At 42.5% G+C, this 102,474-nt stretch carries 89 protein-coding genes and 3 pseudogenes; 58 read left to right on the top strand and 34 right to left on the bottom strand.

Features of this window, described 5'->3' with window-relative positions; translation table 11 throughout:
• Positions 1 to 14: 14 nt before the first annotated feature.
• The 7 genes and pseudogenes from Q4557_RS13370 to Q4557_RS13340 form a co-directional block, all read right to left on the bottom strand.
• Positions 15 to 148, bottom strand: a pseudogene (locus Q4557_RS13370) (coproporphyrinogen III oxidase); the annotation flags it as partial.
• 47 nt (positions 149 to 195) lie between these two features.
• Positions 196 to 1,116: an oxygen-dependent coproporphyrinogen oxidase gene (gene hemF, locus Q4557_RS13365; protein WP_102475877.1), complete on the bottom strand. Its 921-nt coding sequence runs from the start codon at positions 1,114 to 1,116 to the stop codon at positions 196 to 198.
• A gap of 39 nt (positions 1,117 to 1,155) precedes the next feature.
• Positions 1,156 to 1,722, bottom strand: a complete 567-nt coding sequence (locus Q4557_RS13360) for an L-threonylcarbamoyladenylate synthase (protein ID WP_102436458.1) — start codon at positions 1,720 to 1,722, stop codon at positions 1,156 to 1,158.
• Between the two features lie 93 nt (positions 1,723 to 1,815).
• Entirely contained in the window at positions 1,816 to 2,379 is a 564-nt protein-coding gene (locus Q4557_RS13355) for a type I DNA topoisomerase (protein WP_303413303.1), read from the bottom strand.
• A gap of 132 nt (positions 2,380 to 2,511) precedes the next feature.
• On the bottom strand, positions 2,512 to 2,985 hold the full coding sequence (locus tag Q4557_RS13350; protein WP_076541718.1) for a DUF494 family protein: 474 nt from the start codon (positions 2,983 to 2,985) through the stop codon (positions 2,512 to 2,514).
• A gap of 2 nt (positions 2,986 to 2,987) precedes the next feature.
• Entirely contained in the window at positions 2,988 to 4,001 is a 1,014-nt protein-coding gene (gene dprA, locus Q4557_RS13345) for a DNA-processing protein DprA (RefSeq protein WP_303413300.1), read from the bottom strand.
• Positions 4,002 to 4,084: 83 nt separating this feature from the next.
• The gene (locus Q4557_RS13340) at positions 4,085 to 5,188 is read right to left on the bottom strand and encodes a LysM peptidoglycan-binding domain-containing protein (protein ID WP_198589321.1); all 1,104 of its coding nucleotides are present in this window, start codon (positions 5,186 to 5,188) and stop codon (positions 4,085 to 4,087) included.
• Between the two features lie 135 nt (positions 5,189 to 5,323).
• Between Q4557_RS13340 and def the strand changes: the two genes are divergently transcribed.
• Genes def through Q4557_RS13315 form a run of 5 tightly spaced genes read left to right on the top strand, consistent with a single transcriptional unit; the run spans position 5,324 to position 11,018 of the window.
• A complete protein-coding gene (def, locus tag Q4557_RS13335; protein ID WP_206747599.1) occupies positions 5,324 to 5,836 on the top strand; it encodes a peptide deformylase in 513 nt (170 codons plus the stop codon).
• An 8-nt stretch (positions 5,837 to 5,844) separates the two neighbouring features.
• Complete coding sequence (gene fmt / locus Q4557_RS13330; RefSeq protein WP_102475875.1) at positions 5,845 to 6,834, top strand: methionyl-tRNA formyltransferase; 990 nt, start codon at positions 5,845 to 5,847, stop codon at positions 6,832 to 6,834.
• Complete coding sequence (gene rsmB, locus Q4557_RS13325; protein ID WP_303413294.1) at positions 6,834 to 8,117, top strand: 16S rRNA (cytosine(967)-C(5))-methyltransferase RsmB; 1,284 nt, start codon at positions 6,834 to 6,836, stop codon at positions 8,115 to 8,117. Before fmt ends, rsmB begins: the two co-directional genes overlap by 1 nt.
• Before the next feature lie 29 nt (positions 8,118 to 8,146).
• On the top strand, positions 8,147 to 9,556 hold the full coding sequence (trkA, locus tag Q4557_RS13320) for a Trk system potassium transporter TrkA (RefSeq protein ID WP_076541730.1): 1,410 nt from the start codon (positions 8,147 to 8,149) through the stop codon (positions 9,554 to 9,556).
• 19 nt (positions 9,557 to 9,575) lie between these two features.
• A complete protein-coding gene (locus Q4557_RS13315; RefSeq protein WP_303413291.1) occupies positions 9,576 to 11,018 on the top strand; it encodes a TrkH family potassium uptake protein in 1,443 nt (480 codons plus the stop codon).
• Between the two features lie 48 nt (positions 11,019 to 11,066).
• On the opposite strand, the gene hemG (Q4557_RS13310) is transcribed toward Q4557_RS13315, so the two are convergent.
• On the bottom strand, positions 11,067 to 11,621 hold the full coding sequence (hemG, locus tag Q4557_RS13310; protein WP_102436444.1) for a menaquinone-dependent protoporphyrinogen IX dehydrogenase: 555 nt from the start codon (positions 11,619 to 11,621) through the stop codon (positions 11,067 to 11,069).
• Positions 11,622 to 11,793: 172 nt separating this feature from the next.
• Between hemG (Q4557_RS13310) and Q4557_RS13305 the strand changes: the two genes are divergently transcribed.
• Complete coding sequence (locus Q4557_RS13305) at positions 11,794 to 12,102, top strand: metalloregulator ArsR/SmtB family transcription factor (RefSeq protein ID WP_076541734.1); 309 nt, start codon at positions 11,794 to 11,796, stop codon at positions 12,100 to 12,102.
• A gap of 6 nt (positions 12,103 to 12,108) precedes the next feature.
• Here the strand turns inward: Q4557_RS13305 and hemG (Q4557_RS13300) are convergent, their stop codons facing one another.
• From hemG (Q4557_RS13300) to pepQ, 4 genes are all read right to left on the bottom strand, one after another.
• Positions 12,109 to 12,645: a menaquinone-dependent protoporphyrinogen IX dehydrogenase gene (gene hemG, locus Q4557_RS13300; protein WP_102530710.1), complete on the bottom strand. Its 537-nt coding sequence runs from the start codon at positions 12,643 to 12,645 to the stop codon at positions 12,109 to 12,111.
• A gap of 72 nt (positions 12,646 to 12,717) precedes the next feature.
• Positions 12,718 to 14,175 carry a TrkH family potassium uptake protein gene (locus Q4557_RS13295; protein ID WP_102436440.1) on the bottom strand — a complete coding sequence of 486 codons (1,458 nt, stop codon included), beginning with the start codon at positions 14,173 to 14,175 and terminating at the stop codon, positions 12,718 to 12,720.
• A 183-nt stretch (positions 14,176 to 14,358) separates the two neighbouring features.
• The gene (locus Q4557_RS13290; protein ID WP_102436438.1) at positions 14,359 to 14,973 is read right to left on the bottom strand and encodes a YigZ family protein; all 615 of its coding nucleotides are present in this window, start codon (positions 14,971 to 14,973) and stop codon (positions 14,359 to 14,361) included.
• Positions 14,966 to 16,288: a Xaa-Pro dipeptidase gene (pepQ, locus tag Q4557_RS13285; RefSeq protein WP_102436436.1), complete on the bottom strand. Its 1,323-nt coding sequence runs from the start codon at positions 16,286 to 16,288 to the stop codon at positions 14,966 to 14,968. The genes Q4557_RS13290 and pepQ overlap by 8 nt, the downstream gene beginning before the upstream one ends.
• Positions 16,289 to 16,535: 247 nt before the next feature.
• Here pepQ and fadB point away from each other — a divergent pair, with 247 nt between their 5' ends.
• From fadB to Q4557_RS13260, 5 genes are all read left to right on the top strand, one after another.
• Positions 16,536 to 18,686, top strand: a complete 2,151-nt coding sequence (gene fadB, locus Q4557_RS13280) for a fatty acid oxidation complex subunit alpha FadB (protein WP_102520276.1) — start codon at positions 16,536 to 16,538, stop codon at positions 18,684 to 18,686.
• Positions 18,687 to 18,708: 22 nt separating this feature from the next.
• Positions 18,709 to 19,878 carry an acetyl-CoA C-acyltransferase FadA gene (gene fadA, locus Q4557_RS13275; RefSeq protein ID WP_303413283.1) on the top strand — a complete coding sequence of 390 codons (1,170 nt, stop codon included), beginning with the start codon at positions 18,709 to 18,711 and terminating at the stop codon, positions 19,876 to 19,878.
• 217 nt (positions 19,879 to 20,095) lie between these two features.
• The gene (tusA, locus tag Q4557_RS13270) at positions 20,096 to 20,341 is read left to right on the top strand and encodes a sulfurtransferase TusA (protein WP_102436430.1); all 246 of its coding nucleotides are present in this window, start codon (positions 20,096 to 20,098) and stop codon (positions 20,339 to 20,341) included.
• A 2-nt stretch (positions 20,342 to 20,343) separates the two neighbouring features.
• The gene (locus Q4557_RS13265; protein WP_102436428.1) at positions 20,344 to 20,790 is read left to right on the top strand and encodes an MOSC domain-containing protein; all 447 of its coding nucleotides are present in this window, start codon (positions 20,344 to 20,346) and stop codon (positions 20,788 to 20,790) included.
• 406 nt (positions 20,791 to 21,196) lie between these two features.
• Positions 21,197 to 24,394, top strand: coding sequence for an amidohydrolase family protein (locus tag Q4557_RS13260; RefSeq protein WP_303413278.1), 3,198 nt, complete (start codon positions 21,197 to 21,199; stop codon positions 24,392 to 24,394).
• Positions 24,395 to 24,494: 100 nt separating this feature from the next.
• Here Q4557_RS13260 and Q4557_RS13255 read toward each other — a convergent pair whose 3' ends face one another.
• Positions 24,495 to 25,064: a DNA-3-methyladenine glycosylase I gene (locus Q4557_RS13255; RefSeq protein WP_102436424.1), complete on the bottom strand. Its 570-nt coding sequence runs from the start codon at positions 25,062 to 25,064 to the stop codon at positions 24,495 to 24,497.
• Between the two features lie 119 nt (positions 25,065 to 25,183).
• Between Q4557_RS13255 and glyQ the strand changes: the two genes are divergently transcribed.
• Positions 25,184 to 26,089 carry a glycine--tRNA ligase subunit alpha gene (gene glyQ / locus Q4557_RS13250; RefSeq protein ID WP_102436422.1) on the top strand — a complete coding sequence of 302 codons (906 nt, stop codon included), beginning with the start codon at positions 25,184 to 25,186 and terminating at the stop codon, positions 26,087 to 26,089.
• A gap of 11 nt (positions 26,090 to 26,100) precedes the next feature.
• Positions 26,101 to 28,170: a glycine--tRNA ligase subunit beta gene (glyS, locus tag Q4557_RS13245; RefSeq protein WP_303413275.1), complete on the top strand. Its 2,070-nt coding sequence runs from the start codon at positions 26,101 to 26,103 to the stop codon at positions 28,168 to 28,170.
• 117 nt (positions 28,171 to 28,287) lie between these two features.
• On the opposite strand, the gene Q4557_RS13240 is transcribed toward glyS, so the two are convergent.
• The 5 genes from Q4557_RS13240 to dnaA all read right to left on the bottom strand — a co-directional run bounded on the left by Q4557_RS13240 (position 28,288) and on the right by dnaA (position 35,652).
• A complete protein-coding gene (locus Q4557_RS13240) occupies positions 28,288 to 29,391 on the bottom strand; it encodes an HDOD domain-containing protein (protein ID WP_303413273.1) in 1,104 nt (367 codons plus the stop codon).
• 114 nt (positions 29,392 to 29,505) lie between these two features.
• Positions 29,506 to 31,923 (bottom strand): DNA topoisomerase (ATP-hydrolyzing) subunit B, encoded by a 2,418-nt coding sequence (gyrB, locus tag Q4557_RS13235; protein ID WP_102436416.1) that lies wholly within the window; start codon positions 31,921 to 31,923, stop codon positions 29,506 to 29,508.
• A gap of 15 nt (positions 31,924 to 31,938) precedes the next feature.
• Entirely contained in the window at positions 31,939 to 33,021 is a 1,083-nt protein-coding gene (gene recF / locus Q4557_RS13230) for a DNA replication/repair protein RecF (protein WP_102475866.1), read from the bottom strand.
• A 122-nt stretch (positions 33,022 to 33,143) separates the two neighbouring features.
• A complete protein-coding gene (gene dnaN / locus Q4557_RS13225; protein ID WP_102436412.1) occupies positions 33,144 to 34,244 on the bottom strand; it encodes a DNA polymerase III subunit beta in 1,101 nt (366 codons plus the stop codon).
• Between the two features lie 19 nt (positions 34,245 to 34,263).
• Positions 34,264 to 35,652 (bottom strand): chromosomal replication initiator protein DnaA, encoded by a 1,389-nt coding sequence (dnaA, locus tag Q4557_RS13220; protein ID WP_076541770.1) that lies wholly within the window; start codon positions 35,650 to 35,652, stop codon positions 34,264 to 34,266.
• 448 nt (positions 35,653 to 36,100) lie between these two features.
• Here dnaA and rpmH point away from each other — a divergent pair, with 448 nt between their 5' ends.
• The 6 genes from rpmH to Q4557_RS13190 all read left to right on the top strand — a co-directional run bounded on the left by rpmH (position 36,101) and on the right by Q4557_RS13190 (position 40,524).
• Positions 36,101 to 36,238, top strand: coding sequence for a 50S ribosomal protein L34 (gene rpmH, locus Q4557_RS13215; protein WP_011867659.1), 138 nt, complete (start codon positions 36,101 to 36,103; stop codon positions 36,236 to 36,238).
• 16 nt (positions 36,239 to 36,254) lie between these two features.
• Positions 36,255 to 36,611, top strand: coding sequence for a ribonuclease P protein component (gene rnpA / locus Q4557_RS13210; RefSeq protein WP_076541772.1), 357 nt, complete (start codon positions 36,255 to 36,257; stop codon positions 36,609 to 36,611).
• Positions 36,578 to 36,832: a membrane protein insertion efficiency factor YidD gene (gene yidD / locus Q4557_RS13205; protein WP_076541774.1), complete on the top strand. Its 255-nt coding sequence runs from the start codon at positions 36,578 to 36,580 to the stop codon at positions 36,830 to 36,832. The genes rnpA and yidD overlap by 34 nt, the downstream gene beginning before the upstream one ends.
• A 3-nt stretch (positions 36,833 to 36,835) precedes the next feature.
• Positions 36,836 to 38,464, top strand: a complete 1,629-nt coding sequence (yidC, locus tag Q4557_RS13200) for a membrane protein insertase YidC (RefSeq protein ID WP_102436410.1) — start codon at positions 36,836 to 36,838, stop codon at positions 38,462 to 38,464.
• An 81-nt stretch (positions 38,465 to 38,545) separates the two neighbouring features.
• Positions 38,546 to 39,904, top strand: a complete 1,359-nt coding sequence (gene mnmE / locus Q4557_RS13195) for a tRNA uridine-5-carboxymethylaminomethyl(34) synthesis GTPase MnmE (RefSeq protein WP_102531911.1) — start codon at positions 38,546 to 38,548, stop codon at positions 39,902 to 39,904.
• 8 nt (positions 39,905 to 39,912) lie between these two features.
• A complete protein-coding gene (locus Q4557_RS13190; RefSeq protein ID WP_303413252.1) occupies positions 39,913 to 40,524 on the top strand; it encodes a PolC-type DNA polymerase III in 612 nt (203 codons plus the stop codon).
• Positions 40,525 to 40,561: 37 nt separating this feature from the next.
• Here Q4557_RS13190 and Q4557_RS13185 read toward each other — a convergent pair whose 3' ends face one another.
• Positions 40,562 to 41,431, bottom strand: a complete 870-nt coding sequence (locus Q4557_RS13185; protein WP_303413250.1) for a LysR substrate-binding domain-containing protein — start codon at positions 41,429 to 41,431, stop codon at positions 40,562 to 40,564.
• A 142-nt stretch (positions 41,432 to 41,573) separates the two neighbouring features.
• Here Q4557_RS13185 and Q4557_RS13180 point away from each other — a divergent pair, with 142 nt between their 5' ends.
• Both Q4557_RS13180 and fghA read left to right on the top strand, forming a co-directional pair.
• Positions 41,574 to 42,704, top strand: a complete 1,131-nt coding sequence (locus Q4557_RS13180) for an S-(hydroxymethyl)glutathione dehydrogenase/class III alcohol dehydrogenase (RefSeq protein WP_102520270.1) — start codon at positions 41,574 to 41,576, stop codon at positions 42,702 to 42,704.
• 77 nt (positions 42,705 to 42,781) lie between these two features.
• Positions 42,782 to 43,624, top strand: a complete 843-nt coding sequence (gene fghA / locus Q4557_RS13175) for an S-formylglutathione hydrolase (RefSeq protein ID WP_303413247.1) — start codon at positions 42,782 to 42,784, stop codon at positions 43,622 to 43,624.
• 95 nt (positions 43,625 to 43,719) lie between these two features.
• Here the strand turns inward: fghA and Q4557_RS13170 are convergent, their stop codons facing one another.
• On the bottom strand, positions 43,720 to 45,036 hold the full coding sequence (locus Q4557_RS13170) for a sodium:alanine symporter family protein (protein WP_241903457.1): 1,317 nt from the start codon (positions 45,034 to 45,036) through the stop codon (positions 43,720 to 43,722).
• Positions 45,037 to 45,216: 180 nt separating this feature from the next.
• Here Q4557_RS13170 and mioC point away from each other — a divergent pair, with 180 nt between their 5' ends.
• From mioC to deoD, 25 genes and pseudogenes are all read left to right on the top strand, one after another.
• The gene (mioC, locus tag Q4557_RS13165; protein ID WP_102436396.1) at positions 45,217 to 45,657 is read left to right on the top strand and encodes an FMN-binding protein MioC; all 441 of its coding nucleotides are present in this window, start codon (positions 45,217 to 45,219) and stop codon (positions 45,655 to 45,657) included.
• Between the two features lie 490 nt (positions 45,658 to 46,147).
• Positions 46,148 to 48,037 carry a tRNA uridine-5-carboxymethylaminomethyl(34) synthesis enzyme MnmG gene (mnmG, locus tag Q4557_RS13160; RefSeq protein ID WP_102436394.1) on the top strand — a complete coding sequence of 630 codons (1,890 nt, stop codon included), beginning with the start codon at positions 46,148 to 46,150 and terminating at the stop codon, positions 48,035 to 48,037.
• 121 nt (positions 48,038 to 48,158) lie between these two features.
• On the top strand, positions 48,159 to 48,782 hold the full coding sequence (gene rsmG, locus Q4557_RS13155; RefSeq protein ID WP_102436392.1) for a 16S rRNA (guanine(527)-N(7))-methyltransferase RsmG: 624 nt from the start codon (positions 48,159 to 48,161) through the stop codon (positions 48,780 to 48,782).
• Between the two features lie 56 nt (positions 48,783 to 48,838).
• Positions 48,839 to 49,621 carry a ParA family protein gene (locus Q4557_RS13150; RefSeq protein WP_076541796.1) on the top strand — a complete coding sequence of 261 codons (783 nt, stop codon included), beginning with the start codon at positions 48,839 to 48,841 and terminating at the stop codon, positions 49,619 to 49,621.
• Positions 49,622 to 49,643: 22 nt separating this feature from the next.
• A complete protein-coding gene (locus Q4557_RS13145) occupies positions 49,644 to 50,543 on the top strand; it encodes a ParB/RepB/Spo0J family partition protein (RefSeq protein ID WP_102520266.1) in 900 nt (299 codons plus the stop codon).
• A gap of 226 nt (positions 50,544 to 50,769) precedes the next feature.
• Positions 50,770 to 51,153 carry an ATP synthase subunit I gene (locus Q4557_RS13140; RefSeq protein ID WP_303413237.1) on the top strand — a complete coding sequence of 128 codons (384 nt, stop codon included), beginning with the start codon at positions 50,770 to 50,772 and terminating at the stop codon, positions 51,151 to 51,153.
• A gap of 12 nt (positions 51,154 to 51,165) precedes the next feature.
• Positions 51,166 to 51,987 carry a F0F1 ATP synthase subunit A gene (gene atpB, locus Q4557_RS13135; RefSeq protein ID WP_076541877.1) on the top strand — a complete coding sequence of 274 codons (822 nt, stop codon included), beginning with the start codon at positions 51,166 to 51,168 and terminating at the stop codon, positions 51,985 to 51,987.
• A gap of 32 nt (positions 51,988 to 52,019) precedes the next feature.
• Positions 52,020 to 52,283 carry a F0F1 ATP synthase subunit C gene (gene atpE / locus Q4557_RS13130; RefSeq protein ID WP_076541802.1) on the top strand — a complete coding sequence of 88 codons (264 nt, stop codon included), beginning with the start codon at positions 52,020 to 52,022 and terminating at the stop codon, positions 52,281 to 52,283.
• Positions 52,284 to 52,311: 28 nt separating this feature from the next.
• Positions 52,312 to 52,782: a F0F1 ATP synthase subunit B gene (gene atpF / locus Q4557_RS13125; RefSeq protein WP_076541804.1), complete on the top strand. Its 471-nt coding sequence runs from the start codon at positions 52,312 to 52,314 to the stop codon at positions 52,780 to 52,782.
• Between the two features lie 16 nt (positions 52,783 to 52,798).
• Positions 52,799 to 53,332, top strand: coding sequence for a F0F1 ATP synthase subunit delta (atpH, locus tag Q4557_RS13120; RefSeq protein ID WP_102436386.1), 534 nt, complete (start codon positions 52,799 to 52,801; stop codon positions 53,330 to 53,332).
• Positions 53,333 to 53,346: 14 nt separating this feature from the next.
• Positions 53,347 to 54,888 carry a F0F1 ATP synthase subunit alpha gene (atpA, locus tag Q4557_RS13115; RefSeq protein WP_102436384.1) on the top strand — a complete coding sequence of 514 codons (1,542 nt, stop codon included), beginning with the start codon at positions 53,347 to 53,349 and terminating at the stop codon, positions 54,886 to 54,888.
• Positions 54,889 to 54,937: 49 nt separating this feature from the next.
• Positions 54,938 to 55,798: a F0F1 ATP synthase subunit gamma gene (gene atpG / locus Q4557_RS13110; protein ID WP_102436382.1), complete on the top strand. Its 861-nt coding sequence runs from the start codon at positions 54,938 to 54,940 to the stop codon at positions 55,796 to 55,798.
• 34 nt (positions 55,799 to 55,832) lie between these two features.
• Complete coding sequence (atpD, locus tag Q4557_RS13105; protein ID WP_102436380.1) at positions 55,833 to 57,224, top strand: F0F1 ATP synthase subunit beta; 1,392 nt, start codon at positions 55,833 to 55,835, stop codon at positions 57,222 to 57,224.
• A 33-nt stretch (positions 57,225 to 57,257) separates the two neighbouring features.
• Entirely contained in the window at positions 57,258 to 57,686 is a 429-nt protein-coding gene (locus Q4557_RS13100) for a F0F1 ATP synthase subunit epsilon (protein ID WP_076541813.1), read from the top strand.
• A gap of 211 nt (positions 57,687 to 57,897) precedes the next feature.
• Positions 57,898 to 59,262, top strand: a complete 1,365-nt coding sequence (gene glmU, locus Q4557_RS13095; RefSeq protein ID WP_303413232.1) for a bifunctional UDP-N-acetylglucosamine diphosphorylase/glucosamine-1-phosphate N-acetyltransferase GlmU — start codon at positions 57,898 to 57,900, stop codon at positions 59,260 to 59,262.
• A gap of 164 nt (positions 59,263 to 59,426) precedes the next feature.
• Positions 59,427 to 61,547, top strand: a complete 2,121-nt coding sequence (locus tag Q4557_RS13090; RefSeq protein WP_303413230.1) for a TonB-dependent siderophore receptor — start codon at positions 59,427 to 59,429, stop codon at positions 61,545 to 61,547.
• Between the two features lie 211 nt (positions 61,548 to 61,758).
• Positions 61,759 to 62,529: a DeoR/GlpR family DNA-binding transcription regulator gene (locus tag Q4557_RS13085; protein ID WP_102436374.1), complete on the top strand. Its 771-nt coding sequence runs from the start codon at positions 61,759 to 61,761 to the stop codon at positions 62,527 to 62,529.
• 39 nt (positions 62,530 to 62,568) lie between these two features.
• A complete protein-coding gene (glmS, locus tag Q4557_RS13080) occupies positions 62,569 to 64,398 on the top strand; it encodes a glutamine--fructose-6-phosphate transaminase (isomerizing) (protein WP_102436372.1) in 1,830 nt (609 codons plus the stop codon).
• 174 nt (positions 64,399 to 64,572) lie between these two features.
• Positions 64,573 to 65,409: a metalloregulator ArsR/SmtB family transcription factor gene (locus Q4557_RS13075; protein ID WP_303413227.1), complete on the top strand. Its 837-nt coding sequence runs from the start codon at positions 64,573 to 64,575 to the stop codon at positions 65,407 to 65,409.
• 65 nt (positions 65,410 to 65,474) lie between these two features.
• Positions 65,475 to 66,497, top strand: coding sequence for an ArsJ-associated glyceraldehyde-3-phosphate dehydrogenase (locus Q4557_RS13070; RefSeq protein WP_303413225.1), 1,023 nt, complete (start codon positions 65,475 to 65,477; stop codon positions 66,495 to 66,497).
• A 17-nt stretch (positions 66,498 to 66,514) separates the two neighbouring features.
• Positions 66,515 to 67,744 (top strand): organoarsenical effux MFS transporter ArsJ, encoded by a 1,230-nt coding sequence (gene arsJ / locus Q4557_RS13065; protein ID WP_303413223.1) that lies wholly within the window; start codon positions 66,515 to 66,517, stop codon positions 67,742 to 67,744.
• Between the two features lie 30 nt (positions 67,745 to 67,774).
• Positions 67,775 to 67,975, top strand: a pseudogene (locus tag Q4557_RS13060) (hypothetical protein); the annotation flags it as partial.
• Between the two features lie 30 nt (positions 67,976 to 68,005).
• Positions 68,006 to 68,205, top strand: a pseudogene (locus Q4557_RS13055) (hypothetical protein); the annotation flags it as partial.
• Between the two features lie 474 nt (positions 68,206 to 68,679).
• On the top strand, positions 68,680 to 69,906 hold the full coding sequence (locus Q4557_RS13050; RefSeq protein WP_303413221.1) for a NupC/NupG family nucleoside CNT transporter: 1,227 nt from the start codon (positions 68,680 to 68,682) through the stop codon (positions 69,904 to 69,906).
• Between the two features lie 56 nt (positions 69,907 to 69,962).
• The gene (gene deoD / locus Q4557_RS13045) at positions 69,963 to 70,673 is read left to right on the top strand and encodes a purine-nucleoside phosphorylase (RefSeq protein ID WP_303413219.1); all 711 of its coding nucleotides are present in this window, start codon (positions 69,963 to 69,965) and stop codon (positions 70,671 to 70,673) included.
• Positions 70,674 to 70,847: 174 nt separating this feature from the next.
• On the opposite strand, the gene Q4557_RS13040 is transcribed toward deoD, so the two are convergent.
• On the bottom strand, positions 70,848 to 71,099 hold the full coding sequence (locus Q4557_RS13040) for a hypothetical protein (RefSeq protein WP_102475883.1): 252 nt from the start codon (positions 71,097 to 71,099) through the stop codon (positions 70,848 to 70,850).
• Positions 71,100 to 71,644: 545 nt separating this feature from the next.
• Here Q4557_RS13040 and Q4557_RS13035 point away from each other — a divergent pair.
• Positions 71,645 to 73,423 carry a transporter gene (locus Q4557_RS13035; RefSeq protein ID WP_102436358.1) on the top strand — a complete coding sequence of 593 codons (1,779 nt, stop codon included), beginning with the start codon at positions 71,645 to 71,647 and terminating at the stop codon, positions 73,421 to 73,423.
• Between the two features lie 293 nt (positions 73,424 to 73,716).
• On the top strand, positions 73,717 to 74,151 hold the full coding sequence (locus Q4557_RS13030) for a hypothetical protein (protein ID WP_102436356.1): 435 nt from the start codon (positions 73,717 to 73,719) through the stop codon (positions 74,149 to 74,151).
• A 170-nt stretch (positions 74,152 to 74,321) separates the two neighbouring features.
• On the opposite strand, the gene Q4557_RS13025 is transcribed toward Q4557_RS13030, so the two are convergent.
• The 3 genes from Q4557_RS13025 to Q4557_RS13015 form a co-directional block, all read right to left on the bottom strand.
• Positions 74,322 to 75,392, bottom strand: coding sequence for a polysaccharide lyase family 7 protein (locus tag Q4557_RS13025; protein ID WP_303413214.1), 1,071 nt, complete (start codon positions 75,390 to 75,392; stop codon positions 74,322 to 74,324).
• A 74-nt stretch (positions 75,393 to 75,466) separates the two neighbouring features.
• Positions 75,467 to 76,717: an alginate lyase family protein gene (locus Q4557_RS13020; RefSeq protein WP_102475882.1), complete on the bottom strand. Its 1,251-nt coding sequence runs from the start codon at positions 76,715 to 76,717 to the stop codon at positions 75,467 to 75,469.
• Positions 76,718 to 77,062: 345 nt separating this feature from the next.
• The gene (locus Q4557_RS13015; protein WP_303413212.1) at positions 77,063 to 78,040 is read right to left on the bottom strand and encodes a polysaccharide lyase family 7 protein; all 978 of its coding nucleotides are present in this window, start codon (positions 78,038 to 78,040) and stop codon (positions 77,063 to 77,065) included.
• A 284-nt stretch (positions 78,041 to 78,324) separates the two neighbouring features.
• On the opposite strand from Q4557_RS13015, the gene Q4557_RS13010 reads away from it, so the two are divergent.
• From Q4557_RS13010 to Q4557_RS12985, 6 genes are all read left to right on the top strand, one after another.
• Complete coding sequence (locus Q4557_RS13010; RefSeq protein ID WP_303413210.1) at positions 78,325 to 79,884, top strand: polysaccharide lyase 6 family protein; 1,560 nt, start codon at positions 78,325 to 78,327, stop codon at positions 79,882 to 79,884.
• Positions 79,885 to 79,934: 50 nt separating this feature from the next.
• Positions 79,935 to 81,554: a chondroitinase-B domain-containing protein gene (locus tag Q4557_RS13005; RefSeq protein WP_303413208.1), complete on the top strand. Its 1,620-nt coding sequence runs from the start codon at positions 79,935 to 79,937 to the stop codon at positions 81,552 to 81,554.
• A gap of 50 nt (positions 81,555 to 81,604) precedes the next feature.
• A complete protein-coding gene (locus Q4557_RS13000; protein WP_102436346.1) occupies positions 81,605 to 82,429 on the top strand; it encodes a hypothetical protein in 825 nt (274 codons plus the stop codon).
• A 601-nt stretch (positions 82,430 to 83,030) separates the two neighbouring features.
• The gene (locus tag Q4557_RS12995) at positions 83,031 to 83,747 is read left to right on the top strand and encodes a FadR/GntR family transcriptional regulator (protein ID WP_076541842.1); all 717 of its coding nucleotides are present in this window, start codon (positions 83,031 to 83,033) and stop codon (positions 83,745 to 83,747) included.
• 204 nt (positions 83,748 to 83,951) lie between these two features.
• The gene (locus Q4557_RS12990) at positions 83,952 to 85,817 is read left to right on the top strand and encodes a DUF294 nucleotidyltransferase-like domain-containing protein (protein ID WP_102475846.1); all 1,866 of its coding nucleotides are present in this window, start codon (positions 83,952 to 83,954) and stop codon (positions 85,815 to 85,817) included.
• Entirely contained in the window at positions 85,818 to 86,528 is a 711-nt protein-coding gene (locus Q4557_RS12985; RefSeq protein WP_303413202.1) for a 3'-5' exonuclease, read from the top strand. It abuts the gene before it with no gap.
• A gap of 256 nt (positions 86,529 to 86,784) precedes the next feature.
• On the opposite strand, the gene Q4557_RS12980 is transcribed toward Q4557_RS12985, so the two are convergent.
• The 3 genes from Q4557_RS12980 to Q4557_RS12970 form a co-directional block, all read right to left on the bottom strand.
• Positions 86,785 to 87,408, bottom strand: a complete 624-nt coding sequence (locus Q4557_RS12980) for a bifunctional 4-hydroxy-2-oxoglutarate aldolase/2-dehydro-3-deoxy-phosphogluconate aldolase (RefSeq protein ID WP_102437247.1) — start codon at positions 87,406 to 87,408, stop codon at positions 86,785 to 86,787.
• Positions 87,409 to 87,486: 78 nt separating this feature from the next.
• Entirely contained in the window at positions 87,487 to 88,428 is a 942-nt protein-coding gene (locus Q4557_RS12975; protein ID WP_303413198.1) for a sugar kinase, read from the bottom strand.
• An 18-nt stretch (positions 88,429 to 88,446) separates the two neighbouring features.
• The gene (locus Q4557_RS12970; protein ID WP_102437243.1) at positions 88,447 to 88,779 is read right to left on the bottom strand and encodes a cupin domain-containing protein; all 333 of its coding nucleotides are present in this window, start codon (positions 88,777 to 88,779) and stop codon (positions 88,447 to 88,449) included.
• Between the two features lie 436 nt (positions 88,780 to 89,215).
• Here Q4557_RS12970 and Q4557_RS12965 point away from each other — a divergent pair, with 436 nt between their 5' ends.
• Complete coding sequence (locus Q4557_RS12965; protein WP_102439905.1) at positions 89,216 to 91,351, top strand: heparinase II/III family protein; 2,136 nt, start codon at positions 89,216 to 89,218, stop codon at positions 91,349 to 91,351.
• Between the two features lie 4 nt (positions 91,352 to 91,355).
• Positions 91,356 to 93,506 carry a heparinase II/III family protein gene (locus tag Q4557_RS12960; protein WP_102475843.1) on the top strand — a complete coding sequence of 717 codons (2,151 nt, stop codon included), beginning with the start codon at positions 91,356 to 91,358 and terminating at the stop codon, positions 93,504 to 93,506.
• A 135-nt stretch (positions 93,507 to 93,641) separates the two neighbouring features.
• On the opposite strand, the gene pstB is transcribed toward Q4557_RS12960, so the two are convergent.
• From pstB to Q4557_RS12940, 4 genes are all read right to left on the bottom strand, one after another.
• On the bottom strand, positions 93,642 to 94,391 hold the full coding sequence (gene pstB / locus Q4557_RS12955) for a phosphate ABC transporter ATP-binding protein PstB (RefSeq protein ID WP_303413193.1): 750 nt from the start codon (positions 94,389 to 94,391) through the stop codon (positions 93,642 to 93,644).
• 12 nt (positions 94,392 to 94,403) lie between these two features.
• Positions 94,404 to 95,267, bottom strand: coding sequence for a phosphate ABC transporter permease PstA (gene pstA / locus Q4557_RS12950; protein WP_076541860.1), 864 nt, complete (start codon positions 95,265 to 95,267; stop codon positions 94,404 to 94,406).
• Positions 95,267 to 96,178: a phosphate ABC transporter permease subunit PstC gene (pstC, locus tag Q4557_RS12945; protein WP_076541861.1), complete on the bottom strand. Its 912-nt coding sequence runs from the start codon at positions 96,176 to 96,178 to the stop codon at positions 95,267 to 95,269. The genes pstA and pstC overlap by 1 nt, the downstream gene beginning before the upstream one ends.
• A 74-nt stretch (positions 96,179 to 96,252) precedes the next feature.
• Positions 96,253 to 97,062, bottom strand: a complete 810-nt coding sequence (locus tag Q4557_RS12940; protein WP_303413189.1) for a phosphate ABC transporter substrate-binding protein — start codon at positions 97,060 to 97,062, stop codon at positions 96,253 to 96,255.
• 641 nt (positions 97,063 to 97,703) lie between these two features.
• Here Q4557_RS12940 and Q4557_RS12935 point away from each other — a divergent pair.
• Positions 97,704 to 98,909 (top strand): potassium/proton antiporter, encoded by a 1,206-nt coding sequence (locus Q4557_RS12935; protein ID WP_102475839.1) that lies wholly within the window; start codon positions 97,704 to 97,706, stop codon positions 98,907 to 98,909.
• 50 nt (positions 98,910 to 98,959) lie between these two features.
• Here the strand turns inward: Q4557_RS12935 and Q4557_RS12930 are convergent, their stop codons facing one another.
• The 3 genes from Q4557_RS12930 to Q4557_RS12920 form a co-directional block, all read right to left on the bottom strand.
• Positions 98,960 to 99,169, bottom strand: coding sequence for a DUF2061 domain-containing protein (locus tag Q4557_RS12930; RefSeq protein ID WP_102439900.1), 210 nt, complete (start codon positions 99,167 to 99,169; stop codon positions 98,960 to 98,962).
• A 200-nt stretch (positions 99,170 to 99,369) separates the two neighbouring features.
• The gene (locus tag Q4557_RS12925; RefSeq protein ID WP_102520252.1) at positions 99,370 to 100,272 is read right to left on the bottom strand and encodes a 1,4-dihydroxy-2-naphthoyl-CoA synthase; all 903 of its coding nucleotides are present in this window, start codon (positions 100,270 to 100,272) and stop codon (positions 99,370 to 99,372) included.
• 87 nt (positions 100,273 to 100,359) lie between these two features.
• Positions 100,360 to 100,707 (bottom strand): hypothetical protein, encoded by a 348-nt coding sequence (locus tag Q4557_RS12920; RefSeq protein ID WP_102475837.1) that lies wholly within the window; start codon positions 100,705 to 100,707, stop codon positions 100,360 to 100,362.
• Between the two features lie 168 nt (positions 100,708 to 100,875).
• Between Q4557_RS12920 and ccoG the strand changes: the two genes are divergently transcribed.
• On the top strand, positions 100,876 to 102,303 hold the full coding sequence (ccoG, locus tag Q4557_RS12915; protein WP_102475836.1) for a cytochrome c oxidase accessory protein CcoG: 1,428 nt from the start codon (positions 100,876 to 100,878) through the stop codon (positions 102,301 to 102,303).
• The last annotated feature ends 171 nt before the right edge of the window (positions 102,304 to 102,474 follow it).

Genomic DNA, 102,474 nt, shown 5'->3' with positions numbered 1-102,474 from the left:
CGACTCATTTAAAGCTAGCTTTCCAGCTTCAACCAATCTTGTGGTTTAAGGTAGCGCTCGTATAGCTCCGCCTCTTGGGAGCCTTCTTCTGGGGTAAAGCCATATTCCCAGCGAACTAATGATGAAGCATAGACATTAGAATCGATTCCGCCCCGACACCAATCTGTCGACTAAATTATACCGACTCATTTAAAGCTAGCTTTCCAGCTTCAACCAATCTTGTGGTTTAAGGTAGCGCTCGTATAGCTCCGCCTCTTGGGAGCCTTCTTCTGGGGTAAAGCCATACTCCCAGCGAACCAAGGGCGGCATAGACATCAAAATAGACTCAGTGCGACCACCGGTTTGTAAGCCAAATAAAGTGCCACGGTCATAAACCAAATTAAACTCAACATAACGGCCTCGACGGTACAGTTGGAACTGGCGCTCATCATCGTTATATTCAAGATCTTTATTACGCTCAACAATCGGCGAATAAGCCGTTAAGAAACCATTACCCACGGCTTGCATAAACTCAAAACTCTTATCAAAACCAGGCTCATTGAGATCATCAAAGAATAATCCACCGACCCCACGGGTTTCATTACGATGAGGCAAAAAGAAGTATTCATCACACCACTTTTTATATTTGGGATAAACCTCATCACCAAATGGGGCGCAAATATCGGCCGAGGTTTGATGCCATGAAACCACATCTTCTTCAAATGGATAGTAAGGAGTTAAATCAAACCCGCCACCAAACCACCATACGGGATCAGCGCCATCTTTATGGGCAATAAAAAAGCGCACATTCGCATGAGTTGTAGGAATAAAAGGATTTTTAGGATGGATAACCAATGACACGCCCATAGCTTCAAAGCTACGTCCAGCTAGCTCTGGACGATGCGCGGTGGCTGATGCCGGCATTGCTGCGCCCATCACATGGGAGAAGTTAACACCAGCTTGTTCAAATACATGGCCTGCGGTCATCACCTTACTGGTGCCACCACCACCTTCGGCGCGCTCCCACGATTCCGCTTGAAAGCTGGCCTTTCCATCTAATGCTTCTAAACCAGCACAGATATTGGCTTGTAGGGATAACAGGTACTGCTTTACGACTGCGGCATCAGGCATTGCCATATCAAATTCCTTATTGTTTATTCGATTATTTTTATTAAATTACTGTCCGTTACGTAATATTTTGCCGCTACGAGCATCGATAATGGTTGAAGGCTGGCGCTGAGCACCAAGATCACCAGTTATCACAGCCGCAACAGTAGTGGAAAAAGTATCTTGAATTTCTGCTATGGTCAGTGCGGGCGCATGACCGGCTAAATTAGCACTAGTTGAAACAATGGCTTTATTAGTGGCGTCACATAATGCTTTTACCACTGGATGAGCCGAAACTCGCACCGCAATGGAATCAAACTCGCCACATAATAATTGGCTAACCTCTGACTTAATTGGCATCACAAAGGTAAAAGGCCCTGGCCACTTACTAAAGGCAAAGGCAAGTTGTGCCTCTGTGAGTTGTGATTCATCAATATAGGGCTGCAGTTGTTTATAGTCGCTGGCAACTAGGATAACGCCCTTTTGCCAAGGACGTTGTTTGATTTCAAGTAACTTTTGAATAGCTGATAGGTTATCAGGATCGCAGCCAAGGCCATAAACGGCTTCAGTGGGATAAGCAAACACCTCTCCTTGCTCAAACACTTCAGTAACATCTGTTGGATGCAACAATTGCATGAAATACCCTTTAATCTTATAAATTATCGATAAATTATACAGACAATAAGGATATGAACAAATACTGATATAAGGCGAATAGAGTCAAAAAAGTTATATTGGACGCTTATATTTACATGATTTCTGCGGGCATTCTAAACGGCTTCCAGCTGCGCCCTTACGCTCAACTAAAATACCAAAATTACATTCAGGGCAAGATTCATTATGGGGCGGAAAATTCACTAAGTACTTACATTTAGGGTAAGTATTACAGGCAAAAAAGGTTTTACCAAAGCGACTGGTACGAGATTCTAAATGGCCTTTTTTACAATGGGGGCAGTTGATAACCTCTGCATTTTCATCGTGATCGTGTTTTTCAATGTGAGTACATTGTGGATAGTGAGTACAGCCAATAAAAATACCAAAACGGCCAGACTTAACTGCCAGCTCATTGCCACACTCTGGGCATTCAGAGCCTTCTATCACTTGAGTTTCAATGGACTCATGTTGAACTAGAGGCCGCGTAAAGTCACAAGTAGGATAATTATTACAGCCTATGAATCCACCATGTTTACTATTTTTAACTGACAACTCACAGCCACACTTTGGGCAGAGTTCAAACTCTTTCTCCAAAGCATGCTCGTGCACAGTAAACAATTGCTGATCGATTTTAGACATTTTACTCTCAATATTACATAAAGGTGTCACCCTATTCAGGTTACACAGGGATGACAAAATAGCCAAGCTGACGATCAAAAAAGGAGGCCTAGCCTCCTTATTTAGTTAACTCATGACAATAGGTTTAAAGACTTAAGAATGTAACCGCCCATCAGGCTGTTCAAAAATAAGATCTTCCATTTGCTCATAAGCAGACTCGTTGCCTGGTACATTAAATAACACCATCAACACCACCCACTTTAAATCTTCCAAGATTAGGGTGGTTTCATCTAGCGCCATCACCCGTTCGATGACCATTTCACGGGTTTCAACACTGAGCACTTGGATTTGTTCAAGAAACAATAAAAACCCACGGCACTCAACATCCAATTTATCCATTTCATCTTTGGTATAAATACGGAATGACTGCTGGGCATGATTGCACAAGTAAGGTTTATCACCTTCTTGTAAATCAGCCAATCTTTCTAGCCAAGACAGGGCTTTCAAAATATCTGCTTGATGAAAACCTGCTCGGGTTAACTCTTTGGTAAGCTCATCTTCGTCAACTAATAGCTCTACTTCGCTATGAACATAGTTTTCAAAAAGGTACATGAGGATATCAAACATGGTTATCTCCTCTCTAATCTGACGTAACCACCAGGCACTTGTGCCACCTGGCCCTGTAATTCAAGTTCAAGCATTTCAACTAACACCAGATCTATCGACTTTCCACTATGCTCGACTACTGCATCTAAACTAGTAGCCTCATAACCTACACTAGCTAACAGCGCAGAAAATGGCAAATTTGTTGTATTATCTGCTATATGGTGACGATTAGCGACATTTTCAAGGTAAAACTGCGTCAATGCGGACAATTCTTCAACAACATCTGTTGCACATTCTACCAATTTAGCGCCATTTTTTAACAAGTCATGGCAACCTTGGTTATAGCCACCGAGCACCGAGCCGGGCACTGCAAACACTTCTCGATTTTGCTCCATCGCCAAGCGCGCACTGATCAACGAGCCACTTTTGCGCGTTGCCTCCACAACAATCGTGCCCAGTGATAAACCACTAATAATGCGATTTCGCCGAGGAAAGTTACCTGCATAGGGGCCAACCTGCGGCCAAAACTCACTCAGTACACAACCTTGATGCTGGATTTGGTGATACAAATTGCTATGGCGTTTAGGGTAAATACATTCAACACCAGTACCTAATACCGCAAGTGTTACGCCATTACTGTCTACTGCTCCTTTATGGGCTGCACCATCAATCCCAGCCGCCATACCGCTGGTTATTGAAAAGCCCATCTGAACCATCTCTGTGGCTAACGCCTTTGCCATATTCAAACCACCAACGGATGCATTGCGACTCCCCACCATGCCAATTGAAGGTCGTAGCAAGGCTTCGAGTTGGCCTTTAATAAATAACACTCCGGGAGGATCTGATATTTGTTGCAGTAATGCGGGGTAGTCAGGGTCTGACAAAGTAACAATGTGATGTTGCGGGGATAGATTAAGCCACTCAATGGCCAAATCAACTTTATCAAAATCAATTTGGCATTGAGACAGCAGCTTTGCCGATAATGGCAAAGACTGCTTTTCAAACTCTAAACGTTGCCGTAATTCCTCAACATCCATTTGAGTTAATAATTGTTGAATCCGGGCGGGTCCTAGCCCGGATACTGCACAAACAACTAGCCAGTCGACCAGTTTATTATCGATTACTCGCCTTTTAACTCAGTCGTCTTAGGGGTGACTAACTTATCGTCAACTCGCACAGGACGTTCATTGGCAATAATAATCGCCATACTGGTCTTTTCGAAAACTTTAAACACCATTAACTTGCCATGGAAAATATCAGGCATGGTAATAGCATTATCGTCAGATATTTTGGCTTTTAAGTTGTCGTAAGCACTACGATCAATGGTTGATACCGGCATGCCGTCACTATTGATGACAATGGTTTCACCATTGCGATAAATACCAAACACATGACCGGTGTCGATACCATCAACAGCCCCTTTATCAAGATAAACGATATCTAGCTTGCCAACTTCACGAATATCTTTCTCAATGGCTAACACGTTAGCAGGCACAGACTCTGGCGCCGCTTTAGGAATAAAGTAAGCTGACATCAGCGCTTCATCTTCTACCGGTGCAACTTTAAAACCGGCTTTCGATTCGCGTAAGTTACTCAGTAATTGCACTTTTGAAATGTCGCCAGATTCAATCACTCGACCACTGGCAGTCAAAATAATTTCTTGCCCTAGTAACTCGCTATTTTCTTTATCAAAAAACTCTCTACCTTCTTGGTATACCGCCAGCTTTTCACCAACAGGTAAATTGGCATTAATATAAACCACATCTCCTACTGTATGATGACGAGATGGACTTTCACCAGCAAGGATCATTGGCAAGCCATCAAGCCATTCTGGGTCTACGATTCGGTTTTGCACCAAATAAGGCTGGATCAGTGATAAATCAATAGCAGGGATTGGACCACCTTTGTCGCTAATGCGCCCTTCAGGGCCTTTTTTGATATGCTGCTTTAATACTAACCGTGGTTGTCCATCGATAAACACTAAGGTGAGTCGATCGCCAGGATAAATTAAATGCGGGTTCGCAATCTGTGGATTTGCGCCCCATAATTTAGGCCAACGCCAAGGATCGTCTAAGAAAAAGGCTGATATATCCCACAGCGTATCGCCTTTTTTAACGATATATGAATCGGGGTGACCAGACTTTAATGTTAATTTATCAGCCAAAACCAAGGTTGAGGCTATGGTACTTAGTGTCAAAAACGCGAGTAAAAATATCCGTTTCATGGTTCATTCCATGTGTTTAGCTCTTTATTAGAGCTTTTGCTGTTATTGATAGTCAGTAAGGATTAAAATTAACCCATTAACCAAGCCAGTATAGCTAACTGGCTGAAATTTGACAGACTTGTTAAGAGTTTATATATGCCATTATTAAAAGTTTTACGTTTTCCAGATGAAAGATTACGCACAGTTGCTAAGCCTGTCACCGATTTTGGTGAGGTTTTGCAAACCCAAATAGATAACATGCTTGAAACAATGTACGAGGAAAAAGGCATTGGACTTGCGGCTACTCAGGTAGATTTCCATCAACAATTAATTGTGATGGACCTGCAGGATGAAGTTGAGCGTCCGACCATTTTCATTAATCCTGAGATTGTCAGCAAAAGCGGCGAGTTCACTAATGAAGAAGGCTGTCTTTCGGTTCCGGGCATTTACGCTAAAGTTGATCGTGCTGAATTTGTTACCTTAAAAGCCCAAGATCGTCACGGTAAAGAGTTTACGGTTGAAGCGGATGAGCTATTTGCCATCTGTCTACAGCACGAAATGGATCATTTAAAAGGCAAGTTGTTCGTCGATTACTTGTCAAAAATGAAACGTGACCGTATCAAGACTAAACTTGAGAAAGAAGCCCGTTTAGAAGCAAAAGAAGCATAGGACTCCATTTGAAACCGTTAAATATTATCTTTGCTGGCACGCCAGACTTTGCCGCTTTACATTTGCAGGCACTTATTAATTCCGACCACAATGTGATTGCGGTGTATTCGCAGCCAGATAGACCTGCGGGCCGTGGCAAAAAACTGCAAGCAAGCCCGGTAAAGCAGCTTGCTGTTGCCAACGATATCCCTGTATATCAGCCGCCATCATTACGCAAAGAGGATGCCCAAGCAGAGCTTGCTGCCTTAAACGCTGACATTATGGTCGTCGTTGCATACGGATTAATCCTGCCAAAGATAGTATTAGATACGCCAAAACTGGGTTGTATTAATGTACACGGTTCTATATTGCCTCGCTGGCGTGGCGCCGCGCCAATCCAGCGCGCGCTTTGGGCTGGTGACAGCGAAACTGGCGTCACGATTATGCAAATGGATATCGGTTTAGATACTGGTGACATGTTACTTAAAACGTCGCTTAAAATTGAAGACACCGACACTTCTGCAACCTTGTATAGCAAATTAGCCGAACAAGGACCGCCAGCGTTAATAGAAGCGCTTGAAGGTTTAAGCAAAGGCACCCTCGTTGCTGAACAACAAGATGAATCTTTAGCTAACTATGCTGAAAAGTTATCTAAAGAAGAAGCTCAAATAGATTGGACTAAGCCTGCGAAACAATTATGGCAAGAAATTCGCGCCTTTAACCCTTGGCCAGCTAGTCATTTTAGCCACCAAGGCAATACCATCAAGGTATGGCAAGCGAGTTACAACAATGCTGTTGATAGTAATGGCACTAATGCCACACCTGGTACCGTACTAGACAGCAATAAGCAAGGTGTCACCGTCGCTACAGGCGAAGGCTCTTTGCAGCTACAAGTCATGCAATTACCGGGTAAAAAGCAAATGCCTGTCGCAGATATTCTTAACTCACGCGCAGACTGGTTTGCCCCAGGGGTAAACTTTAACCCAGTCGCGAAAGAAGACAATGAGGCACAGCCATAATGAATGTTAGAGCGCTCGCAGCCAAAGCCATTTTCAATGTACTTGAGAAAGGCATTTCACTATCGGTGGCCTTGCCAGATCAACAACAACATCTCGAAAATGGTAAAGACAAAGCCCTATTAGCAGAACTTTGTTATGGCGTAATGCGTCAACTGCCACAACTGGATAAATGTGTCAGTGACTGCTTAAGCAAACCCTTTAAAGGTAAGCAGCGTATATTGCACCAATTATTATTGGTGGGTTGTTATCAGCTTTACTTCACTCGAATTCCTGCTCATGCGGCCATTTCAGAAACCGCTGAAGCCTGCCGCCAAATGAAATTTGATGGTTTAGTTAAAGTGGTTAATGGTGTTCTTCGTAATATTCAACGTAAAGAAGCACCACTAAATACTGACAACGACACCCTGAAATACAATACTCCTGCTTGGTTTATTAAACGCCTAAAATCGGCCTACCCAGATCAATGGCAACAAGTTATTGAGCAAAGCCATCAACGCCCACCAATGTGGCTGCGCAACAATCAGCTATCACAAACCCGTGAGCAATACTTAGCGCTACTTGCTGAACAAGAAGTAGAAGCCAGTGCCGGTGCGAGTGATGATGCGATTTTACTTGCTAGTCCAACAGATGTAATGCGATTACCCGGTTTTGCTGAAGGCTCAGCCTCAGTACAAGATGGGGCCGCGCAGTGGGCAGCAACGCTATTAGCACCAGAAACTAATGAACTGGTTCTTGATGCCTGTGCTGCACCCGGCGGAAAAACCTGCCATCTAATAGAAACTGCGCCAAACATTAGTCTAGTCGCGGTAGATTTTGATGAAAAACGCTTAGAGCGTGTGCAACAAAATCTGGACAGATTACAATTAAAAGCGCAAGTTATTCATGGTGATGCAGCCAATATTGATACTTGGTGGCAAGGTGAAAAGTTTGACAGGATCTTATTAGATGCCCCTTGCTCTGCAACCGGTGTCATTCGTCGCCACCCTGACATTAAGTGGCTACGTAAAAACAGTGATATTGATGAACTGGCTTTACTGCAACAACAAATCATTGATCATTGCTGGAAATGGCTGAAACCCGGCGGCACCATCCTTTATGCCACTTGCTCAATTTTGCCAGAAGAAAACAGCCAGCAAATAGAGCAATTTTTACAAAGAACAAGCGATGCGACATTAGTACCAATCGCCCAACAATCATCTGCTGATGATATTGGTTGGCAATTGCTACCAGGCCAAAACAATTGTGATGGCTTTTACTACGCACGTTTAGTTAAAGCGCTTTAAGCTCGTTTAGTAGGGATACCCGCACAGCAATGAAAATTATTATTTTGGGCGCAGGCCAAGTTGGCGGCACACTGGCTGAAAACCTCGTCGGTGAAAATAACGACATCACCTTAGTGGATAATAACCGCGCCAGAGTTAAATACTTACAAGATAAATTCGATTTGCAAACCGTCATCGGCCATGGTGCTCACCCGAGCACCTTAAAAAGGGCCGGCGCAGAAGATGCCGATATGCTAATTGCAGTCACCAATAGTGATGAATGCAATATGGCTGCATGCCATATTGCATACAGCTTATTTGGCACCCCAACCAAAATAGCCCGGATCCGCTCAGAAGCTTACCTTGAGCAGCGCGACAAATTGTTCATCAATACCGAAGTTAAAAACAGTGACACCAAATTACGTGGTGGCTTTGTTATTGATGAATTGATTGCCCCAGAGCAACTTGTTACCGCCTATATTGAACGTTTAGTGCAATACCCTGGCGCACTGCAAGTACTCGAGTTTGCTAAAGGCAAATTAAGCCTAGTGGCCATTAAGGCTTATTATGGTGGGCCATTAGTGGGTAACGCGCTGGCAACGCTGCGTGAACATATGCCGAATATTGATACCCGGGTCGCGGCTATTTTCCGTAAAGGCAAAGCGATTATGCCCCGCGGTACCACCATTATCGAAGCCGATGATGAAGTGTTTTTCGTTGCCGACACCCGCCATGTGCGAGCGGTGATGAGTGAAATGCAAAAGCTGGATAATTCTTACCGTAATATCATGATCGCCGGTGGTGGTAATATTGGTTATGGCCTTGCAAAAAGATTACAAAAAAAGCACTCAGTCAAACTCATTGAACACAGTTTAGAGCGCGCAGAAAGCCTGTCAGAAAGGTTAGAAAACTGCACAGTATTTAACGGTGATGCATCGGATCAAGAGTTACTGCAAGAAGAGCACATTGACCAAACAGATGTGTTTATAGCTGTCACCAATGATGACGAAGCTAACATTATGTCGGCGCTATTAGCTAAGCGAATGGGCGCCAAAAAAGTCATGGTGCTTATTCAACGTGAAGCCTATGTGGATATTGTCCAAGAAGCCAATATCGATATTGCAATTTCACCGCAGCAAACCACCATTTCAGCCTTACTGACCCATATCCGCCAAGGCGATATTTGTAATGTTTACTCATTACGTCGCGGCGCAGCTGAAGCTATCGAAGCCATTGCCCATGGCAGTTCTTCCACCTCAAAAGTGGTCGGCAAGCAAATCAGCGACATAAAATTACCCCCAGGAACGACCATTGGCGCTATCGTTAGAAATGATGAAGTGATTATGGGTCATGATAAAACCGTCATTGAAGAAGGAGATCATGTGATTCTATTTTTAGTAAATAAAAAGTTCATTGGCGATGTAGAAAAGCTGTTCCAACCGAGCGCGTTTTTCTTCTAGCGTCACCAATAATGGCACTATGCTGAATTTAAAACCGCTACTGTTTGTCATTGGCGCTTTTTTATCTATTCTCACTGGCTTCATGCTGGTGCCAATGGCTTTTGCGCTGTTTTATCATGAAGAAACTATCGGCGCATTTATGATGTCCGGGTTGTTTAGCGGCCTCGTTGCGATTTTATGTATTCAAGCTGGCCGCAGCAGCGACGTTAACCTTAATATCCGCGATATGTTTTTTCTCACCAGCATGACTTGGCTGGTAGTCAGTTTATTTGCCGCCTTACCTTTCACCCTTTACCACGGTATTAACTATACCGACGCCTTTTTCGAAACCATGTCCGGCATCACCACCACAGGCTCAACTGTGCTGTCAGGCTTAGACGACATGGACCACAGCATTTTAATTTGGCGATCCCTATTACAATGGCTTGGTGGGATCGGTTTTATTGTCATGGCGGTAGCCATTCTGCCTTTTCTCAATGTCGGTGGTATGCGCCTGTTTCGCACCGAGTCGTCAGACTGGAGCGACAAAACCACTCCACGGACCCAACACATGGCCAAATACCTTTTTGAGGTCTATGTTGTGCTTACCGTGTTATGTGCCTTGGCCTACCACTTGTCGGGGATGCATTGGTTTGAAGCCATTAATCATGCCATGACCACACTGTCTACTGGCGGCTATTCAACGTCTGATAGCTCAATGTCAGCTTTTACTCCAGCAGCCCATTGGGTCGCAATTGTGTTTATGGCTGCAGGAGGCTTGCCGCTGCTGATGTTTGTACAAAGCATTCAGCAAAAAACCTTAAAGATATGGAATGACGAACAAGTTAAAGGCTTTATAAAATTTATCATCTTGGTGTCGGTAACCCTTGGCTTTTGGCTTTGGTTCAAATCAGATATGGCACTGCACGACGCCATGCGCCTATCTGGGTTTAACGTCATCTCAGTGGTTACAACGACTGGCTATGGCTTAACCGATTATCAGGCATGGGGCGCTTTTGCCAGTATCAGTTTTTTATTTCTGATGTTTGCTGGTAGCTGCTCCGGCTCGACCTCTGGTGGGATTAAAATATTTCGCTTTCAGATTTCACTTAAAGTCATGCTCCAGCAATTAACTCAACAAGTCCATCCTCAAGCTGTAGTCAGTAAGCGCTATAATCATCGCGTCATTGATAATGATATTATTCGCTCAATTATGGCCTTTATCATGCTGTTTTTGATTGTGATTATATTACTTGCGGTGACCTTGGTGCTCACAGGCTTAGATCCTGTAACCAGTATTTCAGGCGCCATTACTGCGGTAACTAATGTCGGCCCAGGTCTTGGGCCTGTTATTGGGCCTGCGGGTAATTTTGCCAGCTTACCGGATACCGCTAAATGGGCGCTGGCTTTTGGAATGTTATTGGGGCGATTAGAAATCATTACCGTGGCGGTACTGTTCGCCCCCAAATTTTGGAAGTACTAATTAGACGCACTAGCTTGAAGTACTAACGTAACAAGCTAACTCAAAGAGCTAGCTTGCGACCGCTGTAACCCCAAGGCTGACTACATGATCGGCATACACTTTCACATCTTCCCAATCAGTGTAATCAATCACGCTCTTAGGATCAGTCGGGCCGTCAGTCATTTTCATAATTAAGCGAATCGCCAAGCTGTCATACCAAGTCCACGATGGGTAATTCACTTTACCTGCAATGATTTTGACATCTTGTGGCTGCCAAGGTGAAAGCTCAATAAACTTTTGTAGGTATTTATTATTTTCTGGAATGCGTTTTTCAGGCTTACGCGCCACAACGTTGACACAGAAAAAGCTATTGGGCTTGCTGCTCAGCTGTTGTTGGTAACGATTAACAAATTCAAATACCGACTTATGATAAGAACCATATAAAACACAAGCCCCTAACGCAATAACATCATAGCTTGCCCAATCAATGTCAGCATGGTTATTATCAAGAATATTGACCACATCACACTGATGACCGTTATGGACAATCTGCTCTGCAATTGCACGACTAATTTGTGCAGTATGCCCACCTCTTGAATAATAAATAACTAAAGTTTTTGCCATTTCAACACCGATTGTTGCTTGAATAAGCAGCCATTGTTACAAAAAAGGCTATTATAATCGTGCTCTTTGATCACAAATTAGAAACGTCTCATATAATTAGATGATAAAATTGAGATCTAAGTTCGCCAGCAGTATGATGAATCTGAGTATTAAATCAGTAATAGGTAAATAAATGTCTAAAAATATTGATGTAGAGTCGATGCTAGGTAATGCCGAGATGGCAGCCAAATGGCTAAAAGCGATTGCTAATCCTTATCGATTGATGATTTTGTGTTTACTGCTGGAAAAAGAACGCAGTGTCACTGAATTAAATGAAACGGTGCCATTAAGCCAATCAGCATTATCTCAACACCTTGCAGTCATTCGAGCCCAAGATTTAGTCAATACTCGTAAAAGCTCACAGAACGTGTATTACACCCTAAAAAATGCTGAAGTGACTGAAGTTATCTCAATTTTGCATCGTTTATATTGCGCAGCTTAATAAGCCTTAACGACTATTAAGCTGAATAAAGTCATTGGCAAACTCATCGACTTTATTCCAATCGGTAAACTCATAAGTACCTGTGATATCTGTTGGCCCTTTGGTCATCCACATGATAAAGCGGATCATCACTCTATCCATGGTGCGATACTTCGGGTAATCTATCTTCCCTGCAAACACGCCTAATAAGTTAGGCTGCCATTGAGATAATTGCAGAAACTTTTGCATATACGGATTGGTTTCAGGGGTATTTTTAAGGGGCTTTCGAGCAACAACATTTACCGTAAAAAATGCGCTTTTCATTGAGGACAAGCTGCTCAGGTTTGCCTGTATGAACTCATAAAGCTCAGGTCGATGTTTGCCATAACGAATGCTGGCGCCTATGAGTACCTTGTCAAAGTCCGTGAGTGGTAACGACTTTGCTTCAACAAGAGAAACCAAAGTCACCTGTTCGCCAGCCTCTTCTAGCATCAACTTAAGCTTGTTACAAATAGACAAAGTTTGTCCATCGACTGTCGAATATATCATGATGCTTTTAAGCATATCTCTTCCTTTTAATCGACGATTTCCTCAACAGTAATAAGCGCTAAATACCCATTGAAAATAGCTAGCTCATTAGTTTTTCCAAAAAGTCGGCGTAAATAACACTAACAAGGTAAACACCTCTAAACGGCCAAATAGCATGGCCAGTACCAACACCCATTTAGCCCCATCAGTCACGCTGGCATAGTTACTGGCCACCTCTCCTAAGCCTGGGCCTAGATTATTAATACTGGCAGCTGTTGCACTAAAGGCGGTAATGGCGTCCATTTCCATTGCCATTAATAGCACCATACAAATGACAAACACTAAGGCATACGCAGAGAAAAATCCCCATACCGCATCAATGACACGATCAGGCAAAGCAGACTTACCAATTCGAATCGAATACATGGCCTTAGGGTGTATTAAACGCTTCATTTCACGAGAGCCTTGTAGCAACAAGAGCACAAAGCGGATCACTTTCATGCCGCCCCCGGTAGAGCCAGCACAACCACCAATAAAACTAGAAAAGATTAATAATATAGGCAAAAACAATGGCCAAGAGTTAAAACTTTCGGTGCCAAAACCAGCCGTAGTGGATATCGACACCACCTGGAAAAAAGCATAATCTAAGGTCTGCTCTGGCGAATCATATATGCCAGCATTATATAAAGTCGCGAAACAAATAGCGGTTAATACCAATTGAATACCAATTAAGGCTTTAAATTCAGCATCACGAAAATAGACTTTAAAATTAATCCCCCGCCAACTGAACGCGGCGAAATGCAGGCTAAAGTTAACAGCCGCAATCAGTAAAAACACCGCACAAATAACATTGATCAGCGGGCTATTAAAATAGCCAATACTGGCATCATGAGTTGAGAAACCACCAATAGCAATGGTCGAGAATGAATGACAAATAGCATCAAAGGCGCTCATGCCAGCAAAATAAAATGCTGTCGCACAAGCCACAGTTAATAATAAGTAGATATACCAAAGCGCCTTGGCGGTCTCGGCAATACGCGGTTTCATCTTACTGTCTTTTACCGGCCCGGGTATTTCAGCTTTATAGAGCTGCATACCACCAATACCTAACAGCGGCAAAATGGCTACCGCGAGCACAATGATCCCCATGCCACCCATCCACTGCAGCAGATGTCGATAAAACAATATCGCTTTGGGTAAATCATCGAGGCCGACAATCACGGTGGCCCCTGTGGTAGTCAACGCTGAAAAGGATTCAAAGAAGCTGTCTGTCCAACTTAAGTCGGGCTCGGTAGAAAAGATAAATGGTAGTGCCCCGATGGAGCCCAGTACCGTCCAAAACATCACCACAATCAAAAAGCCTTCGCGGGTGCGCAAATCGCCTTTTTGAGCCCGGTTTGGATACCAAAGTAAAAAACCTAAAAATAAACTGACGCAAAACGCCTGTATAAATGCAGTACCGCCGCCATCTTTATAAAAAATGGCGACTAATGCAGGTGGCAGCATAGTGATAGAAAATAATCCCATCAGCAGGCCAGTGATTCTAATAATTGTTTTATATTGCACTGTGTTTATATCGCATAGGTTTTATTTTGCACTAATTTGAGAGCATCGTTGTTAATGCCGCCCAAGACTCGGGCGCGCTAATAAGCCATAACACCTCAGCTAATCACATCTTTAAAGATCAGCGATTAACAATTGAGCTTATTATCGTTATGACTTTGTATTTTGGCATACTTTTTACACTCATCAAACGTTAAACTTTGCCTTAAGCTGACCTTGGGTTTGGGTGGCCAGCTCACGATTAAAGTCATCATGAAATGCTTTGGCAATTTCAAATTCAATTTCGATAACATCAGTAAAGACTTTATTGCTGATAACACCATCAAATTGATTAACCAAATATTCAATTTGATTAAGTTGCGGGTAACTGCAACTCAGCTTAGTACTATAGCGAATATATTTAGTTTTGGTCTCAAGTTCGGTTAAACCAGACTTGATCCCCGATGAGTAAGCCCGCACTAAGCCACCCACGCCTAACTTAGTGCCGCCAAAGTAGCGCACTACAATAGCGCCAATCTCACCAATATTTGAACCTTGTAACGTTGCTAACATCGGCCGACCAGCACTGCCTGCAGGCTCGCCATCGTCGCTGCTGCCAATGGCAATACTATTTTGCGGATCGGACGCCACAAAAGCATAGCAATAATGGTTAGCGCCCGGGTATTCCAGCCTCATGTTAGTAAGCGCACACTTCAACTCTAATTCACTACTACAGTGAAACAGCACAGTGATAAATCGACTGTGCTTGATATCTTCTTCGATGGTGAGTGTTTGATTGGGTATTTGGTATTGTTCAGTCAATGAGACCTAGCTCTCGGGTCATGTTTTCGTTTCTATCTTGGTGCACAATAACATTATCTTCAATTCGAATGCCGCCAAAAGGTCTTAATTCGTCGACTTTATCCCAATTTATTTGCGATTGTCGCCGATCGGCTTTTAGTCCTGCCAGTAACGAGTCGATAATATATATCCCCGGTTCAATAGTAAAAACTTGGTTAGCGGCGATTTCACGGGTGCAACGTAAAAATGGATGCCCAGCTGGTGTCGGAATATGGGTGCCTGCTTCATCACCTAAAAAGCCGCCCATATCGTGTACTTGTAACCCCAGCATGTGGCCTAAACCATGGGGGCAGAAAACACTGGTAATCCCCTGCTCGACCAAGCCTTGAGCATCACCTGTTGCCAAATTAAAGTCCAACATCAAATTAGCCAGTTTTGCATGAAAACGTAAGTGTAAATCAGGGTATTTAACCCCAGGCTTCATCATATCGACTAGTGACAACTGCAACTTGTTCATCTCCACAATCAACTCGTAGAAACTATTTTTCTCAAAAGAGTAAGTACGGGTAATGTCAGATGCATAACCATTATAGTTAGCGCCCGCATCGATTAAGAATGATAACCGTGGTGACGGGATTTGATGCTCTAATACGGTGTAATGCAATATCGCCGCATTTTGGTTAAGGGCAACAATATTGCCATAGGGTACTTCGTTTTCAGTTTGGCCAATGGCGGATAAATACTGCTGCTGAATTTCAAACTCGCTGCCACCATTATAAAAAGCATTCTTAGCCGCTAAGTGGCCTTTTATTGCAGTTTGGTTAGCGCGGCGCAAACATTCCAGTTCGTACTGGGTTTTATCGGCGCGGTGATAATGCAGGTAATTCATTACCGCATCAGGATTACAGCAACTGATGCCGAGCACTTCAGCCACATCAATATGCTCACCAATATATGCCCAGTGCGATAAATCAGCCGGTAATAATTGCGCCACTTGGTCTGCTTTAGTCAGCAATTTAATCTCAAAATGTTCAGCCCAAAAATCATTGGGTTCATCACTGACTTTATGCCAAAAATCCACCGGGCGATAAAATATCAGCTGCGGTTTATCAACTCCGTTAGCGACAACCCAACAATTGGGGTTATCAAGCACAGGTAACCAGGCTTTAAACTGTGGATTAACTTTAAATGGGTAACTTAAATCATCAAGAAACTGGCGATGAGCCTGGCCTGAGTGAATAACTAACCCATCAAGCTGTTCACTTTGTGTTATTTCGGCAACACGGCGATTTAGTTCTGCAATGTGTGCATGATAAAAATGAGCAAGCTGATCCATTATTTCAGTCCCTGTAATGATTTTTTGTTATGAAAGAACTTGTGAAGTGTATCACAAAGGGCAAAATTGACTCTAGCTGCCAATTATTTAAACGGACGTTTAAATTGGGTGTTGTATTTTATTTCATTTCGTCGCACACTGTTTGGCAACTGGTCAAATGATGGCCGTCGCTGCTGTGAAAACAAAGCTAGATAACAACACAGTGATTGTGATGTAGAAGTCGCTTTTAGCAAAAAGGAAGCAAGCAATGATCTACCAAAGTCCTACGATTCAAGTTGAGTTATTAGAGGATAATATTGCCAAGCTGTGCTTTAACGCACCAGGTTCGGTAAATAAATTCGATAAAGAAACTCTTTCTTCATTAGATGCTGCATTAGAAAGCATCAAGCAAAACACCAACATACAAGGCCTACTGGTTACCTCTGGTAAAAGTACCTTTATCGTTGGCGCTGATATCACAGAATTTTTAGGTTTATTTGAGCAAGATGATGCCACCTTATTATCTTGGGTCGAACAAGCCAGCGCAGTATTTGATAAACTTGAAGACTTACCATTCCCAACAGCTTCTGCTGTAAATGGTTTTGCATTAGGTGGCGGTTGTGAAGCTATCCTTGCGACTGACTTACGCATCGCTGACACCAACGCCCGTATAGGCTTGCCAGAAACCAAGCTTGGTTTAATCCCAGGTTTTGGTGGTACTGTGCGCTTACCTCGTGTGATTGGTGCTGACAACGCACTAGAATGGATCACCACAGGTAAAGATCAACGCCCAGAGGCTGCTTTAAAAGTTGGCGCTATTGATGCGGTTGTTGCACCTGAAAATTTAGAAGCTGCTGCTCTACAAATGCTAAAAGATGCCATCAACGAAAAGTTAGATTGGCAGTCTCGCCGCGCACGTAAACTTAAACCACTTACATTGCCAAAGCTTGAAGCCATGATGTCGTTTGCAACGGCTAAAGGCATGGTCTTTAAAGTTGCAGGTAAACATTACCCTGCACCTATGATGGCAGTTAACGTTATTGAACAAGCTGCAACACTTGATCGCGCAGAAGCGCTAAAAGTAGAAAATAAAGCTTTCATCAAATTAGCGAAAACTGAAGTTGCCACGGCATTAATTGGCATTTTCTTAAACGACCAGTTCGTTAAAGGTAAAGCTAAGAAAGCCGGTAAACTGGCTAAGAAAGTAAACAGCGCTGCAGTATTAGGCGCTGGCATCATGGGTGGCGGTATCGCTTACCAAAGTGCAAGTAAAGGTACACCGATTGTCATGAAAGACATCGCCCAACCTGCATTAGATTTAGGTTTAGGCGAAGCGGCTAAATTACTGACAGCGCAAGTTAAGCGTGGCCGTTCTACCCCAGCTAAAATGGCAGCAGTTTTAAACAACATCACTCCAGCGTTAGATTATGCCCCCATTAAAGATGCTGACGTTATCGTTGAAGCTGTAGTTGAGCATCCTAAAGTTAAAGCGTCTGTATTAGCTGAAGTTGAAGGTTATGTTGCAGATGATGCCATCATTGCATCAAACACCTCTACTATCTCAATCAACTTATTAGCGAAGAGCATGAAGAAGCCAGAGCGCTTCTGCGGCATGCACTTCTTTAACCCAGTACATAAAATGCCATTAGTTGAAGTCATTCGTGGCGAAAACAGCTCAGAAGAAACGATTGCTTCTGTTGTGGCATACGCCAGCAAAATGGGTAAAACTCCTATCGTTGTTAACGATTGCCCAGGTTTCTTTGTTAACCGCGTATTGTTCCCTTACTTTGCCGGCTTCAGTGGTTTACTGGCTGACGGTGCTGATTTTGCCAAAATCGATAAAGTAATGGAAAAGCAATTCGGTTGGCCAATGGGCCCAGCATACTTACTTGACGTTGTTGGTCTAGATACAGGTCATCATGCACAAGCAGTTATGGCTGAAGGTTTCCCTGACCGCATGGGTAAAAATGGCAAAGATGCTATCGACATCATGTTTGAAAGTGAGCGCTTTGGTCAGAAGAATACTAAAGGGTTCTACTCTTACTCTGTTGACCGTCGCGGTAAGCCAAAGAAAGATTTAGATCCAACAAGCTATGAATTGTTAGGTAAAGAATTTGGTGAGCTAAAAGAATTCGAAGCAGATGAAGTTATCGCTCGTTGTATGATCCCAATGATTATCGAAACGGTTCGTTGTTTAGAAGAAGGCATTATTGCTTCTCCTGCTGAAGGCGATATGGGTCTGGTTTACGGTATTGGTTTTCCACCATTTAGAGGCGGTGTATTCCGTTACCTAGATACCATGGGTGTTGCTAACTTTGTTGCACTTGCTGACAAGTTTGCTCACTTAGGTGGTTTATATCAAGTGACTGATGCAATGCGTGAGCTTGCAGCCAATAACGGTACTTACTACCCAGCCTAATTAGCAGTAAAGGAATAACATCATGAAAAACGCTGTAATCGTCGACTGCATTCGTACTCCGATGGGCCGCTCTAAGGCTGGAGTATTTAGAAATGTACGTGCAGAAACTTTATCTGCAGAGCTAATGAAATCATTATTAACACGTAATCCAAAACTTAATCCAACAGATATCGAAGATGTTATCTGGGGTTGTGTGCAACAAACTCTTGAGCAAGGTTTCAACATTGCTCGTAACGCGGCGCTTTTAGCTGGCATTCCAAAATCAGCTGGCGCCGTAACGGTTAACCGCTTATGTGGTTCATCAATGGATGCCTTGCATCAAGCAGCCCGCGCAATTATGACTGGCCAAGGCGATACCTTTATCGTTGGTGGTGTTGAGCACATGGGTCATGTACCAATGAACCATGGTGTAGACTTCCACCCAGGTCTTGCTGCTAACGTGGCAAAAGCATCTGGCATGATGGGCTTAACCGCTGAAATGCTAGGCAAAATGCACGGTATTACTCGTGAACAACAAGACGCTTTTGCTGTACGTTCTCATCAACGCGCTCATGCTGCTACTGTTGAAGGTCGTTTTGATAATGAAATCGTTCCTATCGAAGGACACGATGCAAACGGCGCGTTAATTAAAGTGACTCATGATGAAGTTATTCGTCCAGAGACGTCATTAGAGTCTTTATCAGGTCTACGCCCAGCGTTTGACCCAGCTAACGGCACAGTAACAGCGGGTACCTCTTCTGCACTTTCTGACGGCGCTTCAGCTATGTTAGTGATGGAAGAAGAAAAGGCTCGCGAATTAGGTTTACCGATTCGTGCTCGTATCCGCTCTATGGCGGTTGCTGGTTGTGATGCAGCAATTATGGGTTACGGCCCAGTTCCTGCAACTAACAAAGCCTTAGCTCGCGCTGGATTAAACATAGATGATATGGACGTGATTGAATTGAATGAAGCATTCGCTGCGCAATCATTACCATGTGTTAAAGATCTTGGTTTAACTGATGTTGTTGACGAAAAAGTTAACTTAAATGGTGGCGCGATTGCATTAGGTCATCCATTAGGTTGTTCAGGTACGCGTATCTCAACAACACTGATTAACTTGATGGAAGCAAAAGATGCTAAATATGGTTTAGCCACTATGTGTATTGGTTTAGGTCAAGGCATTGCAACTATCTTTGAGCGCGTTGATAGCTAAATCTAATTTACTATTACAGCTACATTAGTAGCATCAAAATTAAAAACCGAGCTATCTAGCTCGGTTTTTTTATCCCTGCTTTTAAAGCAATGTTTCACGTGGAACATCATATTTCGGTGAGCATAACATCACGCTTTACTAATAAAGCTAGCATCAGTGTTGCATCAAACTTTAACCAGAGTAAAATTAGCGCAATTGTTGAGTAAGAAGAATTGATATGACTAAAGATTTTACTGCCGCAGACCACCACTTAGATGCGCTTGGTTTACGTTGCCCAGAACCTGTAATGATGATCCGTAAAACTGTGCGTAAAATGGCAGAAGGTGAAAGCCTATTAATTACTGCTGATGATCCAGCAACCACCCGTGATATTCCAAGCTTTTGTGAGTTTATGGATCATACTCTTCTAGCAAGTGATACTAACCAAACACCATATAAATACCTGATTAAAAAAGGCCTCTAATCATGATTTCGTTACACGCTATTGCTTACAAAACTGCTAAAAAAGGGCCGATGAAGCCAGTATTTTGTGCCAAGGTAAGTTTATTAAAAGGCGTTGAAAACGATATTTTTGGAAAACCCGGAAAACGGCAAGTGACCGTCATGTCGCAGCAACAGTGGCAATTAGCCTGTAATGAAATTAATGCCGATTTAGACTGGTTAACCCGAAGAGCCAATATATTAATTGATGGCTATAAGTTTAGCGCCGCAGATGTTGGTAAAGTCATTAAACTTGGTAATGATGTTAGCTTACTGATTACCGGTGAAACCGACCCATGTAAAAAAATGGAGCAGTCACAGCAAGGTCTTGAAAAAGCCCTCACCCCAGATTGGCGTGGTGGCGTAACCTGTAAAGTGATAACTGAAGGCCTGATCCAAATTGATGATCAGGTTTCAATAATAACCATATAAGTGTGCCTATTGAGTTTTATCTTTAATGACAGTTGCACTGAGCAAATATGAATAACTATTCAGTGCTTTATTACACTAAACAAACTTGCAAAATTAGATACATACTCACGTATTTTTATACGACTTAATTAAAACTCAGCTCAAAGCCCCCCACAATTTAACCAACATACAGCAATTTATCAGATTGAAATAGCTAAACACCCAGCTTCATATCGCTGAGCTGCAAATAATTATTCTACAGCCTAGCAGTCACTCGATAGCTGTCATTATTTGAAACAGAATATCTATTTAGTTATTGGCTAATATATGCGATAAATGTCATCAGATTTGTAACTCGCCAATAACACTAAGAAACATAAAAGTGTTAACGCGACCTATAACAATAATGACAACAAATGGACTGTGCATGCTAACTTCAAAAATAAAACCTCTCTACACTGCGATAGCGTTAAGCTTAGCAAGTGTTTCTCTTGCTGCTAATGCCTCTGATGATGCTTCTAAAGAAACAGAAAAATGGCAAGTTAATGCGCCTGCGAACGCGCCGCTAGAAAAACTCTCTATTGATGTCACCGAAGGCACATGGATGAATGTCAGCGTTTCCCCTGACGGTAAGACCATAGTGTTTGACTTACTCGGTGATATTTATCAAATGCCAATAAAAGGTGGCGAGGCAAAAAAACTCGCTTCTGGCATCGCTTGGCAAATGCAGCCGGTATATAGCCCAGATGGCAAATATATTGCCTTCACCTCAGATGAAGATGGCGGTGATAATATTTGGGTAATGAATGCTGACGGTTCGAACCCACATCCTGTAACCAGTGAAACCTTCCGCTTGCTCAATAGCCCAGCTTGGAGCCCTGACTCACAATACTTAGTGGCCCGCAAACATTTTACCGGTAGTCGCAGTTTAGGTGCTGGTGAAGTGTGGATGTATCACGTCGCTGGCGGCGAAGGGGTAAAATTAACTGAGCGTCCGAACGAACAAAAAGATTTAGGCGAGCCTGCCTATTCACCTGATGGCAGATATATTTATTTCAGCCAAGATGCTACCCCAGGCAAAACCTTTCACTACTCAAAAGATTCAGTAAAAGGTATTTATAAAATTAAGCGCTACGATACTCAGTCTGGTGATATAGAAGTATTACTTGAAGGCACTGGCGGCGCCATTCGCCCAACACCTAGCCCTGATGGCACCAAGTTAGCTTATATCAAACGTGATGGCTTCCAATCTTCGCTGTATTTACTCGATTTAAAATCAGGGGCGCAAACTAAGCTTTATGGTGATTTAGATCGTGATATGCAAGAAACATGGGCAATTCATGGTGTGTATCCGACCATGTCTTGGACCCAAGACAATGAACAAATTGTTTTTTGGGCCAAAGGTAAAATTAATAAATTAACCCTTGAAGACAAGTCTGTTGAGAATATTCCTTTCAGCGTTAAAACTGAATTAGAGGTGCAACCATCAGTACGCTTCACTCAAAATCTAGATAAGGATAATTTCGACGTAAAAATGCTGCGTATGGCACAAGTCTCACCTAACGGTGAAAAAGTGGTTTTTGAAGCATTAGGCAAACTTTGGATCCGTGATATTGAAGATGGTAAACAAAAGCGTTTAACTCGACTTGATGATGACGTTAATGAACTATTCCCGCAATGGTCACGGGACGGCAAGAATATCGTCTTTACCACTTGGAATGATCAAGACCAAGGCACCGTCAGTATTGTGAGTAGCAAAGGTGGTCGCAGTAAACAACTGACATCACTGCCAGGTAAATATGTCGAACCAACCTTTTCACCAGATGGTAAAACCGTTGTCTACCGTAAAGCGAAAGGCGGATATGTCACTCCTAGAACTTGGTCCCAAGAACCGGGTTTATATAAAGTTGATCTAAAGAATAAGCAAAATATCAAAGTTTCAGCTAGCGGTTATCAGCCACAATTTGGCGCTGATAATAATCGTGTCTTTTTTATGGATCACGGTAAAACCCCAGAACTGGCATCAATCAATTTAGACGGCTTTGAAAAACGCACTCACTACACTAGCGAACATGCTACCGAATTTAGAGTATCACCAAATGGTGAGCACCTTGCCTTTGCTGAACGCTTTAGAGTTTATGTCACCCCTTTTGCCAAGCATGGCGAAACCATCAAAATCAGCCCGAAAGCGAAAAACTTACCAGTAATGCAATTAAGTGCCCGCGCAGGTGAAAGCATTAGCTGGAACAGTAACAATGAAGAAATTTATTGGACTTTAGGCCCAGACCTTTATCAAGCCAAAGTGGATACTGACTACAACAGCGATGAGGAAGCTAAGCCTGAAGTTACTGCTATTGGTTTCACTAAAAAAGCAGATGTTCCACGTGGAACAATCGCATTTGTTGGTGGCAAAATCATTACCATGGAAAATGACCAAGTTATTGATAATGGTGTTGTCATCGTTAAAGATAATAAAATTGTCAATGTTGGCGATGCTAACTTAACCATTCCAACTGATGCACAAGTCATCGACATTAAAGGTAAAACTTTAATGCCAGGTTTATTTGATGCCCATGCTCATGGTAGCCAAGCAGATGATGAAATCACGCCACAGCAAAACTGGCAATTATACTCAGCACTGTCATTGGGCGTGACTGCAATACATGATCCGTCAAATGACACCACTGAGATTTTTGCAGCATCAGAGCAACAAAAAGCCGGTAATATTGTGGGTCCGCGCATATTCTCAACCGGAACTATTTTATACGGCGCTAATGCACCAGGTTACACATCCCATGTAGATTCACTGGATGATGCAAAATTCCATTTAGAGCGTCTTAAAAAGGTAGGCGCTTTCAGCGTGAAAAGTTACAACCAACCACGTCGTAACCAACGCCAACAAGTGATTCAGGCTGCCCGTGAATTAGAAATGATGGTGGTTCCTGAAGGTGGTAGTTTGCTGCAGCATAACTTGTCGATGATTGCTGATGGCCATACCACTGTCGAACACTCATTACCCGTTGGTTCTATCTATAGCGATATTAAACAGTTCTGGAGTCAAACCAAAGTCGGTTATACCCCAACACTGGTTGTCGCATATGGCGGTATTTCTGGCGAGCATTACTGGTACGATAAAACTGATGTTTGGGCACACCCTCGCTTAAGCATGTATGTTCCGTCTGATATTCTTAATGCCCGCTCAATGAGAAGAACAACTGCACCGGATGAACATTACAATCACTTCAATGTGGCACGGGTTGCCAATGAGCTAAATGATATTGGCATCAAACCCAATATTGGTGCTCATGGTCAACGTGAAGGTTTAGCGGCGCACTGGGAAATGTGGATGTTTGCTCAAGGTGGTATGAGCAATATGGATGTGCTGAAAACAGCAACCATAAACCCTGCAACCACCTTCGGTATGGATCATCAAATAGGCTCAATTAAAGCCGGTAAACTAGCTGATATTATTGTGATTGACGGCGACCCATTAACTGATATTCGTGTGACTGATAAAGTGTCTTACACCATGGTCAATGGTAAGTTATTTGATTCAGAAACCATGAATCAATTGAATGGCGAAGAGGTTAGCCGTAAACCATTTTTCTTTGAGAAAAAAGATTAATACTGAGGCAACAAGCTTAGGCTAATCGAAAATGATTTAGCAAAAAAAGAAAAGGATGTTCCACGTGGAACATCCTTTTTTTATTTGCTAAAAAACTGCGTTAAACAAAATCGCTTCCATAACAAAAACAATCTGTTGTATGGTCATTAACCATACCTACCGCTTGCATAAAAGCATAACAAATAGTTGGCCCTACAAAGTTAAACCCAAGCTTTTTAAGTGCTTTAGACATGGCCTCAGATTCTGCTGTTTGAGCAGGTAAATCCGCCGAAGTTAAATAATGATTTACGACAGGCTTACCGCCAACAAACTGCCAAAGAAATTCAGAAAAATCATTACCCTGCTCAACAAAGGCTAAATAGGCTTTGGCATTTCGAATAATAGAATTAACCTTTAGACGGTTCCTGATAATTCCAGGGTTTAATAGTAATTCTTCGACTTTGGCATCATCGAATGTGGCAATCACTTTTGGATCAAAATTGGCAAACAAAGCTTGGTAATTGTGTTGCTTCTTTAAAATGGTGATCCAAGATAATCCTGCTTGCTGACCATCCAAGCAAAGCTTTTCAAATAACTCGATGGGATCATAAACAGGCCGCCCCCAAACATTGTCATGATAGTCTTGATAAATAGGGTCATCACTGACCCAACCACAACGTTGTTGAACCATTTATTGAGTCCTTTACTATTTTTAATCTCTACGTTAAAAAATAACCTACATAAGCCTTTATCTACAAGGTATAATCAAAACCATTTTCTATTTATAGCCTAACCAGTAGATAAGCGGACATGACGACGAAACACGACGTAAAAACATTCCAGGGCTTTATTATGACCCTGCAGGAATTCTGGGCGCAGCAAGGTTGCGCAATAGTTCAACCATTAGACATGGAAGTTGGCGCTGGTACATTCCACCCAATGACATTCTTGCGCTCATTAGGCCCAGAGCCTATGAGTAGTGCTTATGTTCAGCCATGTCGTCGCCCTACCGATGGCCGTTACGGTGAAAACCCTAACCGTCTACAACACTACTATCAATTTCAAGTAGTGCTTAAGCCTTCTCCTAGCAATATTCAAGAGCTATACCTTGGCTCTTTAGAAGCACTAGGCGTAGATATGGGCGTCCATGATGTTCGCTTCGTAGAAGACAACTGGGAATCACCTACATTGGGTGCTTGGGGTCTAGGTTGGGAAGTTTGGTTAAACGGTATGGAAGTATCGCAATTTACCTACTTCCAACAAGTGGGCGGTTTAGAGTGTAAGCCTGTAACTGGTGAAATCACTTACGGCCTTGAACGTCTTGCGATGTATATCCAAGAAGTTGATAGCGTATATGACCTAGTATGGACAGACGGTCCAATGGGTAAAGTGATGTATGGTGATATTTTCCATCAGAACGAAGTTGAGCAATCAACCTATAACTTTGAACACGCCAATGTAGAAGTACTATTCAAGCAGTTTGATGATTGTGAAGTCGCTTGTCAGCATTTACTTGACCTTGAAAAGCCATTGCCTCTTCCTGCATACGAACAAGTAATGAAAGCATCTCATGCCTTTAACTTACTTGATGCTCGCCACGCGATTTCGGTTACTGAACGTCAACGTTATATTTTACGTGTACGTACTATGGCCAAAGGTGTTGCAGAGTCTTACTACCAAGCCCGTGAAGCGCTTGGTTTCCCAATGTGTAAGTAGAGGTAAATAGAATGAATGTTGAAAACTTACTCATTGAAGTGGGTACTGAAGAATTACCGCCAAAAGCATTACGTAAATTAGCTGAATCATTTTTAGCTAACTTCAGCGAAGAGCTAACCAAAGCTGAGTTGGCCTTTGAAAAAGCCACTTGGTACGCTGCGCCGCGCCGTTTAGCTATTAGCATTGAACAACTTGCTGTAGCTCAAGCTGACAAAGTCGTTGAAAAACGTGGCCCTGCTGTTGCCCAAGCATTTGATGCTGATGGCAACCCAACGAAAGCAGCTATGGGCTGGGCTCGTGGTAACGGCATCACTGTGGAACAAGCTGAGCGCTTGAAAACAGATAAAGGCGAATGGTTATTACACCAAGCTAAAGTGGTTGGCGTAGAAACTAAATCACTGATCGCAGCCATGGCGCAAAAAGCATTAGATAAGTTACCAATTCCTAAGCCAATGCGCTGGGGAAGTAACACCACACAATTTATCCGTCCGGTTCATACCGTTACTATGCTATTAGGTGATGAGTTAGTTGATGGTGAATTGTTAGGTATCAAATCAGCACGTACTATTCGTGGTCACCGCTTCATGGGCGTTGATACCTTCGAGTTAGATCATGCTGACAACTACTTAGCCGCTCTTGAGCAGCAAGGTAAGGTTTTAGCTGATTACCAACGTCGTAAAGATATAATCAAGACTAACGCTGAAGCTGCAGCCAAAGACATTGGCGGTGTTGCAGAACTTGAAGATGACTTACTTGAAGAAGTCACCTCTTTGGTTGAGTGGCCTGTGGTACTCACCGCTAACTTTGAAGAAAAGTTTTTAGACGTACCGGCTGAAGCCTTGGTTTACACCATGAAAGGCGATCAGAAATACTTCCCTGTATTTGATAAAGCCGGCCAGTTGCTACCAAACTTTATCTTCGTGACTAATATCGAATCTAAAGATCCACAGCAGATTATTTCAGGTAACGAAAAAGTAGTTCGTCCTCGTTTAGCTGATGCTGAGTTCTTCTTTGAAACAGATAAGAAAGAGTCATTAGAAGCGCGCCTTGCTAGCTTAGAAACGGTTGTATTCCAAAAGCAATTAGGCACGATTAAACAACGTGTTGAACGTATCTCTGCAATAGCCGGTTTTATTGCCACCAGCATTGATGCCAACAGCGAAGAAGCGAGCCGTGCAGGTTTACTGTCTAAGTCAGACTTAATGACCAATATGGTGATGGAGTTTACTGATCTTCAAGGCACTATGGGCATGCACTATGCACGCTTAAATGGTGAAACTGAAGCTGTCGCAGTTGCTTTAGCTGAACAATACAAGCCAAAGTTCTCTGGCGATACCGTGCCTACTGCACCTATTTCAATCTGTGTCGCGCTAGCTGAAAAGCTTGATACCTTAGTGGGTATTTTCGGTATTGGCCAAGCCCCTAAGGGTGCTGCAGATCCATTCGCACTGCGTCGTGCAGCGATTGGTATTTTACGTATTTGTTTAGAAAACAACTTGCCATTAGACTTAGTTGATTTAATTGATAAAGCAAAACAATTACACGGTGAAAACCTCACTAACGACAATGTGTCTGAGCAAGTGCTTGAATTCTTCATGGGTCGTTTCCGCTCTTGGTATCAAGATCAAGGCGTCAGCGTTGACGTTATTCTTGCAGTGCTGGCACGTAAGCCTACTGCACCGGCTGACTTTGAAAGCCGTATTAAAGCTGTGGCGCACTTCAGAACGTTAGAGCAAGCCTCTGCTTTAGCTGCAGCTAACAAGCGTGTTTCTAACATTCTAGCCAAAGTTGAAGGCGAGACTGCCACTAGCATTGATGCCAGTTTATTGGTTGAACCTGCTGAGAAAGCATTAGCTGAAAAGTTAGCTGAACTGCAACCACAGCTTGCGCCATTATTTGCTGCGGCAAACTACCAAGAAGCGTTAGCATTACTGGCGAACCTGCGTGAAAGCGTTGATGCCTTCTTTGAAGGTGTCATGGTAATGGCTGATGATGAAGCCCTTAAGAATAACCGCTTAGCATTACTAAATAGCCTGCGTGAGCAATTCTTACATGCTGCAGATATCTCACTACTACAATAATAGTTAACCCTATTAAGTTGTAAAAAAAACGCGCTTTAACATCAGTTAAGCGCGTTTTTTATTGGCTGATTTTTAAAGCCTCATGATTAATTTTAAATGAAGACTTCGAATCAAATATTAAAAGCTAATCAGTTTTTGATGGAAAACATCAAACTCAGATTGATTCAAACCGACTTGCTGCAATAGCTGCTGTAAATCATCTTGTTCAAGTTTATCTTTTTGCCGCAACATAGAACACTCACTGATGATATTTGCCCGCCATACAGCCAATGCCATCATGTCTGTTGGACGATAATCAGAATTAGCTAATTGTGCTAGCTGAAACTCAAACTGTGCTGGCAGCTGCCAATGCTTCGCCAGTAACGCACTTAGCCCTAACGACTTAGTGGTCATCACTTGCTTAAACAATGCCGAACTTGGCTGTTCACCCGGCTCGGCTTTTTCAAAGGCATCCAGCAGCATTTTGAAAATGGCGATTTTGCCAACATCATGAAGTAATCCCAGTAAAAACACCGTATCAGCATCTTCTTCAGCTAAGTCACTGGCAATAAAAGCCACTTGCATTGAATGACGCCAAATTTCAGCGCCAAAACGCCTAAAGTAAATCGGCTTAATATCAATCATTTCTTTCACTAAACAACTGCGAACAAACTGACGTAATTGCGCTCGCCCTAACTGCACAATAGCTTGGTGTAGATTAGTAATATCTTTGCCTGAACGCTTAAAAGCACTTGAGTTGCATAACTTTAATACTTCGACGCTCAGTACCGGATCTTGCTCAATTAACTGCAGTACTTGTTTGGTTTCAATCCCATCTTGGGATAGTTTATGGTCAAGCTCGGTTATGCGCCTTGGCAGTTTTAACACCTTGGCAGCAATATCTTGAGGTGCACTAAAAGCGATGTCGATTTCGGCTAATATGCTACGTTCAAGATTATTAGCCATGCCACCAGTTTTATGGCTACTCATAGGAAAAAGTAGACTATAAAACAGCGCCGACAAATCTATTTGTTGCGCCTCTTTTGGTGTTTCACTTGAGTTGCTTAAGTATGATTTAGTTTGCCTTACATATGAGTTACTAGAGCACAGTTTCGAGTCTGTAGCGCTTGACTCTTGGGTGTTAGCCGATAGCAATGAATGCTGCTCATTTAATGCTTTGGCTTGTTTGACCTCAACGGCCGGTCTTAAATTAAAAATCTTATTGAATAGCTTTTTAAACACAATAAATTACCTACACTTCAGGTAAATATACAACAGTGACAAGATGAGTTTGTAGAGATTACCGATAAAAAAATGGGCGCCTTAAGGCACCCATTTAATGTATTTTAAACTCGACTACACGTCTAAGTTAGCAACGTTTAGCGCGTTAGTTTCAATGAAGTCACGACGCGGTTCAACTTGATCGCCCATCAAACAAGTAAACAATTGATCAGCGCCTACGGCATCTTCAATGGTGACTTGTAGCATACGACGAGTTTCAGGATCCATTGTAGTTTCCCACAATTGCTCAGGGTTCATTTCACCCAATCCTTTATAACGTTGGATGTACAAACCACGTTTAGCTTCAGACATAGTCCAATCAAGCGCCTCTAAGAAGCTATCAACTTCTTTCATACGCTCGCCACGTTTCACATAGCCGCCTTCTTCAATCATACCGTCTAATGCTGAGCCTAACTTAGCAATACGTTGGTAATCATTTGATTGGAAGAAGTCGTAACTAAATACGTAGTTAGTATCAATACCATGCTTACGGATTGTTAGGCTTGGTAGGTATACCTGACGCTCAGGATCTAATTGTGGTTCAATGTTATAAATAACGCCGTCAGTTTCAATCTCAATAAGGTCAGCGACAAAGGCATCACACCACTGCTTCATTTGTGCTTCGTCAGCCAGCATTTCATTGTTCAGTGCTGGGTGGTAAAGCATACGGTTACAAATAACCGTTGGGTAACGCTTAGTTAAACGCTCAATAACCGCTTCAACCTCACGATACTGGCTCACTAAACGCTCTAGTGGCTCACCTGTCATACCTGGTGCACCCGCAGAAGGGTAAATATGAGTACCATCTAACGCTTGAGTGGTTAAGTATTCCGTTAGTGCTGGCTCATCTTTTAGGTACTGCTCTTGCTTACCTTTTTTAACTTTAAATAAAGGTGGTTGAGCAATATAGATGTAACCACGTTCAATCAACTCTGGCATTTGACGGAAGAAGAAAGTCAACAGCAGCGTACGAATGTGCGAGCCATCGACGTCAGCATCGGTCATGATGATGATGTTGTGATAACGGGTTTTCTCAGGATCATAATCATCACGGCCAATACCACAACCTAATGCAGTGATCAGCGTCGCGACCTCTTGAGAAGATAACATTTTATCGAAACGTGCTTTTTCAACGTTAAGAATTTTACCTTTTAGCGGAAGAATAGCTTGGTTTTTACGGTTACGTCCCTGCTTGGCTGATCCGCCAGCAGAGTCCCCTTCCACTATGTATATTTCAGAAAGCCCAGGGTCTTTCTCTTGGCAATCAGCAAGCTTACCTGGCAAACCACCTAAATCTAATGCGCCTTTACGACGGGTCATTTCACGGGCTTTACGCGCCGCTTCACGAGCACGTGCCGCATCAACGATTTTACCAACAATTAATTTTGCATACGTTGGGTTTTCTAATAGGTAATCATTTAATTGCTCACCCATTGTTTGTTCAACCGCACCTTTCACTTCACTCGACACTAACTTGTCTTTAGTTTGTGAACTGAATTTAGGATCTGGCACTTTTACTGAAATAACCGCGGTTAACCCTTCACGAGCATCATCACCCGTTGCATTGGTTTTACCTTTTTTATTGAAACCTTCACGCTCCATATAGTTATTTAAGTTACGGGTTAATGCACCCCGGAAACCCGCTAAGTGAGTACCGCCATCACGTTGTGGGATGTTATTGGTAAAACAGAAAATCTTTTCTTGATAACCGTCATTCCACTGCATTGCCACTTCAACGGTAATGCCGTCTTCACGCTCTTGAGTAAAGTGGAAAACCTCTTTATTCACCGGCGTTTTATTGAGGTTAAGGTAATCAACGAAAGCACTGATGCCGCCTTCGTATTTAAAGAATTCATCACGGCCATCACGTTCATCAACTAAACGGATACCCACACCTGAGTTCAAGAATGATAATTCACGAACACGTTTAGCCAAGATGTCAAAGTGGAATAGCACATCTGAGAATGTTTCACTGCTTGGCCAGAAACGGATTGAAGTACCGGTTTTTTCTGATTCACCCACTGGGGTGATTGGCGTATCAGGTACACCCATTGAATAAAACTGCTCGTAAACTTTACCGTTACGACGAATGGTCATTTGCAGTTTTTCAGATAATGCGTTTACAACCGAAACACCAACACCGTGTAAGCCACCTGATACTTTATAAGAGTTATCATCAAACTTACCACCGGCATGAAGTACCGTCATAATAACTTCGGCAGCGGACACACCTTCTTCTTCATGAACCTCTACAGGAATACCACGGCCATCATCTTGTACTGATACCGAGCCATCTGAATGAATGGTGATAGTAATGTCACTACAGTGGCCTGCTAAGGCTTCATCGATAGAGTTATCGACCACTTCGAATACCATGTGATGAAGACCTGTACCATCGTCAGTATCGCCGATGTACATCCCTGGTCTCTTACGAACAGCATCAAGGCCTTTTAAAACCTTAATACTCGAAGAATCATAACTATTCTCTGACATATTTCTCTCTCGTTTTTATTCAACTACCGTGACTTGCCCATGTTCCACATGAAACATCTTACTTGGTGGGCTAGCCAGCGAATCGACTATTGCAACAGGATCAATCGCTGTGACAAAAATTTGTGCACCGGTTTCGGTTAACTGTTTTAGTAATAGTTGCCTATGCTGAGCATCTAACTCAGATGGAAGATCATCCACTAGGTAAATACTATGCTTGTTTTGCTGTTTTTGAAGCAATTTACCCTGTGCAAGGCGCAGTGCACAGACTAATAATTTTAACTGTCCTCGGGATAACGCATCCTGTACCGGTAAGCTGCCAACGCGTAATCGTAAATCCGCTTTATGTGGTCCACTGCCGGTATTTCCCGATGCTAAATCTCGGTGATATTGAGTTTTAAGTAACTCGGCAAATTCCGTTTTGCTATCCCAGCCACGGGTAAAGGAAACCTTAATATCAACCCGTGGTAAAAACTCTTCGATTATACCCTTAAGTAGCTCATTTAACGAGTCCACATATTGATTTCGTATCGAAGTAACCTGCTCAGCATAACGCACCAATTCCTTATCCCAAAATTGTATATTGGTGTAAGAGGCTCCATCTCTAAGAAGCTGATTTCTTTGCTTTAAAATTCTTCTGGTATTCACCCATGCCGTATAAAAATGACTGTCAGCATGAAAAGCTCCCCAGTCGATAAACTGCCGGCGTGCTTTTGGGCCTTCAAATAGTAAAGAAAAACTTTCAGGGGTGATAACTTGAATAGGTAACGTCTCAGCTAATACCGATAATCGCTTCACGTTATCGCCATTAAATTTAACATCAATGTCGCCATTGCGGAACCGTCTAAGGCCTAATTTAGCTTCGCCATTAGGCATTTCGAGCTTGGCAAACAAGGTCAGTTGATCTTGCTCAATATTGATAACCCGCTGGGACAGATGGCTACGAAACGAACGCCCCATACCGAGAAAATAAATGGCTTCTAAAATGCTGGTTTTACCACTGCCATTTTCACCATAAATTAAATTAAGCCCATCACTTGGCGCTAATGTCGCTGACAAAATATTTCGGAAATGTTCGATATTGAGGCGGGTTAAACTCATGGAAAATAAACAGACCCTAATTTAAAAAGAGTGAAACGAAAGAAGGTGCCTTAATGTAGCACCTTCTTGGGGTAAAACGTTATAGTTAAACGGCGCTTAATCAAGTTTAAGCGACTATTTACTTATAAGCGCATTGGCATAACCACGTACATAGAGTCTTCTTCTGCGTGGTTTTCAATTAGTGCGCTTGAGTTACCGTCTATTAAGGTTATTCTAACATCATCACTGGCTAAATTATTTAATACGTCCAATAGATAGCTGACGTTAAAGCCAATTTCTAGGTTATCTGAGTTGTATTCAACATCGATAATCTCTTCTGCTTCTTCTTGCTCCGGGTTATTGGCGGTAATGCGCAATAATCCCGGCTCAAGCTGAATACGCACACCTCTGAACTTCTCATTCGACAAAATAGAAGCACGGGTTAACGCTTGTTTTAATTGATTACGACTAGCCACCACAATTTTGGTGCCGCCTTTAGGTAATACGCGGCGATAATCAGGGAAACGACCATCGACTAATTTACTGGTGAATACCGCATTGGCAGTAATCGCACGAATCGCACTATCACCAATCGCAATGGTAATATCACTGTCTTCACTTTCAAGTAAACGCGCCATTTCAACCACGCCTTTACGCGGCACAATCACTTGCTTCTCAGGTAAGCTGGTTTCTATTTGACGATGACTTAATGCTAAGCGATGACCGTCTGTGGCAATGGCCTTTAAGGTGTTACCTGCGGTTTCAAATAACAAGCCATTTAGATAATAACGCACATCTTGGTTTGCCATTGAAAATTGTGTCGAGTCAATAATCGACTTCAAAGTGCCCTGCTTTAAGCTAAATTCAATTTCAGCTTCAAACGCTTCAACATTGGGATAATCTGATGCTGGCAAGGTCGCCAGTGAAAAACGACTACGGCCTGAGCGTAATAACCATTTGTTCTCTTGCTGCTCAATTTTAATTTCAACTTGCTCAGGAAGAGATTTAACAATATCTAATAATTTTTTAGCCGGAACTGTGGTGCGTCCCACTTCAACTTCACCTTGGATGGGAGCTTGACCGACAAGCTCAACCTCTAAGTCCGTACCTGTAAGCTTAAGTGAGCCCTCACTAACTTCAACAAGTAGATTAGATAAAATTGGCAAGTTATGGCGTCTTTCTACTGCGCCACAAACCAACTGAAGTGGTTTTAATAGGGCATCCCTATCAATTGAAAATTTCATTCGTCTCAATTTCCCGATATTAAGAAGATAAGGTACGTATCAAGTTAGCATAATCTTCTTTAATGTCATGACTTTCTTCACGTAACTGAGCAATTTTTCTGCATGCATGTAATACAGTAGTATGATCACGACCACCAAATGCGTCACCAATTTCAGGCAAGCTTTGGTTAGTTAACTCTTTTGATAATGCCATTGCCACTTGACGTGGTCTGGCAACACTGCGCGAACGGCGCTTAGATAACATGTCAGCCATTTTAATTTTGTAATATTCAGCAACGGTTTTCTGAATATTATCAATGGTGACTAACTTTTCTTGTAACGCCAGTAAATCACGTAATGCTTCACGGACAAAATCAATGGTAATTGGACGTCCGGTAAAATTAGCATTAGCAATAACGCGATTTAATGCACCTTCTAATTCACGCACATTTGAGCGCAAACGCTTAGCAATAAAAAATGCCACTTCATCAGGCAGATTAATGCCGCTCTCTTGTGCTTTACGCATTAAGATCGCCACACGGGTTTCAAGTTCTGGCGGTTCAATGGCAACGGTTAGGCCCCAACCAAAGCGAGATTTTAAGCGATCTTCAACACCATCGATTTCCTTGGGATATTTATCCGAAGTTAAAATGACTTGATGGTTACCTTCAAGTAATGCGTTAAAGGTATGGAAGAATTCTTCTTGAGAACGATCTTTATTGGCAAAAAATTGAATGTCATCAATAAATAATGCATCAACACTGCGGTAGTAACGTTTGAAATCTTCGATGGCGTTATTTTGCAGTGCTTTAACCATGTCCTGAACAAAGCGCTCAGAATGCATGTAAACCACTTTGGCATTGGGATTATTTTTGATGATCCCATTGCCAACAGCGTGTAATAAATGGGTTTTACCTAAACCAGTACCACCATATAAAAATAGTGGGTTATAGGCGCCACCTGGATTTTCAGCCACTTGAAGTGCAGCCGCTTTACCCAGTTGGTTTGATTTACCTTCAACAAAATTATCAAACTGGTAAGTAGGATTAATGTTACTGCGGTGGTTAGCATGCTCAACCGGTTCAGCTTGAGTATTAAACGAAGTACTAACGCGCGCTTTAGTATGGGTATTTTGAGGTTTCTTTATTTCAGCAATCACTGGTGCTGCAGGTTTAGCTGCAGACGGACGACTACCAATATCAAAACGCAGCTTAGGCGCATTGCCACCTAACTGTTCAGTGAAAAATTGATTAATGATATTGATATACTTATCACGAACCCAATCGAGCACAAAACGATTCGGCGCATAAAGTACCAAGGTATCACCATCCATTTCAGCTTGCAGCGGACGGATCCACATACTGAATTGCTGCGCAGACAATTCGTCTTGCAGTCTGCCGATACATTGTTGCCACAGTGAAACCGCCACTAAAAATCCTTAAATACCGTTTGTTGAAGGAGGGGTATTCTATCGTTAGATCTCAATGATCGCTATCGATAAAAAAATTTTTATCCCCAAGCTGATCATTGTATGTGGATATCTGTGATCTTTGAAGATCAAAATCGATCTATTTATTATGAATTGTTCATAGATCCTGCTTTATTAACCGATCAACATTGATCTATAATAGCGCGGCTTTGATCTAGTAAAACTATCTTAGATCCACTACATATTGTGTTGGTACACAGAGTTATCCACATCCTGTGGTAGATTTTTAGGGTACTTATCAAAGTTAAATTGGTAAAAATTGTTCATATAGTCATTTTCCTAGTTGACGGTAGTGATTAAAGTGATTACAATTCGGCCTCTTTTTTGCCCTTGCGTCTTATTTCAAGAATGTAAGGTTTATTAACTACTAAATATACGGATTGCCAAAATGAGTAAACGTACTTTTCAACCAAGCAACCTGAAGCGTAAGCGTTCTCACGGCTTCCGCGCACGTATGGCCACTGTAGGCGGCCGTAAAGTGATTGCACGTCGTCGTGCAAAAGGTCGCGCTCGTTTATCTGCTTAATCAGTAGATATTCATAGTGACTAGCTATGCTTTTACGCGGGAGTTGCGTTTGCTAACTCCCGCGCAATTTAAATCTGTATTTTCAAATCCCATCAAAGCATCTTCTGCTGAAATAACTCTGCTTGCTATTCCAAATTCAGAGCAACATCCTCGTATTGGATTAACTGTCGCAAAACGTTTTGTTAAAAATGCCAGTGACCGAAATCGCATTAAACGAGTGATAAGAACTAATTTCCGTTTACACCAGCATGATATTCCAGACCTTGATATAGTTGTCTTGGTAAGAAATGGCGTGGTTGATATGGAAAATGCAGACCTACATAAATTAATAGAGAAGTTATGGCGCAAACTCAGTCGCCGTTACAATGGTTAGCCACAAAGGCTATTCGTGGCTACCAACTCTTTATCAGCCCTATGCTGGGACCCCGCTGTAGATTCAATCCAACATGCTCTTATTATGCAATTGATGCAATAAAAACGCATGGAACTGCGAAAGGTTGTTGGCTTGCGGCGAAACGCATACTAAAATGTCATCCTTTACATCCCGGCGGAAGTGATCCCGTCCCCCCTAAAAACGACAGGTGTAACAAATAGGCTATGGAATCTCAACGTAATTTAATGCTTATCGCTCTGCTTTTTGTCAGCTTTTTAATGTGGCAAGCATGGCAAGACGATAAAGCCCCGCAACCAGTAGCGGCCCAAACAACGTCACAGACTACTAATGTTGCGTCACAAAACGTTAGCGATGTACCAGAGGCTGATGCAGGCATGCCTGTTCAATTACCTGCTACACAAAATTTAATTACTGTGAAAACAGATCAACTAGACATTAAAATCAGCCCAGTAGGCGGTGATATTGTTTATGCTGCATTAGTTGATCATAAAGTTGAAATAGACAGTGATGACCCATTCGTAATACTTGAACAAAATGGTTCATTTAATTACATCTCACAAAGTGGTCTTATTGGCCGCGATGGTATTGATAGCAGCCGCCATGGTCGCGCTCAATTTTCAGCAGAATCTGAAAATTATGTGTTAGCCGATGGCCAAGACTCTTTATCAGTACCGCTTAATTATGTTGATGCTAATGGCGCAGCATATACCAAAGTATTTACCTTCACCCGTGGTCAATTTGATGTGACTGTTGATTACAATGTAAACAACACCACTTCAGCACCGCTGCAAATGCAAATGTATGGTCAAATAAAACAAACTGTACAAGCATCTGAAAGCAGCATGATGATGCCAACTTACCGTGGTGCAGCATACTCGACTAGCGATGTTCGTTACGAAAAGTATGACTTTGATGACATTGCAAAAAGTAACCTAAACCAACAGACACTAGGTGGTTGGGCAGCAATGCTACAACACTACTTTGTATCAGCTTGGGTGCCGCCTGCAGCTGATTCAAATACTATTTTTACCAGCATGAGTGCTGGCGGCCAAGCCAATGTTGGTTTCCGCGGCGCGGTACATGATATTGCACCAGGTGCACAGCAAACCATTAGTGCCCAATTCTATGTTGGCCCTAAAAACCAAGAAGCTTTATCTAAAATTTCTGAAACATTAAACCTTGTTGTAGATTATGGTTTCCTTTGGTGGTTAGCTATCCCAATTCACTGGTTATTGATGTTCTATCAATCCTTTGTAGGTAACTGGGGTGTGGCGATTATTTTAATTACCCTAACCGTGCGTGGTCTTTTATACCCGCTAACCAAAGCACAATACTCGTCAATGGCTAAAATGCGTAACTTGCAGCCTAAACTGACAGAAATGAAAGAACGCTTAGGTGATGACCGCCAGAAAATGGGTCAAGCCATGATGGAGCTGTATAAGAAAGAGAAAGTTAACCCTATGGGTGGCTGTCTTCCTATCTTGCTGCAAATGCCAATTTTCATCGCCTTGTATTGGGTATTACTAGAAAGCTATGAATTACGCCATGCGCCATTCATGCTTTGGATTACCGATTTGTCGGTTCAAGATCCTTACTATGTATTACCATTATTAATGGGTGTGTCTATGTGGTTAATGCAAAAAATGCAACCAATGGCACCGACTATGGATCCTATGCAAGTGAAAATGATGCAGTGGATGCCAGTTATCTTTACTGTGTTCTTCCTATGGTTCCCAGCCGGTCTAGTTCTATACTGGTTAGTGGGTAACTTAGTGGCTATCACGCAGCAAAAGATTATTTATGCAGGTTTAGAGAAAAAAGGCTTAAAATAAGTCATAGCTCAAACTGATATAATCAACAAAGGCGGCTATTAAGCCGCCTTTTCCTTTACTATTTCAACAAGGTTTTCCTCAATGACAGACACTATCGTGGCACAAGCAACCGCACCAGGTCGTGGCGGCGTAGGTATCATTCGTATTTCAGGCGATAAAGCCACGGAAGTCGCACATAGCGTATTAGGCCATTTACCTAAAACCCGTTATGCCGATTACTGTGATTTTAAAAACGCGTCAGGCGAGGTCATTGATCAGGGAATCGCACTGTTTTTTAAAGGACCAAACTCCTTTACCGGTGAAGATGTATTAGAGCTTCAAGGCCATGGCGGCCAAATTGTGCTTGATATGCTGATCAAGCGCGTGATGGAAGTAGATGGCATTCGTATCGCTAAGCCCGGTGAATTTAGCGAGCAAGCCTTTATGAACGACAAGCTGGATTTAACCCAAGCAGAAGCCATTGCCGATTTAATTGATGCCACCAGTGAACAAGCGGCGAAGAGCGCGTTAAACTCACTTCAGGGCGAGTTTTCTGATGAAGTACATCAGTTAGTCGAGCAAGTGACTAATTTGCGCTTATACGTCGAAGCAGCCATTGATTTCCCTGATGAAGAAGTCGACTTTTTATCTGACGGTAAAATCGCTAACTCACTGTATAACATCATCGCCAAATTAGACTTAGTCCAAGCCAGTGCCAAGCAAGGCTCAATTATTCGTGAAGGCATGAAAGTGGTAATTGCTGGTCGTCCTAATGCCGGTAAATCAAGCCTATTAAATGCCCTAGCAGGTAAAGAGTCTGCCATTGTCACTGAAATTGCAGGGACTACCCGTGATGTACTGCGCGAGCATATTCACCTTGATGGCATGCCACTGCATATTATTGATACCGCCGGTTTACGTGACACCGCTGATACCGTTGAAAAAATTGGTATTGAGCGTGCGTGGGATGAGATAGCAACCGCCGATAGAGTGTTATTTATGGTTGATGGCACCACTACCACCGATGTAAATCCTCACGATATTTGGCCTGACTTTATTGACCGTTTACCGAAAAAACTCGGCGTCACAGTTATTCGTAACAAAGCTGACTTAACCGGTGAGCCAGTAATGACCACTGATGAGCACGGCTATAGCGTTTATCGCATTTCAGCGAAAACCGGCTTAGGGGTTGAAGAGCTTAAACAGCACCTTAAATCATTAATGGGTTATCAAAGTAACCTTGAAGGCGGTTTTATTGCCCGTCGTCGTCATTTAGAAGCCCTAGATTTAGCTGCCAGTCACTTACAACTGGGTAAAGAGCAGTTAGAAGTGTATTTAGCCGGCGAGTTATTAGCAGAAGAATTACGTATGTGCCAAATGGCGCTATCTGAAATTACCGGTAAGTTCACCTCAGATGATCTGCTGGGTAAAATCTTTAGCTCATTCTGTATTGGTAAATAGGATCGCTCATGATATTGGCAAATAAGGTTATCGTGCTCGATTTCGAAACCACAGGCTTATCACCTAATAATGCAGATCGCGCCATCGAAATTGGTGCGGTAAAACTCATTGATGGTGAGATAGTCGATAGCTTTCAAGAATTAATGAATCCGGGTAGATCGGTAAACAGTTTTATTGAAAATTACACCGGCATCACCAATGCCATGCTTAAAGAGGCAGATTCTTGTGAAGCAGTCATGACTCGCTTTGCCGATTTTATTGAAGACTTTAACTTAGTGGCCCACAACGCCAGCTTTGATAAGAAGTTTTTAGATGCTGAGTTCGACAACTGTCAGCAACAGTATTCAGGTCAATTTGCCTGTTCATTATTATTGTCACGCCGCATTAGCCAGGATGCCCCTAATCATAAACTGGGCACCTTAGTTAATTATCATCAGTTACCTAATGATGGTGTATTTCACCGCGCATTAGCCGATGCCACCATGACGGCGCATTTATGGAATCATCAGCTGGCATTGTTACAACAACAATTACCAGATAGAGCGATTACTTTTGAGCTGATTAATAAAATATCTAGGCAACCAAAAGCACAAGTCAGTCGCTATCTGCAGTCTTTATAACGATAAAAAAATCATCATTAAAACGTAAGTAAACTGGCTAAGGTAATTCAGCTGCGAGCTTATCCACCAGTAACCTCACTTTGGGTGACAAATGCCGATTGTGAGGATACAAAGCCCAAATTCCCTCCTGCTGCTGCTTATAAGATTCTAGAATGACCGATAGCTTCCCTTCACTAATGGCATCAGCTACGTAATAGCCCGGTAGTTGCACAATCCCCAAGCCTTTAATCGCGGCATTGAGTAAACTAATACCACTACTGCACTGCAGATTCCCCTGCACTTTAATACTTCTTGCTTGACCCTGTTCATTGAAATGCCAGTGCGGCTGCGAGCCAACCAAACAATTGTGCTGAGTTAACTCTGATAATGAGTATGGCGCGCCGAAACGATTAATATAATCAGGGGCGGCGCAAACAAACTGCTCACGGCTGGTTAAGCGCTTTGCCATCATGCTCGAATCAGGTAAACGCCCTAACCTAATCGCTAAATCATAGCCGCCTTCCACTAAATCTAACTGCCTGTTAGTTAACTCACAAATCACTTCAACATCAGGGTGCTGCTGCATATAGTCAGTGACAATCGGCATCACAAATGACTCACCATAGGTCACTGGTGCGGTAAGCTTAATTAACCCTTGGGGTTTATTTTGCAAACTACTTATAGCCCGCTCAGCTTCTTCAAGTCCATCGATAACTTGGCGGCAATGGCGATAAAATATATGGCCTTCTTCAGTTAACGACACTTTACGGGTGGTGCGATAAAACAATTTTGTGCTTAACCTATTTTCAATTTGGCTAATTTGGCGGCTCACTTGCGCGGTCGAAATAGCTAAACGTTTACCTGCTGCCGTAAAGCTATCCGTTTCAGCCACCGCGACAAATTCGTAAACCCCTTCCCATGGCAACATTATTACCACCTCGTAAAAGTAAATTGTATTTATAGCCCATTATCAACTGACAGAAAATAAATACAATAGATCCATCATCTACTGAGCCTCATCTACACTAAGTAGATCCACTTTTATGGTTAACGTTAAAAGGACAAACACAATGTCAGCACAATTTATGAAATCTAAGGCCGCTATTGCATGGGGACCAGGACAGCCATTATCGGTTGAAGAAGTCGACGTGATGTATCCAAAAGCGGGTGAAGTCATGGTGAAAATCATCGCTTCTGGTGTTTGCCACACCGATGCATTTACCTTATCTGGCGATGATCCAGAAGGTGTTTTCCCGGCTATTTTAGGTCATGAAGGTGGCGGAATTGTAGAGATGGTTGGTGAAGGTGTTACCAGTGTCAAAGTCGGCGACCATGTTATTCCGTTATACACCGCAGAATGCGGTACATGTAAATTCTGCACTTCAGGTAAAACCAACCTTTGTAGTGCAGTTCGTGAAACCCAAGGCAAAGGCTTAATGCCTGATGGCACTACCCGTTTTTATAAAGATGGCCAGCCTATTTTCCATTACATGGGGTGTTCAACCTTCTCTGAATATACTGTATTACCAGAAATTTCATTAGCGAAAGTCAATAAAGACGCACCACTTGAAGAAGTGTGTTTACTCGGTTGTGGTGTAACAACCGGTATGGGCGCGGTATTGAACACAGCTAAAGTCCAAAAAGGCGATACTGTGGCCATTTTCGGTCTAGGCGGCATTGGTTTATCAGCCATTATTGGCGCAACCATGGCCGGAGCATCACGCATTATCGGCATTGATTTAAATGAATCTAAATTTGAACTCGCCACCAAACTGGGTGCGACTGATTGCATTAATCCAAAAAATTATGACAAACCGATTCAGGATGTCATTGTGGAAATGACCGATGGCGGCGTAGATTTCTCATTTGAATGTATCGGTAACGTCAACGTTATGCGCAGCGCGTTAGAGTGTTGTCATAAAGGTTGGGGCGAATCGGTGATTATTGGTGTTGCTGGCGCAGGCCAAGAAATATCTACTCGACCATTTCAACTAGTGACTGGTCGAGTATGGAAAGGAAGTGCATTTGGTGGCGTTAAAGGGCGCAGTCAATTACCCGGTATTGTTGAGCAATATCTCAACGGCGAATTCAAACTAGACCATTTCATTACTCACACTATGGGGCTTGAAGGGATTAATGATGCTTTTGATCTGATGCACAGCGGTGAAAGTATCCGCAGTGTCATTCACTTCGATAAGTAAATCTTATTGCCGTATTCGATAAATATCATGCCCTTAACCTTACGCTAAGGGCATTTTTATAAAAAGTGACCAATCAAATGACTTTAGAAAACATCAGTAGTAATAAAATGTTCGGCGGCTGGTTAAAACAATATAGCCATCACTCTGATACGTTAAACTGCCAAATGCGCTTTGCCATTTATCTGCCGCCACAAGCAGCATCACAAAAAGTGCCGGTGCTATATTGGTTGTCAGGCTTAACCTGCACCGACGAAAACGTAATGCAAAAATCAGGCATTCAACGAGTTGCAGCAGAGCTTGGCATCGCTATTGTGGCTCCAGATACCAGCCCGCGCGGAGATAATGTCGCAGATGATGCCAATGGCGCTTATGATTTTGGTTTAGGTGCCGGATTTTATCTTAATGCCACCCAAGCGCCCTTTAATACCCACTATCAAATGTATGACTATGTGGTAAAAGAATTGCCAGCCTTTATTGAGCAGCATTTTCCAGTGACAAGCATGCGCAGTATCAGTGGCCACTCTATGGGCGGTCATGGCGCCATTACCATCGGGCTTAAAAATCCGCAGCAATATCAATCTATTTCGGCATTTAGTCCGATCTGTAATCCGATAAATTGCCCTTGGGGGCAAAAGGCTTTTAACGGTTATTTAGGATCAGATCAAACAAGCTGGGCTGAATACGACAGCAGCGAGTTAATGAAAAACTCGATGGTTAAGGTACCTATGCTGGTGGATCAAGGCACTGAAGATAACTTTCTAGTTGAACAACTAAAACCTGAAAGCTTAATTGAAGCCGCTAAAGCTCAGCAATACCCGCTGACCTTACGCATGCAGGAAGGCTATGATCACAGTTATTTCTTTATCAGTAGCTTTATTGAAGATCATCTTCGGTTTCATGCAAAGTACTTATTAAAGTAAGTCATTATTTGTTATGACCGAACACAAAAAGGGAGTGAATAATCACTCCCTTTTTGATCCGTTATAATGAATATATTTTAGAATTCACGACACATTTATGAATTATTTTGCGCCAATTTTGCAAAGTACTTCTTAGAAGCGGCTCTGACTTTAGGGGCTAATAAAATTGCAGAGGTCATGGTTGGAATCGCCATTAAGGCATAGGCAGCATCAATAATATTAACGATTTCTTGAATGGTTGCTGTTGCAGCAAACAGTATCGCCAGCAAGAAAAATAATTGATATAGGCGTAATCTTTTGCGACCAAATAAAAATGCAAAGCACTGACCACCATAAAATGCTTGAGTAAAAATGGTGCTGATACTGAAAAATACCACGCAAAGGATCAGCAAATACGGACCAACGCCAGGCATAGTAACTTCAAAGGCTTGAGCCGATAAATTAACCCCCTCAGCTTCAGTTCCTTGCCACACCCCCGAAATTAAAATGATCATTGCCGTGGCGGTGCACACTAATAAGGTATCAATAGCAGGACCCAGCATGGCCACTAAGCCTTCTTTTACTGGTTCGTTGGTTTTGGCACTACCATGCGCCATTACTTCAGTGCCAATACCCGCTTCATTTGAAAAAGCCGCTCGGCGGATACCGATCAACATGGTGCCCAATATGCCACCACCAACCGAATTAAGTGAAAATGCTTCAGTGATAATAAGCTTAAAATAACTCGGTATATCAGCAATATTGGCAGCAATAACATAAAAAGCGCAGCCCATATAAATGACGATCATTAACGGCACGACTTTAGTGGCCACCGAAGCAATGCGTTTAATCCCGCCTAATATCACGCTGGCAACGATCAGCATAACCACAATCCCTAAGCTTAAATCCACCCAAAAGGTGGATTGATCACTGGGAAAATAGCCAGGTTTAACAATTAACCACTCACGAATAATCTGTACTAATTGATTGGCATTAAACAACGGAAAATTACCAACAAGGCCAACAACACAAAAAAATACCGCTAAAAAGTGCCATTTTTTGCTTAAACCTTGAGTGATTATGTACATGGGCCCCCCCTGCACATCACCATTTTCATCCTTGCCGCGATACATAATAGCTAAGGTACAGGTGAAAAATTTAGTCGCCATTCCCACAATAGCGCTAATCCACATCCAAAAGATGGCCCCCGGTCCACCCACCATAATAGCCACTGCAACACTACCAATATTACCCATACCAACGGTGCCGGCCATGGCACTGGATAACGCCCCTGCGTGGCTAATATGCCCCACAGCGCCTTTATCAGGATATTTACCACGGACAATATTTATAGCGTGGCCAATGTAGCGAAAAGGAATAAAACGTGAATAAATCAGGAAGAAAAGCCCACCACCTACCAGTAAAACCAGCATGTGAGGCCCCCATGCTAAATCAGCCATTTGAGCCGTAATTGAAACCAGAGACATAATAAAAGTTAATTTTTTGTAAATTGTAATTATTGAAAATACGGATAAAAACCACTTTGTGCAATGCTAAATAGGCGTAAACTAAGCCTATAAGTAGTGTTTAACAGTAATCATCTAGGATAAAACATGGCAAAAATAGATATTTTAGTGGGCTCAACTCAAGGCGGAACCGAATATGTGGCCGACGATATGGCGGCTCAGCTTAACGAAATAGGCCACCAAACCTGCATTCATTTAGCCGCAAACTTGGATGATCTTGACCCTAAATCACTGTGGATCATTGTCAGTTCAACTCATGGCGCAGGCGATCTTCCAGACAATTTAGCACCCTTTTATCAGCAATTATTGACCTCAAATAGCGATCTAAGCGAGTTAAAATTTGCTTTGTGCGCAATTGGCGACTCAAGTTACGACACTTTTTGTCTTGGGCCTGAAAAAATAATTTCAAGACTCGATCAGCTCGGTGCAAAACAGTTTGTGAATAAGATCCAAATTGATGTTCAAAAGGATCCTGTCCCAGAAGATCCGGCACTAGCTTGGCTTTCAGAGTGGCAATCCTCCATTTAGATCCCCAAAAAGCCAGAGAGCTTGGTTAACATCTTTATTTATACCCACAATAACAACCTATCTTATCCACAAAAAGCAAAATACGATCATAACTTTGTGGATAAGCTATTATTTTTACCGATCATAACGCTGTACAGATCTTAAGGTGATCTACTCGAAGATCACCCCTGTGGATAACTAGCCGATCTATCCCCAAGTTATATTGAGTTTGATCCTTCATTGATCACAGGATCGTTTTGTCGTTAACCTATGAAAATAAACAAATAAATGAGTTACCCACAGAAAAGTGCGATCCTAATAGTAATAGTAATAAAAAGATCTATTTAAAGATCTTAAGATCTATTAAGCGAAGCCCGTTAGATCGAAACTAGAAAATTGATCATTCCCGAAAAGCAAACCAAGTGCTAAAATACTCGGCTCAAGCAAGCCCTAGATTTGAAATCTAGTTAAATTTTGCAATATCGAATTTACTTTTATCCAAGGTCACAAAATGCATTTTCATGAACGGTTTGATGTAATTGTTGTTGGTGGTGGTCATGCCGGAACTGAAGCTGCCCTAGCAGCCGCAAGAATGGGGTCAAAAACATTATTGTTAACACATAACATTGATACTTTAGGTCAAATGTCTTGTAACCCTGCCATCGGTGGTATTGGAAAAGGTCATTTAGTTAAAGAAATTGATGCTCTTGGTGGTGCAATGGCTACTGCAACAGATTTTGCAGGTATCCAATTTCGAACATTAAATTCCAGTAAGGGCCCAGCAGTCAGAGCGACTCGAGCTCAAGCTGACAGAGCGCTTTACCGTCAAAAAATCCAACAGATTTTACAACACCAGCCTAATTTACGCATTTTCCAACAAGCAGTAGATGACTTAGTTGTTGAAAATAATACAGTAATTGGTGTAGTCACTCAGATGGGACTCGCTTTTGAAGCGCCAAGCGTAGTGTTAACTACAGGCACATTCCTTAGTGGTAAAATCCATATTGGTTTAGAAAACTACAGTGGTGGCCGAGCAGGTGATCCGCCAGCGATTGCCTTAGCAAATCGACTAAAAGAATTGCCAATTCGTGTTGGCCGCTTAAAAACCGGTACCCCACCACGAATTGACGCTAATAGCATTGATTTTTCCAAGATGGCTGAGCAAAAAGGTGATTCACCTTTGCCAGTTATGTCGTTTATTGGTGATGTTAGTCAACACCCTGAGCAAGTATCTTGTTATATCACTCATACCAATGAAAAAACTCACGATATTATTCGTGGAGGTATGGATCGTAGCCCAATGTATTCAGGGGTGATCGAAGGTATTGGACCACGTTATTGTCCATCGATCGAAGATAAAATAAATCGCTTTGCAGATAAATCATCGCATCAGATCTTTATTGAGCCTGAAGGCTTAACCACCAATGAGATCTATCCAAATGGGATCTCAACCAGTTTGCCATTTGATGTGCAATTGAATTTGGTGCGATCGATTCAAGGCATGGAAAATGCTGAAATCATTCGTCCTGGTTACGCTATTGAATATGATTATTTTGATCCAAGAGATTTAAAAAATTCACTTGAAACTAAAAATATCAATGGTTTGTTCTTTGCTGGACAAATTAACGGTACTACCGGTTATGAAGAAGCCGGTGCTCAAGGATTGCTAGCTGGTATGAATGCGTCATTGCAAGTTCAAGGCAAAGAGGCTTGGTGCCCACGCCGTGATCAAGCTTACCTAGGGGTGTTAGTTGATGACTTATCAACCTTAGGTACCAAAGAGCCATACCGTATGTTCACCAGTCGTGCTGAATATCGTTTGCTACTACGTGAAGACAATGCTGATTTGCGCTTGACAGAAAAAGGTCGTGAATTAGGTTTAGTTGATGATCATCGCTGGGCATTATTCAGTGAAAAAATGGAATCGATTGAAACGGAGTTGCAACGTTTACGCAGTAATTGGGTTCATAATAATTCACCTTTGCTTGATGTATTAAACCCAGAGCTTAATACCCCAATTTCTCGTGAAGCATCATTTGAAGATCTACTTCGTCGTCCTGAAATGGATTATAAGAAATTAATGAGTTTAGAAGGTTTTGGACCGGGGATTGAAGATCCACGTGCTGCAGAGCAAGTTCAAATTCAAGTGAAGTACTCTGGTTATATTCAAAGACAGCAAGGTGAAATTGATAAAGCGATTCGTAATGAAACCACAATCTTGCCGCTTGATCTTGATTATCAAGAAGTTCCAGGCCTTTCAAATGAAGTGATCGCTAAGATGAATGAGCATAAACCTGAAACCATTGGTCAAGCATCAAGAATTTCAGGAATGACGCCGGCAGCGATCTCAATCTTGCTGGTTCATCTTAAAAAGCGTGGTTTATTGCGTAAAAGCGCATAAATCCCAGCAAAAAGTTGTCTTTTGACCAATAAGGGAAGCTTTGAGGCTTCCCTTAGTCATTTTCGCCATTCATAATACCCGATGATTTTATTATTCCCATTGCTTTTCGAGGTCACCCAGCGTGCTAGCAACTCAACTTAAAACCTATTTAGCTGAAACAAATATTTCAGCCACAGATACACAGCAAAAACAACTGGTTGATTTTGTTGCCATGCTGAATAAGTGGAATAAAGCCTATAACTTGACCTCGGTTAGAGATCCTGAACAGATGTTAATCCGACATGTGATGGACAGTTTGGTGGTTTCTCCTTATCTTAAGGGGCAACGCTTTATTGATGTCGGAACTGGACCTGGTTTACCAGGGATCCCATTAGCCATTTTAAATCCGGATAAAGAGTTTGTATTACTCGATAGTTTAGGCAAACGGATCCGTTTTCAAAAACAGGTTCAATTTGAATTAAAAATAAATAACATCACTTCAATTGAAAGTCGTGTAGAAGCGTATGAGCCTGAGCAAAAATTTGATGGCGTCATCAGTCGCGCTTTTGCATCAATCGAAGATATGCTCAGCTGGTGCCATCACCTTCCTGCTGCAGATGGTATTTTTTACGCCCTAAAAGGTCAGCTTAGTGATACGGAGTTAGCGACAATTCCTCAGGGTTTTGAAATAGCAGAAACGATAGTGCTTAATGTGCCAAAGTTAGATGAACAAAGACATCTATTAAAGCTGGTTAATAAAAAATAACCATAGCTAATAATTTATATTATCGGACATCGTAAATCAGTCATTAGGGTGAACTTGTGGGTAAAGTAATTGCCGTTGCCAATCAAAAAGGTGGCGTAGGAAAAACAACAACTTGTGTAAATTTAGCAGCATCACTTGCAGCCACAAAGCGCAAAGTGTTGTTAATTGATCTTGATCCACAAGGTAATGCCACTATGGGCAGTGGCGTCGATAAATACGACGTTGAAAACACCGCTTATGAATTATTAGTCGAAGAAAAGCCCTTCGATGACATAGTGATCAAAAATACCTCAGGTAAATACGATCTGATCGCAGCCAATGGTGATGTTACTGCTGCCGAAATTAAATTAATGGAGTTTTTTGCCCGAGAAATTCGTTTAAAAAATGCCATTGCAGCTGTTAAAGATGATTACGATTACATTTTTATTGATTGCCCGCCTTCATTGAATATGTTGACCGTCAATGCTATGTCAGCTGCTGACTCGGTACTGGTACCAATGCAATGTGAGTATTATGCATTGGAAGGCTTGACCGCCTTAATTGATACCATCACTAAACTGGGGGCTATGGTTAATCCTAGCCTTAGCATCGAAGGGATTTTACGCACCATGTACGATCCGCGAAATCGTTTATCCAATGACGTGTCTGATCAATTAAAACAACATTTTGGTGAAAAAGTGTATCGCACCGTGATCCCCCGTAATATCCGTTTAGCTGAAGCGCCAAGTTTTGGGGCGCCAGCAATGTATTACGATAAATCCAGTGCAGGGGCGAAAGCTTATTTAGCACTGGCTGGTGAAATCATTCGCCGTGCTGAGCAACAAACAGAATCTAAGTAAGTATTAAGTGTAAGGGAATAAAATGACGTTAAAAAAACGCGGTTTAGGAAAAGGCTTAGATGCATTATTGAGTAACAGTAGTGCTGCGAGTCGCAAAGCTGAACTTACACAACCTAAAGCTGAAATCAGTGAGCCACAAGTGGTTACTGAAGACGGTTTACTGATGCTTGATCTCGACTTACTACAATCAGGTAAATATCAACCTCGTAAAGATATGTCACCTGAAGCACTTGATGAACTGGCTGAGTCGATTCGCTCACAAGGGGTTATTCAACCGATTGTTGTGCGTAAGGTTGATGATACCAAGTATGAGATTATTGCCGGTGAACGCCGCTGGAGAGCCGCTCAAATTGCTCAATTAAACAAAGTACCTTGTATCGTTAAACAGGTTGCTGATGAAGCTGCCGTTGCCATCGCTTTGATTGAGAACATTCAACGTGAAGACTTAAATGCCATGGAAGAAGCCATTGCATTACAACGTTTACTCGAAGAGTTTGAACTGACTCATCAACAAACGGCTGATGCCGTCGGAAAGTCGAGAGCAAGTGTGTCTAATTTATTACGCTTAAACAGTTTAAATGAGCCTGTAAAACGTTTACTGGAATATGGCGATATTGATATGGGTCATGCCAGAGCCTTGCTTGCCATTGAAGGTGAGGAGCAAACTAGCTTAGCTAGATTGGTCGCATCTAAAGAAATGACAGTTCGTGAAACTGAACGATTAGTCAATAAAGCGCTAAATCCGGCTAAAGAGCCTGAAAAAGTAACTCAAGACCATGATGTAAGCCGCTTAGAGCAACAGTTAATTGAACGATTAGGCGCAAAAGTTGCCATTAATCATGGCAGTAAAGGCAAAGGTAAGATTGTAATAAACTACCAAGATCTTGCTGAATTAGATGGTATTCTCAGTAAAATTCACTAAATTCCTCAACAAAATCATTTCAAAGGTAACTTAGTAACAAGGCGTTATTTTAACTTTTAGAATATTTAACGTTAAATCTCGCCTTATATCACTGATTAACCTCTTATCAAAGTTGCAAACAAGGTGTGAAAAGGTATACTTTGCATGCTTTTTTTTCACAACGGATTTATTAATAAACACGTTAATAAATTAGTTGGAAATTAAGCGTTAATGCGGAGATAAAAAATTGAGTAAGGTTTTAGCGCGTCGTGGCCGTTGGTCAGCCTATCGGATAGTGTTGCTACAGGCGGCGATAGCTGGGGGAACTTCAATTTTCTTTTTCGCTCTGTGGGGAGCTCAGTACGGATTTTCTGCTTTAGCAGGAGGTCTCATTGCTGTACTCCCTAATTTTGTATTCGCAACCCTAGCTTTCTCTCATGCGGGAGCTAAAGCATCAAGAAAAGTCGTTTTGTCTTTTTTCTTGGGGGAAGCGGTAAAGTTGCTGCTAACCATTGTATTGTTTTCCATCGCATTTGGTCTGTTGAAAACGTCATTTATGCCGTTATTCATCAGCTATCTGTTGGCATTATTAATACCTTGGACGGCCCCTTTATACTTCAAGCAAAATTAAGTGAGATTAATCATGGCGACAACTGGTGAAGCATTAAATGCTTCCGAGTATATCCAGCATCACCTGACTAATGCGAAAATGTGTTCTGCCGATGGCGGAATCGCTTTTAACTATGCATGTCAAGATGCCGGGTTTTGGACTTGGCACATTGACTCACTTTTGTTTTCAGTAGGTCTTGGGGTTCTATTTTTGTGGGCTTTCTACAAAGTAGGACGAAAAGCAACAACTGGCGTTCCAGGCAAATTTCAATGTTTCGTTGAAATGTGCGTGGAAGGTGTTGATAAAATCGTTAAAGACTCATTCCATGGGCGTAACGCGGTTATCGCACCATTAGGTCTGACTATTTTTGTCTGGGTTTTCCTGATGAATTTAATGGACTTAATTCCGGTTGACTTTGTACCTGAAGCCGCAAACAGATTATTAGGTGTTCCTTACCTTAAAATTGTACCAACAACTGACTTAAACGTAACTCTTGGCTTAGCTTTGAGCGTGTTTGCGTTGATTGTTTTTTACAGTATTAAAGTTAAAGGATTTGGTGGTTTCACAAAAGAAATGACCTTACAACCTTTCAATCATTGGGCACTAATTCCAGTAAACTTAGTATTGGAAACAGTAACCTTGGTTGCGAAGCCGATTTCATTATCGCTTCGTCTGTTTGGTAACCTGTATGCAGGTGAGTTGATCTTTATTCTGATAGCACTGATGCCTTGGTGGGCTCAGTTTGCACTATCAGTGCCTTGGGCTATTTTCCATATTTTGGTTATTGTGCTGCAGGCGTTTATCTTCATGATGCTTACGATTGTATATCTAAGCATGGCACATGAAGAACATTAATTTAATAAAATTAGTTATTTATCGGAGATAAAATGGAAACTGTAATTAGCTTTACAGCAATAGCTGTTGCAATCATGATTGGCTTAGCAGCGCTAGGTACTGGTATTGGTTTTGCTATCTTAGGCGGCAAGTTCTTAGAAGCTTCTGCTCGTCAACCAGAACTAGCTCCAGCATTACAAACTAAAATGTTCATCGTAGCTGGTCTACTTGATGCGATCTCAATGATTGCAGTTGGTGTTGCATTATTCTTCGTATTCGCTAACCCATTCGTAGGTCAGTTACAGGCTGTTGGTTAATCGTCCCTCTTAGTAAGGAGTTGTCGTTATGAGTATTAACGCTACCCTGCTAGGCCAAGCGATTTCTTTTGCTCTCTTCGTGTGGTTTTGCATGAAGTTTGTATGGCCACCATTGATGAACGCTATCGAAGAACGCCAGAAGAAAATTGCCGATGGACTAGCTGATGCAGGACGTGCTGCAAAAGATCTAGAGTTGGCTCAAGCGAAAGCAAATGAGCAACTAAAAGAAGCGAAGGCGACTGCTAACGAAATTATTGAGCAAGCTAATAAGCGCAAAGCTCAAATAGTTGAAGAAGCAAAAATGGAAGCTGATACAGAGCGTGCGAAAATCATTGCTCAAGGTCAAGCTGAAATTGAAAACGAACGTAATCGCGTTAAAGATGACTTGCGTAAGCAAGTTGCTACTCTTGCCATCACTGGTGCAGAGAAGATTCTTCAACGTTCGATTGACCCAGAAGCTCACAGTGACATAGTTAATAAACTTGTTGCTGAAATTTAATTAAGGAAGCGGAGTTATGGCTGAAATAAGCACCATTGCTCGTCCTTATGCAAAGGCAGCTTTTGATTTCGCTGTTGAGCACAAAGCAATTGAAGCTTGGGCAGAAATGCTTAACTTCGCGGCATTGGTAAGTGAAAACGAATCAATTAAGCCGTTGCTAGGTGGCTCATTAGCGAGTGCCAAGCTTGCATCATTATTCATAGAAATATGTGGTGATCAAGTGAACGCGCAAGGTCAAAACCTTTTGAAGGTTATGGCCGAAAACGGTCGTTTAGAGATACTACCTACAGTATCGCTACTTTTTGCTGAATATCGCAATGAGTGGGCAAAAGAAGTTGAAGCCGATGTTGTTTCAGCGACTGAGCTAAGCTCTGAGCAACAAACGCAAATTAGTGTTTCTCTTGAGAAACGTCTCGCACGCAAAGTAAAGCTGAATTGTAGCGTAGATGCATCACTGATTGGTGGTGTAATTATTAAATCAGGCGACTTAGTCATTGACGGCTCTGTTAGCGGTAATTTATCGCGCTTGTCTGATAAGCTACAATCGTAATTGGGAGTTTGAGCATGCAACTGAATTCCACTGAAATCAGCGATCTGATTAAGCAGCGGATCGAGCAGTTCGACGTCGTTAGTGAAGCTCGCAACGAAGGTACAATCGTTGCAGTAAGTGACGGCATCATTCGCATTCATGGCCTAGCCGATGTAATGCAAGGTGAAATGATCGAACTGCCTGGTGGCCGTTTTGCAATCGCGTTGAACTTAGAACGTGATTCTGTCGGTGCCGTAGTAATGGGTCCTTATGCTAATTTAGCAGAAGGCGCAAAAGTTAAGACCACTGGTCGTATTCTTGAAGTACCAGTAGGTCGTGGTTTATTAGGCCGCGTTGTTAACACTCTTGGTGAGCCAATTGACGGAAAAGGACCTATCGACAACGATGGTTTCTCTCCTGTTGAAGTAATTGCTCCTGGTGTTATTGAACGTCAGTCAGTAGATCAACCTATCCAAACTGGTTATAAAGCCGTTGATTCAATGATCCCAATCGGTCGTGGACAACGTGAATTGATCATTGGTGACCGTCAGACTGGTAAAACAGCGATGGCTATTGATGCAATTATCAACCAGAAAGATTCAGGCATTAAATGTGTATACGTAGCAGTAGGGCAAAAAGCTTCTACAATCGCTAACGTGGTACGTAAGCTTGAAGAGCACGGTGCATTAGCTAACACTATCGTTGTAGTTGCAACAGCTTCTGAAGCTGCAGCATTACAATACTTAGCACCTTACTCAGGTTGTTCTATGGGTGAATACTTCCGTGACCGCGGTGAAGATTCTTTAATCGTATATGATGATCTATCTAAGCAAGCAGTTGCTTACCGTCAGATCTCGCTACTATTGAAGCGTCCACCAGGACGTGAAGCATACCCAGGTGATGTATTCTATCTACATTCTCGTTTATTAGAGCGTGCTTCACGTGTAAACGAGCACTATGTAGAAAAGTTCACTAACGGTGAAGTAAAAGGTCAAACCGGTTCTTTAACTGCGTTACCTATTATTGAAACCCAAGCTGGTGACGTATCTGCATTCGTACCGACCAACGTAATTTCTATTACAGATGGTCAGATCTTCCTTGAGACTGACTTGTTTAACTCAGGACTACGTCCTGCTGTTAACCCAGGTATTTCTGTTTCTCGTGTTGGTGGTGCGGCTCAGACTAAGATCATCAAGAAACTGTCTGGTGGTATTCGTACCGCGTTAGCACAGTATCGAGAGCTTGCTGCGTTCTCACAATTTGCATCTGACTTAGATGATGCAACTCGTGCTCAACTTGAGCATGGTGAGCGTGTTACCGAACTTATGAAGCAAAAGCAATATGCTCCAATGAGCGTTGCTGATCAAGCTATCTCAATCTTCTCAGCTGAAAAAGGCTACTTGAAGACTGTAGAATTAAGTAAAATCGGTAGCTTTGAAGCCGCTCTGCTTTCATATATGAACAGCGAACATGCTGAGCTTATTAAAACTATCAATGCAACTGGCAACTACAATGCAGACATTGAAAGTGAATTAAAAGCGGGCATGGACAAGTTCATTGAAACCCAAACCTGGTAATGAATAGAGGTGTCGTAAGACACCTCCGGTCCAGAATTGGAGAGTAAAGATGGCCAACGCTAAAGAGATTAAAACCAAGATCGCGAGTGTTAAAAACACTCAGAAGATCACTTCTGCTATGGAAATGGTTGCAGCCAGCAAAATGCGTAAAGCGCAGGAACGCATGGCTTCAAGTCGTCCATATGCAGAGCATATGCGTCAGGTGATCGGTCACGTTGCGCAAGGTACTCTTGAATATAAACATCCATATTTGGAAGTGAGAGATGCCAAGCGGGTTGGTTACATTGTTGTGTCAACCGACCGTGGCCTTTGTGGTGGTTTGAACGTTAACCTTTTCAAAAAGGTTGTGTCAGACGTGAAGAGCTGGAAAGACCAAGGGGCAGATGTTGAATTTTGTCCTATTGGTGCACGAAGTGTGCAGTTCTTCAAAAGCTTTGGTGGAGAAATCTCTGCCCATGCATCTGGTTTAGGCGATGCGCCTAAATTAGCCGATTTAATCGGTACCGTACGTGTGATGCTACAAGCTTACAACGAAGGTAAATTGGATCGTTTGTTTATTGTGTTCAACAAATTCGTTAACACAATGACTCAAACTCCTGTGATCGAGCAGCTGCTACCTTTGCCTAAGTCAGAAGAAGAAGTAGCTAAGTATCCTTGGGATTATATTTACGAGCCAGATCCAAAAGAAATTTTGGAAGTATTACTGACTCGTTATGTAGAGTCTCAAGTTTATCAAGGTGTTGTTGAGAATATTGCCTCTGAGCAAGCTGCCAGAATGGTAGCGATGAAGGCGGCAACAGACAACGCTGGCGAACTGATCAATGATCTGCAATTAGTCTACAACAAGGCACGACAAGCTGCGATTACGCAAGAATTGTCGGAAATTGTTGCAGGTGCTGCAGCGGTTTAGGTTAGGTAACGAAAACAAGTTTAGAGGATTAATCATGAGCACAGGTACTGTTGTCCAAGTAATTGGCGCGGTTGTGGACGTAGAGTTTCCACAAGATGCTGTACCTCAGGTATATGACGCTCTGAAGATCACAGGTGAAGGCGACTGTAATGGTTTGGTGCTGGAAGTTCAGCAACAACTAGGTGGTGGTGTTGTTCGTGCCATCGCTATGGGTTCTTCTGATGGTCTGCGTCGTGGTCTAGAGGTAGCAAACTCAGGTTCACCAATTTCTGTTCCGGTAGGGGTTGCAACCCTTGGCCGTATCATGAATGTATTGGGCGAGCCTATTGATGAATGTGGCGAAATTGGTGAAGAAGAGCGTTATGAAATTCACCGTGAAGCTCCTTCATATGAAGATCAATCAAGCTCAACTGAACTTTTAGAGACTGGTATCAAGGTTATTGACCTTGTATGTCCATTCGCTAAGGGTGGTAAAGTTGGTTTATTTGGTGGTGCTGGTGTTGGTAAAACCGTCAACATGATGGAATTAATCAACAACATCGCAAAAGCACACTCAGGTCTTTCTGTATTCGCTGGTGTTGGTGAGCGTACTCGTGAGGGTAACGACTTCTACTACGAAATGAAAGATTCTGGCGTACTCGACAAAGTAGCCATGGTTTATGGCCAAATGAACGAGCCTCCAGGTAACCGTTTACGTGTTGCATTGTCTGGTTTGACAATGGCTGAGAAATTCCGTGATGAAGGTCGTGACGTACTGTTATTTGTTGATAACATCTACCGTTATACCTTAGCCGGTACTGAAGTATCTGCACTGTTAGGTCGTATGCCTTCTGCAGTAGGTTACCAACCAACACTAGCTGAAGAAATGGGTGTTCTACAAGAACGTATTACTTCAACTAAGTCTGGTTCTATTACCTCTGTACAAGCGGTATATGTACCTGCGGATGACTTAACCGATCCGTCACCAGCAACAACCTTCGCTCACTTAGATGCGACTGTTGTACTGTCTCGTAACATTGCATCGCTAGGTATTTACCCTGCGGTTGACCCATTGGATTCGACTTCACGTCAATTAGATCCATTAGTAGTTGGTCAAGAGCATTATGATGTTGCGAACGGCGTTCAAACTGTACTTCAGCGCTACAAAGAGCTGAAAGATATTATTGCGATCCTAGGTATGGATGAATTATCTGATGAAGATAAAACAACTGTATTCCGTGCTCGTAAGATTGAAAAATATCTTTCACAGCCTTTCTTCGTTGCTGAAGTATTTACAGGTTCTCCAGGTAAATACGTTTCTCTTAAAGACACCATCCGTGGCTTTAAGGGTATCTTGAATGGTGAGTTCGATCACATTCCTGAGCAAGCGTTCTACATGGTTGGTTCAATCGACGAAGCTGTCGAGAAAGCTAACAAAGCAAAATAACTGAGCATTAGCTTAGTATTTTAGGAGAACTTGATGGCAGCCATGACAGTCCAACTTGATATAGTAAGTGCTGAAAACAGCATGTTCAGCGGTGAAGTAAGCTTCTTAGAAGTGAGCGGCACCGAGGGTGAGTTAGGCATTATGCCTAACCATGCTCCATTACTTACTAGAATCAAACCTGGCATGGCGCGCATGATCAAGCAAGATGGTAGTGAAGAAGTGATGTATCTTTCAGGTGGAATCCTGGAAGTACAACCTGCTTCAATCTCTGTTCTTGCTGACGTCGCTTTGCGTGCCGATGATATTGATGAGCAAGCTGCATTAGAAGCTAAGCAAAAGGCTGAAGCGAATATCGCTAATGCTGGTGCTGACTTTGATTATGAAGCTGCAACAATTGAATTAGCTAAATCATTAGCTCAACTTCGTGTTGTTGAAACCATCAAAAAGAACATTGCCAGATAAAGGTTATTGTTTTGAAAAGGCGACCCTAGGGTCGCCTTTTTTGTATCTAGAATTTGAATCAATTGCATCATAATAGTCGTGCTTATACGCCAATTTTTGACTAATAGTGTAATAATTTCCATGCTGATTTCCTGTCCCCCACAATCTAGGTTAAAATCAGCGTCAATAAACTGCATTAGCCAAAATTGAAAACTTGTATAAAGGAATCCCGATGTCATTAAATGTTGTAATTTTAGCTGCTGGTAAAGGAACACGGATGCGTTCAGACTTGCCAAAGGTACTGCACCCTATTGCCCACAAAAGCATGGTGCAACATGTTATTGATACTGCAAACTCATTAGGCTCAAACGCTATTCAATTGGTTTATGGCTATGGCGCAGACAAGCTGCAAGCTTCTTTAGGTGAGCAAGCGGTTAATTGGGTATTGCAAGCTGAGCAATTAGGTACAGGCCACGCCGTCGCGCAAGCCAATCCAAACATTAACGATGATGACACTGTGCTGATTTTATATGGGGATGTGCCGTTAATTCAGCAGTCTACCTTAGAAAGCCTACTTGCTGCTCGCCCTGAAAATGGTTTAGCAATATTAACAGTTAATTTAGCTAACCCAAGCGGTTATGGCCGTATCGTGCGCGAAGGTGGCAAGGTTGTTGGTATTATTGAGCAAAAAGATGCTAATGCTGAGCAACTACTTATCAATGAAGTGAATACCGGCATTATGGCGGTACCTGGTAAGCAATTAAAAGCGTGGCTAGGGCGTCTTTCAAACAGTAATGCCCAAGGTGAGTATTACCTAACCGATATTATTGCTATGGCCCACGAAGATGGAGTGGCAATTGATACCGCGCAGCCACAATCAGCAGTGGAAGTTGAAGGCGCTAATAACCGCGTTCAGTTAGCGCAATTAGAGCGTGCTTATCAAGCCCGTGAAGCTGAAGCGTTAATGCTGGCTGGCGCAAATTTACGTGATCCTAGCCGTATCGATATCCGCGGTGATGTGACCGTGGGTATGGACGTGATGATTGATGTTAATGTCATCTTTAATGGCAAAGTGACTTTAGGTAACAATGTCACTATTGGCGCAGGCGCGATATTAACTGACTGCGTTATCGCTGATAATGCTGAAATTAAGCCTTACTCAATCGTTGAAGGGGCAAAGCTTGGAGTTGCAGCCAGTGCTGGACCATTTGCTCGTTTACGTACAGGCGCTGAGCTAAAAGATAATGCCCATATTGGCAACTTTGTTGAAATGAAAAAGGCAGTGTTAGGTGAAGGCTCTAAAGCTGGCCATTTGGCTTATTTAGGCGATGCCAATATTGGCGCAGGGGTTAACATTGGTGCAGGTACTATTACCTGTAACTATGATGGTGCGAATAAATTCTTAACCACCATAGAAGATGGCGTATTTGTGGGGAGTGATACTCAATTAATTGCCCCAGTGACCATAGGTAAAAATGCCACTTTGGGTGCTGGTTCAACAATTGCTAAAGATGTCGCTGAAGGCGAGTTAGTTATTACTCGTGTTAAACAGCGCCATATCAGTGGTTGGGCAAGACCAGTTAAAAAAGCCAAATAGACTAAAAAACGATTAAATATCAAACGACAAGCATAGTTGCTTGTCGTTTTTTTTTACATAAAAAACACAAAGGTAAAGGCAATGTAAATAAACTTTAATAATAATCATTCTCATTTATAGTTGCGCCACATAAATACACAATTGCGAAACTTTAGAGGGTGAAGATGTTAACAAAGCTATCTTGTTTGTCACTTGCGGTAACGAGTGCAATTTTATCAATGTCTGTTATAGCAGAAGAGCAGAGCCATACCAATCAAGCCAGCTCTCCAGGTATCGAGCATATTGAAGTCACAGGTAGACAATTCAATGACTATAAAGTCGGTACGGCATCTGGCGCAATGCGCGGTGATATTAGCATTTTAGATACCCCTCAATCAGTTACCGTCATTCCTGATTTTATTACCGACGAGCAATTAGCCACGAATTTATCAGAAGTGCTAGTTAATGACTCCAGTGTGACTGGCGGCAGTGAAAAGTGGAATCGTCAGGTATTTAACCTTCGCGGTTTTGAGCTATCTTCAGGCTCAGGTTTCTTGATTAATGGTCAGCAGCAGTGGTCTCACTATGTACAGCCAATCGAAACATTACAGCAAGTTGAAGTGTTAAAAGGGCCTTCAAGCATGTTGTACGGTCAGTCAGGTCCCGGTGGACTGATTAATATGGTTACCAAAAAATCGACTTATGATTCAATGATCTATATCGGTTTTGACATTGATGAGCATGGTTCTACTCGTTTGCAACTTGATGCGGGTGGCAGTTTGAATGAAGCGCAAACGCTGCGCTATCGCACCGTGCTGGTGAAACAAGATACCCAGTATTGGCGAGAGTACCGCGATGACTCTAATCAAGAACGAGATCGTTGGTTAGGCTATTTAAATGTAGAGTTTGATGTCACTGATGATTTGTTGTTGTCGGTTAAATATGACCATACCCAAGACAAAACCGGAATCGATCGTGGTGGTTGGTTAGATGCTGATGGAGAACTTATTGGTGGACGTGACACGATTTGGGATATGCCTTGGGCATTTACCGATAACACCATTAGTAATTTAGGTGCTGAATTAACTTATCATTTAACTGATGATTGGAAAATTAAAGCTGGTTATAACGACCAACAATTTAACCGTCAGCGTTTAGATTCATCGCCAAGCCTATGTACTGCATGTGGTGATGATCCGCTAACTGATGGCTACTATATCAGTCCATTTGATCGTTATGATGATTGGCAGCATAAGACTGGCTTTGTTGATTTAACGGGTAATTTTCAAACTGGTAATTTAGGTCATCAATTGTTAATTGGCGCCAATATGCTTGATTATTATTACGGTCAGCTCAAAGAATCTGGCGACAAATATCAAGTTGTGATGCCTGGGCTGCCCATGCCTAACCCTCAACTTGATTATCGTAATGATGACACTAAATCTGAAAGTGAATACAAGCATTACGGCTTTTATATTCAAGATTTAATAACAATCAATGACTCATGGAAAGCGCTGGCTGGTATGCGTTATGACGAGCAAAAGAAAGAAGGTGCTGGTAACAATAGCTATGCAGTGTCACCTAAGTTTGGGCTTATTTACTCGCCAGTAGAAAGCGCAAGCATTTACCTTAATTATTCAAAAAGCTTCACACCACAAGGTATGGTTAACGATATTAATGATCTTAATGACCAAATGAACCTTGATCCTGAATACGGCGAACAGTATGAACTTGGTGCCAAGTGGGAGCTATTTGACGGCAGTTTATTGCTGACTGGCGCTGTATTTGATATCACAGTGAATAATGTCACAGTAAAAGAGCAGATTGAAAACTCTGAGCAAACCATTACCACTCAATCAGGTGAGCAGCGCCATCGAGGTTTTGAAATAGGTTCACAAGGCCAACTAAGCGATAAATGGTTTATGACCGGTTCAATGATGTATTTAGATGCAGAGTATATCCGCCCAGATCAAGATAGCTTGAATGGCAAAACCCCAGTAGATGCGCCTGAATTATCGGCGAATATCTGGACTCGTTACGAAATGACCCAAGACTTAGCCTTTAATTTCGGGGCAATATATGTTGGCGAACGTTTTGCTAATACCAGTAATGCCATTGTAAAAGACGACTATTTTCGTTTTGACTTAGGTGCTGCCTATTCAATGCCGGTAATGGGAAGCGATATTAGCGTACGCATGAATATCAAAAACCTATTTGATACCGACTATCTTGATGGTGGTTCAGAAACTGATGTCACCGTTGGAGAGGGACGGAACTTTAGCTTAGCATTTGAAGCAAAATTCTAAGTATTAATAAGGCATTAAGTAAATTACTGCCACAATTGTTACAGTGACACTGCTAGCTTACTTTAACTTTTGATTATCAATATCAAGCCCCTATATCAATGATAGGGGCTTTTTGTTGGGCTAAATTTGAAATAGCTAACTTTCAAAGGCTAGTAAAAAAGTTTCGTTTAGTTATAATATGTCTTTCGAACCGAAACTTAAGCTACTGAACATGAATAAAAGAAACACACAGCAGCGACGCCATAGCATTATTAGCCTGTTGAATAGCCAAGGTGAAGTCAGTGTTGATGAGTTATCCTTACGGTTCGAAACTTCTGAAGTCACCATTCGTAAAGACTTAGCCACTTTAGAAAAAACCGGACTGTTATTACGCCGCTATGGTGGCGCAGTTGCTATACCTGATGAAGTCACTCAGGCATTTAGCAGCAAAATAGCCCCTAATAAATTATCAATCGCCAAAGCTGCGGCTGAATTAATTAACGATCACAACCGCATTATCATTGATAGCGGCAGTACCACCTCAGGGTTAATTCAACAGCTCAATCATAAGCGCGGTTTGTTAGTGATGACGAACTCATTGCAACTGGCAAACGCCATCCATGAGTTAGAAAATGAGCCGACATTATTGATGACCGGCGGCACTTGGGATCCGCATTCAGAGTCGTTTCAAGGTCAAATAGCGGAACAAGTACTACGCTCATATAACTTTGACCAGCTATTTATTGGCGCAGATGGCATTGATTTAGCCCGTGGCACCACCACCTTTAACGAATTAACTGGCTTAAGCAAAGTGATGGCAGAGGTCTCAAGAGACGTTATCGTGATGCTTGAATCGGACAAGTTTGGCCGCAGGATCCCCAACCTCGAATTACCTTGGAGCAATATCAGTGTATTAGTCACTGATGACAAGCTACCTGCAGAGACTGTGGCCACAATTACAGAATATGGTGTGAGAGTCATTTTGGCTCCTCACAAAGAATAGTTTTTCATTTTTACTAAATTAAATAATTGGACATAAATTATGTGTGGAATCGTAGGCGCAGTAGCGCAAAGAGATGTGGCTGAAATTTTAGTAGAAGGCCTTAAGCGCCTTGAATACCGTGGTTATGACTCTGCAGGTGTTGCCATCATCAATAATGATCAACTTGGCCGTACTCGCCGCGTCGGTAAAGTACAAGAGTTATCAGATGCGTTAGCCGCAGCACCACTGGCTGGCGGCACAGGTATTGCGCACACCCGTTGGGCAACCCACGGTGAGCCAAGCGAGCGTAATGCTCATCCACATGTGTCTGAAGGCGATATTGCCGTAGTGCATAACGGTATTATTGAAAACCATAATAAACTGCGCGAAATGCTAAAAGGTTTGGGTTACAGCTTTGCATCAGATACTGATACCGAAGTGATTTGTCACCTTGTTCATCACGAGTTGAAAACACATGACACCCTAGTTGCCGCTGTGCAAACTGCTGTTAAACAACTAGAAGGTGCTTACGGAACTGTAGTTGTCGATCGCCGTGATAACTCTCGCATGGTTGTTGCCCGTAGTGGTAGCCCGTTAGTCGTGGGTTACGGTTTAGGTGAAAACTTTATCGCATCAGATCAGCTGGCTTTATTACCTGTTACCCGTTCATTTGCCTTTTTAGAAGAAGGTGATGTAGCCGAAGTGACTCGCCGTGAAGTGAATATTTTTGATGTTGATGGCAATGCAGTAGAGCGTGAAGTGAAAGAGTCAGAAGTCACCCACGATGCCGGTGATAAAGGTGAATACCGTCACTACATGCTTAAAGAAATCTACGAGCAGCCAACTGCCATCGCCCATACTTTAGAAGGCCGTATTGCTGGTGGTAAAGTATTAGATACTGCTTTTGGTGACAACGCAGCCGAGTTCTTAAAAGACATCAAACACGTACAAATCATTGCCTGTGGTACCAGTTACCATGCGGGTATGGCGGCGCGTTACTGGTTAGAAGACTGGGCAGGCGTATCCTGTAATGTTGAAATTGCCTCTGAGTTCCGTTATCGCAAATCGCACTTATTCCCTAACAGCTTGTTGGTGACGATTTCACAATCAGGTGAAACAGCTGATACTTTAGCGGCAATGCGTCTAGCAAAAGAAATGGGCTATAAAGCCACCTTAACCATCTGTAATGCACCTGGTTCATCATTAGTGCGTGAATCTGATATGGCTTACATGATGAAAGCCGGCGTTGAAATTGGTGTGGCTTCAACTAAAGCCTTTACCGTGCAATTGGCTGGTTTATTAATGCTAACCACAGCAATTGGTCGTCACAATGGCATGAGTGAAGAAATGCAAGCCGCTATCACCCAAAGCCTACAATCTATGCCTGCGAAAGTTGAGCAAGCCCTTGGTTTAGATGATGCCATTGCTGAGCTAGCCGAAGACTTTGCCGACAAGCACCATGCACTATTTTTAGGCCGAGGTGATCAATACCCAATCGCAATGGAAGGCGCACTAAAGCTGAAAGAAATTTCATACATTCATGCAGAAGCCTATGCCTCTGGTGAACTAAAGCACGGCCCATTAGCGCTTATTGATGCTGACATGCCAGTTATTGTTGTCGCACCTAACAACGAGCTGCTTGAAAAGCTTAAATCAAACGTCGAAGAAGTGCGTGCTCGTGGTGGCTTAATGTATGTGTTTGCCGATAAAGATGCCGAGTTTGAGTCTGATGACACCATGAAGGTAATCCCAGTACCACACTGTGATGAGTTTATGGCACCGCTGATTTATACCATTCCACTACAGTTATTGTCATACCATGTGGCACTAATTAAAGGTACAGACGTGGATCAACCACGTAACCTAGCCAAATCGGTAACGGTTGAATAAATCGAGAGTTAATTACTAGCATTTTAAAAGCCTCAACATGCAGATGTTGGGGCTTTTTTGTTTATGGGAGTTTGAATATTAGCTGAAACTTATCATTCTAAGCTCAAAATAAAACTAGAATATATGGTATTTCGTATATACAATCTTTTATATAAGTTTTGAATGGGTATAAATATGAGTATTAACAAACAACGAGTGTTATTTCTGTGTACGGGCAATTCAGCCCGCTCGCAAATGGCTGAAGTGTTGTTAAAACATCGCGCGGGTGATCGCTTTGAGGTTTATAGCGCTGGTACTCAGCCTGAAGCGGTGGATCCTCGTGCTATTGATGCCTTGCACCGTTTTGGTATTGATACGGCTAATATGACTCAGCTTGTTTCAAATCCTATTAGCGACTTTAAAGCGCAGCAGTTTGATTATGTCATCACCCTTTGTGATCGTGCCACTGATGAGTGCCGCAGTTATGAAGGTGCGGGTAAACAACTGGCATGGGATTTTCCCGATCCAAAATCGCGTCAAGGTTATCATCCATTTTTAACCACCTTAAATGAAATCAATAATCGCTTGTCGATGTTTCTTTTGGTCGAAGCTATTACCCCAGAAACGATTACCTCAGAATCAGCCACCAGCAATGAGGGCATAACTAGCCTTGAACCCAGCGTTTTTTATAAATGCCTGACAGATGATATTCGCTTAAAAACCCTAATGCTGACCCATTACCACGGCGAGCTGTGTGTTTGCGAGTTAATGCAAGCGCTGGCAGAAGATAGCCAGCCTAAGGTGTCGCGTAATCTGGCGGTGCTTAAAAAAGCCAACATTATCAGCGACCGTAAACATGGCCAGTGGGTGTTTTATCGGATTAATGCCGAGCTGCCTTTGTGGGCCAAATCTGTGATAGCACAAACCACTGAAAATAATATTTCCCTAATAGCCGCGCCGCTGCAAAGGCTAGCGCAAATGCAAGGTCGGCCAAGCAAGGCAAACTTTAGCAAGGCAAACTTTTGTAACTAGCGCTAAGCAAAGAATTACAGAACAAATTTAAAAATTAACCTTAAGAAACAGCAGAGAACTTACTAATGACTATTAAAATCGGAATTAATGGCTTTGGCCGTATGGGACGTTTAACAATGCGCGCCGCATTTGATTGGGATGAGATTGAAATCGTGCATATCAATGATCCCGCGGGCGATGCCGCAACATTAGCGCACCTGATGACCTTTGATTCAGTTCATGGCCGTTGGCATCATGAAGCAAGCCATACTGAAGTGAATGGCACTCAAGCCATGGTCATTAATGGCAATACCATCCCATGTACTCAAAATGTGGCAACCCAAGATACTGACTGGTCACAGTGTGATGTAGTGGTTGAGGCGTCGGGTAAAATTAAAACCAAAGCATTGCTGCAAGCTTATTTAGATCAAGGCGTAAAACGTGTCGTTGTTACTGCGCCGGTTAAAGAAGATGGCGTGCTGAATATCGTGATGGGTGTTAACGAAGGCTTATATGATAAAGCGCTTCACCCTATTGTGACCGCAGCCTCTTGTACCACTAACTGTTTAGCCCCTGTGGTTAAAGTTATTCATGAAAAAATTGGTATCAAACACGGGTCAATGACCACCATTCATGACATCACTAATACTCAAACCATTATTGATGCACCGCATCAAGATTTACGCCGCGCCCGTGCGTGTGGCACTAGCTTAATTCCTACCACCACAGGTTCAGCAACGGCAATTACCCATATTTTCCCTGAGCTAAAAGGCAAGCTTAATGGTCACGCGATTCGAGTGCCATTAACCAATGCCTCTTTAACCGATTGCGTATTTGAAGTTGAGCGTAAAACCGATATTGCTGAGATTAACCAAGTACTAAAACAGGCTGCAGAAAACGAGCTTAAAGATATTTTAGGTTATGAGGAGCGTCCGCTGGTTTCAATCGATTATAAAACCGACCCGCGCTCAAGCATTATTGATGCCTTATCCACTATGGTGGTCAATGACACTCAAGTAAAACTGTATGTGTGGTACGACAATGAGTGGGGCTATGCAAATCGCACTGCGGAATTGGTACGCATGGTTGGTTTGGCTGACAAAAACTAGATATAGGTTATGAGTTAATGGGGCTTTTATCATTAAGCAATTTATCACCACAGATTAAGCAGTACTTGGTGATAACCGGTAATTATTGGGCGTTTACCTTAACCGATGGTGCACTGCGGATGCTGGTGGTGCTGTATTTTCACCACTTAGGTTATAGCCCGCTCAATATTGCCATGCTGTTTTTGTTTTATGAAATCTTTGGGGTGGTCACTAACTTAGTGGGCGGTTGGCTTGGGGCGCGTTTGGGGCTGAATAAAACCATGAATATTGGTTTGGGGCTGCAAATTATCGCCTTAGCCATGTTAGCGGTGCCGGCTGACATGCTTAGTATTGGCTATGTTATGTTGGCGCAGGCACTGTCAGGTATTGCTAAAGATTTAAATAAAATGAGTGCTAAAAGCGCCATTAAACTCTTGGTGCCAGCAGGGGCTGAGGGCAAGTTATATCAGTGGGTCGCTATTCTTACCGGTTCTAAAAATGCCTTAAAAGGGGTGGGTTTCTTCTTAGGCGGCTTATTACTGACATTACTTGAGTTCAGAGGGGCGATTATCTTAATGGCGTCACTGTTGGCGCTGGTATGGCTATTTAGCTTAGTTACGCTTAAGCAGGATCTAGGTAAAGCCAAGAGTAAGCCTAAGTTTAAAGAGGTGTTTTCAAAAAGTCGTTCAATCAACATATTGTCTGCAGCGCGAATGTTTTTATTCGGCGCTCGTGATGTGTGGTTTGTGGTGGCCTTGCCAGTGTTTTTGGCGGTGACCTTTAATTGGGATCACTGGTGGGTGGGCGGCTTTATGGCAAGTTGGGTTATTGGTTACGGCATTGTGCAATCCTTCGCACCTTACATTACTGGTAAAAAGCATGGCCAAGTGCCTAGCGGCCGTGCAGCGGTATTGTGGGCCAGCTATTTATGCGTCATTCCTGCGGCTATCGCACTGGCGTTACAGATGGACTTTTATGTGCAAAGCAGCATTATCATTGGCTTACTGATATTTGGCGCTGTGTTTGCGGTGAACTCATCACTGCATAGCTATTTAATCGTGAGCTATGCAGACAGTGATGAAGTGTCCCTTGATGTGGGCTTTTACTATATGGCTAACGCCATGGGGCGATTAATCGGTACGGTATTATCTGGGCTCGTGTTTCAGTTTTATGGTCTAGAAGCCTGCTTGTGGATCTCGGCGGCTTTTGTTGCCATCGCAGCAGGGCTATCGACCAAGTTACCTGTGACCAAACTGAGCACGCACTAATTTACGCACTAATTAATAGTCACAATTATTGCCGACAGTGATGAAGTGTCCCTTGATGTGGGCTTTTACTATATGGCTAACGCCATGGGGCGATTAATCGGTACGGTATTATCTGGGCTAGTGTTTCAGTTTTATGGTCTAGAAGCCTGCTTGTGGATCTCTGCGGCCTTTGTTGCTATTGCAGCAGGGCTATCGACCAAGTTACCTGTGACCAAACTGAGCACGCACTAATTTACGCACTAATTAATAGTCACAATTATTGCCGACAGTGATGAAGTGTCCCTTGATGTGGGCTTTTACTATATGGCTAACGCCATGGGGCGATTAATCGGTACGGTATTATCTGGGCAGTGTTTCAGTTTTATGGTCTAGAAGCCTGCTTGTGGATCTCGGCGGCCTTTGTTGCTATTGCAGCAGGGCTATCGACCAAGTTACCAGTGACCAAACTGAATACGAACTGATTTATCGTTACAGTTACCGCTGTGCTATTTAATGGTCATTCTAAATAAAAAGCCCGTTTAACGGGCTTTTTCATCTTCATCTATCTTATTTGAATCATTGTTCTTGTTTGAGTACTTCGAAAGTGAAGCATTTTGGGGCTAATTTTTAACGTTTTTTAGTGTTGTAAAATTACTTAATTGTAATAATTTGATCGGATAAAGTGACATTTTATTCTGTTTGAAATCACGCCGCCATTGATTCAGTTGGTCACCCTTATAAGGATGATGTTGGTGATGTTTTTAAGTTGTAATTTGATTGCTGCCTGTCTGCTCCTTATGAAAGCGCTATTTAGGCTTTGTGTTGTTATTTATAAGGCGTTATCAGGCTTTTAATCGTCTAATAAAAATAATCATCCCGACTGGTATCTATTGCTTGAGTCCGTGCCATTGCTCGCTAAACTGCTCGTATCGTAGAGTTTAGTGAGTTAAAAATGTATGGATGTTTTCATCAGTTTACTAGGCATGTGTGCCTTGATTGGTTTAGCTGTTTTACTGTCAGAACGAAGAAAGGCTATTAACCTAAGAACGGTTATCGGTGCGTTAGCATTCCAAGTCGCCTTTGGTGCATTTGTGATGTACGTGCCAATGGGTCAAACCATATTGGATAGCGCTTCTAATGGCGTGATGCACGTTATTAGCTACGGCAATGAAGGCTTAAGCTTCGTGTTTGGTGACTTAGCCAAATTCAGTGTTGGATTCATCTTCTTAATTAACGTGTTATTTATTGTGGTATTTATTAGCTCGCTCATCGCCGTGCTGTATTACCTTGGCATCATGCAGCTGTTTATTGGCATTATTGGCGGCGCATTATCAAAAATACTTGGCACTAGCCGCGCTGAGTCCTTATCGGCAACCGCCAATATTTTTGTGGGACCGATTGAAGCCCCTTCAATGGTGCGTCCTTTTGTAAAACACATGACCCGCTCAGAGCTATTTGCAGTGATGACTGGCGGTTTAGCCTCTGTTGCTGGTGGCACCATGATTGGTTATATCCAAATGGGTGTTGATATTAAGTACGTGCTGACCGCTGCCTTTATGACTGCACCAGCAGGACTGTTGTTTGCCAAAATTATGTGGCCAGAAACTGAAACGCCTCGCAATGACATTGGTAAGGTCATGGATGAGCAAGAAGACAAACCGAGCAATGTACTTGATGCTGCCGCCAATGGCGCAGCGATGGGCATGCAACAGGTGATGATGGTTGCTGCGCTACTGATTGCATTTGTGGGATTGATTGCAATGGTTAACGGTCTTATCGGTGGCGTAGGTAGTTGGTTTGGTATTGCAGATCTAACGCTACAAGCCATCTTAGGTTACTTATTAGCGCCACTTGCATGGTTAATGGGTGTGCCTTGGTCTGAAGCGACCCAAGCGGCTTCATTTATCGGCCAAAAAATGGTGATTAATGAGTTTGTTGCCTATCTCGACTTCTTAAAAGTGGCTTCAGAGCTGTCGCCAAAAACCCAAATTATTATCAGTTTTGCCCTTTGTGGCTTCGCTAACATTGGCTCACTCGCCATGGTGATTGGCGGTTTAGCGGCATTGTGCCCTGAGCGTCGTCAGGACCTTAGTGAAATTGGCATGAAAGCCTTAATTGCCGCTGCACTAGCAAACTTAATGAGCGGTACTATTGCCGGTTTATTATTTAGCTTAGCCGGCTAATAACCTTAATTTTTTACGCCTGCTTATCAGTAGCAGGCTTTTTATTGGAGTAACACATGACCCCACATATTAATGCCCCAGAAGGTGCTTTTGCTAAGACAGTTTTAATGCCTGGCGACCCTCTACGTGCTAAATATATTGCTGAAAACTTCCTTGATAACCCTAAGCTAGTGACTGATGTTCGTAACATGCTGGGTTATACCGGTGAGTTTCAAGGTAAGCCGATTTCAGTGATGGGTTCTGGTATGGGCATTCCGTCAATCTCTATCTATGCTAAAGAGTTGATCACCGAATACGGCGTTGAGAACATTCTCCGTATCGGTTCTTGTGGCGCTGTGAGCGATAAAATTAAATTGATGGATGTGGTTATGGCAATGGGTGCAAGCACAGACTCAGCGGTTAACCGTTCGCGCTTTGCTAATACCGATTTTGCTATGATTGCTGACTTTAACATGTTGCGTTTAGCGGCTGATGCAGCTGAAAAACAAGGTGCAAGTTACCATGTCGGTAACCTATATTCTTCTGACTTATTTTATAGTGCAGATGAAGAACGTTACGACCTAATGGAAAAGTACGGCATCTTAGGCGTTGAAATGGAAGCGGCTGGGCTTTACGGCGTCGCTGCGGAATACGGCGCTAATGCATTAGCAATGATGACAGTGACCGATCATTTAAGACAAGGTTTACACTTGAGCGCTGAAGAGCGTCAACAGACCTTGAATGACATGATCAAGCTGACATTAGAAGCGGTAAGCCATTTAGACTAATGATGATAAGTGCTTACCTGGATGTAAACGCTAGGTGAGACTGCTTGTTAGTATGAAACCGTTATGCCACCCAATACCTTATGGTAATGGGCGGCATTTTTTATGGGCTTTATCAGCAGCGGGTCGATTAGCTTGTTAAGCGATGACTTGAATAACGCAGCGACTTAATAGACTTTATTTCATGGTTACCTTGCCGCCAATCATCTTAAAGGCAGGGGTACCACGAACCAAGGTGTCTCTGGCAAAAGTGCTTTCACATTGCGGACATATACATGGGCTGGTGGTGTAATCATTTACAATGCGCTCTTTAAAGCATTTTACTAATGCGCCTTTACCCCCTTTGCGGTACTTAAAAAGTTGGGTTTTACATTTGCCACAGAAGATATCGACAGTGCGACTAGGGCCTTTAGGGTTGGGTTTTGCCATTAAAGTCTCATTCAGTAAGGTTAGCGACATCTTTTAAGCTGCTAATTGAGAAAGTGTGCAACGCACTTAGGTGCTATTTTAATGCTTGTTGCTGTCACTTACTATGAGTGCAGTGCTGTCAAACTTTTTGAATATTAATTAAGTGTATTTTACACACATAACAGCTTTTTGAGGTGGTTTGAAAGTGACTTTGTTTAATCTTCGTGAGTGAAATCTCTCTCTAAATAGTTAATAAATACTACAATTGGGTGGTTGTGGTGAAAGAGTAACTACTCTTAACTGTCATAATGTAATAATTATTTGTGTTTTTTCTTTAAGATAAAATGTGTGAACTCACTCACTCAAATTTGATATGCTACTGTTTTTTATTGTTTTATTTTCTTTTTGGTTTTTGTTGAAAATGAATCTAAATCATAAAATGCGACTGCAAATAAAATAGCCGAATAACTATTATGTGTTTGATCACACATTTGCTATATTGTAGTACAATTAAATGGGGCTTTTAGATTATAGTCAACTCAAGCGTATTAGATTAAGGTTGAACAATGGAACTTAACACGATTGTTGTCGGAATATATTTCTTATTCCTGATTGGTATTGGTTGGATGTTTAGAACGTTCACTAACAATACAAGTGATTACTTCCGTGGCGGCGGAAACATGCTGTGGTGGATGGTTGGTGCATCGGCGTTTATGACGCAGTTTAGTGCTTGGACCTTTACCGGTGCTGCAGGTAAAGCGTACACCGACGGTTTTGCCGTCGCAATATTGTTCTTAGCCAATGCCTTTGGCTACCTGATGAACTACCTCTACTTCGCTCCTAAATTCCGCCAACTTCGCGTTGTTACCGTAATTGAAGCCATTAGAATGCGCTTCGGTAAAGTTAACGAGCAAGTGTTTACTTGGACTGGCATGCCAAACAGCGTTATTACCGCGGGTATTTGGTTAAATGGTTTGGCTATTATTGCCTCTGGCATCTTTGGCTTTGACATGACCACCACCATTATCCTAACGGGTCTTGTGGTATTAGTGATGTCAGTGACTGGTGGTTCTTGGGCGGTTATCGCCTCAGACTTCTTGCAAATGCTGGTGATTATGGCCGTAACCGTTACTTGTGCGGTAGTGGCAATTATTCAAGGTGGTGGCGTAAATAACATCATTGAAAACTTCCCAACTGAGTCATTCATTGTTGGTAACGACATGAACTACTTGAGCATCTTTGCTATGTGGGGTGTGTTTATCTTCTTAAAGCAGTTCAGTATTACCAATAACATGCTGAACTCATACCGTTACCTTGCTGCAAAAGACTCTAAAAATGCCCGTAAAGCAGCATTGTTAGCGTGTATTTTAATGACCATGGGCCCATTAATTTGGTTCATGCCAAGCTGGTTTATAGCTGGTGAAGGGGTTAACTTGGCACTGGCTTACCCAGATGCAGCTGGCAAAGCCTCTGATTTTGCTTACCTTTACTTTGTAGAAACTTACATGCCTGCAGGTATGGTTGGGTTATTGATTGCGGCCATGTTTGCAGCAACCATGTCTTCTATGGATTCTGGTCTGAATAAGAACTCAGGTATTTTTGTTAAAAACTTCTATGAGCCGATTGTTCGCCCAACAGCGAACGAGAAAGAGCTAGTGGTGGTTTCTAAGCTAACCTCTACTTTCTTTGGTGTTGCGATTATCTTGGTGGCATTGTTTATCAACTCGCTCAAAGGGTTAAGCTTATTCGATACCATGATGTACGTGGGCGCCTTGATTGGTTTCCCGATGACTATCCCTGCTTTCTGTGGCTTCTTTATTAAGAAAACGCCGGACTGGGCTGGTTGGGGTACCTTAGTTGTCGGTGGTTTTGTTTCATTCTTTGTGGGCTTTATTATTACCCCAGAAATGATAGAAACTGCGTTTAACTTAGACAATCAGTTAACCTCTCGTGAGTGGTCAGAGCTTGTGGTTGCCATTGGTTTAGTGGGTCACTTAGTGTTTACTGCTGGCTTCTTCGTGGCATCAACATTGTTCTACAAGCCATTAACTGCAGAGCGTCAAAAAGATGTAGATAAATTCTTCGAGAACCTTGATACACCGTTGATTTCAGAAGGTGAAGAGCAGCAGAAATTAGATAACAAGCAACGTAAAATGCTCGGTTCACTGATTTCGGTGGCAGGTATTGGGATCATGTCGATGTTCTTCATTCCTAACGAAATGACCGGACGCTTTATCTTTATCTTGTGTGGCGGCATTGTACTTACCGTGGGTCTAGTGTTGATTAAAGCGGTAGACGACAAGATTGAAGATGCAGCCCTTGAGGCAGAAGCAAGCAATAGCTAAGCTTTAAATATGGTTAGATTGAACCGTTAACTCAGTTCCCTACAAAATGTTGACCATGAAAACCACCTAGTTATCTAGGTGGTTTTTTTTTGGCTATTTGCCAATGGGAAATTGAGTTTTTCAAACTTGGTTTGCTGATTTAAAAAGATTAACGTTGTAATTAGAAGTGAGTGTTGGCCATTAAGCCTACTCGTTATTTCGATTTTGATTTGCTAGAGTACTTATTAATCAATAGCTTTGCTGAATGTACAGTCATTGGCTGGCTATAAACGTTATGTTCTAAAGGGATTTAGATGCAAAGAAATAATTTACTTATTGTTGCTGCGTACTTAAGCTTTTTCGCTGCGTTATTACACATCGGCTGTATTTTCGGCGGGCCGGATTGGTACCGTTTTTTCGGTGCTGGAGAGGGGATGGCGCAGATGGCTGCAGCTGGTGACTCATACCCAACGATAGTCACGCTTATCATCGCTGCTATTCTAGCGGGCTGGGGCTTTTACGCCCTATCTGGCGCTGGGGTTATCTTCAAGCTTCCTCTATTAAAAACCTGCTTAGTCTTAATCTCCGCAGTGTATTTAGTGCGCGGTATTGCAGGGTTAATTGTACCGTTTTTCACATCCGATCCCCTGGTGCACCAAAACTCGCTAACATTTTGGGTTGTCAGTTCTGTCATTTGTTGTATTTTCGGTGCTTATTACCTGCTGGGCACAATAAGGTTATGGCGATAGGTTTTTAGTTATCAAACTTCGTTTGCAGTTTAAAAAATCAAGATCTCAAGCTCGAAATTAACGATAAATGCTAGCTAATGAGTGTTATTTTTAGCCAAAAAAAGCCAGCTTGTCGCTGGCTTTTTTTGGCTTGTAGCTGGCTTAGTTACTGACTTAAATGACCCACAACACTACTGTTTCAAGTTCAGCTTATAAAAACTCACTTGGGTGTAATCTCCTGCGGCGACGCCGTTGTTAGTGCATCCCGTGCCCCAAACTGGGTGCGCAGTACCTTGATTACATTGGTTATAAGCACCGGCTTTAAAGTACATGTTGTCGCTGCCATAACCTTGGTCAATGGGGTGACCTGGGTAAGGCTGACTTAAATCGGTTTTAAATACCTTGGTTTGGGCGGCATCGGTACCAGGATTTTTGACAAAGGTTAGCGTCATCAAGCTGCCGACAACATTGACGTCATAGCTAAATAGCTCCCCTAGCTTGATGCCATCAACAGGGTCGTCACTTTGCTTGGTTAACGTATCGCTGCCCCAAATTGGAATAGGGATATCGTAGCGTTGGTCTATATCTGCTGGGTAAACTTCATAGTTCCAAAACAGTGAACCATATTCATGGTTTGGCATTTTGCGGTAGTAAATTTTAAGTGGTTCAACTTTACTTGATCCATGAATTTGGCCAACCACCACCGAGTGGGATGGGAATTTACTGTCATCGCCACTAACACTAACCCAATCAACCGCAACGGTGGCACTTAACTGGCCGCCGATAGCGCCATAAGCTTGCTTGTTAGGGTGAGTATCAATGACAAAGTTATTACTTGGGTGCTTGGGGTTGACCTTGGTCCCTTCACCATTGAGCATGATCCGCAGTTCAGAGCGGGCATTAGAGCTGTTTTTAGTAGTGGGTGCTGTGTTAGGTGATGCCATTACCATGGCGCCAGTTTCAGGGTGGCTGTAAAACCAAAAGTGGTTAGTGTACGGGCGCACGCTATCGTTAAGTTCATCCACTTCAATTTCCATTACTTGACCTTGGCGCGCAGGGCGATGATCAGGAATAGGCAGATTGATTTTCATTTGCGATAAATCAAAATTTTGCGCAGGTGCCAGCGTCGGGCTTAATGCTTGGCTGAGTTTGGCTTTGTAGGCTTGCTGCTGAGTGGCTAAGTCTGTGGCGGCATAGGCGCTTGAACAAAGCCCTATTGTCATCGCTGTAGCAATGGTAGTTTTTATTAAACGGTGTGGCATCTTGCCTCCTGTTTGACACTATAAATAACACACCCAGTAGCGTTTGCGACTGGGTGTTAGGATTTTATTAATGATTATTGCTTGTGATAAAGCAGCTCAATGTCACGCTGCTCCCACACTTCGGCTAAGTTCTTTTTAACGCTGAACTGGCTAAAGTCGGTGTCTTTGGCAAGCTTTATCCACTCAGGTTTATTCAGTGACTCACCGGCTTTTAAGTAGATGCTAGTCATGCGCTCAACGCGGCGACGGTCATCTTTTTGTGAGTAAGGCCATTTCACTGCGGGATCATGGTAGTTGGCCATTAACTGGATACCTTGAGCCATCGAGCCGCCTTTGTCGTTTTCATAGTTCCACAAATCAACCCCGACTTTTTCACCGAGTTCAGCAATGCCCACTAATGGCACAATACTGAAATAGTGGTAATGGTAGGCACGAGTACGCTCAATCTCATGGGGTTGTGAGCCGTCAGCTTCAAACTGGGTATCAACCCGCATTTTTCCTTTTTGCACCATCTGTTTAGTCAGGTGATCATTACCAATAAAGTAAGCGATGCTGGCCACTTGGAAGTCATACCAAGTGCCATGGTTATTAGCCGCTGCCGCCTCACCTTTAGGGCCGCCAGACAGATCATCAACAATTAGCCAATCTAAGTACTCGCTGTACCACTGCTTAATTTGCTGCTCATCTTGTTCAGTCCAATGCTTTGATTGCGACAAAATAGCAATGGCATCTAGCATTCTGTCGGCAAGGGTGCGGGTATCAATAATACCGCCTCGACGTCCTTCTGCTCTGCCGGGAACCCCTTGACCGTAGTTGACGTTAGGGTTCATTTTAGTGGCTTCATTCAAGAACCATGTACGCACAAATTCGATGCCTTTTTTGGCATAGGCTTCATCTTGGCTAAAGTAATACGCTAAGGCGACCGCGCGGGTTGAGCGGGTAAAGTTACCAATGCGTCTAGAGTCAGTTTCTGTGGTTTTTGAGGCTGGGTTGGTTTTGCCATCGTGGCGGATCCACGGCAAACCATCAGCTTTGGTTTCATCTGGCCACCAATAAGGGCTGATACTCATGTAATCATGTTTGTCGCCACTTGGTGGAGTCATGCCTTTTTCAGCCACACTAAAAGGCGCTTGTTTCATGGCGATGTCGGCTTCTTCAAGCAAGCGTTCATAAGCTTGCTTCATTGAGGCGCTAGCATCTTTGCTTTGAAGGATGGTGCGATTTTGCTGCAAAACATCTTCATTTAAGAACACAAAATCAGCGGCTTGTACTTGGTGACTGAGTGCTAATGCACTTATAAGTAGTGCAATTGGGCGTAGGGTCATTTGGGTCACAATATCATCCTTCATAGAATTTGTTATAAAGATTAAATAATACAAATAGGGTAGTTGTCTAGCGGTTTCGATGCTGTGATCCAGATCTTATTGTATTGTGTTAATGGCAAACTATTGCGCCATTTGCTACTAGCTTAGGTTTATTTGGTTTTTAATTAATGGTTTGAGTGTAATCTTATATGGCGTCAGCCACTGCTTATATAAGGTTTATAGTAAATAGTGCTGCTAACCCTTATTGTAAATTTGTCATACATTAATGCGGCGTTTGGGCTGAATGGAATTAACGCTTATAAGTTAATGGCAGCCTTATATTACGGCTGCCATTTACGTTTAACGCTACTGGTGCTGGATTGTGATCTTGTCAAATGACACTTCAAAAATCTGATTTTGGTAGTCTTCGTCAGGTTGGATTTGCGGATAAATTCCAGCTTTGAAGTAGTAAGTCTCCTCTAACCAAGCTTCTGTTAAGCTGTAATACTTACCGTCTTTTGCCAGTACAGGCTCGCCCCAAGCTAGGGTTCTTGCTGTGGTGGTATTATTGATCTCAGTGGTGATTGTTAATCCTTGCTGGTTGGCCACAATGTCATAGTGCCACTGAGTACCGGCATCCACTGTGCCTAGTTCAACACTGAACGACTGGCAGCTATCACAGCTGTCGTTATTAGGGGCAAAGCTATCGTTCAAAATGGCGCGGATTGGTTTGTTTGGTCCATCCCATTGCAGTTTAACCAGTGCTTGTTTTATTTGATAAGCGTGGATTTGGCCGACAATCACTTTAGGATCTTGGCCATTTATCTGTGGGTATTGCTCTATGCGCAGGCTGCTTGATAGTTGATGTTGTTGATTTATAGCCCAGTTTTGATTGCTGCTACTGCAAGGGTCTTGGGTTTGATAGTGATATAGCTCTCTTAATTCTGAACGTACATAAGATGAATTGATGGTAGTCGCGCCACTATCACCTAAGTTGACCTGAAAATACATGCGCTCATCACTGTCATCAACCCAGAAGTAGGGTTCGTTGGTGTCGTTTGATAGTCGAGTTTTACCGCTACAATCAGCTGGAATTAGCTCTGCGGCAGAGTCGCCACCCGTGCCGTAGTAATCATCTTTACTCACAGGTAGGGTGAGTTTCCATTGATCAATGTTCCAGCTGCAACTTTCACATTCTTCGGGCGGAACCGTTTCTTCGGGCGGAACCGTTTCTTCAGGCGGAACCGTTTCTTCAGGCGGAACCGTTTCTGAACTGCCACCTCCGCAAGCAATTAGCATAAAAATAACACTGGTTAAAAGCGGCACTGATGTCTTTTTAGTCATTTTTTATCCAAATCCCCTCTAATTAATAAATAATACAATAGATCCAGTGCTTTTTGATTGCTATTATCCGAACCATAAATGTGACCAGCGTCAAAAAACAAGATTAACGTTTTTTGACTTAAATGGTCAAGTTTTTTAAGTTGCTGTTTTTTATGGTTTATATGGTTTAATTTTGATTGTTGCACTTTTGATAATAAAAAAGTTTAAAAAAGTTTGCGCAATATCACAGATATGATGCGACAAAAATAAAACAATAACATAATACAAATAAGGGGGACGGTTTAATGAAGATTAGCTTAATTGCAGGTTTAGTTACGTTAAGTTTACTGGGCGGATGTGCCACCGAAAATTATTCAAAAGTTGATGAGGGTACACAGACTAATAAGGTCGCAATAGACAATATTGTTGCTCACGAAAAAGCAGTGATTACTTCAGGCTCAATCAAGGCCATTGATAGCGCAGCGTTAAAAAGCAAGCTGGCTTCACTTGCTGATGGGGAAGAGTTAATTCTTGAACCGGGCAAATATGCTGATTTAGGTCGTCTCGATATCACCGCGAGTAACGTTGTTATTAAAGCAAAAGTACCAGGGCAAACTTGGTTTACCGGCTTAGTGCAGCTAAACCTTGTGGGTAACAATATTACCCTCGATGGTGTGGTCTTTACCGAAGGTGGCCCTGCTGAGCGTATGGGCGGCATCACTTTCCGCGGTAATAACAACACTCTACAAAACTCGATGTTTTACTTCTTCAATGATAAATACGCTTATCAGCCAGATTCTAAGCGTGATGAATATCCAAAGTATTTATGGTTATCGCTTTACGGCAAAAACAATCAATTATTGAACAACACCTTCGAAGGTAAGCATAAACGCGGCACCTTGATAGGTATTCAGAAAGCTAAAGGTGACGAAACTGCAGATAACCATGTCATTAAAGGTAATTTGTTTTATGACCAAAAGCATAACCAGTATGAAGAGTTCGATATTAGCGATGCGATCCGTTACAACTCAAATAGCTGGGAAGCCATTCGTGTCGGCGATTCAAAAAGCTCAATCTATCCATCAAAAACCACCATTGAAGGTAACCTATTTTACGAGTGTGATGGTGAAACAGAGTTAGTGTCATTTAAGTCAGCTGGCAACGTGCTACGTGGTAACACCATTATTAACAGCGCTTCAATGGTGTCATTGCGTCACGGTATCAATAATGTGGTTGAAGACAATGTCATCCTTGGTAATGGCAAACGTTACTCAGGTGGTATTCGCTTATATGATGAAGGCCATACCATTCGTAACAACTACATTGAGCGAGTCATGGGTACCGGCAATGTCCGTGGTGGCATCGCCATTAATACCGGCATTACCGATGTGCAACAAGGTGAGCGATTAAGCCAAGACGTCAAAGGTAAAGGCTTAAACAAACAAGCGACGCCAAACAAGGTGTTAATCGAAAACAACACTGTTATTAACTCGCGTCAAAACGTCTTATATTCAGACAAAAAACACCGCGTAAGCCTCTATGACAATCAAAAAGTATCGACGGTATTTGCTGGTGTCGATATGACCTTTAATAACAACTTATCTTACGCCGCAGTGAAAAAGTCTTTAGCCCTAAAAGGTAATGATGAAGTAGCTAAGCTGGTTAACCCTACCTATAACAACGAAGTCTATTTTGGTCCTATCCAAGCGGTAGATTTACCAGCAGAAGGTATTAGCACTGCTGAGCCAAAGCTTATTGTTGCACCGAATGGTTTGCTTGAAGCGGCAGATTTAGATGTGGGCGCGAAGGGCTTAAAAGTACTGACCATGGCAGATGTTGGTGCCAGTTACACAATCCAAAAGTAATGCAAAAAAGAATTCGATTAAAATAATAAACTTAGAAAAAAGGAAGTTGTATGAAACTTAATAAATTATCGTTATTTATTAGTGCTGTTTTCGCTGTAACAACGCTATCTGCCTGTGATTTTTATGATAAGCCGATAACTGAAGATCCAACAGATCCTACTGATCCAACAGATCCAACCGACCCAATTGAACCGGTAGGGGATTTAGTCCCTGATTTGGTATTTAGTGATGCTGATTTGAGCACTCTTAAAGCGGCTATTGACGGCGCGACTGACGTTAATGAAGATGGTCAAATCGTTATCTTATTAGATAATACTGCCAGCTTTAGCGGTTTAAGCAATTTAGTCTTAGACAGCGAAACCCCATTAGTATTATTAGGTGGTGAACCGACTTATGATGGCCTAGAAGGCTCTGAATATGGCGCGGCGGCACAAATTATAGGTGGCGAAGGTTGTGTGGTTATCTCTGCTGATAACATTCAGTTACGTAACATTACTTTTAAAGACGTTACTCCAATCTGTAAAGACAGTTCAACCACCACCCTAATCAACGTAGGTACTTCATCATCAATGGGTGAGGCTTATGAAACCGTTGAGAGTAAGCCTGCTGGCGTGGTGTTATCACAACTGACCATTGATGGTGAAAACCTTGCATCAAATGGCCAGGATGATCCATTAGATTGGATTATGGTGCGCGGTGAAGGCACTCAAATCATCTATAACGCCTTTACTAACAAACCGACAGAAGAAGGCTCTTTCATTACTGTTCAAGGTACGAGTTCATCACATAAAGATGTGGTTATTAGTCACAACCATTTCAGCAACTTAGCCCTTGATAACCCTTTTAGCGGCACCAATGACGTGTTTGCGATTCGTTTAGGCACTTCAAGCTCATCTAAAACAGACTATGTGACCAATACACTCATCAGCGACAATCTATTTACTGACGTAAATGCATCACGCCGGATGATCTATGTGCGTTTAAGTAGTAACACTATTGAAAATAACACTTTTATTAGCAGCAATGGCTTTGTGTCATTAGAAGGTGGTGAAAACAACACTGTAGCTAGCAATATTATGATCAACGATGGCTCAGGTGAAGATGATGGTAAGTACGAAGCGGGTATTCGTATTATCTCTAAAGGCCACACAGTGACTAATAACTATGTCTACAACAATAGCCGTTCTAAAACCGGTAATGAAGTGGGCGCTATTTCAGTACTAGATGAAGAAATCGATGCTGGCGTAACGCTCAAAGCCCCATCAACAGTTGCTAACAACACGATTGTGAGTGCCAAACAAGGTTTCATCTTTGGTAAATCTGGTGCATGTACCGATGACTCAGTGGTTAATCTTACCGACAACCTAGTGGCAAACGGTGTTGACGGTGTTGATTCTAGTGACAAGGGTGTACGTGATGACTGCTTACTTGGTGAAGGTTCTACTTGGTCTGGCAACATGTTTGCGGTAACCACGTTATCAAGCAATAGTAACTACGAAGAAGTGACAGGAGAGCGTGAAAACTTAGGTAATGGCACTGCTGAATTAACAGAATCTGCTGAAGATTCAAAATTATTCCTTGCAACTCCAGAAGGTAATGTTGCTGGTAAAGGCGCAACAGGCTTAGTGATCCTTACTGAAGCAGAGGTTGGCCCAGAGTCAGCTGAATAAGCTCGCGTTATTAACTGGATTTGATTAAAAAAATAATTAGGAATATCAGAATGAAAAAGTATTTAGCAATTGCTGTTTTAGGTGCCTTAAGCTTTAACGCTGCAGCAGAAGATGATGATAATCTACGCCCTGGTAAAAGTACCATTGCCATTAAATGGGAACATAAACTGCTTGATGGTCGTACCGACCGCCCTAAAGTCGAGTTTGGCCATCGTATGCGCAACGGCTTTAAGTTTGGTGTTGAACAAGCGTGGCAATATGATCGCAGCAAGTCTGAAAAAGAAGTGGGTTTTGCCCCTGAGCAGTACGAGTTGACATTCAAAACAGATTATCAAACGCGTTGGGGCGATAATAACGAGCACCAGGCGGGCCCAGTATTAGATTATCAAACCAAAGAAACTGCCAACAGTATCCGATTTGGTGGTTACTATGGTTATAAAATTAATAGCGATTGGCAGGTAAAAGTGCGTGCACGTTATAGTCAGCACCTTGACCGTATCTCACTAAAAGATGATCCGGCCGATAGCTACTACCGCGATGACAAAAACAAAGAAATGCGTTACGACATGTGGCTGACGTACCGTTGGGATAACTTCCGCTTTGTTTATAACTTGATCCACTATAGCAAAATCTCATCATACAAGAACGACAGTGGTGTAGAGCAGCATGTATACAGTAATGGTGATCGCAGTTTATTTGAGCACGAGTTTACCGCGAACTACCGTTTCCCACATGCGAAAAAGCACACAGTATACGGTAAATTTAAGCTGAAAACTGAGATGCTTAAAGACAGCCATATGGTAGAAAACAGTGGTTACGATTGGTACGGTAAGCGTGATAACGCTATCGAGCTTGGTTATAAATACAGCTTCTAATGTTTAGCTGTTAATTTAATGAATAAATAACTATTGGGATTTTATCTAATTCCTTGGTTTTTAGTGATTAATTAACAAGAAGTCTGACTTGAAATGCTGCTTTGTCCTTGGTGACAGGCAGCATTTTTTTTACCCTTAACACTGAAATAAAGATTATTTTTGATTTTTGTGAGCTTGTCAGTATTAACTATGAACAAGGCTTAAGTATTAATCTTCAATTAAGGTTATTATAATTACATTAATATTATTACTGGTCTAAAACTGGTGAATGTTAAACGATGCCATATACTAGTTAAAAGAGTATCAGTCGGCGTTATAGTTCATTGTAAGAGACATAGTTTAACAAACTTTATTGGCTGACAAGTGTAATAGATTTCACTGTTATTACTTGCTAATCATCTAATATGTAAAGTAAAAATATTTTATACTGCTGACTTTAATATTTGCGTCAAGGCCTAACTTAGCTAAAATGTTGTGGTTATCAATTGCCATTGTTAAACCTCTGCTTATCAGCAAGGCTCCTTTGCTTTGTATCTTTGTGATACAAGTTATTATGTCTTTTGTATTAATTAATGTGTAAATCATAGGTGGGTATTACTACATGAGCACAAAATTTACACCAATTGGTGGCGAAAAACGCAGCTTACATGTGCAAGTGGCATGTGAAATGGCTCGTAGTATTATTTCTGGTGATTTGCCACAGGGTGAGATTATCCCTGGGGAAATGGACCTTTGTACTCAGTTTGGTGTCAGCCGTACCGCATTGCGAGAAGCGATTAAGCTATTGACCTCTAAAGGTTTGTTGGAGTCTAAGCCCAAAGTCGGTACCCGAGTGCGAATGCAAGAGTATTGGAATTATCTTGATTCTCAATTACTTGACTGGCTCATTGACATGGAAAAAACCGAGCATCTCTATCAAGAGTTTTTATCGCTGCGTAAAGCGATAGAGCCTGAAGCCTGTGCTTGCGCCGCCCGCAATGCCACGGTTGAGCAGCGGATGCAGTTATCCGCACTATTTCAAGAAATGGATCGAATTTCTAAAGGGTTTGACCATGAAGGTTGGGTCGATGCCGATTTAGAGTTTCATCGGTTAATCTTTATTTCGACTGGTAACAGCTTCTTTTTACCGTTTGCCAATGTGTTGACCACCATGTTTAAGAGTTTCTTCCACCATGCCTCAAAGCGTGGCACTACCTGTATTGAAGAGCATCGTTTAATTTACGAAGCGATTATGGCGGGTAATGCAGAAAAGGCTCGTCAAGCCAGTGAAGAGTTGCTAAATCAAAGTGACCAAGAATTAGAAGCGATTCAGCAGTAAGCTTTAATCGCTAAAAAAGGCCAACTTGTTACTGACAGGTTGGCCTTTTTTTGTGAGCTGTTCTATAAGTTAAAAAGTAGCAGTTTTTCGCAGAAGATTGCTGTCTGGTTAACGTTTTATTCCTCAAAATGCGTTAATATTAAATCATACAAATGCCAAGGTTTTTGACCTTGGTATCTACCCGTCGCTGATTGAGAGAAGATAATGGATGAATCGCTAATTCCTAATATTGTTGATTTTATTGGGCAAATTGACCCGTTTGATCAACTGTCAGGGGACGTTTTAAAAGATGTTGCCAGCTGCATTAGTATTACCTACCTTGGCCGTGGTGAGCAGATCCAATTCAGCGACGGTTCGAATGAAAAATATTTATATATTATTCGTACCGGCTCCATGGAGCAGCGTAAGCCTGACGGGGTGTTGCGTTCAAAAATGGGCCCTGAAGACTTATTCGGGTTTACCTTTTTAGAGCCCCTAAAGAATATCCTCGATGGTTATACCGCGACCGCCATCGAAAACACCTTGCTGTATTTAATTCCTCATTCAAAACTGCTTAAACTGACCGCCCAACATCAACAGTTTAGTGAAAGTATCTCCTCAGCGGCGCAACTGCGCTTACGTTCGGCCTTAAATGTGGTGTGGTCCAATAAAGAGAAAGGCCTATTTTTAAAGAAAGTTTCTGAAGTGGCCAGTGGTCATGCTGCAGTGGTTGATATTGATATGAGCATTCAAGATGTCGCCAAAGAAATGCGTGATACCTGCCGCACCTCAACCGCGGTTATCAAAAAAGACGCTAACATTGTTGGCCTTATTACTGACCGAGATATGACCAAGCGAGTCATTGCAGATGGCCTTGATATTAGTTTGCCTATTCATACGGTAATGACTACGCCTGCTATTACCATTGGCCCTGATGATTTAATTTTAAAAGCGGCATCTTTAATGATGCAGTCGGGTATTCGCAGTTTACCTGTGGTACGTGGCAATGAAGTTTTGGGGTTACTAACCTCGTCGCACTTGGTGCAAAAACATCGGATGCAGGCGATTTTCTTAATTGAGAAAATCAAATACACCGAGACTACAGCTGGGTTGGCAGAGTTAACTTCAGAGCGGCAAGCGATTTTTGAGGCCCTAGTTGATGGCAAGGTAAGCGCCGAAATTATCGGCCAAGTGATGTCGATGATCATGGATGCCTATAATCGCCGCTTAATTCAAATGGCCGAAGAGCAATTTGGCGCACCACCTTGTGATTACAATTGGGTGGTTGCAGGCTCCCACGCCCGCAATGAAATTCATATGCTGTCAGATCAAGATAGCGCCATTATTATGGATGACAGTGCGACAGAAGAAGATAAAGTTTACTTTATTAAGCTTAGTGAATTCGTTAATCAAGGCTTGGATGGTTGCGGCTATCCCACCTGCACCGGTCATTACATGGCATCGAACCCTAAATGGTGTCAGACCTTATCTGTATGGAAACAGTTTTACCGCAAGTGGGTCAGCAATCCCCAATATGGCATGCTGATGAATGTCAGCGTATTTTTAGAGGTGCGAAGCTTACATGGCAATGCTAATTTTTCCGCTGAACTGCAGCAGCACTTACATCAATTAATTGCCCAAGATCATCAGTTTTTGCATTCGCTGGTTACTGATGCCGTTCGAGTGCAGCCACCTTTAGGGATTTTTAATAAATTGGTGGTAGAAAAAAGCGGTAATAACACTAAGGTGCTTAATATTAAAAAGTATGCCTTGAATTTAATTGTCGATTTAGCACGTATTTATGGGTTAGCTGTGGGGTGTTCAGAGTCAGGGACTCGACATCGTTTTGAGTATGCCGTGAATCAAAAGCTACTCCATGAAGATGACTTTAAAGATATTATTGAGGCCTTCTATTTTGTGACTCAAGTGCGTTATAACCATCAACTATCGGCATTGCGTCAGGGGCAAAAACCCAATAATCACATGGAGCCGAGCTCGATCAGCTCATTTGAGCGTAAACATTTAAAAGATGCTTTTAGAATTATCAGTAACCTTCAGGATGCGGCCAAGCTTCGCTTTAGTGGTAATTAAATGATAAAAAAATGGCTAAACCACTTTCACCCACTAACGCGACTCAATAAAGCCAGGCAGGATTATATTGCTGCGCATCCGCAATTACCGGATTTTTTATTGGCGTTATTAACCCAGCCGTTGCCAGAGCTTGGAGCTAAGGTCACTGAACTCACCTATTTATCGCTAGACATTGAAACCAGTGGTTTGGATGCTAAGCAAGATCATATTTTGAGTGTTGGTTACGTTACTATGTGTGGCAAGCGAATTGACTTAGCCAGTGTCGGCCATACCTATATTAAAGGTGTGGTGAGGCCAGAAACCGCGGTGATAAACCACATTATGCCGCAGATGGTTAATCGGGCGCAGAAGTTGGATATTGTGATGGAGCATCTGTTTCGGCAGATGCAGGGTAAGTTACTGTTAGTGCATGGTAAGCAAGTTGAGCAGCAGTTTATTGATCATTATTTGATGAAAAAATATCAGCTACCACCCATGCCACTGTTGTGGCTTGATACCTTAGCGATTGAAAAGTCGATGACCTTGAACAAAGCTAGTCAACAAGATGGTGATTATCGACTGATATCGATACGACAGCGTTACGGTTTACCTGAATACCATGGTCATAGTGCCTCGGTTGATGCAGTGGCTACCGCAGAGCTTTATTTGGCCTTATGCACGAAATTATTTGGCAATCAAACAGGAGAGATTAAGCAGGTCTATCGCCCTTAACGTTGTGGTTTAATCGTGGTTTAGTTAGCTGCAGGCATAAAGCGAAAAATCCCCAATATCCATATTGGGGAAAGAATACCACCGGAGTGGGAGTATGATTTTTTTATTATTATTTGAGCATGGGGATTAGGTTTTCGCTAGTTTCTGCACTAGCTTTTATATCGGATTTAAAATGATGATTTGGTCTTTCTGTTAATCTTTTAATAAGCGCTGCAACTTGCTCATTTGCAGCAACTCATTATATTCACCACAGGTATTAGTTTAGTGCAGCTACCGCTTCACGAACTAAACGGCCAATTTCATCCCATTGCTGATTATCAACTAAATTCGCTGGCACCATCCAAGTTCCACCACAGGCAACCACAGCATCAACAGCTAAGTAGTCATTGATGTTTTTTGGTGAAACGCCACCAGTAGGCATGATTGTTACTGGGTAAACAGCGGTTAATGCTTTTAGCATTGATATGCCGCCAGAAGGCTCTGCTGGGAAAAACTTAACTGTGTCTAAACCCATTTCCATTGCTTGCTCAACTAATGATGGGTTGTTTACACCAGGGATAATCGGCATACCGCGTTGCTGACAGTATTTAACCGTGCTTGGGTTAAAACCTGGGCTAACAATAAAATCCACGCCTGCATCAATAGCCGCATCTACCGTTGCTGAATTTAATACCGTGCCCGCACCAATTAACATATCAGGGTAAGCTGCGCGCATATTCTTAATGGCTTGAGCCGCTGCTGGAGTACGGAAGGTAATTTCCGCACAAGGCATACCATTTTCAACTAAAACTTGGCTGAGTTTCACCGCATCATCGGCATTTTTTATGGCAATGACCGGGATAACTTTTAGCTGTTTTAGTCTTTCGTTTAGCGTGCTCATATTGTTTCCTTTTGAATAATAACTAGCGGTAATTCGCCCAAATGGATTACCTAAAACTGTTGCAGAAAATACTTAGCGCTATGAATCAAAGGCCATTGGTATTGCTGGCATTACGCTGATATCAATGATGGCACCTTTGTGCTGGATCACTTCACTTGCTAATGCATGACCGGTAAGCGCTGACTGTTGATGGCTTGCGCCCAGTAAACGTTGTGACAAATACCCAGCAGCAAATGAATCGCCCGCTGAGGTGGTATCAACCACAGTTTCTACTAAGGTGGCTGGCACACTAACTTGGCCGTCTTTGGTGACGATGAGGCACTCTTCTGCACCGCGCTTAATGACTACTTCGCTCATGCCTGCACTGAGGCTGCGATCGATACAGGTTGCCAGTTGCGTGTCACCAAACAAGGCTTGTTCGTCTTCAAACGTGAGTAAGCCAATATCGGTTAGGGCCAACATTTTAAGATAGCTTTCTTGGGCCTGTTGATGTGACTGCCACAATCTGGGACGGAAGTTATTATCAAAAATAATCTTGCCGCCATTGTCTTTACACTTTTGCAGGACGTCGAACAGTATTGCTCGGCTCTTAGGGGTTAAAATCGCCAAGCTAATACCTGATAAGTACAACACATCGTATTGACTGATCGTTGTTAGCAGTGTTGCTGAAGCGTGTTCTAACCAGAATTTTGCCGCGGCATCATTACGCCAGTAATGGAAGCTTCGCTCACCTTCGTCATCGACTTCGATAGCGTATAAACCTGGCAGCTTTTCAGACATAATTTGAACGTGCTGGGTATCTATGCCTTCTTGTTGCCAGCTTTTAAGCATGTTTTGGCTGAAGGGGTCTTGACCTAAGGCACTGAAGTAGCTGATGGTCATATTTTTATCTTGAGTTAATCGAGATAAATACACCGCAGTATTCAGGGTGTCACCACCGAAGCTTTGGACAAGTTCGCCATCACGTTGTTGCAGTTCAATCATGCATTCGCCAATGATACCGACCTTTAACATAGACATATCAGCTCCTATTTGGTTTTATAGAAAATCTTGACGAGCAGGATTGAACATATCAATTAAAATGCTGTCTTGCTCTAACGCGACGGCACCATGCATCACCATTTTAGGCGCAATATAAGCATCGCCAGCTTTAAGCACTTTTTTAACACCATCGATTTCAGCTTCAAAGCTGCCTGCAGCCACATAACCAATTTGATCGTGAATGTCGTGAGTATGCGGGTGGCCGATGGCACCTTTATCAAATTTTACAAATACAGCCATTAAATCAGGAGTATAACCAATTATTTTGCGGCTCAAACCATCACCTAGGTCTTCCCAAGCGGTTTTGTCGTCTTCATAAAATGCGTTCATTACAATCTCCTTTTATTGTCGATAGCAGCAAGTAAGCTATATTCATCAGGCCTTAGTGCTTGATTGAACTTTGTGGTATCGACTATTTATCTTGGCTAAAGTTGCCGCTCAATTTGTACGTTAATCGAACGCCACCTTGTTTAGTATGATCTAAGTGTACTAGTAAAATACTTTTATTTGTAATACAAATCTACCGTAACTGTGATCGGCTTCGTATTTGTTTTATATTATTTTACAGGTCATACATCTATCTGATTGATTTATCGGGTTAAAAATAAATTATGTAATTTATTCATTATTTTAATAAGCACAGTTGATAGTGAAAACTAAAACTAATAGTCAGTGATCCAAGTCTATTATTAGTTTATATATGCTGAAATTTTTGTTTATTTGTATTATTTTAGATTCAGATGAGCACTTTTAGTTTGAGGTTAATATGTCGCAAGCCATTAAAGCGGTACTTTTTGAACAGTCGGAAATCACATCAATCGCCAATGAATTAGGTAAAGATAGCCTAATGGGTAAAAGCTTAACCAAGTTAATTGAAGATACTGACGCGTTTATGGCGTTAGGGGTTGAAGTCCCTGGCCATAGTGAAGCGGGTGGTTATGCACATAATCGTCACAAACAAAACTATCAATATATTAACCAAGCAGGACGTTTGTTTCTGGTAACAGGTGAAGACAAGTACGCTCAGTATACAGCTGACCTGTTACTTGCTTATGCAGATAAGTATTTGAAGCTTGATTATCATGAGCAATTGAACACTAACCCACCGGGTCGTTTGTTTCATCAAATCCTCAATGAACATGTCTTCCTGCTTTATTCTAGCTTAGGTTATAGCTGTATTCGCCATTGGTTATCTGCTGAGCAGCAGCAAACCATTATCGATGGTTTATTCCAGCCAATGTTAGATATGTTTACTGATAAGTATGCATTCGATTTTGACCGCATCCATAACCACGGCATCTGGGCTGTAGCAGCTGTTGCCATGTGTGGTTTAGCCATCGATAAGCCTGAATATGTTGAAATGTCTATTCACGGTCTTAAAGGTGATGACATTGAAGGCGGTTATTTAGCGCAAATCAGTAAGTTGTTTGCTCCTTCTGGTTACTACATGGAAGGTCCTTACTATCATCGTTATGCCATTCGTCCACTATGTTTGTTTGCTGAGGCGATTCACCGTCACCGTCCTGAGCTAGATATCTTTAACTTTAACGGTCAAGTCATTGGTAAAACCGTTAAAGCAATGCTGGCAACAGCTTATCCAAATGGGGTATTCCCTGCATTAAATGATGCTTCACTGACCATGGATATTTGCGATGCGGGTGTGATTGTGGCGCTGAGCTTATACGCGAAACACTATGGTATTGATGATGACATCTTAGGCATGGCGCAGATTCAAGATACAGTGTGGGTTAATGCTTGTGGCCAAGCACTTTCAAGCGCTTTTGATAACAATGAAGCTGCTTTAAACCCTTGCTGGGCCAGTGTTGAGCTAAACGAAGGCCCAAATGGTGATCGTGGCGCGCAGGCATTTTTACGTATGCAAAGTAATAAAGGCGATGTGAGCCAGTTAGTGATGAACTACGGTCAACACGGCATGGGCCATGGTCACTTTGATACCTTAGGAGTGAGCTTCTTTAACAATGGCCAAGAAGTATTACGTGAATACGGCTTTGGTCGCTGGGTTAACGTGGAGCCAAAATTTGGTGGTCGTTACTTAGATGAAAACAAATCTTATGCTCGCCAAACTATTGCCCATAATGCGGTAGCGGTAGATCAAAAGTGTCAAAACAACTTTGACGTTAAATTAGCTGATAGCCGCCACGGTGAACCACACTTCTTTAGCGGTGATGATAAAGAAATTCAAGGTGTGAGTGCATTTTGTCGTGACTTCTATGAAGGGGTTGATCAGCAACGTAGCTTGCTCATGATAAACGACGAGCGTTTAGCACAACCCATCTTGGTTGATTTATACCGTTTAACCAGTGAGGTGGCGCATCAATATGACTACGCACTGCATTACGATGGTCAAATCGTGCGGACAAACTTTGATTATCAAACTCACGCCGAGTTATCGACGCTAGGTGATGATTTTGGTTATCAACATCTTTGGAATGTTGGTCAAGGTAAAGCAAAAGACACCACTTTAGTGAGCTGGTTACAAGGTAGCAGCTATTACACTTGGCTTACGGCATCAAGCGAAGAAGACGAAGTTATCTTTACTCGCAGCGGCGCCAATGACCCATCATTTAACTTACGCAGCGAGCCAGGCTTAGTATTACGTCGCAATGCAAAAGACACGCTATTTGCCAACGTACTTGAGACTCATGGTTACTTTAATGAAGCCATTGAAGCCAGTACTGAAGCCCGCGGCCAAATTACCGAGGTTAAGGTTATTGGCACCAATGAGCAGGGATCGGTCATCGAAATTATCGCTAAAGATTACTCAATCATTGTGATGGTCAGTAACCAAGTTGGCGTGACTGACGAGAGCAAAACTAGCGTGACATTTAACAATCAAGATTTCCAATGGCAGGGTTACTTTGCTGTTGAAGTAAGAGGTTAATACCATGAGTTACCAACCATTATTAATGAGCTTTGAAGAAGCTGCTGAGTTACGTACTCATCTAAATACAGACAGCTTAATGGGCCGCTCTATTGCTACTGAAGTGGCAGCTCTAGAAGCTTATCTACCTGTTGGCATTGAAATTCCTGGCCACGGTGAAGCGGGCGGTTATGAGCATAACCGCCACAAGCAAAACTACATCCACCTGGATTTAGCAGGGCGTTTATTCTTGATCACTCAAGATAAGCGCTACCTTGATTACGCTAAAACCATGTTGGTTGAGTACGCTAAGGTGTATACCAGCTTTGAGCTGAACACTAGCCGTGACTCAAACCCACCAGGGCGTATTTTCCATCAGACACTGAATGAAAACATGTGGATGCTGTATGCATCTTGTGCTTATTCGTGTATTCGTCATGAATTAACCACTGACGAACAACAGTTGATCGAAAACGACTTATTCCGTCCTATGATTGACTTGTTTGTTGATACTTATGCCCACGATTTTGACATCGTCCATAACCACGGCCTTTGGGCTGTGGCGGGTGTGGGTATTTGTGGTTACGCCATTAACGACCAAGCCAGTGTTGATAAAGCACTTTATGGCTTAGCGGGTGACAGCGTATCAGGTGGCTTTATTGCTCAGCTTACGCAACTGTTCTCGCCAGATGGTTACTATATGGAAGGTCCGTATTATCACCGTTTCTCGCTTAGACCGATTTACTTATTTGCTGAGACTATTCAACGTCGTCAGCCTGAAATCGATATCTATAACTTAAAAGATCAAGTGATTAAAACCACCACTTACGCCGTGATGTCTACCGCGTTCCCTAATGGTGTGTTGCCAGCCCTTAATGATTCATCTAAAACCATGGACATTAAAGACGAAGGGGTACTGATTGCCACTAGCGTGTGCTTTAAGCGTTACTCCCAAGATGACAACCTTAAATCAATGGCTGTGCATCAAGATAAGGTTTGGGTACATGGTTCAGGTGCAGCATTATCTGACGGTGTAGCAAACTCTGAAAAACTCGCCGGTTTTAACTGGGGTAGTTTACAACTCACTGACGGCCCACAAGGCGAGCGCGGCGGTATTTCAATTTTACGTCATCGTGATGTTAAAGCTGACGATAGCATGGCGCTACTATGGTACGGCCAACACGGTAGTGACCATAAATTGCATTCAGCATTAGATCACGGTCATTTTGATGGTTTACACCTCAGCCTGTTTAATCACGGTCAAGAAGTGACTCACGACTATGGCTTTGGCCGTTGGGTTAACGTTGAGCCAAAATTTGGCGGTCGTTACATCCCAGAAAACAAAAGCTACTGTAAGCAAACTGTTGCTCACAATACAGTTGTGGTTGATGAAACCAGTCAAAACCAAGGTGACACCGCCACTGCTGAAGCACGTTGGGGTGAACCGCACTTCTTTGTGGCAGGTGATAACAACATGCAAGCCATGAGTGCATTTGTACGTGGCTACTACCCAGGGGTTGATCAACAACGCACAGTAGTGATGTTCGAAGTTGCCGGCATTGCTAAGCCAATCGTATTGGATTTATTCCGCTTAACCAGTGACGAGCAGCATACCTATGATTATGTAATGCATCACAGCGGTCAAATTATCCGTACTGATTTTGAGTACCAAACGGCGTCTAAGCTTAAGCCTGTCGGTGAAAAATCAGGTTATCAGCACTTGTGGAACATTGCTTCAGGCAAGGTTGATCAGCAAGGCAGCTTGGTAAGCTGGTTAATGGGCAGCAGCTACTATTCAATGGTGAGCAGCGCAACCCAAGACAGTGAAGTCATTTTTGCCCGTACTGGCGCCAATGATCCTGATTTTAACTTACGCAGCGAGCCGGTAATGCTGTTACGTCAGCAAGGCAAGACGCATTTATTTGCTAACGTCTATGAAACCCATGGCTATTTCAATGAAGCGATTGAAGCGAGCACTGATGCTCGCGGTCAAGTGAGCAAGGTTGAAGTACTCACTCACACAGCTGATGCATCAGCTGTGAAACTGACGCTGGTGTCAGGCCAAGAGGTTAATGTGTTTGTATCAAACAAAGCTGATGTCAATGCAGACAGCCACACAAGCCTTGAAATTGCTGGTAAAACAGTAAGCTGGAAAGGTGAAGTGCATATTGGTTAATGGCCAATAAGGCTGCCTAATAAGCAGTCTTATTTATTACCAATCAAAAAAGCCCGAGCTAACCATGTTAGTCTCGGGCTTTTTGTCTTTAGCGGGCAGTATAAGCAGGCTTGGATAAACTATTTAGTAGACAGCTTAACCAAATTCACCGCTAACATAACCTTGAGTGCGGCTATCTACTGGGTTTTGGAATAAGGTGGCGGTATCCGCGTGTTCAACTAACTCGCCCATCCAGAAGAAGGCGGTTTTATCTGAAATCCGTTTTGCCTGATTCATTGAGTGAGTCACAATTACGATGGTGAACTTTTTACGTAGCTCGTCCATTAACTCTTCAATTTTATGGGTAGCTATCGGATCAAGCGCACTGGTTGGCTCGTCCATCAAAATCACTTCAGGTTGCATAGCAATGGCACGGGCAATACACAAACGTTGCTGCTGACCGCCTGATAAACCAAGTGCTGGACTATGAAGGCGTTCTTTCACTTCATCCCATAATGCTGCACCGCGTAGAGACTCCTCTACGGTTTTATCAATCACTGACTTGTCTTTTTCGCCTTGCGCTTTTAGGCCAAAGGCAACATTGTCATAAATACTCATCGGGAATGGGTTGGGTTTTTGAAATACCATGCCCACGCGCATCCGCAGTTGTTTTACATCAATGTCTGAATATATGTTTTCGCCTTCAAATAACACATCACCATCAATTTTTACCCCTGCCACTAAGTCGTTCATGCGGTTTAAGGTGCGCAATAAGGTTGATTTACCACAACCAGATGGACCAATTAACGCCGTGACCTGTTTAGCAGGAATAGGCAATGAAATATTCTTCAGCGCTTGGTTTTCGCCGTAGAAAAGGTTGAGATTATTGACTTCAAGCTTGTTCATTTTTAAATTGCCTTAATGTGAATGTTTATCAAATCGAGCTGCGATAATTTTGGTGGCTAGATTGAGTACTAGCACTAATACAATCAAGATGGTGGCTGTGGCATAGGCCTGATCCCACTCATGTTGAGTAAATAATTCTTGGGTGAGTTTATATAAATGCACGGTTAAGGTGCGGCCAGAATCTAATACTGATTCAGGAATTTGTGTCACCATGCCTGCGGTTAAAAATACCGGTGCCGACTCACCAATAACGCGGCCTGTACTCAAAATAATTGAGGTCACAATACCCGGTAATGCGTTAGGTAAAATGAGGCGCCAAATGGTATAAATCTTTGAACTGCCCAGTGCATAACCCCCTTCACGGTAGCTCATAGGTACCGCCATTAGCGCTTCTTCAGTGGTGCGGATTATCACAGGTAAAATCAGCATTGATAGTGTCAGCGCGCCAGCAAGGATAGAGAACCCAAGGCCCAGTACTGTCACAAAGAAGGTCATACCAAACAGACCGTAAACAATCGATGGAATACCGGCTAATGATTCAATACAAAAACGGATCACTTCAACCAATTTACTGCCAGGTTTGGCGTATTCGGTTAAGTAAATAGCGGTCATAATCCCCAGTGGCGCTGCGATACCCAGTGACAATCCAACCATATAAACGGTTGATACAATCATCGCCCAAATACCTGATGCTTCGCCAATGCGTGTGTAGCTACTGGTAATAAACTCCCAACTGACATGGCTTAAGCCGTTAGATAAAATGTGCCACACGACCCAAAGTAAAAATACTATGGTGAGCGCTGCAGATGCCCAAACGCCTGCCAGTGCAGCCTTGTCTTTAAACACTCGGGATTGCTTGTTTGATACTTGAGTCATTATGCATGCCCTCTTTTACGGTTTAGATAAAGTAGTCCAGCATTTAAACAAACGATAAAGGCCAGTAATACAATGCCTGTAGCGTATAAAGCACTTGAGTGGATGCCGGTTGCATAAGACATTTCCATAGCGATGTTAGCCGTTAATGAACGTGCAGGTTCAAGTAGTGAACCTGGCATAGCAGGAGCATTACCCATCACCATGATAATGGCCATGGTTTCACCAATGGCGCGGGCGACACCTAAAGCCACACCGGTATAAATTCCGCTTTTAGCAGCAGGAATTAATACGTTAAAAATACTGTAAATGTGCGATGCCCCTAAGGCTAAAGCACCTTCTTTATAAGTCGGGGTGAGTGCGCGTAGTGATGTTTCTGAAATCGTAATAACCGTTGGCAAAATCATAATCGCCAACACGATAATCCCCGCTAATAGAGTGTTACCTGCAGGAATATTAAAAATGCTTTCAATAGCTGGCACGATAACAATCAAACCGAAAAAGCCATAAACCACCGACGGAATACCCGCTAATAGCTCAACAGCAGGTCTAACAATGTTGGCGAGCCACTTTGGGGCAATTTCCGCTAAGAAGACAGCGGTTAATATTGCGACTGGTACGCCAATCATTACCGCGCCCATGGTTGAAGCAAGCGAGGCGACAATCATGGCGGCTATACCGTAAAGCGCAGGTGGTAGCCATTCTTTACCAAAAATGAGGTTTAACACTCCCGCTTCTTTAAATGCGGGTAATCCTTCATAGAAAACGAACCAGCCAATAGTGATGACCGATACCACGCCGACCATGGCGCTGAGAAAAAATAACCCGTGAAAGAGTAGTTCAACCCAATCAATTTTCTTGGCAGGAGACAGTGACACCTTTGTCGTCATGTCTATTTTGCTAGCCGTTTCCATGTTACAACCTCTATATAAACAAAAAGCAGCATAAGAAGGTCTAGGCCTTCTTATGCCATGCATTCAATCAGTAATTACTGAACGCGGATGTAGCCTTCTTCTGCAACGATACCTTGACCGTCTGCAGACATAATAAATTCAATAAATGATTTTGCTGTTGCTGGTGCGTCTTCATTTATTAACGCAATGAAAGGGCGGGCAATTTGATAGTCGCCAGCGGCAATGTTGCTATCGGTAGCTGCAACACCATTGACTGATAATGCGTTGAGTGAATCATCAACACTACCTAGTGAAATATAACCAATAGCGTATGGGTTGTTAGCAACGATGGTTTTAATCATGCCGTTACCGTTACCGACTTGAGCGGAAGGAGTAATAGCAGTTACTGTGTGGCCATTAACTTTACGTTGTAGCTGCATGATTTCTTCAAATGCGCCACGAGTACCTGAACCATTTTCGCGAGTAACAACAACGATTGGACGTGCTTCGCCGCCAACTTCGCTCCAGTTTTTGATTTCGCCACGGTAGATTTTAGAAATTTGTTTTTGAGTCAGATCTTTAACTGGGTTTGCTTTGTTTACTGCAGCAGCAATACCATCACGAGCGATAACGATTTCTTTTGTTTTTGGCGTTAATTCATTTGGTTTGATATTACGAGATGACATACCAATCATACTGGTGCCATCTTTAGCGGCGCGAATACCTGCTGATGAGCCGGTGCCCTGTACTTCAACATTTTTGTTTGTCGTATTTTGATAATTCTCTGCCAGCACTTCCATAACGTGGGCAACAGAGGTTGAACCAGACACTGTAACTGTACCAGCTTGAACAAGAGGTGCTGCCATTAAACCAACAGCTGTTAGTAAACCAATCACTTTTTTCATCACAAGTTCCACTTAATATAGGTAGTTCGTTTAATCCATTTGGATATCAACATTAGGGCGCTTCTCTTTTAAGGTTCGATTTGAAGCGAGTGCATTAAGACAGATCAATATGACAGTTAAGTTACAGTCAAAAGCGAGCAAATTAATTTGGATTAATTGTGGTTAGGTTGTTGTTTTGCTGATGTTAATTGGTTGTTATCAATAACGGGTGGTCGAGTGAGGCATTTTGGAAGTTGGCTTTTAATTTCTTAAATTTGCAGGCTTTATGTGGATATAGTTGTAGTGGGTGCTTGGGTGCGTTCGGGGCTTGTCAGCTAGTTGTTTTGCTGTGTTAAGTTAATTGTGAATTAAGTTTATTTTAACCTTGTGTCGATATTTGGGTTTTTCTTTATGCAGTGGTTATTAACATTTGGGCTAATATGAAAGTTTTATGACAATCAATTAAGGCGCTAAAATAATATACAATTAGTAAGCTAAACCGCCGTTTGAGTGGGGTTAAGTCATCGCAATGTACACTGCAACATCGTCTTTTTACCTTTTCATTGCCAAGTTTACGAGCAACTAAGATATGCACACCGCATGCAACGCCCACTCTTACAGCAGAGAGCATCGACATTATTCACACTATATAAGGTAAATGTATGACAACAGAAATGGTCATGATTGGCATCTCAGTACTCATTGTTATTGGCATTTTATTGCACCATCCATCTCGCACCTTAGGCATACCTTCGTTGCTGATATTTATGGGGGTCGGTTTATCCTTGGGTAATGGTGAGTTTAATTTCGTGTATGACAATCTCGACCAAACTGCATGGATAGGGGGGTTGGCACTTAATGTGATTGTATTTGTCGGTGGCTTAAATACCTCCACCGATAAAATTAAAGTGGCCTATAAAGAAGGCGGAGTATTAGCGTCATTTGGGGTGATATTTACCACACTCATCTTTGCGGCAATTCTTTATGGACTGCTGGATTTTAATCTAATCACCTGCTTGTTATTTGCCGCTATCGTATCTTCAACTGATGCGGCGGCAGTATTTTCAATTTTAGAGTCTAAAAAGCTTAAGTTAAAAGAGCAAACCGATACTGTGCTGGAGTTCGAGTCAGCCACCAATGACCCTGTGGCAATGCTAATGGTGATTGTATTAACCGATATGACACTGGCTTCTCATCAAGCGGTTGCTATTTCAACCTTATCACTGCACCTAGCGAGCCAGATTTTGGTTGCCATTGTGGTGGGCTTCTTAATTGGTAAATTAGCAGTATTACTGCTTAATCGAATTAGTTTGGCTGAATTCGGGCTTATTCCGGTATTTGTGTTAGCGAGCTTTATTATTGCTACTTATAGCGCCGAGATGCTTGGCGGTAATATTTTACTGGCGTCTTATATTGCTGGTGTGGTGATAGGTAATGGCATTAAGCGCGGCCAACTGGTTAATTTACACTTTTTTAATAGTTTATCTTGGTTGGCGCAGGCGTTGATGTTTATCGTGCTCGGACTGCAGATATTCCCGCAGACATTAATGAACGTCTTTTGGATTTCTATTATTCCGGGGCTATTACTTATCTTGGTCGCGAGACCGTTAGCGGTGCAGTTATGTTACTTGCCGTTTGTGAAGGCCAGCTGGAAAAAGCGTTTATTTATTTCAATGATAGGCCTAAAAGGGGCAACTCCGATTGTGTTTGCCTTAATACCTGCAGCGGCAGGCGTACCAGGTGCGATAGAAATCGTCCACATGGTATTCTTTTTTGTATTGATGTCTGTGTTTATTCAGGGCGGCGCTATTGCACCCTTGGCCAATAAACTTGGGTTAGAGCAAAAAGAGCAGCATAAAGCAGAGTGATCGATCAGATCATTTGATACTGTAATTGGCTAAGCCATTATAAATGGGGGTTAAGCTGCGCTGAGTTGTTGCAAGGTATCTTCAGCTTTAGCTTGCTCAATGCGTTTCCAGACTTTCTCATGAAAATAGAATACTACGGTATTTACAGCAGGTTCTAATAGTGCGATAGCGCCGCCGATAACAATACTGCCTGTTAATAGATAAGTGACAGTAAAAGCGACACAGAAATGTAAGATGGCGAAAGTGATTGTTTTTTTCATGATAAATGACCTGTTTTATTAATCTGATGCAAATGATAATTGTTATCATCTAGGTTGTAAAGGTCAGTTTATCGATAGGCGTTATTTGATTTTTCAATTAAGCCGACCGAGAAATGGTCGGCTTAATTTGCTGCTATTACTATGAGTGGCTGACATCTTCTAAGTTAACGATAGTAAGCAACAGTAAGCAACAGCAAGTATTAGTAATGCCAAGGGAACTTAGAAAAGTCTTGGTCGCGCTTTTCTAAAAATGCATCACGGCCTTCTTGCGCTTCGTCTGTGCCATAAGCTAAACGAGTGGCTTCACCAGCAAATAATTGCTGCCCAACCAAACCATCATCTGGCAAGTTAAAGCCATATTTGAGCATACGCATCGCGGTTGGGGATTTACTGTTGATTTCTTTCGCCCAGCTTAATGCTTCAGTTTCAAGTTCAGCATGGGGGATAGAGCGGTTAACCATGCCCATATCAAACGCTTCATCAGCGGTATAATTAAAGCCAAGGAAGAAAATCTCACGAGCACGTTTTTGGCCGATCATTTTCGCTAAATAAGCACTACCATAGCCTGAGTCAAAACTGCCTACATCAGGATCCGTTTGCTTAAATACCGCATGTTCTTTAGAAGCTAAGGTGAGGTCGCACACAACATGTAAGCTATGGCCGCCGCCAACAGCCCAGCCAGGTACTACAGCAATAACCACTTTAGGCATAAAGCGGATAAGGCGTTGTACTTCTAATATGTGCAAGCGGCCCATGCGTGCCACATCAGGTTTACCTTCTTCTGCGCCTTCATATTTATAGCCATCTTTACCTCGGATACGCTGATCGCCACCGGCGCAAAAAGAGTGCTGACCTTTTGCTGATGGGCCGTTACCTGTAATTAATACACAGCCGACATCAGACCATTGGCGGGCATGATCTAACGCAGTGTAGAGTTCATCAACGGTTTTTGGGCGGAATGAATTAAGACAGTCGGGGCGGTTAATCGCGATACGCACCGTACCTTGATCTTTTGCGCGATGATAAGTGATGTCTTCAAAATCGAAGTCAGTTACAGTGTCCCAAAGTGTTGGGTCGAATATGTCGGAAACCTGCTGAGTCATTTTTTGCTAGCCTTTTTCAATAGATTATCCAAAGGCTAGGCTGAAATAATTCTCAGGTCAATTGACATAGGGCAGGAAAGCCAAAAATTATATTTTATCGCAGATAAATTGCAGGTTTTGTTTACTAATAGCAGGATGTGTCAGCCCAAAACCGCAATACTCATCTTTAAATGCACTCACAGACTCATTGTCAGTAAACACGCTTTTCAGTTCAGTGAGTTCTTTAGCTGTCAGTCTTTCAATCACCTCACTGGGAATGGTGGGGATGATATCTTCCTTTCTGGTGATCTTAGTGCCCGTCATTGATTTTAGTTTTTTTTCTGTATCGTTGAATACCGACTCAACTGCAGCAATAGGTTCATCTAATTTGTCGGTTTCGGTGGCAAAGTAGTAAATAACGCCGCCAATCAGTGCTATAAGGATCCAGCCTCTCATCTTTTAGTCCAATTAAAGTGAAAAAGTTTAAACAATGCGAGTATAATACACTCAATTAACACTCTATAAACGAGTGCGTAGCAGTTACAGGCTATTTTTATCTAAATTAATAACGTTTTCTGTAACCTAAACAGAATTTGCCCCTTTTTTGAGTAGTAAGGCATCAAGATGACACAAGAATCTCAAACTAAAGATTACGCTAAGCAAACCCGGATCAAGATTCATCAACCCGACGCCAGTAAAGCGGATCGCTTTAATCCGAGTAACAGTATCTATGTCCGTGCTGTCACAGGACTGTGGACCACGGTAAGACGCCGTATTGGCTGGGCGACTTTATCTTTCTTTCTTATCCTGCCTTGGTTGCCTTGGGGTGATAGACAAGCCGTGTGGTTTAATTTGGGTGAACAGAAGTTCCACATCTTTAATCTCACTATTTGGCCGCAAGATTTAACCCTATTGGCAGCACTCTTTACTATTGCCGCATTTGGACTGTTTTTTGTTACCACCTATCTCGGGCGAGTTTGGTGTGGCTACACTTGTCCGCAAACCGTGTGGACATTTATCTTTATCTGGTTAGAAGAGAAGTTTGAAGGTGCGCGAAATAAACGTATCAAGCTAGATCAGATGCCCTGGAGCTTTAATAAGCTATGGCGTAAAACAGCCAAACACACTTCTTGGTTACTCATATCATTACTTACAGCGATGACCTTTGTGTCGTACTTTGTGCCAAGCCGTGAAGTCTATATTGATGTATTTACCCTTAATGCCGATATTGGCATTTATTTCTGGGTAGTATTTTTTACCTTAGCAACCTACGGTAATGCTGGCTGGATGCGTGAGATCATGTGTATTCATATGTGCCCTTATGCGCGCTTCCAAGCAGCCATGTTTGATAAGAACACTTATATAGTCGGTTATGACGCAAAACGTGGTGAAACCCGTGGCCCACGTTCACGCAAAGCAGACCCTAAAGAAATGGGCTTAGGTGATTGTATTGACTGTGACCTATGTGTCCAAGTTTGCCCTACCGGTATTGATATTCGTAATGGGCTGCAATATGAGTGTATTAACTGCGGCGCCTGTATTGATGCCTGCGATACCACAATGGAGCGAATGGGTTATGACAAGGGACTTATCAGCTACACCACCGAAAATAAATTAGAAAACGTTAAAGAAAGCATCATAAGACCGAAATTGGTGGGTTATGGTGTGGCGTTAACAGTCATGATCTTAGTGTTTATCTATGCCAGCGCCACAATTGCCCCTGTGCGAATGGATGTTATCCGAGACCGAAATGCTTTATATAGAATAACCAACGATGGCTTAGTGCAGAACACCTATACCTTAAAGCTACTTAATAAAACTGAGCAAGCACAGCAATATGCACTTTCGATGGATGGTATTGAAGGATATGAATGGAGCGGTCCACAAACCGTATCAGTGCAAGCGGGTGAAGTGCTCACCTTACCTATTAGTATTGCTGTCGATCCAGGGGTGTTAGAGCGAACCGTGACTAAAATTAACTTAATCGTAGCCGCGACCATTGATGATAAGGCCGTTGTCATCAAACAAGAATCAAGATTCTTTGGTGAGTAAAGCCTGATATAGCGCCTTAAAAGGGACGGTTAGTCCCTTTTTTGTGCGTTTTGTTTGAAATAGCAACGAACAAGCCATTTTCTATCGTTTTCTTCATAAAAGCCCTTGCGCTAAATCTTAACTTGCCTATAATGCGCATCCACTGACACGGCGACAGGCCAATAGCCTCAA

Source organism: Shewanella sp. 5_MG-2023, assembly GCF_030547465.1.
Classification (GTDB): Bacteria; Pseudomonadota; Gammaproteobacteria; order Enterobacterales; family Shewanellaceae; genus Shewanella.
This window is presented reverse-complemented; position numbering and strand designations above follow the sequence as displayed.

What these genes read in the sequence shown, in the direction of transcription:
- hemF (WP_102475877.1), bottom strand. Translation starts at nt 1,116, where the DNA reads ATGGCAATGCCTGATGCCGCAGTCGTAAAGCAGTACCTGTTATCCCTA.
- Q4557_RS13360 (WP_102436458.1), bottom strand. Translation starts at nt 1,722, where the DNA reads ATGCAATTGTTGCATCCAACAGATGTTACTGAAGTGTTTGAGCAAGGA.
- Q4557_RS13355 (WP_303413303.1), bottom strand. Translation starts at nt 2,379, where the DNA reads ATGTCTAAAATCGATCAGCAATTGTTTACTGTGCACGAGCATGCTTTG.
- Q4557_RS13350 (WP_076541718.1), bottom strand. Translation starts at nt 2,985, where the DNA reads ATGTTTGATATCCTCATGTACCTTTTTGAAAACTATGTTCATAGCGAA.
- dprA (WP_303413300.1), bottom strand. Translation starts at nt 4,001, where the DNA reads ATGGATGTTGAGGAATTACGGCAACGTTTAGAGTTTGAAAAGCAGTCT.
- Q4557_RS13340 (WP_198589321.1), bottom strand. Translation starts at nt 5,188, where the DNA reads ATGAAACGGATATTTTTACTCGCGTTTTTGACACTAAGTACCATAGCC.
- def (WP_206747599.1), top strand. Translation starts at nt 5,324, where the DNA reads ATGCCATTATTAAAAGTTTTACGTTTTCCAGATGAAAGATTACGCACA.
- rsmB (WP_303413294.1), top strand. Translation starts at nt 6,834, where the DNA reads ATGAATGTTAGAGCGCTCGCAGCCAAAGCCATTTTCAATGTACTTGAG.
- trkA (WP_076541730.1), top strand. Translation starts at nt 8,147, where the DNA reads ATGAAAATTATTATTTTGGGCGCAGGCCAAGTTGGCGGCACACTGGCT.
- Q4557_RS13315 (WP_303413291.1), top strand. Translation starts at nt 9,576, where the DNA reads ATGCTGAATTTAAAACCGCTACTGTTTGTCATTGGCGCTTTTTTATCT.
- hemG (WP_102436444.1), bottom strand. Translation starts at nt 11,621, where the DNA reads ATGGCAAAAACTTTAGTTATTTATTATTCAAGAGGTGGGCATACTGCA.
- Q4557_RS13305 (WP_076541734.1), top strand. Translation starts at nt 11,794, where the DNA reads ATGTCTAAAAATATTGATGTAGAGTCGATGCTAGGTAATGCCGAGATG.
- hemG (WP_102530710.1), bottom strand. Translation starts at nt 12,645, where the DNA reads ATGCTTAAAAGCATCATGATATATTCGACAGTCGATGGACAAACTTTG.
- pepQ (WP_102436436.1), bottom strand. Translation starts at nt 16,288, where the DNA reads ATGGATCAGCTTGCTCATTTTTATCATGCACACATTGCAGAACTAAAT.
- fadB (WP_102520276.1), top strand. Translation starts at nt 16,536, where the DNA reads ATGATCTACCAAAGTCCTACGATTCAAGTTGAGTTATTAGAGGATAAT.
- fadA (WP_303413283.1), top strand. Translation starts at nt 18,709, where the DNA reads ATGAAAAACGCTGTAATCGTCGACTGCATTCGTACTCCGATGGGCCGC.
- tusA (WP_102436430.1), top strand. Translation starts at nt 20,096, where the DNA reads ATGACTAAAGATTTTACTGCCGCAGACCACCACTTAGATGCGCTTGGT.
- Q4557_RS13265 (WP_102436428.1), top strand. Translation starts at nt 20,344, where the DNA reads ATGATTTCGTTACACGCTATTGCTTACAAAACTGCTAAAAAAGGGCCG.
- Q4557_RS13260 (WP_303413278.1), top strand. Translation starts at nt 21,197, where the DNA reads ATGCTAACTTCAAAAATAAAACCTCTCTACACTGCGATAGCGTTAAGC.
- Q4557_RS13255 (WP_102436424.1), bottom strand. Translation starts at nt 25,064, where the DNA reads ATGGTTCAACAACGTTGTGGTTGGGTCAGTGATGACCCTATTTATCAA.
- glyQ (WP_102436422.1), top strand. Translation starts at nt 25,184, where the DNA reads ATGACGACGAAACACGACGTAAAAACATTCCAGGGCTTTATTATGACC.
- glyS (WP_303413275.1), top strand. Translation starts at nt 26,101, where the DNA reads ATGAATGTTGAAAACTTACTCATTGAAGTGGGTACTGAAGAATTACCG.
- gyrB (WP_102436416.1), bottom strand. Translation starts at nt 31,923, where the DNA reads ATGTCAGAGAATAGTTATGATTCTTCGAGTATTAAGGTTTTAAAAGGC.
- recF (WP_102475866.1), bottom strand. Translation starts at nt 33,021, where the DNA reads ATGAGTTTAACCCGCCTCAATATCGAACATTTCCGAAATATTTTGTCA.
- dnaN (WP_102436412.1), bottom strand. Translation starts at nt 34,244, where the DNA reads ATGAAATTTTCAATTGATAGGGATGCCCTATTAAAACCACTTCAGTTG.
- rpmH (WP_011867659.1), top strand. Translation starts at nt 36,101, where the DNA reads ATGAGTAAACGTACTTTTCAACCAAGCAACCTGAAGCGTAAGCGTTCT.
- yidD (WP_076541774.1), top strand. Translation starts at nt 36,578, where the DNA reads ATGGCGCAAACTCAGTCGCCGTTACAATGGTTAGCCACAAAGGCTATT.
- yidC (WP_102436410.1), top strand. Translation starts at nt 36,836, where the DNA reads ATGGAATCTCAACGTAATTTAATGCTTATCGCTCTGCTTTTTGTCAGC.
- mnmE (WP_102531911.1), top strand. Translation starts at nt 38,546, where the DNA reads ATGACAGACACTATCGTGGCACAAGCAACCGCACCAGGTCGTGGCGGC.
- Q4557_RS13190 (WP_303413252.1), top strand. Translation starts at nt 39,913, where the DNA reads ATGATATTGGCAAATAAGGTTATCGTGCTCGATTTCGAAACCACAGGC.
- Q4557_RS13185 (WP_303413250.1), bottom strand. Translation starts at nt 41,431, where the DNA reads ATGTTGCCATGGGAAGGGGTTTACGAATTTGTCGCGGTGGCTGAAACG.
- Q4557_RS13180 (WP_102520270.1), top strand. Translation starts at nt 41,574, where the DNA reads ATGTCAGCACAATTTATGAAATCTAAGGCCGCTATTGCATGGGGACCA.
- fghA (WP_303413247.1), top strand. Translation starts at nt 42,782, where the DNA reads ATGACTTTAGAAAACATCAGTAGTAATAAAATGTTCGGCGGCTGGTTA.
- Q4557_RS13170 (WP_241903457.1), bottom strand. Translation starts at nt 45,036, where the DNA reads ATGCTGGTTTTACTGGTAGGTGGTGGGCTTTTCTTCCTGATTTATTCA.
- mioC (WP_102436396.1), top strand. Translation starts at nt 45,217, where the DNA reads ATGGCAAAAATAGATATTTTAGTGGGCTCAACTCAAGGCGGAACCGAA.
- mnmG (WP_102436394.1), top strand. Translation starts at nt 46,148, where the DNA reads ATGCATTTTCATGAACGGTTTGATGTAATTGTTGTTGGTGGTGGTCAT.
- Q4557_RS13145 (WP_102520266.1), top strand. Translation starts at nt 49,644, where the DNA reads ATGACGTTAAAAAAACGCGGTTTAGGAAAAGGCTTAGATGCATTATTG.
- atpB (WP_076541877.1), top strand. Translation starts at nt 51,166, where the DNA reads ATGGCGACAACTGGTGAAGCATTAAATGCTTCCGAGTATATCCAGCAT.
- atpE (WP_076541802.1), top strand. Translation starts at nt 52,020, where the DNA reads ATGGAAACTGTAATTAGCTTTACAGCAATAGCTGTTGCAATCATGATT.
- atpF (WP_076541804.1), top strand. Translation starts at nt 52,312, where the DNA reads ATGAGTATTAACGCTACCCTGCTAGGCCAAGCGATTTCTTTTGCTCTC.
- atpH (WP_102436386.1), top strand. Translation starts at nt 52,799, where the DNA reads ATGGCTGAAATAAGCACCATTGCTCGTCCTTATGCAAAGGCAGCTTTT.
- atpA (WP_102436384.1), top strand. Translation starts at nt 53,347, where the DNA reads ATGCAACTGAATTCCACTGAAATCAGCGATCTGATTAAGCAGCGGATC.
- atpG (WP_102436382.1), top strand. Translation starts at nt 54,938, where the DNA reads ATGGCCAACGCTAAAGAGATTAAAACCAAGATCGCGAGTGTTAAAAAC.
- atpD (WP_102436380.1), top strand. Translation starts at nt 55,833, where the DNA reads ATGAGCACAGGTACTGTTGTCCAAGTAATTGGCGCGGTTGTGGACGTA.
- Q4557_RS13100 (WP_076541813.1), top strand. Translation starts at nt 57,258, where the DNA reads ATGGCAGCCATGACAGTCCAACTTGATATAGTAAGTGCTGAAAACAGC.
- glmU (WP_303413232.1), top strand. Translation starts at nt 57,898, where the DNA reads ATGTCATTAAATGTTGTAATTTTAGCTGCTGGTAAAGGAACACGGATG.
- Q4557_RS13090 (WP_303413230.1), top strand. Translation starts at nt 59,427, where the DNA reads ATGTTAACAAAGCTATCTTGTTTGTCACTTGCGGTAACGAGTGCAATT.
- Q4557_RS13085 (WP_102436374.1), top strand. Translation starts at nt 61,759, where the DNA reads ATGAATAAAAGAAACACACAGCAGCGACGCCATAGCATTATTAGCCTG.
- glmS (WP_102436372.1), top strand. Translation starts at nt 62,569, where the DNA reads ATGTGTGGAATCGTAGGCGCAGTAGCGCAAAGAGATGTGGCTGAAATT.
- Q4557_RS13075 (WP_303413227.1), top strand. Translation starts at nt 64,573, where the DNA reads ATGAGTATTAACAAACAACGAGTGTTATTTCTGTGTACGGGCAATTCA.
- Q4557_RS13070 (WP_303413225.1), top strand. Translation starts at nt 65,475, where the DNA reads ATGACTATTAAAATCGGAATTAATGGCTTTGGCCGTATGGGACGTTTA.
- arsJ (WP_303413223.1), top strand. Translation starts at nt 66,515, where the DNA reads ATGGGGCTTTTATCATTAAGCAATTTATCACCACAGATTAAGCAGTAC.
- Q4557_RS13050 (WP_303413221.1), top strand. Translation starts at nt 68,680, where the DNA reads ATGGATGTTTTCATCAGTTTACTAGGCATGTGTGCCTTGATTGGTTTA.
- deoD (WP_303413219.1), top strand. Translation starts at nt 69,963, where the DNA reads ATGACCCCACATATTAATGCCCCAGAAGGTGCTTTTGCTAAGACAGTT.
- Q4557_RS13040 (WP_102475883.1), bottom strand. Translation starts at nt 71,099, where the DNA reads ATGGCAAAACCCAACCCTAAAGGCCCTAGTCGCACTGTCGATATCTTC.
- Q4557_RS13035 (WP_102436358.1), top strand. Translation starts at nt 71,645, where the DNA reads ATGGAACTTAACACGATTGTTGTCGGAATATATTTCTTATTCCTGATT.
- Q4557_RS13030 (WP_102436356.1), top strand. Translation starts at nt 73,717, where the DNA reads ATGCAAAGAAATAATTTACTTATTGTTGCTGCGTACTTAAGCTTTTTC.
- Q4557_RS13025 (WP_303413214.1), bottom strand. Translation starts at nt 75,392, where the DNA reads ATGCCACACCGTTTAATAAAAACTACCATTGCTACAGCGATGACAATA.
- Q4557_RS13020 (WP_102475882.1), bottom strand. Translation starts at nt 76,717, where the DNA reads ATGACCCTACGCCCAATTGCACTACTTATAAGTGCATTAGCACTCAGT.
- Q4557_RS13015 (WP_303413212.1), bottom strand. Translation starts at nt 78,040, where the DNA reads ATGACTAAAAAGACATCAGTGCCGCTTTTAACCAGTGTTATTTTTATG.
- Q4557_RS13010 (WP_303413210.1), top strand. Translation starts at nt 78,325, where the DNA reads ATGAAGATTAGCTTAATTGCAGGTTTAGTTACGTTAAGTTTACTGGGC.
- Q4557_RS13005 (WP_303413208.1), top strand. Translation starts at nt 79,935, where the DNA reads ATGAAACTTAATAAATTATCGTTATTTATTAGTGCTGTTTTCGCTGTA.
- Q4557_RS13000 (WP_102436346.1), top strand. Translation starts at nt 81,605, where the DNA reads ATGAAAAAGTATTTAGCAATTGCTGTTTTAGGTGCCTTAAGCTTTAAC.
- Q4557_RS12995 (WP_076541842.1), top strand. Translation starts at nt 83,031, where the DNA reads ATGAGCACAAAATTTACACCAATTGGTGGCGAAAAACGCAGCTTACAT.
- Q4557_RS12990 (WP_102475846.1), top strand. Translation starts at nt 83,952, where the DNA reads ATGGATGAATCGCTAATTCCTAATATTGTTGATTTTATTGGGCAAATT.
- Q4557_RS12985 (WP_303413202.1), top strand. Translation starts at nt 85,818, where the DNA reads ATGATAAAAAAATGGCTAAACCACTTTCACCCACTAACGCGACTCAAT.
- Q4557_RS12980 (WP_102437247.1), bottom strand. Translation starts at nt 87,408, where the DNA reads ATGAGCACGCTAAACGAAAGACTAAAACAGCTAAAAGTTATCCCGGTC.
- Q4557_RS12975 (WP_303413198.1), bottom strand. Translation starts at nt 88,428, where the DNA reads ATGTCTATGTTAAAGGTCGGTATCATTGGCGAATGCATGATTGAACTG.
- Q4557_RS12970 (WP_102437243.1), bottom strand. Translation starts at nt 88,779, where the DNA reads ATGAACGCATTTTATGAAGACGACAAAACCGCTTGGGAAGACCTAGGT.
- Q4557_RS12965 (WP_102439905.1), top strand. Translation starts at nt 89,216, where the DNA reads ATGTCGCAAGCCATTAAAGCGGTACTTTTTGAACAGTCGGAAATCACA.
- Q4557_RS12960 (WP_102475843.1), top strand. Translation starts at nt 91,356, where the DNA reads ATGAGTTACCAACCATTATTAATGAGCTTTGAAGAAGCTGCTGAGTTA.
- pstB (WP_303413193.1), bottom strand. Translation starts at nt 94,391, where the DNA reads ATGAACAAGCTTGAAGTCAATAATCTCAACCTTTTCTACGGCGAAAAC.
- pstA (WP_076541860.1), bottom strand. Translation starts at nt 95,267, where the DNA reads ATGACTCAAGTATCAAACAAGCAATCCCGAGTGTTTAAAGACAAGGCT.
- pstC (WP_076541861.1), bottom strand. Translation starts at nt 96,178, where the DNA reads ATGGAAACGGCTAGCAAAATAGACATGACGACAAAGGTGTCACTGTCT.
- Q4557_RS12940 (WP_303413189.1), bottom strand. Translation starts at nt 97,062, where the DNA reads ATGAAAAAAGTGATTGGTTTACTAACAGCTGTTGGTTTAATGGCAGCA.
- Q4557_RS12935 (WP_102475839.1), top strand. Translation starts at nt 97,704, where the DNA reads ATGACAACAGAAATGGTCATGATTGGCATCTCAGTACTCATTGTTATT.
- Q4557_RS12930 (WP_102439900.1), bottom strand. Translation starts at nt 99,169, where the DNA reads ATGAAAAAAACAATCACTTTCGCCATCTTACATTTCTGTGTCGCTTTT.
- Q4557_RS12925 (WP_102520252.1), bottom strand. Translation starts at nt 100,272, where the DNA reads ATGACTCAGCAGGTTTCCGACATATTCGACCCAACACTTTGGGACACT.
- Q4557_RS12920 (WP_102475837.1), bottom strand. Translation starts at nt 100,707, where the DNA reads ATGAGAGGCTGGATCCTTATAGCACTGATTGGCGGCGTTATTTACTAC.
- ccoG (WP_102475836.1), top strand. Translation starts at nt 100,876, where the DNA reads ATGACACAAGAATCTCAAACTAAAGATTACGCTAAGCAAACCCGGATC.